This is a genomic window from Streptomyces roseifaciens (assembly GCF_001445655.1).
Taxonomy (GTDB): domain Bacteria; phylum Actinomycetota; class Actinomycetes; order Streptomycetales; family Streptomycetaceae; genus Streptomyces; species Streptomyces aureoversilis.
On record NZ_LNBE01000004.1, the window covers coordinates 114,987 to 225,107 of the forward strand.

Below are 110,121 nucleotides of genomic sequence, written 5' to 3' on the forward strand. Positions count from 1 at the left end.
AGCCGGCCTCCGCCTGGCGCGCGGAGCCGGCCCGGCAGGAGGGCTTCGGCGGGGAGCAGGACCGGCGCGTCTCCTGGGGGGACGGGCCCGCGTCCGGCGGCGCCCTGCCCACGCCCCGCGACCCGCGCGTCGCCCCGCCCCTCACGCCCGCCGAGCCGTCCCGCCCCGAGCCCGCCCGGCCGGAGCCCTCCCGCGCCGAGCCGGCCCGCGCCGAGGAGAGCCCCGCCCGCGGGCAGAGCGTCCCCGCCGTCAGGCCGGGCGGCACGATGCAGCTGCGTACGTCCGGCAAGCCCGTCCCGGCGTCGGCCTCGCCGGGCTGGCCGGATGCCCGTGCCGACGAGGCGCGGCCCCAGGCCGAACCGCAGCAGGGGCTTTCGGGCCCGCAGTCGCAGCCGGCACCGCAGGCGTCGGCACCGTCACCCGCGCCGTCGCAGTCCGCACCGGAGCGCCAGGCGCTGCCGGCCGCGGCCCCGGCGCCCGCGCTGCCCGCCCCCGCGCGCTCCGCCCCCGCCCTGCCCGAGCGGCAGGAGGCGCCCCGTACCGCCGAGCCGGCCAGGCCCGCGGCCGGCGGCTGGGCCCAGCAGGTGCAGCAACTGGCCCAGCAGCAGCCCGCGCAGACGTCCGCCTCCGGTTCCTCCGACGCGCCCGCGCCGTGGAAGCCCCCGAAGGACGATCCGTTCCTGCAGGCAGCCCGGGAGCAGCAGGGCCGGCCCGCGCCGCTGGGCCGCCGGTTCGCCGCCCGGCTGGTCGACACCGTCGTGCTCGGGGCCGTCGTCTCCGCCGCGGCCGTGCCGCTGTGGGCCAAGGCCGTCGAGCACATCGACGCCAAGGTCGAGCAGGCGAAGCAGTCCGGCGAGACGGTCACGGTCTGGCTGCTCGACGGCACGACCGGCGGCTATCTGGCCGTCGTGCTGGGCGTCCTGCTGGTCGCCGGGGTGGTGCTGGAAGCGCTGCCGACCGCCAAGTGGGGCCGCACGCTGGGCAAGCGCCTGTGCGGGGTCCGCGTGCTGGACATCGAGGCGCACGACACCCCGCGCTTCGGGGCGGCGCTGCGCCGCTGGCTGGTGTACGGGGGGCTGGGCGCCCTGGGCATCGGCGTCGTGGGCGCCCTGTGGTGCCTCGTCGACCGGCCGTGGCGGCAGTGCTGGCACGACAAGGCGGCGCGCACGTTCGTGGCGGCGGGCAAGCGCTGAGGCCCCTGGGGCGCCGCCCCGGGCCCGGTGCGACCCGAACGGCACCTCTTCGGATGCGACGGGCAGGAGCCTGGGTTCTACTCGGCCCATGAGCACCGAGCAGCCCCGCGACGACGACCCGTTCCGGAAGCGGCCATCGGAGCCTTCCGGGCCGCCACCGCCTCCCGGGCCGGGCCCGGAAGGCGGCGGTGCGTACTCCGGCGGGGGCCAACCGCCCGGCGCCGGCGGTCCGTACGGAGGCGGCCCCTACGGGGGCGACCCGTACGGCGGCGGGGGCGCCCCGGGCCCGGGCGGGCCCGGCAACCCCTACGGGGACCAGTACGGCGCGGCCGACCCGCTCGCGGGCATGCCGCCGCTCGCGAACCGGGGGAAGCGGCTCATCGCCCGCATCATCGACGGGCTGCTCGTCTCCATCCCGGTCACCGCGGTCTTCAAGGCGGCGGTGTGGGACTGGGATCCGGGGGACTGGAACGACGGCAGGTCCACGAGCCTGGGCATCATCGTGTCCGTCGTCTACTTCGTCTACGAGGGGCTGATGCTCACCAAGCGGGGCCAGACCGTCGGCAAGATGGTGATGGGCATCCGGGTGGCGATGCTGGAGAACGGCGCGATCCCCGAGGGAAGCCCGGGCTGGACGCGCGCCGCCGTGTACTCCCTGCCGCAGGTGGTGCCCTGCTGCGGCTTCGTCTTCTGGCTCGTCAACGTGCTCTGGTGTACCTGGGACCAGCCCTATCACCACTGCATTCACGACAAGGCGGCCAAGACCGTGGTGGTCTCAGCCGTGTAGGGAGTGCTCGCCGAGTCTCGGCTCGGCGGGCAGGGGAGTGCGCTGCCGGGGCACCCGGGGCTTGCGGGCGCCGGCGCGCGGCATGGGGAAGGCGACGGCGACGAACAGGCCGAGCGCGAGCGCTGCGACGGCGATGACCGCGATCCCGAACCCCGAGCTCGTCTGCGAGAGCAGCAGCATGGCGAGGGTCGAGAAGACGACGGTGGCCGATCCGTAGGTTATCTGTGCGGGAGTCGGACGCGGCATGGCGGGATCCGTCCTCGGAGCAAGGTGTGGGGTGCGGAGCCGGCTGGTGCACACAACATGCCGGGGGCAAGTGTGTATACCAAAACGACTCTACGGTCCTGTCTGCCCGAGCGGAACTGCCGGTAAGCGTGACCTAACACACGGTGCCGGAGCACGGGGGGCGCACGGAGTCATCCAACGGTCCAGGGGGTGAGATGGGCGCGCCCGTTGTTGTCCGAAATCCGTAACTTAAAGGCCGGATAACGTACTTGCTCTTCCGAGTCTAGTCAAGGTCTGTCTTTTCTGGCGTCACTCCGGTCAAATACCTCCACAGTTCTTACTGGGGAGGACATTCACAAGTGAACAGCAGCCAACGGAGGCTCGCCAGATCCGCCGCCGTGGCCACGGTCGTCGCGCTCGCCGCGACGGCCCTGACCGCGGGGACCACGGTCGGGATCGCTCAGGCGGCCACCACTGCCGACACGCCGTCGGGCATCGAGCGCCACGACCCGGAGCAAGCCGGGAAGAGCGTCGAGCACGACCTCAAGGGGCCGTTCAGCAAGAAGCGTGAGGCTCAGCGCAAGGCCGCGCTCGACAAGGTCATATCCGGGGACGCCCGCGCGGAGCAGCGCGGCGCGTCCAAGGTCGTTCAGCTCGGCAAGGGGAAGTACGTCGAGCTGGGCCGGGAGAAGACCGACAAGATCTTCACGATCCTCGTGGACTTCGGCGACAAGGTCGACGACACCACGATGTACGACCCGGACGGTCCGGACGGCCCCAAGCCGCCCGTGAAGAAGTTCGGCGGCCAGGCGGGCCCGGCGCACAACCAGATCAAGCAGCCGGACCGCAAGCAGGACAACAGCACGGCCTGGGAGAAGGACTACAACCGCCAGTACTTCCAGGACCTGTACTTCTCGCACGACAAGGGCAAGGAGTCCCTGGCCAAGTACTACGAGAGGCAGTCCTCGGGCCGCTACTCCGTCGAGGGCACCGTCACCGACTGGGTCAAGGTCCAGTGGAACGAGGCCCGTTACGGCTCCAACTACTGCGGCTCCACCAACTGCCCCAGCGCCTGGGACCTGGTGCGCGACGGCGTCAACCAGTGGGTCAAGGACCAGAAGGCGGCCGGCCGCAGCGACGCCGACATCAAGGCGGAGCTGGCCAAGTACGACCAGTGGGACCGCAACGACTTCGACGGCGACGGCAACTTCAACGAGCCCGACGGCTACATCGACCACTTCCAGATCGTGCACGCCGGTGAGGACGAGTCCGCCGGCGGCGGCGCGCAGAAGACCGACGCCATCTGGGCCCACCGCTGGTACGCCTACGGCTCGGACGCCGGCAAGACCGGCCCCGCGAACAACAAGGCCGGCGGCACGCAGATCGCCGACACCGGCATCTGGGTCGGCGACTACACCATGCAGCCGGAGAACGGCGGCCTCGGCGTCTTCGCCCACGAGTACGGCCACGACCTCGGCCTGCCGGACGAGTACGACACCACCGGCACCGGCGAGTCCTCCGTCGCCTACTGGTCCCTGATGTCCTCCGGTTCGTGGCTGGGCCGCGGCAAGGACAGCATCGGCGAGCTCCCCGGCGACATGAGCTCCTGGGACAAGCTGCAGCTCGGCTGGCTCAACTACGACAAGGCGAAGGCGGCGACGAAGTCGACGCACAAGCTGGGCGTGGCCGAGTACAACACCAAGGACAAGCAGGCGGTCGTCGTCGAGCTGCCCAACAAGGCGGTCAAGACCGACGTCGTCAAGCCCGCCGAGGGCGGCAAGCAGTGGTGGGGCGGTCAGGCCGACGACCTGAAGAACACGCTCTCCCGCCCGGTCGACCTCACCGGCAAGTCCAAGGCCAGCCTGGACCTCTCGGCCTGGTGGGACATCGAGGCCAACTACGACTACGCCTACGCCGAGGTCTCCACGGACGGCGGCGCCAACTGGACCCCCGTCGACGGCACGGCCGACGGCAAGTCCATCCCGCGCGACGGCGGCGACAAGCCCGCCCTGACCGGTGTCTCGGGCGCGTACAAGAAGCTGTCGTACCCGCTCGACGCGTACGCCGGCAAGAAGATCGACCTGCGCTTCCGCTACACCACCGACGGCGGCACCACCGGCAAGGGCTTCACGGCCGACGCCATCAGCGTCACCGCCGACGGCGCCGCCCTCTTCACCGACGGTGCCGAGGGTGACGACAACGGCTGGACGGCGAAGGGCTTCTCGCGCATCGGCGAGTCCTTCACCAAGGAGTACGCGCAGTACTACATCGCCGAGAACCGCCAGTACGTGTCGTACGACGAGACCCTCAAGTCCGGTCCGTACAACTTCGGATGGAAGAGCACCCGCCCGAGCTGGGTCGAGCACTACCCGTACCAGAAGGGCCTGCTCATCTGGAAGTGGGACACCTCGCAGGCCGACAACAACGTCGGCGTGCACCCCGGTGTCGGCCGCATCCTGCCGATCGACGCCCACCCGCAGGTCGAGAAGTGGGCCGACGGTTCGGTCATGCGCAACCGCTTCCAGGCCTACGACTCGCCCTTCAGCTGGTTCCCCAGCGAGGGCTACACCGTCCACCAGGACGGCGTGGCGACCCGTGTGAAGGGCAAGCTCGGCACGTCGGTCTTCGACGACCGCAAGGGCACCTACTGGAGCAAGGACAACCCGACCGGCGGTGTGCAGGTTACTGACACCAACACCCGGATCAAGATCCTGTGGCAGGCCCCCAGCGGCTCCACGATGACCGTCCAGGTGGGCCCCTCGGGCAAGTAGTCCCCTGACAGTCTGCATCTGACCAGGTCAGAGCCGTATCGGCCGTCGCCCCCTAGCGGGCGGCGGCCGATCGCGTTTAGATGACTGCCGTGACGCTGTTATTGACACCCCGGTCCGGGGAGAGGTGACACGGGCATGGCAGGCGGTGGTTTCTGCAAGCTGCCGGGCGGCAGTGTGGTGGTGGCCCTGTACCTTCCGGGCCCGCCCGGCGGGGGCGCCTCGCCCGGGGCCCGCGTGCGGGTGCTGGTGCACGCCGCGAACCGGGCACGGGCGCTCACGCGCCTGCGGAACCTTGGCCTGCGCGCCGTCTACCTCCGCGGCAACACGGAGCCGCCCACGCCGGACGAGATAACGGCGGTGCTCCACCACCCCGACGGCCTGGTCTGGCGCGAGGCCCCGGACGACGACACGGAGTCGTGGCACGGCATACGCACCCTGCTGCGCAGGGCTCCGGCGGCGTAGGGGCTGCGCCCGGCTTCGCTGCGGCGGGGCTTGCCCCGGCCCGGCACCGCCGGATGCGCCGGCGTCGGCCGGTCGCCGTTGCGGCGGGGGGATTTTCCCCAGCCCCGCCCCTTCCCGTAGCCGGGGCGCTGCCCCGGACCCCGGGGTGCTGGGGGCTCGCCCCCGGGAAACGGTGAAAGGGCGGGACCGGGGCCATTCCCTCCGCCGCGACGGTGCTCAGCCACCGTCGGCGCATCCGGCGGTGCCGAGCCGTGCTCGAGGCGGGCTCACCCCGTCTGAACGACCGGCTTCCCGCTCAGTTCGACCCCCGCGTCGCGGAGCTCCCCGAGCGCCTTCTCCGTCGTCCGCGGAGCAACCCCCGCCGTCAGGTCGAGCAGCACATGGGTCGAAAAACCCTCCCGCGCCGCATCCAGCGCAGTGGCCCGCACGCAGTGGTCCGTGGCGATGCCGACGACGTCGACCTCCGTGACGCCCCGCTCGCGCAGCCAGTCCGCCAGGGACACCCCGTTCTCGTCGGTGCCCTCGAACCCGCTGTACGCGGCCGCGTACGCCCCCTTGTCGAAGACGGCGTCTATCGCCCCGGAGGCGATCACGGGGGCGAAGTTCGGGTGGAACCCGGATCCCTCCGTGCCGGCGACGCAGTGCGGCGGCCAGGTGTTCTCGTAGTCCGGCTCGGCGGAGAAGTGGGCGCCGGGGTCTATGTGGTGGTCGCGCGTGGCGACGATGTGCCGGTATCCGGGCGTGGCCTCGCCGACGAGGTCGGTGATGGCCGCGGCCACGTCGGCGCCGCCGGCGACTGCGAGGCTGCCGCCCTCGCAGAAGTCGTTCTGCACGTCGACGATGATCAGTGCACGCTGCATGATGCGGATCCTTTGTGGAAGGGCCCTCGGCCGACAGTGCGGATCGCCTCTCTGTGACCGAGGGTAGTGACTTCCGTTGCGCAATGGGAGAGGGACCCGGAGCGGGGGAGGCCCACCGGGCGCGCGGGGAGCGTCAGAGGTACTCGGTGGGGAGTACCGGCTCACCCCGCGAGAGCTGGGTGGCGGAGAGCGGGAGCCCCGCCCGGGCAGCGGCGTGCCGGTCCCGTGCGGCGTCCAGGGGCTCGCGGGCGACGACCTCGCCGCCGCGCACCAGCTCGGTGATCAGCTGGTGGTCCGCGAGCGCGTCCGGTACCGGGCCGGTACCGATGACCTCGGCCTCGGCCACCCCGTCCGCGTCGGGCCGGCGCGCGGCCCACTTGCGGCCGCCGATGGAGGTCTTGCCGCCCATGGACTTCTTGGCGACCGGCCGCAGCGGGGCGTCCGGGCCGGCCTCGTCCGCGCGGGCCACGAGCTTGTAGACCATCGAGCACGTGGGGTGCCCGCTGCCGGTCACCAGCTGCGTGCCCACCCCGTAGGCGTCTACGGGCGCCGCGGCGAGCGAGGCGATGGCGTACTCGTCCAGGTCGCTGGTGACGACGATCCGCGTCTTCGTGGCGCCCAGGTCGTCCAGCTGCTGCCGCACCCGGTGCGCGAGCAGCAGCAGGTCGCCGGAGTCGATGCGGACGGCGCCGAGCTCCGGCCCGGCGATCTCCACAGCAGTCCGGACGGCCTCGGTGACGTCGTAGGTGTCCACGAGCAGGGTCGTGCCGCCGCCGAGCGAGTCGACCTGGGCGGTGAAGGCGTCGCGCTCGCTGTCGTGCAGCAGCGTGAAGGCGTGCGCACTGGTGCCGACGGTGGGAATGCTGTAGCGGAAGCCGGCCGCGAGGTCGGAGGTGGAGGTGAAGCCGCCGACGTAGGCGGCGCGGGCGGCGGCCACGGCCGCGAGCTCGTGGGTGCGCCGGGCGCCCATCTCGATCAGCGGGCGGTCGCCGGCGGCCACGGCCATCCGGGAGGCCGCGGCGGCGACGGCCGAGTCGTGGTTGAGGATCGACAGGATCACGGTCTCCAGCAGCACCGCCTCGGCGAAGGTGCCCTCGACGCGCAGGATCGGCGAGCCGGGGAAGTAGACCTCCCCCTCGGGGTAGCCCCAGATGTCGCCGCGGAAGCGGTAGTCCGCGAGCCGGGCGAGGGTCGGTTCGTCGACGATCCGCTGGGCGGCGAGGAAGTCCAGCACGCCGCTGTCGAAGCGGAAGTTCTCCACGGCGTCCAGGACCCGGCCGGTGCCGCCCACGACGCCGTAGCGGCGTCCCTCGGGGAGCCGGCGGGTGAAGACCTCGAAGACCGAGCGGCGGTCGGCGGTGCCGGAGCGCAGCGCGGCCTGCAGCATCGTGAGTTCGTACCGGTCGGTGAAGAGGGCCGTCGACGGAACGTCCACCGGCAGCCTCAAGTCCGCAGCGTTCATGGACCAGATGCTACCCCCAATCTCGTCAGTCTGACGATTTCTCGGTGTGCGACCCGGCACGTCCTCGCCGCGCGACCCGGCACGTCCTCGCCGCGCGACCCGGCACGTCCCCGACGCGCGGCCGGGCGGCACCCCGTTTGTGCATCGCGCCCCCGCGAGTGGCAGCATGGGAAACGTGAGTGTTGCACCGGTCGAGATCGAACGCCCCGAGTCGAGCGAGTCCCCGTACGCGGTGACCGAGCCCGACGTCCCCTGGGTCACGCTGGTTCACAACGACCCCGTCAACCTCATGAGTTATGTGACGTATGTCTTCCAGGCGTACTTCGGCTACTCCAAGGACAAGGCCCACAAGCTGATGCTCGACGTCCACCACAAGGGGCGCGCCACCGTCTCCAGCGGCAGCCGCGAAGAGATGGAGCGCGACGTGCAGGCGATGCACGGCTACGGGCTGTGGGCGACGCTGTCGCAGGACCGTTGATGGCCGGCCACTTCGAGCCGCTGTCCGGCGGCGGGGCCGCCGTGGCCCTGGACGAGGTCGAGGTCTCCATCCTGCGCAGCCTGGCCGTGCAGCTCCTGGAGCTGATCGGCCCGGGCGCCGAGTCCGCCGGCCCCGAGGGTGCCGATCCGCTCGCGCGGCTCTTCGCCGAGGGCCCGAGCGAGCCGCCGTCCGATCCCGCGCTGGCCCGGCTCTTCCCCGACGCCTACGGCGACCCGGGTGCCGAGCAGGACCCGCAGGAGCGCGCGCACGCCGCCGAATTCCGCCGCTACACCGAGAACGACCTGCGCGACCGCAAGCGCGAGGACGCCCTCGCGGTCGTCCGCTCGCTCGACTCGCTCACCGTCGCCGGTGACGAGGCCGCGGTCCTGCGGCTCACGCCCGAGGACTGCCGGCGCTGGCTGGGTGCGCTCAACGACCTCCGGCTGGCCATCGGGGCGCGGCTGGAAATCGCCCATGACGACGACAGTGAGGCGCTGCTCCGGCTGCCGGACGAGGATCCGCGCAAGCCGATGGTGATGGCCTATCTCTGGCTCGGTGGCCTGCAGGAATCGCTGGTAGAGGCACTTATCGGCTGATCGATCAAATGCGTCCGGGCGTCCGCTCAGGGAACAATCAAGTCCGGATAACGATCGGATCACCGTAGTGGCGGCTATTAGCCGTTCCTTTCCTTATTGTCCGCATTTCTTTGTGGTCCGTGTCACTCGGTCATGATCGCCATTCAGACGATCTACCGGCCACTCGTGATACATCTTGCCGACCTGCCTCCGTGACGCCACCCATGTTCACGGCGGGAGCGCTGAGCCGGCCGACCGTCGGCACTCGCAGGACTCCATCCGGGGGGATCGGAACCCGATCCGGAGCAACCGGATCGGTATGGAGAAAGGCGCACCACCATGACCTCTGAGCAGGTCGCGGCCCGTACCGCGGACGCAGTCGCGGAACCGGGCCACAAGGGAAGCGGCAAGGCGGCTTCCGAGGGTTACGAGCGGGGACTCGGTAACCGACAGATTCAGATGATCGCCATTGGTGGCGCCATCGGCACCGGCCTCTTCCTCGGCGCGGGGAAGGCCATTTCCAAGGCCGGCCCGAGCCTGATCCTGGCCTATGCGATAGCGGGCCTGGTCATCTTCTTCATCATGCGAGCGCTCGGCGAGCTGCTCATGTACCGCCCGGTGTCGGGCTCCTTCTCGGACTACGCCCGGGAGTTCCTCGGCCCCTTCTGGGGCTATGTGACCGGATGGACGTACTGGCTCTTCTGGGTCGTCACCGGAATCACCGAGGTGACCGCCGCGGCGGCCTATGTGCAGTACTGGGACAAGGACATCCCGCAATGGGTGTCCGCACTGGTCTTCACCGTCATCCTGTATTTCGCCAACCTGATCTCCGTGAAGCTCTTCGGCGAGCTGGAGTTCTGGTTCTCGATGGTCAAGGTCACCGCCATCATCGGCATGATCCTCATCGGTATCGGCGTGCTGACGATCGGCTTCTCCGACGCCGGTGACACCGCCACCGTGGCCAATCTCTGGAACGACGGCGGATTCTTCCCGCACGGCATCGGCAGCACCCTGATGACCCTGCAGATCGTGATGTTCGCCTTCCTCGCCGTCGAGCTGGTCGGCGTCACCGCGGGCGAGGCCAAGGACCCGGAGAAGACGCTCCCCAAGGCGATCAACACCGTGCCGTGGCGCATCGCGGTCTTCTACATCGGCGCGCTGATCATCATCCTGGCCGTGGTCCCGTGGGGCGAGTTCATGCCCGGCGTGAGCCCGTTCGTGGCCGCCTTCCAGAAGATCGGTCTCCCGGCCGGCGCCGGCATCGTCAACTTCGTCGTCCTCACGGCGGCGCTGTCGTCCTGCAACTCCGGCATGTACTCCACCGGCCGCATGCTGCGTGACCTCTCGCTCAACGGCCAGGGTCCGAAGTTCTTCGGCCAGCTGACCAAGGGCGGCCTGCCGCTGCGCGGCACCACCTTCTCCGCCGCGCTGATGCTCGTCGGTGTGTGGATCAACTACCAGTGGCCGGGCAAGGCGTTCGACTACGTCGTCTCCTTCGCGACCATCTCCGGCATGTGGGCCTGGATCATGATCCTCGTGGCCCAGCTCCGCTACCGCCGCAAGGCCAACCGCGGCGAGCTCCCGCAGTCCACGTTCCGGGCCCCCGGCGCGCCGTGGACCAGCCTCTTCGCCCTCGGCTTCATCTTCATGGTGATCGTGATGATGGGCCTCGACGAGAACGCGCGGGTCTCGCTGTACTGCGCCCCCGTCTGGGCGGCGATCATGTGGGTGTCCTACCTCGTCCTCAAGGCCCGCAACCCGCAGGCCTTCGAGCGCAAGGACTACACGCAGGCCGTCGAGGCCGAGCAGAAGGTCGAGCAGGTCGCCTGACGGCCTGACGCCTGACCCGCCGGACCCCGCACTGTCCGGCATCCGGGCCCGCCCGTACCACTCCTCGGTACGGGCGGGCCCTTCCCTTTACCCCGGCGATCCCCGCGTGCCTATCCTGGGGCGCATGCTGACCATCACCCAGGACCTGTACGACCGGATCGTCGCGCACGCCCGCGCGGACCACCCCGACGAGGCCTGCGGCGTGGTCGCGGGGCCGGCCGGCAGCGACCGCCCCGAGCGGTTCGTCCCGATGCTCAACGCCGCCCGCTCGCCCACGTTCTACGAGTTCGACTCCGCGGACCTGCTCAAGCTCTACCGCGAGCTGGACGACCGCGACGAGGAGCCCGTGGTCATCTACCACTCGCACACGGCCACCGAGGCCTACCCCTCCCGCACGGACATCTCGTACGCCAACGAGCCCGGCGCCCACTACGTGCTGGTGTCCACCGCCGACACCGACGGCGAGGGCCCCTTCCAGTTCCGTTCGTTCCGCATAGTGGACGGCCAGGTGACCGAGGAGGACGTCACCGTGGTGCCTGCTTACTGAGCACAGGGCCTCCGGCGGGCCGCCGCTGTCCGCATTCCGGTACGAACTTCCGGCGGCCGCACACGGAATCGATACGATCGCCCCAGGTGCCCCACCCGCACGCCGACAGGAGCCACATCATGGCCATCGAGGTCCGCATTCCGACCATTCTCCGCACCTACACCGACGGCAAGAAGGCCGTCGAAGGCAGCGGTGCCACCATCGACGAGCTCTTCAAGGACCTCGAGACCCGCCACGCGGGCATCCGCGAGCGCCTCGTCGACGAGTCCGGCGAGCTGCGCCGCTTCGTCAACGTCTACCTCAACGACGAGGACGTCCGCTTCCTCGCCGGCATCGGCACCGAGCTCGGCGACGGCGACAGCGTCACCATCCTCCCGGCCGTCGCCGGCGGAATGGCCTGAGTCCCGCGCATGCGTTACGACAGCCACCTGGCCTCGGTCGGCAACACCCCGCTGGTGCGGCTGCCCAGGCTCTCCCCGTCCGAGTCGGTCCGCGTCTGGGCCAAGCTGGAGGACCGCAACCCCACCGGCTCGGTCAAGGACCGCCCCGCCCTGCACATGATCGAGCAGGCGGAGCGGAGCGGGCGGCTGACCCCCGGCTGCACCATCCTCGAGCCCACCTCCGGCAACACCGGCATCTCGCTGGCCATGGCGGCCCGCCTCAAGGGCTACCGCATCGTGTGCGTCATGCCGGAGAACACCAGCGAGGAGCGGCGGCAGCTGCTCGCCATGTGGGGCGCGGAGATCGTCTCCTCGCCCGCCGCGGGCGGCTCCAACACCGCCGTCCGCGTCGCCAAGGAGCTCGCCGCCGAGCACACCGACTGGGTGATGCTCTACCAGTACGGCAACCCCGACAACGCCGGTGCGCACTACGCCGGCACGGGCCCGGAGATCCTCGCCGACCTCCCCGAGATCACCCACTTCGTCGCCGGCCTCGGCACCACCGGCACGCTCATGGGCGTCGGCCGCTACCTGCGCGAGCACAAGCCCGGCGTGAGCATCGTCGCCGCCGAGCCCCGCTACGACGACCTCGTCTACGGCCTGCGCAACCTGGACGAGGGCTTCGTCCCCGAGCTCTACGACGCCTCCGTCCTCACCACGCGCTACTCGGTCGGCTCCGAGGACGCCGTGCGCCGCACGCGCGAGCTCCTCACCGAGGAGGGCATCTTCGCGGGCGTCTCCACGGGCGCCGTCCTGCACGCCGCCCTCGGCGTGGCCCGCAAGGCCGAACGTGCCGGGGAGAGCGCCGACATCGCCTTCGTCGTGGCCGACGGCGGCTGGAAGTACCTCTCGACGGGCATCTACACGGCCCCCACCACGGAGGCGGCCGTGGAGGCGCTGCACGGCCAGCTCTGGGCGTAGCCGCAGGGCCGTCCCCGGGCCCGGCGGGCCCGGCCCGGGGGTCCGCCCAGAAGGGTCCGTACCGGTGACTTCAGCCACAACCCCACCTCGCGGAGGAGCGGCCGTCCCGTTCGCGCTTTACGCTCGACGGACCGCATGGCCCCCCGTCACGAGTCAACGGAGGTTCAGGCCCGCATGAAGCTCACCGTCGTCGGATGCTCGGGGTCGTTCCCGTCCACGGAATCGGCCTGCTCGAGCTACCTCGTAGAGGCCGACGGCTTCCGGCTGCTCCTCGACATGGGCAACGGCGCCCTCGGCGAGCTGCAGCGCCACATCGGTCTCTACGACCTCGATGCCATCCTGCTCTCGCACCTGCACCCCGACCACTGCATCGACATGTGCGGCTACTTCGTGGCCCGCTACTACCGGCACGAGGGCGGCCGCGCCGAGGCCATCCCCGTCTACGGCCCGCGGGACACCGAGCACCGGCTGGCCACGGCGTACGGGGACGTGCCCGACGACTCCTGCATGAGCGAGGTCTTCGACTTCCGCACGCTCACCCCCGGCACCTTCTCCCTGGGCCCGCTGACCGTCCGCACGGACCGGGTCCGCCACCCCGTCGAGGCCTTCGCCTTCCGCGTTGAGCACGACGGCAGCGCGCTCGTCTACTCCGGCGACACCGGCCCCTGCGAGGAGCTGCACGGCCTGGCCGACGGCGCCGACCTTCTGCTGTGCGAGGCGTCGTTCACCCACGGCAAGGAGGACATCCCCGACCTCCACCTCAACGGCCGCGAGGCGGGCGAGCACGCCGCGCGGGCCGGTGCGGGCCGGCTGGTCCTCACCCACATCCCGCCGTGGACGGACCCGCTGACCAACCTCCGCGACGCACAGGCCGTCTACGACGGGCCGGTCGAACTCGCCCGTGCGGGCGCGGTGTACGAGCTCTGACCCCCGGTTCCTTTTGTTTTCCGGAAACCCGGAAATGCGCAAGCAAATGCCCCCGGAATCCATTGGATTCCGGGGGCAGCTGCTTGTATTGCCTTGCTTACGAGGTCACGCCTTCAATTCGGCGGACTCTTCCTCGGACTCGCGGCCCGGGGTCTTGAGGTCGAACTTCGTGATGGCGAAGCGGAAGACCACATAGTAGATCGCGGCGAAGCACAGACCCACGAGGACCAGCATCCACGGCTTCGAGGCGATGCCCAGGTTCAGCAGGAAGTCGATGACGCCGGCCGAGAAGCCGAAGCCGTCCTTCATGCCGAGCGCCCAGGTCAGGGCCATCGAGACACCGGTCAGCACCGCGTGGATCGCGTAGAGCACCGGCGCGACGAACATGAAGGTGAACTCGATCGGCTCGGTCACGCCGGTGACGAAGGCGGTGAGCGCGAGGGAGAACATCATGCCGCCGACGACCTTGCGGTTCTCGGGGCGGGCGCAGTGCACGATCGCGAGGCAGGCGGCCGGCAGCGCGAACATCATGATCGGGAAGAAGCCGGTCATGAACTGGCCGGCGTTCGGGTCGCCGGCGAGGAAGCGGGCGATGTCGCCGTTGACGGTGCCCTTGGGGCCCTCGTACGAACCCGCCTGGAACCACGGGAAGGAGTTGAGCAGGTGGTGCATGCCGACCGGGATCAGACCGCGGTTGGCGACGCCGAAGATGCCCGCGCCCACCGCGCCGGAGCCGACCAGCCACTCGCCGAAGCTGTGCAGACCCGTGCCGAGCACCGGCCATATGTAACCGAAGGCGACGCCGATGAGCAGACCCGCGAAGGACGACAGGATCGGCACCAGGCGGCGGCCGCCGAAGAAGCCCGCCCAGTCCGGCAGCTTGGTGCGGTAGAAGCGCTGGTATATCAGCGCTACCACGAGGCCCATCACGACGCCGCCGAGGACCTTGGCGTCGACGGCCTGCTCCACCATGGCGACCTTGTGGTCGACCACGGCCTCCTTCTTCGGGAGGCTGCCGTCGGTGAAGGTGCCCAGGACCTTGGAGAAGACCAGGTAACCGGCCACGGCGGCCAGCGCCGTCGAGCCGTCCGACTTCTTGGCGTAGCCGATCGCGACACCCACGGCGAAGAGCAGCGCCATGTTGTCGAGGATCGCGCCGCCGCCGGCGGACATGAATTCGGCGATCTTGTTGAGGAACGCCGGGAGGGACTCCTTGCCCAGCATGTCGCCCTGGCCGAGGCGGACCATCAGCGCGGCGGCGGGGAGCACCGCGACCGGCAGCATCAGGCTGCGGCCGATACGCTGGGCAATCGCCATGGCGCCGGCGCCGAACTTCTTCTTCTCCGGCGCAGCGGCGTCGTCAGGCGCCGCCTTTGCCGCCTTGGCGCTCTTACTCATCGGATTCCTCCAGGTGAGGCGGGCGCTCGGGGGAAGGGGGACGGCCCGCTTTTGGTCTACACCACTCAGTGGTTTAGACCTGTTGTAGCACGTGAGTACGGGATAAAGGAATCCGTGCTTCTCCGTGGCTTCGGACACAGATCCGGACACCGATCCGGACGTGGATCCGGACACGGATCCGGGTGCAGATCCGGGCGCACGGAAAAGCCCCCGGACCGGGTGGTCTCCGGGGGCTCTCTCGGTGACGGGCTGCGATTAGTCCTTCACGTTGCCGCTACTCCTTCACGTTCCCGCGCTCGATCTCCTCCGCGAGCTCTTCCGGCTCACGCCCCGGAGTCGGCAGGTCGAACTTCGTAATCGCGAACCGGAAAATCGCGTAGTAGACGACGGCGAAGCACAGCCCGATCGGAATGATCAGCCACGGCTTGGTCGCCAGCCCCCAGTTGATCACGTAGTCGATCAGGCCCGCCGAGAAGCTGAACCCGTCGTGCACCCCCAGCCCCCAGCTCACCGCCATCGACACGCCCGTCAGCAGCGCATGCACCACGTACAGCAGCGGCGCGATGAAGAGGAACGAGTACTCGATGGGCTCGGTGATGCCCGTGACGAACGACGTCAGGCCCACCGAGAGCATCATGCCCGCCACCGCCTTGCGCCGGTGCGGCTTCGCGCAGTGCGCGATCGCCAGCGCCGCCGCCGGCAGCGCGAACATCATGATGGGGAAGAAGCCCGTCGTGAACTGGCCTGCGTCCGGGTCGCCCGCCAGGAAGCGGTTGATGTCGCCGTGCACCACCGTGCCGTCCGGCTTCGTGTAGTCGCCGAACTGGAACCACATGAACGTGTTGAGGAACTGGTGCAGGCCCACCACCAGCAGCGCGCGGTTTGCCACGCCGAAGACGCCCGCCCCCGCCGACCCCAGGTCCGACAGCCACTTGCTGAAGCTCGTCAGCGCGTCGCCCACCGGCGGCCAGACGAACAGGCAGACCACCGCGAACAGCAGCGCGACGAACGACATCAGGATCGGCACCAGCCGCCGCCCGTTGAAGAAGCCCAGCCAGTCCACCAGCCGCACCCGGTGGAAGCGCATCCAGAACCACGCGCTGAGCAGGCCGATCACGATGCCGCCGAAGACCCCCGGGTTCTGGAAGCTCGCCGGCGCCGCCGTGCCGCCCGTCGAGACGCACACCCCGCTCCACAGCCCCGCCCCGCCGAACGTCGTCTCCTGCGGGCAGTCCTCCGGGAACTGGTGCAGCACCGAGAAGTAGACGAGGAAGGCCACCACCGCGGCCAGCGCCGTCGAGCCGTCCGCCTTCTTCGCCATGCCGATCGCCACGCCCACGCAGAACAGCAGCGGCAGGCCGAGCGCCGAGTCCAGCAGTGCGCCGCCCGCGCCCGCGAAGACCTTCGCTACGTCCGTCCAGCCCAGCCCGTCCTTGCCGAAGACGTCCGGCTGGCCGAGCCGGTTCAGGATGCCTGCGGCCGGGAGCACCGCGATCGGCAGCTGGAGGCTGCGGCCCATCTTCTGCAGGTTCGAGAAGAGGGTCTGCCAGCGCGCCCGCCAGGGGCTCTGCCGCGGTGCCGGTGCCGCTGTGGCGTCCGTGGTCATCTGCGTCCTCCCGGCCGCCGCCCCGGCGGCGGTCCACTCGGTGCTTGCCGCATACTGGTGTAGACCACTTATGCGGGGTGGTGGGTGAAGCCATCCTTTGCCGGATGGCGGACATTTGCCCGCATAGTTGGGCTGAACGTGGTTTACCGTGTGGAAGCCGGTCGGTGGTACCGCCGAAGGGCCGAAGACAACCAGGAGTGCACATGGCCAGCAAGGCTGAGAAGATCGTCGCCGGCCTCGGCGGCATCGACAACATCGAGGAGATCGAGGGCTGCATCACCCGTCTCCGCACCGAGGTCGCCGACCCGGCGCTGGTCGACGAGGCCGCGCTCAAGGCCGCCGGCGCCCACGGCGTCGTCAAGATGGGCACCGCCATCCAGGTCGTCATCGGCACCGACGCCGACCCGATCGCCGGTGAGATCGAAGACATGATGTGAGCCGCTGAGGCTCCCGCCGGAGGGCCCCGCCCCGGATCGGACGCGACGCCGCCCAGCGCGCCGCCGCTGCGAACCGGAACGGGGCCCTTCGCGCTCCCCCGATGCCAGTAGGCTCATCACCATGTCTCGCATCGACGGCCGCACGCCCGACCAGCTCCGCCCCGTGACCATCCAGCGCGGCTGGAGCAAGCACGCCGAGGGCTCCGTCCTCATCTCCTTCGGCGACACCAAGGTCTTCTGCACCGCCAGCGTCACCGAGGGCGTCCCCCGCTGGCGCAAGGGCTCCGGCGAGGGCTGGGTCACCGCCGAGTACTCGATGCTGCCCCGCTCCACCAACACCCGCGGCGACCGCGAGGCCGTCCGCGGCAAGATCGGCGGCCGCACCCACGAGATCTCCCGCCTCATCGGCCGCTCCCTGCGCGCCGTCATCGACTTCAAGGCCCTCGGCGAGAACACCATCGTCCTCGACTGCGACGTCCTCCAGGCCGACGGCGGCACCCGCACCGCCGCCATCACCGGCGCCTACGTCGCCCTCGCCGACGCCATCACCTGGGCCCAGGGCAAGAAGCTCGTCAAGCACGGCCGGCAGCCCCTCACCGGAACGGTCAGCGCGGTCAGCGTCGGCATCGTCGACGGTGTCCCCCTCCTCGACCTCTGCTACGAAGAGGACGTCCGCGCCGAGACCGACATGAACGTCGTCTGCACGGGCGACGGCCGCTTCGTCGAGGTCCAGGGCACCGCCGAGGCCGAGCCCTTCGCCCGCGAAGAGCTCAACGCCATCCTCGACCTCGCCGTCACGGGCTGCGCCGCACTCGACGCCGCCCAGCGCGAGGCACTCGCGGCGACGCTGTAGGCAACCGCCGGAGGGATCAGGAGCGTTCCTACGGGCGTACGGCCGGAAAACCCGGCCGTGCGCCCGTAGCAGTACTCACAGGGGAGGGGCCCTCATGCCCGCACGCAAGGCAGCACTGGCACTGGCCGCCGCAGCACTCGTCGCCGTACCGCTCGCGGCCGGCTGCTCCACCGCCCAGAAGGCCGTGGACTGCGCCCGCCTCGGCATCGAGATATCGAACGACGTCGACGACCTCCAGCGCAGCGTCACCGACACGGCCACCGACACCGGCAACGCGGGCAAGATCCTCGACAACCTCGAGAAGGACACGAAGAAGCTCAAGGACAAGACGAGCAACGTCGACGTCGCCAAGGCCCTCGACCACCTCCAGAAGGCCGCCGGGAACGTCCGCGACGCCCTGCGCGACGACAAGACCCCGGACCTCACGCCGCTGACGGACGCGGCAGGAGAACTGTCGAAGGTGTGCACGTCGAAGTAGGCGGGGGAGGGCGCGGGGGCGGCGGGATAATCACCCCATGAAGCGCCTGATCCTCGCCACCCGCAACGCCAACAAGGTCACCGAGCTCCGCGCCATCCTGGAGGCGGCCGGCCTCGACGTCGAACTCGTCGGCGCCGACGCCTACCCCGAGATCCCGGACGTCAAGGAGACCGGCGTCACCTTCGCCGAGAACGCCCTCCTCAAGGCCCACGCCCTCGCCCGGGCCACCGGCCTCCCGGCCGTCGCCGACGACTCCGGCCTGTGCGTCGACGTCCTGAACGGCGCCCCCGGCATCTTCTCCGCCCGCTGGGCCGGCCGCCACGGCAACGACAAGGCCAACCTCGACCTCCTCCTCGCCCAGCTCGGCGACATCGCCGACGAACACCGCGGCGCCCACTTCGCCTGCGCCGCGGCCCTGGCCCTGCCGGACGGCACGGAGCGGGTGGTCGAAGGCCGCCTGGAAGGCACCCTCCGCCACGAACCGGCGGGCGGCGGCGGCTTCGGCTACGACCCGATCCTCCAGCCCCTCGGCGAGACCCGCACCTGCGCCGAACTGACGGCGGACGAGAAGAACGCGATCAGCCACCGCGGGAAGGCGTTCCGGGGCCTGGTACCGGTGGTGCGCGAGCTGCTGGGCTGACCGCATGCCGAAGGGCCGTCCTGCCGGAGCGGGACGGCCCTTGGTGTCCGTGCGGCCGGAGGGACTCGAACCCTCACGGGTGTTACCCCACTGGGACCTAAACCCAGCGTGACTGCCAATTCCACCACGGCCGCGAGCTGCTGACCATGCTATCGGGCCGGGCGCCCGCCCTGTAGGCGGATCGGGCCGAGCCCGCCGGACCGGACGCCGGGCGGCGGTTCCGGCCCGGCGTCCGGCCGGTCTCCTGCCCGGCGGCCCGGACCCTACGAACCGTCAGAACTTCGGTTCGGGGGACCGGGAGGTGACGATCTCTTCCGCTTCCTCCTTCGTCGCCACCGCCGGCGGTGAGCCCTCCAGCGGCTGGCGGGCCGTCTCCCGCATGAAGGCGACGGCGAGCATGCCGATCAGGGCCGCGCCCGCCGTGTAGAACGCCGGCATCATGTCGCTGCCCGTGGCGTGGATCAGGGCCGTGATCACCAGGGGGGTCGTGCCGCCGAAGAGGGACGTGGAGATGTTGTAGCCGATGGCCAGGGAGCCGTAGCGGACGTGGGTGGGGAAGAGGGCGGGGAGGACGGCGGACATGGTGCCGAGGAGGCACACCAGGGGCAGGCCGAGCATCAGCATGCCGCCGAGGACGGCCACCAGGCTGCCCTGTTTGAGCAGCAGGAACGCCGGTACCGACAGGGCGACGAAGCCGCCCAGGCCCGCCATCAGCAGGGGTTTGCGGCCGATCCGGTCGCTGAGCCGGCCCACGCAGGTGATGACGGCCATCAGCAGGATCATCGTGGCGATGAGGATCAGCAGGCCGTGCGTGTCGTCGTAGCCGAGCCGGTCGGTGAGGTACGTCGGCATGTACGACAGCAGCATGTAGTCGGTGATGCCGTACGCCCCGGCCAGGACGACGCACAGCAGTAGCCGCGCCCACTGTGCGGCGAAGATCTCCTTGAGTTCGGTGCCGCCGGTCTCCTCGTCCTCCTCCAGCTTCTGGAAGGCGGGGGTGTCCTCCAGCTTCATCCGCAGGTAGAGGCCGACGAGGCCGAGCGGGCCGGCGACGAGGAAGGGGATGCGCCAGCCCCAGTCGGTCATCGCGTCGCCGCCGAGCGCGGAGGTCATGGCGGTGACGAGGCCGGCCGCGCCGACGTAGCCGGCGAGGGTGCCGAGTTCGAGGAAGCTGCCGAAGTAGCCGCGGCGCTTGTCGGGCGCGTACTCGGCGATGAAGGTCGCGGCGCCCCCGTACTCGCCGCCGGTGGAGAAGCCCTGCAGCATCCGGAAGCAGATCAGCAGCACGGGTGACCAGAAGCCGATGGCCGCGTACGACGGGATGAGGCCGATGGCGAAGGTGCCGGAGGCCATCAGCACCATCGTCAGGGCCAGGACGCGCTTGCGGCCGATCCGGTCGCCGAGCGGGCCGAAGAACATGCCGCCGAGGGGCCGGACGAGGAAGGCCACGGCGAAGGTCGCGAGCGAGGACAGCAGGCGCACCGTGTCGTCGCCGGACGGGAAGAAGACGTTCCCGAGGGTGACGGCGAGGTAGCTGTAGATGCCGAAGTCGAACCACTCCATGGCGTTGCCGAGCGCCGCCGCCTTGACCGCCCGTCTGACCGTGCGCTCGTCCGTGACGGTGATGTCCGTGCGCCGCAGCCGCGGGTTGCGGCGGCGGGCGACGGCCCGGAACAGGGCCGGGTGTCGTCTGACGGCGGCCGGGTCGTGTCCGGCGTTCCCGGCCTCGGTGCTGCTGCCGTTGGGCACGGCTCGGCCCCCTCACGGTTGCGCGGCGATGTGTACGGGCCTGCGTCTGCACGCTGTGCCGCGGCTCAAACCGGTGCGCCTGCCGATAGGGAGATTGGTCACGCCCGGCGCCCGGCGCGCCCCGGAAGCTGATATAGGCATGAAGGGAACGCGCGGCCCGATTTCACCGTCCCTCACAGCGGGGACGTTCAGCCGGACCCACGAACACCGGAAAGACCAGAGAGAGGGCCGATGGCCGACCGTGTTGCGCCCCGTCGCCCCGGCATGCGCACCGCCCTGGCGATCTTCGCGGCGGTGACGGTGCTGGCGCTCGGCGGCGTGTGGTTCAGCCAGGCCGAGGACCGGTCGGGCACGGTGGCCGACGCCCCGAAGACGGCGGCCGCGCAGAAGGCCCACCCCGCGCGGGACACTCCGGAGGCGACGCCGGAGACGCTCGCGCCGCGGGAGATGCCGGGCGTGCGCGAGTGCGGCGTCGGCAGGCCGGTCGTGGAGCCGAAGATCATCACGCTGAACTGCTCGAACGCCGGGGTGGTGGCCAGCGACATCAAGTGGGACTCGTTCTCCGCGGACGGCGCGGACGGCTCCGGCGTGGTGCTGGTCTCGGGCGCGGCCGGCGGCGGTTCCCCGGCCTCCTTCCCGGCGCGGCTGCGCCTGTACGACGTCACGAAGGTCGACGGGATGATGGCCTTCACGGGCATCGAGGTCAGCTACACGGGCGCCACCCCCCATGCGAAGGCGAAAGAGGTGTACACGATCGCGTGATGGGTATCCGTGGCCGGATCGCCCTCGCGATCTCCTTCGTCACCGCGCTCGCCGTCGTGGTGCTGGGGCTGGCCGTGCACCACATCTCCACGGCGGAGCGCGACCGGCAGGCCCAGGCCTACCAGGACGACCTGCTGAGTTCGGCGCTGCAGATCTACCAGCGCGACAGCACGCTCGCGCTGGGCGCCCAACTGGACGACGCGGCGCTGCCGTTCCCGCTGGCGCAGGCCGTGGCGCGGGGCCGCTCGGGTACGTACATCAGCGACGGGGACGACCCGCGGGTGTGGGCGGCGACGGCGGTCGGCGGCGACAAGGTGCTCTCGGTGTCGGCGCCCTACCCGGACCGGGATCCGCTGATGACGGCGCTGGACAAGGCGCTGCTGGTGGCGGGCGCGGCGACGGTGGCGCTGATGGCGGTGGTCGCCTGGTTCGTGGCGCAGAGCCTGTCGCGGCGGCTGCGGCTGAGCGCGGCGGCGGCCCGGCGGATCGCGGCGGGCGAGCCGCCGGACGCGGAGGCGCTGGCGGCGGGCGGCCGGGACGAGGTCGCGGAGCTGGGCCGCTCGGTGCACCACATGGCGACGTCGCTGGCGGCGCGCGTGGAGGCGGAGCGGGAGTTCACGGCGGACGTGGCGCACGAGCTGCGGACGCCGGTGGCGGGGCTCGTGGCGTCGGCGGAGCTGCTGCCGCACCCGCGGGCGGTGGAGATGGTGCGCGAGCGCGCGCAGACGATGCGGGTGCTGGTGGAGGACCTGCTGGAGGTGTCCCGGCTGGACGCCGGCCGGGAGCGCGCCCAGCTGGACGCCGTCGAGCTGCCGTCGCTGGTGCGCGGGATCGTCAAGCGGGCGCGGGGCCAGCGCGGGGTCGACGACGTGGCGGTCGAGGTGGTCGGCGAGGGCCGCATCGTGGCGACGGACGCCCGCCGCGTGGAGCGCATCCTGGTGAACATCCTGGCCAACGCGGCGAAGCACGGGAAGCCGCCGATCGAGGTCACCGTGGAGGGCACGCGGATCGTGGTGCGCGACCACGGCGACGGCTATCCGCCGGACCTGGTGGACCAGGGGCCGCGGCGCTTCCGCACGGCGGCGCCGGAACGCGGCACGGGGCACGGCCTCGGACTGACGATCGCGGTGGGCCAGGCGGTGGTGCTGGGGGCGCGGCTGGAGTTCGGCACGGCGCAGGGCGGGGGCGCGCAGGCGATCCTGGACCTGCCCGAGGCGGAGTCTCCTGCGGAGGGCGAGTGACGGCGTCTGCCCTGTGGGCTCGTTGCGCGTGCGGCGGGCGTCCTCAATCGCCGGACGGGCCGGATTGGTGCCGGGCTCGGCTAGATCAAGGCCGGTGAGCTCGGCACGGCCGAGCCGTCCGGCGTTCGAGGAGCGGGGTCCGGGGCGGCGCCCCGGATCGGTGGCCTACAGGCCCAGGTCCTTGATGATCTTCGCTACGTGGCCCGTGGCCTTCACGTTGTAGAGCGCACGCTCGACCCGGCCGTCCTCGTCCACGATCACCGTCGACCGGATCACCCCGGTGACGGTCTTCCCGTACAGCTTCTTCTCGCCGAAGGCGCCGTACGCCTCCAGGACCTTCTTCTCGGGGTCGCCGACGAGCGTGACCTGGAGGCTCTCCTTCTCGCGGAACTTCGCGAGCTTCTCCGGCTTGTCGGGGGAGACGCCGATCACGTCGTAGCCGTGGCCGGCGAGGAAGTCGAGGTTGTCGGTGAAGTCGCAGGCCTGCTTGGTGCAGCCGGGGGTGAGGGCGGCAGGGTAGAAGTAGACGATCACCTTGCGGCCCTTGCGGTCCGCGAGCGAGACCGGGTTGCCGTCGGCGTCGGGAAGGGTGAAGGCGGGGGCGGTGTCGCCGGGCTGCAGTCGCTCGCTCATGGCTCTCCTCGGGTCGTGGGCCTGCGTCCCGAGCGTAGTCACCGGCCCGATCGGGGGTGCCGCGGGGCACGGGGTCCGGCGAGCTGACAGACTGTCGTCATCACTCATCATCACTCTTATCGAGACGACGGAGGCAGCGCGGTGTCGGATGCCAGGACCCCTGCGCAGATCGAGGCGGACATCGCCCGCAGGCGGAACGAGCTCGCCGTGACGCTCGACGAGATCGGCGTGCGGATGCACCCGAGCACGATCGTGGGCGACGCGAAGGCGAAGGTCGCCGCGAAGGTGGACCACACCGCGGGCCGTGCCTGTGCGGCGGCGCACCGGCTGGTGTCGGACGCGAAGGCGCGCTTCACCACGGAGGAGGGCGCTCCGCGGCTGGACCGGATCGTGCCGGTGGCGATGGTCGCGGTGGGCGTGCTGGGGCTGATCGCCGTATCGTCGCGGCGCCGCGGGGCGTAGGTCACATCCACGGATCCGTGATCCGTGGCCGCGGGGCCGGGTGCGGGCGGGTACGGTCGTCCGTGTGAGTACGAACCCCACCCACGACAAGCTGCCCATCCGGATGCTGCACGACCGCGTGCTGGTCCGGACCGACATCCCGGAGGGCGAGCGCCGGTCCTCCGGCGGCATCGTCATTCCCGCGACGGCGGCGGTGGGCCGCCGGCTGGCCTGGGCCGAGGTCGTGGCGGTCGGGCAGAGCGTGCGCACGGTGGAGCCGGGCGACCGGGTGCTGTACGACCCCGAGGACCGGGCCGAGGTGGAGGTCCGGGGCGTGGCGTACGTGCTGATGCGCGAGCGCGATCTGCACGCCGTGGCCGCGGAGCGGCTGGAGGGCTCGGAGGACTCCACGGGCCTCTACCTGTAGTACGCCCCTTTTGGTACGGTTGTCCGAACCCGACGAGACGCGCCGTACCGGGTCAGGACAAGACGACGCACCCCTGGAAGCTCTCTCCACGGAGGTGCCGTCATGGCATGGGTCCTGCTTGCCGTCGCCGGTCTGCTCGAGGTCGGCTGGTCGATCGGCATGAAGTTCACCGAAGGGTTCACCCGGCTGTGGCCGAGCGTGTTCACCATCGCGGGTATCGCCGCCAGCATGCTGCTGCTGTCGCAGGCGGCGAAGTCCCTTCCCATCGGTACGGCCTACGGCGTGTGGGTCGGCATCGGCGCGGCCGGTGCGGCGGTCCTGGGCATGCTGGTCCTGGGCGAGCCGGCCACGGCCGCGCGGATCTTCTTCATTGTGCTGTTGCTGGTGGCGGTCGTGGGTTTGAAGGCGACGTCGGGCCACTGACCGGCCGGGGGCCGGGGATGCCCCGGCCCGCGGCTCGTCAGTAGTCGCCCAGCAGGTCCCGGTCCAGGCCGCCGACCCCGTGCCCGTCCTTCGGCTCGTTCGGGATGAACGTGGGGAACCCCGGCAGCGACGGCGGTGACGGCGGCCCCGTCGGGAAGCCCGGCGGCGGCCCGGTCGGCGGCAGCGGCGGGAACGACGGCGTGGGCGGCCCGGTGGGCGGTGCCGGCGGCGTGGGCGGCGCGGAGGTCTCCGGCGGCGCCGAGAACACCGGCGGCTCCATGGTCGGGATGCGGGCGCCGCTCTCCAGCTCCAGGTCGAAGTCCTTGACGGAGGTGCCCCGGAGGGCGGCGGCGGTGTAGGCGGCCCAGATGTCGGCGGGGAAGCCGCCGCCGTTGATGCGGGCCTGCCCGGCGGCCCCGTAGAGGGACTTGTGCTCGCCGGTTTCGGAGTCCTGGCCCATCACGGCGACGACGGTCGCGAGGTCGGGGGTGTAGCCCGCGAACCACGCGGCCTTGTCGTCCTCGGCGGTGCCGGTCTTGCCGGCGGCGGGCCGCCCCGCGGCCTGCGCGCCGCGGCCGGTGCCGTTCTCGACGACGCTCTCCAGGATCGAGGTGGTGGTGTCGGCGGCCGTGCGCGTCACGGCCTGCTTCACGTCCTTGCCCGGCAGCGGGACGATCTCGGCGCCCTTGGAGACCTTGTCGACCATGGTGTACGCGCCGTGCCGCCCGTGGTTGGCGAGCGTCGCGTACGCCTGGGTCATGTCCAGGACGCTGGCGTTGGCGACGCCGAGCGCGATGGAGGGGGTGGCGGTCAGGTCGGGGGTGTTCTCGGGGATGCCGAGGGCGACGGCGGTGTCCTTGACCTTGGCCGGGCCGACGTCCTGGGCCATCTGGGCGTAGACGGCGTTGACGGACAGGTCGGTGGCCTTGGTGACGGTGATCCGCCCGTAGGAGATGTCGTCCTCGTTGGCGGGGGCGTAGCCGACGGGCCCGTCCGGCCCCTGCACGGGGCGCTTGTTGGTCCCGTCGTAGAGCGTGTAGGGGGTGATGGTGCGCCCGTCCTGCGTGGACGAGTCGTTGGCGACCGCCGAGGTGAAGACGAACGGCTTGAAGGTGGAGCCGACCTGGAAGTCGCGGCGGGTGGCGTTGTTGACGAACTGCTTGGTGTAGTCGATGCCGCCGTAGAGGGCGACGACCCGGCCCGTGCGCGGGTCGATGGAGGCGCCGCCGGCCCGTACGTACCGGTCGACCGTGCGGTTGTCGCTGAGCTCGTCCATCAGCTGCTTCTGGACGGCGCCGACGAAGGCCTCCTGCTTCTTCTTCTCGATGGTCGTGGTGATGCGGTAGCCGCCGCGGGCGAGCGTCTGCTCGTCGACGATCTTGTTGCTGGTGAGGTAGTCCTTGACCGCCTCCACCAGATAGCCGCGCTGGCCGGACATGCCGAGCCGCGCCCGCGCCTTGCCGGGGGCGGGGAACTTCATGGCGTTGCGCTCGTCCTGGCTCAGCCACTTCTTCTTGACCATGCCGTCGAGGACGTAGTTCCAGCGGGCGGTGGCGCGCGCCTGGTTCTCGGGGTGGGCGCCGACGTCGTACAGGCTCGGGGCGTTGAGGAGCGTGGCGAGGTAGGCGCCCTCGGCGGTGTTCAGCTTGTCGGAGTCCTTGCCGTAGTACGCCTGGGAGGCGGCCTGGATGCCGTAGGCGTTGCGGCCGAAGTAGCTGGTGTTCAAATAGCCTTCGAGGATGTCGTCCTTGCTCTCCTCGCGGTCCAGCTTGATGGCGATGAAGAATTCCTTCACCTTGCGGGTGATGGTCTGCTCCTGGCCCAGGTAATAGTTCTTCACGTACTGCTGGGTGATGGTGGAGCCGGACTGCTTGCCCTTGCCGGTGACGGTGTTCCAGGCGGCGCGCAGCATGGCCTCGGGGTTCACGGCGGACTCGGAGTAGAAGTCGCGGTCCTCGGCGGCGAGCACGGCGTGCTGCACGGTGCGGGGCACCTTGCTGAGCGGCACGCTCTCGCGGTTGACCTCGCCGTCGCGCGCCAGCTGGCTGCCGTCGGCGTAGAGGAAGACGTTGCTCTCGGCGACCGCGGCCTGGTTGGCGGCGGGGATCTGCACGAGCATGTAGCCGGCGATGAGGCCGCCCGCGACGAGGAGGACGAGGAGCAGGAAGGCGCCCAGCACCATCCGCCAGGTGGGCAGGAGGCGCCGCCAGCCGGTGCGGCGGCGGCCGTTCCTGCCGTTGCCGTTGCCGTTGCCGTTGCCGGGGCGGTCCGGCCGTCCCGGTGTCCCGGGCCGGCCGCCGTGCCCGCCGCGCCCCGGGCCGCCGGTCTCCCTGGGCGCCCAGCCCGCCGGTGCGCCACGGCCGCCCCCGGCGGCCCGCTGTGCGTGCTCGTCGCTCATGTCTGTAGGGACTCCTCGGCCGCCGCCGTTGGTTCGGTCACGGCGGCGCGGTCTCGTGTCGGGCGGTCCGCTGTGTTTCGTACACGTCGTACATCCCGTCGAACACTGTCGCATCATGCGTTCCGCGCCATGGCACGTTCCGCACACCGGGCAGACCCGGCTCGGCCGTCCGGGCCAGGCGCCGGCCACTCCGGGGAGTGAAAACCGGGGCCGACGCTGCCGAGGTTCAACGACCGGATGCGGTACGAGATGCGCCCCGGCGGGGCCGTTGCGGTGAATGTCCCCTCTCGCGCAACGCCCTGAATCGATTCTTCCGCTCGCTACGCTGTTCGTATGATGAGCGAACTTCCTGACATGAGGGCGTCCGACGCGGAGCGGGAGCGTGTGGCCGAGGCCCTGCGCGAGGCCGTCGCCGAGGGCCGGCTGACCATGGAGGAGTTCGAGGAACGGCTGGAAGCGGCCTACACGGCGCGGACGCACGGCGACCTGGAGCCGCTCGTGCGCGACCTGCCGGCCCCCGCCGGCGCCGTCTCCCTCACCAAGCCCGCGGGCGCGACCGCGCCGGCACAGCAGAGCTGGGCGGACCGCATCGGCGGCCCCGCGAGCAGCACGGTGGCCATCGGCGTCATGGGCGGCTTCCAGCGCCGCGGCGCCTGGACGGTGCCCCGCCGCTTCACCGCCTTCACCTTCTGGGGCGGCGGCGAGATCGACCTGCGCGACGCGCGCTTCGAGGACGGCGAGATCGTCATCCGCTGCATCGCCGTCATGGGCGGCATGCAGGTCACCGTGCCGCCGGACCTGGACGTGCACGTCGACGGCATCGGCATCATGGGCGGCTTCGACGACAAGGCCTCCGGCCCGGGCACCCCGGGCTCGCCGCGGGTGCGCGTCACCGGCTTCACCTTCTGGGGCGGGGTGGGGGTGGTCCGGAAGGTCACGCAGGAGGAGCGCAGGAGGCTCCGCGAGGAGCGGCGCGAGCAGCGGCGCCTGGACCGCGAGGAGCGGCGCAGGCCGCTGGAGTAAGGCGCTTACCGGGAGCCGGGAGCCGGGAGCGAGCCGGGGGCCGGAGCCCCCGGCGCGTCACAGCGCTGCCGCCGCCTGCCCCTTGAGGCTCTCAAGATCGACCGCCCGCGCCATCGCCTCGTACCCCGCGTCGCTCGGGTGCAGGTGGTCCCCGGAGTCGTAGGCCGGCAGGAGCCGCTCGGGAGCCGCCGGGTCCCGCAGCGTCCGGTCGAAGTCCACGACCGCGTCGAAGACGCCGCCGGTACGGATGATCTCGTTGACCCCCTGGCGCGTGGCCTCCTGGCGCTCCACCGCGCCCTTGTGGCCGCCGAACGGCATCAGCGTCGAGCCGACCACCCGCAGGCCGCGCGCGTGCGCCCGCTGCACGATCGCGCGCAGGCCGTTGACGATCTGCTGCGGGTCCTGCACCTGCGGCTTGCGCAGGATGTCGTTGATCCCGAGCGCCACGACGACGACGCGGGCGCCGGTCCGGCCGAGTACGTCCCGGTCGAAGCGCGAGAGGCCGCTGGGGTTGTTCGGCATCGGCGCGGCCGAGTTGCTCAGCAGTATGCGGTTGCCGCTGATGCCCTCGTTGAGGACGCCGTAGCGCGGGGCGCCGGGCTCCGTGCGCAGCCGGGCGGCCAGGAAGTCCGGCCAGCGGCGGTTGGCGCCGACGGTGGAGGTCACGCCGTCGGTGATGGAGTCGCCGAGGGCGACGACCGCGCCGTGCGCCTCCTGGCTCCACACGTCCACGGCCGTCAGGTAGCGCCAGTAGGGCGTCTTCGTGGTGTACGCGGTGCCGAGGGGCTCCTCGGTGTGGTCGCCGCGCGCGATGAAGGAGATCTGCCGGGCGTGCGGGTGGTAGGTGACCGGGCCCGAGGGGGTCGGCGAGTACGTGGTGACGAGCAGGTCGGAGGCGGCCGGGACGGCCATCCGGACCGGGTCGCTGAGCAGGGAGCCGCCGGCCGGGACGGTGACCGTGGGCTGTCCGGCGAAGGTCAGGCGCTGCATGCTGCCGGGGGCGGCCGCGGGGGAGCCGGGGGTCGCGGCCACGCCGAGCGAGGCGTGCGTGACGGCCAGCGGCAGGCTCCCGTAGAGGTTGGAGAGCTGGATGCGGGCGCCGGTGCCGCCGATGCTGGTGTGGACCACGTTGCGGATCGACATGCCCGCGAAGCCGTTGGCGGTGTTGGGCTCGGCGGCGGCCGGCGAGGTGGCCCAGGAGCCGATCCATTCCCCGGAGGCGGCGGGTTCGGCGGAGGGGCGGCTCTCGTGCCGGCTGGTGACGGCCTGTCCGTCCTGACCGCCGACCCCGACGAATATCGCGGTCGAGACGATGATCACCACGGCCGCCAGCGCGGCGAGGACGGCGTAGGCCGTGCCGCGGGGCAGGGGTGGCCTGTTCATGCGGGTGTCTCCTGGAAGAGGCGGAGCGGGCAGCTCCGGGTGCGGAAGCGGAACCGGGGACGAAAACAGCGACTGATCAGCAACAGCGCCCTCGCGGTCCGATCGCCGTTGCATGATCCCACGGTGGCCTCGGGGGTCGCCCGCCGGCCGGGTGGGTCACGCAACGTGTCACATGCGACTTGTCAGACGCGGGGAACTCCCGGTCCGTTCCAGGAGTAGGCCGGGTAAGGACAATGCACGGTAGGTCGGCTGGAACGGGTGGTGCGGATGAAACGGTCGCCGAGTGAGGACACGGGTACCGCTGAACGGGTGATGCCCGCTCCGCTGGGCAGTCTCACCTACAGCGCGGCCGACGAGGAGAAACGCCGCGGAGTGCGCCGGATGAAGGCCCTCGCGACGGGGCTCCTGATCGCGGTTGCGCTGGTGTACGGGCTTGCGAAGTGGTCCCAGTCGGCGGGCGCGGGGGCCTGGGCCGGCTACGTGGCCGCCGCGGCGGAGGCCGGCATGGTCGGTGCCCTCGCCGACTGGTTCGCCGTCACCGCGCTCTTCCGGCGCCCGATGGGCCTGCCCATCCCGCACACCGCGATCATCCCCACCAAGAAGGACCAGCTCGGTCAGAGCCTCGGCGACTTCGTCGGGGAGAACTTCCTCTCCGGCGAGGTGGTGCGGGTCCGGCTGCGGGCCGTCGGCATCGCCTCCCGCCTCGGCGCCTGGCTCTCCCACCCCGAGCACGCCGACCGCGTCACCGCCGAGCTGGCCACCGCCGTGCGCGGCGCCCTCACCGTCCTGCGGGACTCCGACGTGCAGGCCGTCGTCGGCGAGGCCATCACCCGGCGCGCCGACGCCGCCGAGGTCGCGCCCGGCATCGGCGCCATGCTGGAGAAGGTCGTCGCGGACGGCGGCCACCGGAAGGTCGTGGACCTGGTGTGCGTCCGCGCCCACGACTGGCTCGTCACCCACGGGGACTCCGTGATGGGGGCCGTTACGGGGGGTGCGCCCGGGTGGACGCCGCGGTTCGTCGACCGGAAGGTCGGGGAGCGGGTCTACAAGGAGCTGTTGCGGTTCGCCATCGAGATGCGCGACATGCCCGACCACCCGGCGCGCGGGGCCGTCGACCGCTTCCTCGGGGACTTCGCGCGCGACCTGCAGTCCGACACGGACACGCGGGCGCGGGTCGAGCGGCTGAAGTCCGACCTGCTGGGGCGGGGCGAGGTGCAGGACGTCATCGCGTCGGTGTGGGCCTCGGTCCGCGCGATGATCGTCGCGGCGGCGGAGGACGAGCGGAGTGAGCTGCGGCTGCGGGTGCGGGCGGGGATCTTGTCGCTCGGGTCGCGGATGGCGGCCGACGACCGGCTGCGGGAGAAGGTCGACGGGTGGCTGGAGGACGCGGCGGTCTACGTCGTGACGACGTACCGCGACGAGATCACGTCGCTGATCACGGACACGGTCGCGGGCTGGGACGCGGAGCACACGTCCCGGAAGATCGAGGCCCACATCGGGCGGGACCTGCAGTTCATCCGCATCAACGGCACGGTGGTGGGGGCGCTGGCGGGGCTGTGCATCTACGGGCTGACCAGGGGGCTGGGGGGGTAGCGCCGCCGGGCCGGCACCCGGTCCGGTTAGGGTCACCCCGTGTTGAAACGTCCCACCTTGCTGTGGTTGCTCGCTCCGTACGTCCTCTTTCTTGGCGTCCTCCCGCTCGTCGACCGGGTGCGGCCCACGGTCATGGGGTTGCCCTTCTTGTTCTTCTGGCTGCTCGCTGCCACCCTCCTTACCCCCGTCGCCGTCTTCCTCGCCTGGCGGGGCGACCGCAGGCGAGGCCGGGTATGAGCGGCAACGCGGCGGTGGCGACCACCGTCTTTGTTGTTTTCATGGTGCTCACCGTCGCCCTCGGCCTTCTCGCCGTGCGCGGTCACGGCCGCACCACCGGCCTCGCCGAGTGGTCCGTCGGCGGCCGCAGCCTCGGCACCGTCTTCATCTGGGTGCTGATGGCCGGTGAGGGCTACACCAGCTTCAGCTACCTCGGCGCGGCCGGCTGGGGCTACAACCACGGCGCCCCGGTCCTCTACGTCATCGCCTACATGTCCTGCGGCTACGCGATCGGTTACGTCGTCGGCCCGACGCTCTGGTCGTACGCCCGCCGCCACGGCCTGGTCACCATCACCGACATGGTCGCCCACCGCTACGGCCGCCCCTGGCTCGGCACGGCGGTCGCGGTCCTGGCGACCGTGTGCCTGCTGCCGTACATCCAGCTGCAGATCACCGGCATGGGCGTCGTCGTCTCCACCATTTCGTATGGCGTCATCAGCTTGAACTGGGCCTACTTCATCGCCTTCGCGGTGACGACCGGGTTCGTGGTGGTGAGCGGGCTGCGGGGGAGCGCGTGGGTGTCGGTGCTGAAGGACGCGCTGGTGATCGTGACGCTCGCTTTTCTCGCGATCTACGTCCCGAACCACTACTTCGACGGCTACGGGCCCTTCCTGGACCGCCTCGTCGCCGAGAAGCCCGACTGGCTGACGCTGACCGGCCACGGCGGCAGCGGCCTCGACGTCACCTGGTTCGCGACCACGAGCTTCCTCAACTCCCTGACGGTCGTCATCTTCCCGACCACCGTGGCGGGCTACCTGGGCGCGCGCAGCGCCGATGCCCTGCGCCGCAACGCGATGCTGCTGCCGTTCTACAACGTGCTGCTGTTCGTGCCGATGCTGCTGGGCATGGCGGCCCTGTTCGTCGTGCCGGGGCTGACGGGTGCCGGGTCGAACCTCGCTCTGTTCAAGCTGGTCGTGGACTCGCTTCCGGCATGGGCCGTCGGGGTCACCGGCGTCGCCGCGGCCCTCTCCTCCATCGTTCCCATGGCCGTGTTCATGCTGGTCATCGGCACGATGTGGGGGAAGAGCGTGCTGGGGACGATCCCCGCCCTGGCCGGCCGGCCGCGGCGGCAGCGGTTCGCGGCGCAGATCGTCGTGGTCGTGTCGGGCGCGCTGGCGCTCGCTCTGACCTACCTGACGCCCAACACCCTCGTCCGCCTCTCCCTCATCTCGTACGAGGGGATGGCGCAGCTCGTCCCGATGATCCTGCTGGGTCTGGTGTGGCGGCGGCTGACGCTGTGGGGCGCGGTGAGCGGACTCGTGGCGGGAGGAACGCTCGTGTGCGCCCTCGTCTTCACCGAGCACGACCCCCTGTGGGGCGTGAACGCGGGAGCGCTCGCGCTGGGCGTGAACCTGGCGGTGGCGCTGGCCGTCTCCTGGCTCGGCCCGCAGCCGGCCGACGACCGCCCGGACGAGGAGGTGTTGGCGACCGATCCGCGACCGGAGGAGTCGTCGGGACGGGAGGGGTCGGCGCGACCGGAGGGGTCGGTTCCGGCATAAGGGGTGAATGAGTCGATTGCTTGGCCGGTTCCGGCACTTGCCGTGAGCAAAGGCGAATGGAAATGTTCGCGCTGTTCTCCGGACCGCATGTTTCGAACCGAATGGAGCGATGCAATGCGTATCACCGGCAAGACGATCTTTGCAGCCGCGGCGACCACCCTTCTGACGGGCGCTCTCGTCACCACCGGGAACCCGGCCACGGCCGCGGCCGCGCCGCCCGACACCTTCACCAAGTCCGTCCAGTCCTACCTCGACAACACCAATCTCGACGCCTACGACGGGGCTGCCGTCTGGACCAGGGACGGCAGTTACGCCGACCAGGTGTGGACGTTCGACAGAGTGGCCACCCAGTCCGACGGGCTGGGTGTCTACACGATCAAGAACACCCGCTTCGGCAGCTGCATCACCGCCACGGCCGCCTCCGGCAAGGTGCAGTTGGCCAAGTGCGACCCACACAACCTGGCCCAGCGCTGGACCGTGGACACCGCCGAGGACCAGACCGAGATCCTCAACAAGAAGTTCGCGGACACCGCCCTCCAGGCGAACGGCTCCGACCAGGCGGTGACCACCGAGGAGCAGGGGGACGGGCCCAACAACCAGCTGTGGACCTTCTACGACAAGTAGGGGGCAAGTAGGGGGCAGCGCCCCCGAGCTGACTAAATGCGACCAGGCCGACGATCCCGACTCGTCGGCCTGGACCAATTCTGACCGTACGTGTCCGGGAGATGGCGCAGATCCATGCAATGATCACCCGTACCACCAGTAATCCGAGGTTTGTGCGAAGATTCCGTCCCCGGTCCGCTCGGACCGGGCGACAAGGGGAAACATCGTGCACATAACGAGATTCAGAGCCGCTGTTGGGGCGGCTGTGACGGTGGCCGCCACGGCCGCTCTCCTGCCCACGTCGGCCGCGTTCGCGGCGGGCAAGCCGGACTCCCGCACGGCGGACAGTGCGACCGTCGAGGCCTTCGGCCGAATAGCCGACGCCGTGCTGAACGACCGCACCTCGGTCCTCCTGGACTCCCGCTCGGCCGACCGCAAGGCGACCAAGCTCGACGGCAAGGTCCGTCTCTCCTCCGGCCTCTCGAAGGCCGAGGACACCGGACTCTCCTCGCTGAAGATGCGGAAGTCCTGGCTCGCCGCCCTCGGCGAGGCCTACACCGGCGCCGACACCAAGACCTCGGTCGACAGGACGACGGTCAAGGGCAACCGCGCCACCGTGCGTGTCACCGAGACCACGGTGCTCACGTACAAGAAGATCCGCGGCGACGAGCCCTCGACCACCGGCTTCACCGCCCACCACGAGCTCAGCTTCTCCCTCGGCAAGAGCGGCAAGTGGGAGCTCACGGGCATCCGCCCGCAGGACGACGGCCCCGGCGCCATCAACGAGCCCCGCACGGCGGTGGCGGCGACCGGCAGCATCGACCTCAACGGCAGCCCGGCCGCGACCCGGTACCCCGGCAGCCGCAACGCCAAGCCGAAGTCGCTGACCGCCACGACCAAGGGCGGTCTCGACTACAAGGCCATGGCCGCCTACGCCGAGAAGTACTGGCGCAACTACAACCCCGCCTACCGCAGCTTCAACAGTTACGGCGGCGACTGCACCAACTTCATCAGCCAGGCCCTCAAGGCCGGCGGCTGGAAGGACGCGGCCGGATCGGACACCTCCGACTACCGCAAGTGGTGGTACAACAAGTCGAGCCAGTCCGACTCCTGGGTCGGCGCCAACGAGTGGTCGTGGCACACGCTGTCCACCAAGCGGGCGACCAACCTGTCGAACGTGTACCAGATGGACGTCGGCGACATCCTGCAGATGGACTTCGACGGTGACGGGTCCAAGGACCACTCCATGATGACCACGTACCGCAGCCGGATGGGCGTCCCGTACCTGACGTACCACTCGACCAACACCTACCGGAAGTCGGTCGCGAGCATCATCGCGTCCTACCCCGGGGCGATCTACTACGCCTACCGCACGTGATGCGGCGTGGGCCGCGCCCGGCCGTCCGGCCTCCGGGTGGGCGGGGCGCGGCCCACAATTCGCTGTTCGCAGTCCGAAACGTCCCTTGCGGAGAACCCCTCCGCTCTTGGACGATCAAGCGATGAAACTGCTGCGTGTGGGGCCCGCGGGGGCGGAACGCCCGGCGCTGCTGGATGAGGACGGAACCCTTCGCGACCTGTCGGCGCTGGTGACCGACGTCGACGGCGCGCTGCTCGCCGACGCGCCCGCGCTCTCGCGCATACGGGCCGCCGTCGGCGCCCGCATCCTCCCCGCCCTCGACCCGGCCGGCCTGCGCACCGGCCCGCCCCTCTCCCGGATCGGCAAGATCGTGGGCGTCGGCCTGAACTACCGCCGCCTGGCCGCCGAGACCCGCTCCGTCGTCCCCGCCGAACCCGTCCTCTTCCTCAAGGCCGCGGACACGGTCGTCGGCCCCGACGACCCGGTCCTGCTGCCGCCCGGCAGCGAGAAGACCGACTGGGAGATCGAACTCGGCGTCGTCATCGCCCACCGCGCGCGCCGCCTGGAGACGGACGAGGACGCGCTGGCCGCCGTCGGCGGCTACGTCCTCGCGCACGACGTCTCCGAGCGCGAGTTCCAGTTCACCCGCGGCGGCGCGTGGGTCAAGGGCAAGAACTACGAGACGTTCACCCCGCTGGGCCCCTGGCTCGTCACCCCCGACGAGCTCCGCGACCCGCAGGCCCTGCGGCTGCGGCTGTGGGTCAACGGCGACCTCAAGCAGGACGACAGCACCGCGGATCAGATCTTTCCGGTGGCGGAGGTCATCCGGTACGTCAGCATGTTCATGACCCTGTATCCGGGTGACGTCATCCTGACGGGCACCCCGGCGGGCGTGGCCATGAGCCGCCCCGACCCCAAGCCGTACCTGAGGGCGGGGGACGTGGTGGAGCTGGAGGGCACGGGGCTGGGCCGGCAGCGGCAGGAACTCAAGGACGCGTAGCGTCCGGCCCTCGGCGTGTACGGCGCGGTTTTGCCCCCGACGTGCGGCATATTTTCCGATATGCGCAGAACGCGGAGAACTAGCCCTGCGGTGGTCGCTGCGCTCGCCGTGGTGGCGAGCGTGGTGCTGGTGTGCGCGTTCACCTTCCCGGCGCCGAGGGGCGCTCCCGCGCCGGCGCCCCGGGAGCGCCACGTCGCGCCCGACGGCCGCGAACTGGCCCACGACGGTCGCTCCGCTGGGGCCGACACGCTGGTCGTCGGCGCGGGGATGGTCGCCGTCGGCGCCGTGCTGGGTCTCTGCGGCCTGGTGTGCAACCGGCCCCGTCACGAGACCGGTTGAAAAGCGCCCTCGCTGCCGCCGCGTATGGAGTGCACGAAGGTCGCCCAGGCGTGCGGTGACAATGTCAGCGCGCCGCGGGGGCGGTCTTTGCTGTCGCCTATGGCGACGAGGCGGTCTTCTGTCGGCTGCATCTCGATGCAATTCGGGCCGGTGTCTGTGCTGTACGAGGACTTGCGCCATTCATCTTCGGGCAGGTCGTGACGTATCACGGGGGAGTCCCTCACTCATGTTCAAGCCCACGTGCGATCGACGCGATCAGCTCAATGGACCGTCCTGGTGGCAGCGCTGAGGACCGCAACTTGTCCAGAACGCGGCGGTACTTCGCAACGGTTTCATCATCCTCCAGGCAAAGTGCACCGTCGAGGTGTTCCACCTGTACGACGTCCAGGTCCAGCGGGTCCGGGTAGGAGTAAAGGGCGAAGGATCCACCGGAGTCGGTGAACGATGTCTGTGTGAAGGGGATGACCTGAATCGTGATGTCGGGAGACTGGCTCAAATCCACAAGGTGTCGCAACTGCTCGGCCAGCACCCCAGGACCACCGAACTGCTGGTGAAGTACGCCTTCTGCCATGATGGCCGTGTATTGCGGTGGATTTCCGCGCAGGAAGATGCTCTGCCGGCTCATCCGGAAGTCGACGAAGAAGTCCAGCTGTTGCTCGGTCAGCGACGTCGAGGCACCGGAGATGAGTGCGGCCGCATAGGTCTGCGTCTGCAGCAGCCCCGGCACGACCTGTGATTGGAACGCCGAGATCCGTGCGGCTTCGGACTCCAGGTCCAGGGCCTCTTTGAAGCCGTCCGTGAGCATGCCGCTGTGGCGACGCCACCAAGTCCGCTTGTTGCCCTCGGATGCGAGTGCAACGAGCCACTCGCGCCGCTTCTCGTCATCGACGCCATAGAGGGTGAACAGGACTTCGAGCTCAAGTCGCGTGACGCGATGCTGGCCCGTCTCCTGTCGGCTGATCTTCGTTTTGTCGCCATGGATCGCTTTGGCCGCTGCTTCAGGCGACACGCCTGCAGCTTCCCGTAGTGATCTCAGTTCGGCTCCCAGCTTGCGGCGACGGGCTGTGCGGCGCGGATGTTTCATGCTTCCTCCCCTGCTGGCCGTGCTCGCCCAGTGTGCTGCACGAGATCGGCGGCCTCGCTGGGCGATGGTGACCGTCACCCACAGGGGTGAACTCTCCATTTTGGAGGTCAAATTGTTGCGGGCGAAGCGCGCGGAGGGCCATCGTGGATGCGCGGCTACAGCGGGTAGTCGCGGACGCCGGGGGAAGGTGCAGGGGTCGATGACGTACAGGAACGGCGCGTTCGTGGTGGACACCCGGGAGGGGCGGATGGCCCAGGTCATCGGCAGCCAAGGCCACCGCGTGCAGGTGCGGCAGCCCGGCGGTGGCCTGGAATGGGAAGTCCCCTTCTCCTACCTGCGGTTGGCGACCAGCGCGGAGCGAGCCGCGGCGCGCGCGAACCCGCAACCCCCCGCTCGGCCGACGATCGCCGACTGCCCGGAGTGCCCGGAGCTCAAGGCGGCCTGGTGGGAGGCGACGATCGAAGGGGACCCCTTCAAGGCGGGCGACGCCCTGGTCGCAGTACGGCGGCACTGGAGGTCGCACATGTCGGAAGGAACGCGCGTATGAGGATCCGCTGCAACCACAGCGAGGGGTGGGCACACCCGGCCCCCGGCGAGGCCCGCTGCAAGGCCTGCGGAGTGACCCGCTTCGCGGATTACGGCGCGGTGCGGCCGCCGGGCCTGCCGAGCGCGCTCACCCCGAAACCGAGGGACGCCCGCCGAGCGGACCTCGCCGCGGCGGCGTGGATCGCGAACATGCCCCGCAGGACGGTGTGGTGGGGGCTGGCCGCCGCGGCATAGGCGGGGCCCGGAAATCAACCGGCCTGGGGCGTAGGGCGGCGAATAAGTGGCCCGGGATGGCTGCCGAGTGTCTCAGCAGCCCCACCAGGGGGCCCGGATCACACAAGCCCCGGCCGGGCGGCCGGATCAGGCGATCCCGGGGAGTACCGGGCGGGCGACGTGTGGTCAGTCGGCGTGTCGCCCGCCTGGTGGGGTGATTCGCGAGAGGCGTAGAGAGCGCTTACCTGTCTTCTCTCTCCTCGCCCTGCCGGTCCTGCCGGTCCTGCCGGTCCTGCCGGTCCTGCCGGTCCCGCCGGTTCGTGGTCGTGTCCCGGTCGTCGCGCAGGCCCGCTGCGTCGCCCAGTCGCCGGGCGGCGTCGGTGGCGTCACGCAGGGGGTTTCCCCGGTCCTCGTCCCGGTCCTGGTCGTGCCTGCTCTTGTCGCGCATCTGTCCCATTGGGCACTCCTTGGCGAGTGTGGTGATACGGCCTTGAGCAGAGTCCCACGGCGCGGCATAAGTCGCATTTCTTCAGGCGGCGGAGCTCTTGGGCGACGCCGCCTGAAGGGCCGGGCGTCAGCCCAGGTTCTCCGGGCTCAGCGGGGTCCGCGCGCGCCACTGGTCGATGGCCGGTTCCAGCATCGGGGCCAGGTCCGGCTTGAGGGAGGCGAAGGCCAGGGCTCCTACGATCTGCAGGAAGCGTGCGGTCTCCATGACGTCCAGCAGGGCGCGGTTCACCTGTGTGCCGCTCGCCCGCTCGTACTCCGCGATCCCCAGCGGGCCGACGAGGGTGAGGTCCCACTCGACGGGGCCGCGGGTGGCGTCCTCGAAGTCGCTGAAGAGGTGGCCGCCGGCGGTGCGCAGGAGGTTGTACGCGGGGGAGTCTCCGTGGAGGGTCTGCAGGCGCGTGCCGGGGAAGTGGGCGGGCAGGTCCTGGACGAGGGTCTCCAGGACCGCGTACTCCTTGCGGGCCCGGTCCAGTTCCGCGGGCGTGAGGAGGGGGTGCGGGTTCTCGGCGAGCGTGTCCAGGGTCAGGCCGACCGCGGGGACGACGGGGGCGAGGACGGGCAGGTCGTCGCCGGGGTACTCGGCGAGCAGCGCGTGCAGTTCCGCCGCCCAGCCCGTCTGCTCGACGAAGCGCTCCTGCAGGGCCGCGGGGTCGGTGACGGCGGACAGGGGGTCCGTCTCGTCGACGAACTCCCAGAACGTCAGCGACCGTCCGTCGATCTCGACGGGCTCGCGGGGGACGAGGGGGCTCGGCCCGACGACGGGCGCGCCCCGGTCCGCCAGCCAGCCCGCCACGGCGAGCTCGCGGCGCTGCTTGGCGGCCTGTTCCGCGAGGGGCCCGGCGGCCAGGGAGGGGACGCGGACCACGACGGGGTGCGGGGCCAGGTGGACCAGCACGTTGAAGACGTTGTGCAGCACGCGCGGCTCGTCCGACTGCAGCCCGAGGCCGCGGCCCGCCCTGGTGGCGAGGCCGACCGCGTGCTCGGCGCGTTCGGCGGCGGTCAGGGCGGGGGAGGGGGTGTCAGCAGTAGGCATATGGGCGATCCTGCCCGGCCGGAAAGGGCGTTGTCGACGGGATTTCTCCGGGTGCGACTCCGCTGCCCGCCCCTCATTCCTCCAGGAAGCGTCGCACTCCCTCCACCACCAGCGCGTGGTCCTCCGCCTGCGGCAGGCCCGAGACGGCGACCGCGCCGATCACGCCCGTACCCCGTACCCGCAGCGGGAAGGCGCCCCCGTGCGCCGCGTAGCGGTCGGGGTCGAGGCGGGAGGACTCCTCGAAGGTGCGGCCCTTGGCGCGGAAGCGGGCCCCGACGAGGAAGGACGACTCCCCGTACCGTTCCACCACCCGGCATTTGCGGGCGATCCACGCGTCGTTGTCCGCGGACGTGCCGGGGAGAGCGCAGTGGAAGAGCTGCTGGGCGCCGCGCCGGATGCCGACCGTGACCGCCGCGCCGCGCTCCCTCGCCAGGTCCACCAGGATGGTGCCGAGGCGCCACGCGTCGTCGTTGTCGAAGTGGTCGAGGAGCAGGCGCTGTTCGTCCTCCTCCAGGCGGGCGATGTCCGTGGCGGTCACCGGGCCGCCTCGATCCGTACCGTGCGGCCCTCGTCCGCCGACACCCGCGCCGCCTCCAGCACGCGCAGCGTCGCCGCCGCCTCCCGCGCCGTCACCGGCGGCTCGCCGCCCGTGCGCAGGGCGGCCTCGATCGCCGCGTAGTAGGCGGGGTAGTCGCCCGGCAGGGTGGGGACGGGGTCGCCGCCGCCCGTCTGCGGGGACTCGCCCGCGCCGAGGCGGCCCCAGAGGCACTCGGGCTCGACGCCCCAGTCGGTGCGCCCGGAGCCGGGGCGCAGGCCTTCCCGGAGCGCCGCCTCCTGCGGGTCGAGGCCGTACTTCACGTAGCCGGCCGCGCTGCCCAGCACCCGGAAGCGCGGGCCGAGCTGGGCGGTGGTGGCGCTGACCCACAGGTGGGAGCGGACGCCGCTCGTGTGCGTCACGGCGATGAACGTGTCGTCGTCGGCCTCGGCGCCGGGGCGGCGGACGTCGACCTCGGCGTAGACGGAGGCGGCGGGGCCGAAGAGGGTGAGGGCCTGGTCCACGACGTGGCTGCCCAGGTCGTAGAGGAGGCCGCCGATCTCCGCCGGGTCGCCGGACTCGCGCCAGCCGCCCTTCGGCTGCGGCCGCCAGCGCTCGAAGCGGGACTCGAAGCGCAGGACGCCACCGAGGGCGCCGTCGGCCAGGAGCCGCTGCACGGTGCGGAAGTCGTTGTCCCAGCGGCGGTTCTGGAAGGCGCTGAGCAGCAGGCCGCGCTCCTCCGCGAGGTCCGCGAGCGCTTCCGCCTCGGCGGCGGTCGCGGCGAGCGGCTTGTCGACCACGACCGGGAGGCCGGCTTCGAGGGCGGTGCGCGCCAGTGGCACGTGGGTGCGGTTGGGGGAGGCGATGACGACGAGGTCGAGCTCTCCGGCGCGCGCGAAGAGCGCCTCGCTGTCGGCGACCGTCCGCACTCCGGGGTGCTCGGCGGCGGCCTGGCGCTGCCGGTCGGGGTTGCCGGTGACGACCGTGTCGAGGACGAGGCCGTCCGTGGCGGCGATGAGCGGGGCGTGGAAGACGGAGCCCGCGAGGCCGTAGCCGATCAGGCCCACCCGGAAGTTCTTGTGCGGGGTCCCGCCGTCACTGTTCATACGGTCGATGCCGTCCGTGTCATCCATGCCATCCATGCACTCCACTTTGGCAACGCTGTTGCGAAACCGCAAGCGGCGGCGACAATGGACCTGTGAACCGCTCGCTCGCCCCCGGCGCCAACCTCACCGCCCTCCGTGACCACAACACCGCCCTCGTCCTCGGGCTGCTGCGCGACGCCGGCCCGGACGGCGCTAGCCGGGCCGAGCTGGCGGACCGTACGGGGCTCACCCCGCAGGCGGTCAGCAAGATCACCGGGCGGCTGCGGGTCGCGGGGCTGGCCGCCGAGGCGGGCCGCCGGGCGTCCACGGGCGGCAAGCCCGCCACGGCCCTGCGCCTGCTGCCCGAGGCGGCGCACGCGATCGGCGTGCACCTGGAGCGCGACGCCCTGACGGTCACCCTCGTCGACCTGGCCGGGGCCGAGGCCGCGACCCGTACGTCCCCCCTCGACCTCGGGGCGGGCGCGGAGGCGGTCCTGGACGCGATCGCGGCGGAGGTCGCGCGCGTACGGGCCGGGGCCGGCGGCTCCCTCCTCGGCGTCCTCGGCGCCGGGGTCGCCCTCCCCGGCCCCCTCGACCACCGCACCGGCGTCCTGCAGCGCGTCACCGGCCTGCCCCAGTGGGACGGGTTCCCGCTGCGGGACGCGCTCGCCGAGCGGCTCGGGATGCCCGTCGTGGTCGACAAGGACACCAACGCCGCCGCGCTCGGCCTCGTGCTCCGCGGCTGCGGCGGCCACCCGGGCCCGGGGGCGGCCGGCTCCTTCGCCTACCTGCACCTCGGCACCGGCCTGGGCGCCGGCCTCGTGCTGGGCGGCGAGGTGCACCGGGGCGCGCGGACCGGCGCGGGCGAGTTCGGCCACCAGGTGCTCCAACTGGACGGGCCGCCGTGCCGCTGCGGCAACCGCGGCTGCATCGAGGTGCTGTGCCTGGACGCGGTCGCCCGGGGCGACACCGCGGAGGCGGCCCGGCTGCTCGGCACCGGCGCCGCCAACCTCGTACGGCTGCTGGACATCGACCTCGTCCTGCTCGGGGGCGGGGTGCTGCTGAACGCCCCCGGCGCCTACGCGGCCGGGGTGCGGGAGGTGCTCGGCGGCGCGCCGCCGGTGGGCGTCGTCCCGGCCGGGGAGCGCACCGTCGTGGAAGGGGCCGCGGAGCTCGTCCTGGCGTCGCTGTTCGGCAGGGGAGGGCGGGACCGTCACCGGGCCCTGGAGGAGGCCGGCCTCAGGGGCCCGTCCGGCCTCGCGGGTCCGTCCGGGCTTACGGGTCCGTCCGGGCCTACGGGTCCGTCCGGGCCCACGGGCTCGTGAGGCCTCGCCACCCTGCCCGGCCTCAGCACCCCGTCAGGCCTCGCCGCCCCCTCCGCCCTCACGGCCCCGTCCCCAGGAACCGCTCGACCTTGAGCGAGGCGAACCCGCCGGCCGGCGCCTCCCCCAGCTCCGACGCGTCGTCGCCCTCCTCGATCCTCGTGCTCGTGCCCGTCTGGCCGGGGCCGCTGTAGAGGGTGACCACCCACCGCGGCCGCGGGCCCTTGCGCGGCCTGCCGCGCCGCTCCGGCACCAGCACGGACCGGACGGGCCCGGCGTGCTCGTACGTACCGGGGCCGAACTCCTGCCACCGGCCCCGGAAGTGGGGCGCCGAGAAGAGCGCGGGCAGGTCCTTGCCGGGGTAGTGCCCCAGGAGGGGCTCCAGCAGATCGCCGACCAGGGGCAGGCCGGCCAGGCTCTTGAGGGGGTTCCTCCGGTACGTCTCGGCGTCGTCCCCGCTTCGTGGGGCCGGCGTCCCCCGGCCGCCTCGCTCCTCCGTCACCGTTACTCCGCCACCTCCGTGCGGGCCACCCACTCGTAGACCGGCAGCCGGCCCTCGGCCGTGTCCCACTGCCGTGACGTGGCCCTGAAATGTTCGTAACCGCCCCGGAAGGGGACCTTCACTTCCTCGCCCGGCGCCGCGGTCGGGACGATGTGCTCCGGGATGCCTTCCGGCCCGCCCTGGAGGACGCATTTGTCAGCAGTGGCCATGTCCCGATCCTGACCGCGCGGCACCCGGGTGGCACGGCCCGGCGCACCGGCGCCACTCGGATGACACGAAAATAGGCTCATCGGGCGGTATGTGACGGCTGGTCGGGGGTACGTGGCCGCGCCGGGCCGGGGACCGCCGCCGGGCGGTGGGAGGTTCGGGACAGCAACAGGACCCACGACCCGTCAACCGGGCCCACGGCACGAACCCGCCGGCCGGCCCCACGACCCCCACCGCAAAGGTCCCGCGATGCCCAAGCCCCGTGTGCTCGTCCTCGGCGCCACCGCGCTCGCGATCTTCTCCACGGCCGCACCCGCACCCGCCTCCCCGGCGGGCGGGACCGCCGTCCGCTCCCACTGCGCCTCGCCCGGTACGCCGGACTTCCCCATCGCCGCGCGGCTGAGCGGCGGCCCGGAGACGTACGAGCGCGGCGCCCCGCCCCGCTCCTGGCGGCTGGAACTGCGCAACGACTCCGGCACCGAGTGCCGGGCCGTGCACCCCGTCGCGGTCCTCGCCGACCGCGGCCGCGCGCTCGCCCCCGGCGACATCCGCCTCGACTTCTACGACCCGGGGGCGGCGCGCTGGCGCCCCGTGCGGTTCGAGCGGACCGACGAGGCGGAGAACGTAGGCGTCTTCGACGGGGGCAAGGCCCCCGGCCGCGCCGAGCGCGCCCACCGCGCCGCCCGGGTCCCCGCGTTCCCCGGCTTCTCCGTCCCCGCGCACGGGAGCGTGCCCGTACGCGTACGCCTGGGTTTCGCCAAGAACGCCCCCGAGGGCCCCGTGACGGCCAACGTCACCGCCGTGCAGCGGCGCGGCGACGACGGCGACTGGGTGGGGGAGTCCAACGACTACACGTTCGGCATCGGCAAGGCCCCCGGCCGTGCCGCCCCCGGCAAGAAGCGGGGAGCCGACGACGGCGAACAGCCGATCCTCGCCGACACGGGCTCCCAGCGCCCCCTGCTCGCCATCGCCGCGGCGGCCGGCGCCCTGCTCCTCGCCGGGGCGTCCCTCGTCGTCGGAGCACGCCGCTCGGGGCGCTGAGGCCGGGCGCCGGGCCGCCCGGGCGGCAGCGCTCCAGCCGCCCGCCCGGGCGGTGCCGGAGACTCCGCCGCGCGGCGGGGGTGCGAGGATGCGCGCCGTGAAGCACACGGACGACGACCCTCCCCGGCCCCTGCCCGGTGCCCCCGTCCGGGACGGCATCCCCGAGCACGGCCGGATCCCCAAGTACTACGCGGTCAAGACGCAGGTGGCCGCCCTGCTGGACAGCCTCGGCGAAGGCGGCCCGCTGCCCACGGAACGCGACCTCGCCGTCCGCTTCGAGGTCTCGCGCGAGACCGTGCGGCAGGCGCTGCGCGAACTCCTCCTGGAGGGCCGGCTGCGCCGCTCGGGGCGCGGCACGGTCGTCGCGGGCCCCAAGCTCGAACAGCCGCTGGCCCTCGCCAGCTACACGGAGGGCGTACGGCGCCAGGGGCGCCGGCCGGGACGCTCCCTGATCGGCCTCGACCGCTTCCCGTGCCCGGCCGCGCTCGCGCCCGACGTCGGCGTCGCGGAGGGCGAGCCGGTGTGGCACATGGAGCGGGTGCTGCTCGCGGACGACGAGCGGGTCGGCCTGGAGAGCACGTACGTGGCGGCCGCCCGGGTACCGCACCTGGACACGGACTTCGCCCCGGACTCCTCCTTCTACGGCTATCTCCGCGAGCGCCTCGGCATCGCCTTCGGCGACGCGGACGAGCGGCTGGAGACGGTCCTGGCGACCCCGCGCGAGGCACTCCTGATCGGCACCCCTCCGGCGCTGCCGATGCTGCTGATCCACCGGCTGTCCCGCGACACGGAGGGCAGACCGCTGGAGAGGGTGCGGTCGCTGTACCGGGGGGACCGGTTCTCGTTCACGACGCACCTGAGAGGCGACGGCTGAGCTGCGCGGGGCCGGGGGAGACAGCCCGGGCGGCCGCCCTGAGCCGGACGACCGCCCGGGGCCGGGCATCGGTCAGCAGCCGCCGCCCGCGTGCCGGGGCACCAGGATGAACGGTGCGCTGTGGATGAAGGTGGCGATCTTGCCCTGCTTGTCACACAGGGTGGCGATGTAGCGGAACACGCGGCACCTGTCGAGGTTGGGCACCGTGATGACGAAGCACTCTTTCTTGACGAACTTCCCCTGGCAGCCGTAGGGCTTCCAGCCGTGGTTCGGGGAGAACGTCTGGTCGGTGATCGACTTGCTCATTTCCTCGTTGGGGGCCGCTTTGCACTCGTCGATGGCGCACAAGTGCAGCGTGTAGGGCAGGCACGAGTTCCCGATGAGGGTGCCTGCGACGGCTTCCACGCAGACCTGGAATTTCGGGGCCGGACCGTTCGTGCACACGTTCGGCTTGGTGGTCGCCACCTCGCTGTCGAGGGACGTCGTGATCAGGCGGGTGAGTTCCGCTTCATAGGGTGCGGGCAAGGGAGTGCCCCTCTCCTCTGATCCGGTGGTTCCGGTCCTGGCGGACAGTCAGGATCGGCGTCGCTCACCGTATGCACCCGCTCCGCCGTCCGCCTACGTCGAAGTCCGGGAGCGAGTGGCATATTCAGGGCGCGCGGAAGTTAATCACGGAACGATAACGGGTCTAGGCCAACTTTGACGGCGCGTTCACCCCCGCGTCGTCGCCCGGACCGCAGCGGGTCACCGGCTGCGAGGACCGTTCGCGGCATGCGAGTCATAGTCGTCGGAGCCGGCGTGGTGGGAACCCTGCACGCCTGGCACGCAGTGCAGCGTGGTCACGAAGTGGTCCACATCGAGCGGGAGGCCGAGGCCCGCGGGGCCTCGGTCCGTAACTTCGGCCTGGTCTGGGTCGGCGGCCGGGCCGGGGGTGAGGAGCTGGAGACGGCCCTGCGCGCCCGCGAGCTGTGGGAGGGGATCGCCGAGCGCGTCCCCGCCCTCGGTTTCCGTCCCAACGGTTCGCTGACGGTCGTCACGGACGAGGCCGAACTGGCCGTCGCCCGGGCCGCGGCCGCCCGCCCCGACGCCGCCGCCCGCGGCTTCGCCCTCCTCGGACCCGCCGAGGCCCGGGCGCTCAACCCCGCCCTGCGCGGCGAGGGCGTCCTCGGTGCCCTGTGGTGCGAGCGCGACGCCGTTGTCGAGCCGCGCACCGCCCAGCGCGCCCTCAGGGAAGCCCTGTCGGCCTCCGGCCGGTACGCCTTCCTGGGCGGGCGGGAGGTCCGCGAGGTCGTCGGCGAGCGCGCCGTCCGCGACGACCGCGGCGAGGTGCACACCGGCGACGCGGTCGTGCTGTGCACCGGCGCCTGGCTGGGCGGCCTGGTCCGCGAACTGGCGCCCGCCCTGCCCGTGCGCCGCGTCCGCCTGCAGATGATGCAGACCGCGCCCCTCGGCGAGCCCCTGCCGACCTCGGTCGCCGACGCCGACAGCTTCCGCTACTACCCGGCCTACGGGGGTGCCGCGCTCGACGCCCTGGCCGCCGCCCGGCCCCAGCCGCCGGTCGCCGCCGAGCACCGGATGCAACTGCTCATGGTCCAGCGCGCGGACGGCGGCCTGACCATTGGTGACACCCACGAGTACGAGGCGCCGTTCGCCTTCGACGTGCAGGAGGAGCCGTACGAGCACCTCGCGCGCGTCGCCGAGTCGCTCCTCGGCCGCCCCCTGCCGCCGGTCCGGCGCCGCTGGGCCGGGGTGTACGCGCAGTGCACCGACACCGCGCGCGTGGTGCACCGCGAGCGCGTCCGCGACGGCGTGTGGCTGGTGACCGGCCCCGGAGGGCGCGGCATGACCTGCTCGCCGGCCATCGCCGAGGCCACGGCGAACGAGCTGGGCTGGTGAGCGCGGTGAGCCCCACGACCCCGCCGCCGCGGAGGCGCATCAGCCTCGTCGTCCTCGACATGGCCGGCACGACCGTCGCCGACGACGGCCTCGTGGAGCAGGCCTTCGGCGAGGCCGCGCGAGCGCTCGGCGTCGCGCCCGGCAGCGCGCGCCACGCGGAGCAGCTCGCCCACGTCCGCGCCACCATGGGCGAGTCCAAGATCTCCGTCTTCCGGCACCTCTTCGAGGACGAGGAGCGGGCGCAGGCCGCCAACGCGGAGTTCGAGGCGGCCTACGGGCGGCTGGTGGACGCGGGCCGCTGCGCGCCCGTCCCCGGCGCCCGCCGGGCTATCGAGCGGCTCCGTGCCGAGGGGCGGACGGTCGTCCTCACGACCGGCTTCGCCCGCGCCACCCAGGACGCGATCGTCACCGCCCTCGGCTGGCAGGACCTCGCCGACCTCACCCTCTGCCCCGCCGACGCGGGAGGCCGCGGGCGCCCGTACCCCGACATGGTGCTCGCCGCCCTCCTGCGGACCCGCGGAGCGGACGCCGTCGAGGACGTCGCCGTCGCGGGCGACACCTCCTACGACGTGCTGAGCGGGCTCCGCGCCGGGGCCGGCCTGGTGGCCGGGGTCCGCACCGGGGCGCACGACGAGGCGGCCCTGCGGGCGGCGGGGGCGCACAGCGTCCTGCCGTCCGTGGCGGAGCTCCCGGATGCGATCGCCGGGTTCGAGTCGACCGCCGAGCGCGGGTCATGAACGGCGGCATCCGCTTCGACGGGGTGACCGTTGCCTACGACGGCACCGTCGTCCTCGACGACTTCGGCCTCACCGTCGAGCCCGGCGAGGTCATGGCCCTCCTCGGCCCCTCCGGGTCGGGGAAGACCACCGCCCTGCGGGCCGTCGCCGGCTTCGTGCGCCCCCGCACGGGCCGGGTGCTGATCGGCGGCCGGGACGTCACAGCCCTGCCGCCGCACCGGCGCGGCATCGGCATGGTCGTGCAGCAGTACGCGCTCTTCCCCCACATGCGGGTCGAGGCCAACGTCGCCTTCGGGCTCAAGGCGCGGAAGGTGCCGCGCGGCGAGATCGCAGGGCGCGTCGCCGAGGCCCTGGAGATGACCGGCATGGACGGCTTCGCCGAGCGGTATCCGCGCGAGCTCTCCGGCGGCCAGCAGCAGCGCGTCGCCATCGCGCGGGCGCTCGCCGTACGGCCCGGCGTGCTGCTCCTCGACGAGCCGCTGTCCGCGCTGGACGCGCGGCTGCGCGCGGGGATGCTCGCCGAACTCGCCCGCCTGCACCGCGAACTGCCCGGCCTCTCCATGCTCTACGTCACCCACGACCAGTCCGAGGCCCTCACCCTCGCCGACCGCATCGCGGTCATGGACCGCGCCCGGCTGCGCGACTGCGGCACGCCGCGGGAGCTCTACCGGGCGCCGGGGAGCGCGTTCACGGCGTCGTTCGTCGGCAGCGCGAACCTGCTGACGGCGCGCTGGTGCGGGGACGGTGCGGTCGAGCTGGACGGCGGTCCGCGGATCCGGGTGCGGGGCTCCGGCGGCCGGGCGGGGGAGGGGGAGGCGACGCTGTGCATCCGCCCGCACCTGATCGGCCTGGGCGAGCCCTCGCCGCCGGCACCGGACGTGAACGTCCTGCACGGCGCCGTCACGGGCCTGCAGTGGCGGGGCGCCTCCCACCGGGTCACGGTGAGCCTGCAGCCCTCGGGCGCGGAACTCACCGCGGAGGTACGGGAGCTGAGCTCGCCGCCCGCTCCCGGGGAGAAGGTGTCCGTGCACTTCGCGGCCGCGGACGCGGTGGTGCTGCCGCCGGGAGGAACGCCGTGACGCTGCGCGCCCGCGCGGGGCGGGCGGGGATGGTCCTGCCGCCCGTCCTCCTCCTCGCCCTGCTCTTCCTCCACCCCCTCGCCCTCGTCGTGCGCGAGTCCCTCTCACCGGGCGGCGGCGGAACGCTCTCCACGCGCGCGTACAGCGACGTCTTCGCAGAGGCGTCCTTCCGGGACGCGCTGCTCAACACCGTGGGGATCGCCGCCGGGGCCACCGCCGGCACCCTCGTCCTGGGGTTCGTGCTCGCGTTCGTCGTCGCGTTCGTGCCGTTCCCCGGCGGCCGGGCGCTGAGCCGGTTCATCGACGTGTTCCTCGCGTTCCCTTCCTTCCTCATCACGCTCGCCCTGCTCTTCGTCTACGGGACCGTGGGGATGGCCAACGGCCTCTGGACGGACGTCACCGGAGCGTCCTCCGGGCCGTTCGACTTCCTGCACACCCCGTGGGGCGTCCTGCTGGCGGAGGTCACCTACTTCACGCCGTTCGTGATGCGCCCCCTGCTGGCCGCGTTCGCGCAGACGGATACCGCGCAGCTGGAGGCGGCGGCCTCGCTCGGCGCGCGGCCGGCCCGCATCGTGCGGCAGGTCATCCTGCCCGAGGCGCTGCCGGCCCTGGCCGCGGGCGGCGGGCTAGTCCTGGTGCTGTGCCTGAACGAGTTCGGGATCGTGCTGTTCACCGGCGCGAAGGGCGTGACGACCCTGCCGACCCTCGTCTACGGCAAGGCGATCCTCGACGGCGACTACACGGGCGCCTGCGTCGTCGCGGTCGTCAACGTCGTCCTGTCGGCCGCGCTGTACGGCCTCTACCGCATGCTCCTCACCCGGACGGGAGCCCACCGTGCCCGCGCATAGCCTCGTACACGGCCGCAGCGCCCGCTGGGCGCTCAGGGCCGTCTTCCTCGTCCTCTTCCTGCCCCTCTTCGCGCTGCCGCTGCTGGTGATCGTGGCCGCGTCCTTCGCCACCGGCTGGAGCGGTGCCCTGCCCAACGGGGCGACGACCGCGCACTACGCGGACCTCGCGCGCGGCGACTCCGCGGACGCCCTGCTCGTCAGCCTGCTGACGGCGGCGGCCGCGAGCGGGCTCGCGCTGCTGACCGGCACCTGGGCGGCGCTGGCCGCCCAGGCCCTGCCGCGGAGGCTGCGCAAGGCCGTGAACGCCCTGTTCGTGCTGCCCGTCGCCGTACCGTCGGTCGTCGTCGGACTGGCACTCCTGGTCGCCTTCTCCGAACCGCCGCTCCTCCTCAACGGCACCCGGGAGATCGTCGTCATCGCCCACACCGTCCTGGTGACGGCCTTCGCCCACCAGTCGGTGACCGCCGCCCTGGCCCGTCTCGACCCGGCCTACGAGCAGAGCGCCGCGAGCCTGGGGGCGAGCCCCGCCCGCGTCCTGTGGCAGGTGAAACTGCCGCTCCTGCTGCCCTCGCTCACCGCGGCGGCGGGGCTGTGCTTCGCCCTGTCCATGGGCGAACTGAGCGCCACGATGATGCTCTACCCGCCCGACTGGCTGCCCCTGCCCGTCCGGATCCACGCCGCCACCGACCGCGGCGCGCTCTTCACGGGCGCCGCCCTCGCCGTCGTCCTCATGGCGACGACGCTCGCCGTCCTGCTGGCCGTCTCCCGCATCCGCAGCAAAGCGTCCTACCGACAGCCCTCCTGACAGGAGCTCTCCCCCATGCCCAGCCCCCGCAGCCTGCGCGCATCCGTCGCGGCCCCTGCAACCGCCCTCGCCCTCCTCGCCCCGCTCACCGCCTGCGGCGGCTCCGCCGGAGCGGACGCCGACGCCGCCGAGCTCACCGTCTACAGCGCCGACGGCCTCAAGTCCGAGGACGGGTCCGGCTTCTACGACAAGGTCTTCGCCCAGTTCACGAAGCGCACCGGCATCAAGGTGAAGTACGTCGAGGGCGGCTCCGGCGAGATGGTGCAGCGCCTGGCCCGGGAGAAGTCCAACACCAAGGCGGACGTCGTCGTCACCCTGCCCCCGTTCATCCAGCAGGCCGACGGCAAGGGCCTCCTCGCCACCTACCGGCCGCAGGGCTCGGAGGGGGTCGCCGCGGGCGACAAGGACCCCGCCGGGAAGTGGACCGCGGTGGTCAACAACTACCTCTGCTTCATCCACAACACCGACAAGGCCAGGACCCCGCCGAAGACCTGGGACGACCTCCTCGACCCCCGCTACAAGGGCAAGCTGCAGTACTCCACGCCCGGCGTCGCCGGCGACGGCACGGCCGTCCTGGTCAAGGCCCTGCACGACTTCGGCGGCAAGGACGCCGCCATGGCCTACTTCAAGCGGCTCCAGGAGAACAACGTCGGCCCGTCCTCCTCCACCGGGCAGCTCGCGCCCAAGACCGACAAGGGCGAGCTGGTCGTCGCCAACGGCGACGTCCAGATGAACTACGCCACCATGAAGTCCATGCCCCGCCTCGGGATCTTCTTCCCCGCGGGCCCGGCCGGGAAGCCCACCACCGTCGCCCTGCCCTACGCCGCCGGGCTGGTCAGGAACGCCCCGCACGCGGACAACGCCAGGAAGTTCCTCGACTTCCTGCTGAGCGACGACGTCCAGCAGCAGGTCTCCACCGTCGGCGGCGGCTTCCCGGCCCGCAGCGCGGTACGGGCCGACGGCCCCGACGCCAAGGCCCTCGCGGAGATCATGAAGGGCGTCGAGATCGTCCGCCCGGACTGGCAGGACATCGAGAAGAACCTCGCCTCCTACGTCTCGGCGTGGAAGGAGGCCACCGGGAGCTGACGGGAGCCGACGGGTGCCGACGGGTGCCGACGGGAGCTGATTACGCTGGAGGGGCAGGACGTGGCACGAAGAGGTGCGAACCGGCGTCCCCCAGGCCCGCGAGCGGGCGCGTACGGCAGGAGTACCGCATGGCAGAGCGCAAGCCGATCGAGTCCTGGCTCACCGACATGGACGGCGTGCTGGTCCACGAGGGCATCCCGATCCCCGGGGCCGACGCCTTCCTCAAGAAGCTCAGAGAGTCCGGCAAGCCCTTCCTCGTCCTGACCAACAACTCCATCTACACCCCCCGTGACCTGCACGCCCGCCTCGCCCGCATCGGGCTGGACGTGCCGGTCCAGAACATCTGGACGTCCGCGCTGGCCACCGCCCAGTTCCTGGACGACCAGCGGCCGGGCGGCACCGCCTACGTCATCGGCGAGGCGGGTCTGACCACCGCCCTGCACGACATCGGCTACGTCCTCACCGACTCCGAGCCCGACTACGTCGTCCTGGGCGAGACCCGGACGTACTCCTTCGAGGCGCTCACCAAGGCCATCCGGCTGATCAACGCCGGTGCGCGCTTCATCGCCACCAACCCCGACGAGACCGGGCCCTCCGCGGAGGGTGCCCTGCCCGCCACCGGCTCCGTGGCCGCGCTGATCACCAAGGCGACCGGCCGCGAGCCGTACTTCGTCGGCAAGCCCAACCCCCTGATGATGCGGGCCGGGCTCAACGCCATCGGCGCCCACTCCGAGGACAGCGCCATGATCGGCGACCGGATGGACACCGACATCCTGGCCGGCCTGGAGGCGGGGATGCGGACGTACCTCGTGCTGACCGGGCTGACCCGGCCCGAGGAGGTCGACCGCTACCCCTTCCGGCCCTCCCGCGTCGCCGACTCCATCGCGGACCTGGCCGACCTCGTCTGACGCCGCCCGGTCCGCACGGCCCGGCCTCCGGCCCTGATCCGAACGGGCCCCGCCGCCCTCATCTGAACGGGCCCCGTCCGGCACCGAACGGAGCAACTCGCCCACGGAGCGGATGCGCCCGCAGGGAAGAGCGGGTGAACCTCTGAACACCAGGAGGTTCACCATGGACTCTGTCCGTCTCGCCCTGTGCGGTGCTCTCGCGGCCGTCGCCGTCTGCGCGCCCGCCGCGCACGCCAACGACGAGCCCGCCACCATGTCCGGAACGATCGAACTCACCCCCGTCAGCAGCCACCCGGGGGGCCAGGTGCAGCTGCGCGTCGCCGGCTGCGCGGGGAACAGGGCCACCGCCGCCTCCGAGGCCTTCGTGACCGACGCCAAGCTCGCCAAGGACTCGGCCGGGCTCTTCGCCGAGGCCACGGTCCGCTCGACCGTGGACCCCGGCGTCTACCCCGTCAGGGTCAACTGCGACGGCTACGACGCGGTGGCCGAGGGCAAGCTGACGGTCGTCCCCCACGGCAAGCCCCTGCCGCCCTCGCACGGCCACGACCAGGTGGTGCTGCCCTCCCAGGCCCCGGCGGCGCAGCCCTCCCCGCAGCGCGCGGTGCCGGACCGGCCGTCCGTCCACCCGCAGGAGCAGCAGAAGCCGCCGGAACAGCCGGCGCCCGTGGCGCCCGTCCCCGCGGGCGGGGGCGGCACCGCGGCGGAGAGCGCCCCCGGCACCCCCGGCCTCGTCCTCGCGGGCATCACCGCACTGATCGCCACGGGCCTGATCTGGCACCGCCGCCGCACCGAGTCCTCCCGGCAGCAGTGAGGGAAGGCGACCCCAGGCCATGTCCGAAGCGCACGCCGGCGGCCGCGGCCGGCTCCTGACCGGGGCGGTGTGGTCCGTACTGCTGCTCGCCCTGTGGCTGTGGGGGCGTGAGATCACCGACGGGCCGGGGTCGTCCGCCACCCCCACGGCCGGGGACGTCGCCGCGGCGGGCCGGCCGCTCGCCGACCCGCTGCCCCCGGCCCACGCGCCCCTGCCCCCGGCCCGCCCCCGCGCCCTGGCCATCGGGACCCTGGACGTGAACGCCCCCGTCGAGGAGAGGGGGCTGGACCGGCTGGGCGCGGTCGACCCGCCCCCGTACGCGCGGGCCGGGGCCGTCGGCTGGTACCGCGGCGGGCCGGCCCCCGGCGCGCCCGGCGCCGCCGTGCTCGTCGGCCACGTCGACACCGACAACGCGCCCGCCGTCTTCTACGACCTCGGCAGCCTCAGGCCCGGCGAGACCGTCAGCGTCCGCCGCGCCGACGGCACCACCGCCGAGTTCACCGTCGAGGACGTCTCCGTCTTCACCAAGGACCGCTTCGACGCCGCCAAGGCCTACGGCCCGCGCGACACCAAGCGCGCGGAGCTGCGCCTGATCACCTGCGGCGGGGACTACGACCGCGACCGCCGCTCGTACAGCGCGAACGTCGTCGTCTCCGCCTACCTGACCGGAACCGGACGGAACTGAGCGTATGGGTGCTCCAACCGGGCGAATTGACTGCCCGTCATCAGCGGATCACTCACGGTCCGGCGGTGGCTTGTGCCAGCATTGCAGGGACCGGTCATGTCCCGTGGGGGCGTGGGGACACCCCTGCAGGAATGCACCCGAGGGGGAATCGATGTACGGCAGTCACTCCGGCCGCGCCCGCGTGGCGCTCACCACCGCCGGGGCCGCCGTGGGGGCGCTGCTGCTGCTCTCCGGCTGCTCCTCGTCGTCTGCCGAGCCCCCCGAGGAAGCGGCGCCCCCGCAGGCACCGGCCCAGCACCCCAAGGCGAAGGACCCGTTCTGGGTCAACCCCGAGTCCACCGCGGCCAAGCGGGCCGCCGAGCTCCGCAAGGGCGGCCGGAGCGGCCAGGCCGAGCTCCTCGCCAGGATCGCGGCCCAGCCCGTCGCCGAGTGGATCGGGCCGGACGACCCGGAGGGGCAGGCCCGCGGCTTCACCGAAGCCGCGGCCAAGGCCGACCGGACCGCCGTCCTCGTGCTCTACAACATCCCCCACCGCGACTGCGGCCAGTACTCCCAGGGCGGCGCCTCCGACGGCGACGCCTACCGGAGCTGGCTGGACGGCGCCGTCCGGGGCATCGGCGACCGCGGCGCGACGGTCGTCCTGGAGCCCGACGCCCTGCCCCACATCTCGGACGGCTGCACCCCCCACGAGCACCACGAGGAGCGCTTCGCGCTGCTCAAGGAGGCCGTCGGCCGCCTCAAGTCGCTCCCGCACACCAAGGTCTACCTCGACGCGGGCAACCCCAGCTGGGTCACTCCGCCCGACCGGATGGAGGAGCCGCTGCGCCGCGCCGGCATCGAGCGAGCCGACGGCTTCGCGCTCAACGTCTCCAACTTCCAGACCACCAAGGCCAACAAGGACTACGGCCACCGGCTGTCCCAGCTCCTGGACGGCAAGCACTTCGTCATCGACACCAGCCGCAACGGCAACGGCCCGCTGCGCGCCGCCGACCACGAGAAGGCCTGGTGCAACCCCCACGGCCGCGCGCTCGGCGAACCTCCCACCACGCGCACCGGCGACCCCAGGGTGGACGCGTACCTGTGGGTCAAGCGGCCCGGCGAGTCGGACGGCACGTGCAAGGGCGGCCCGGACGCGGGCCAGTGGTGGGAGACCTACGCGCTGGACCTGGCGCGCAACGCCCGCTGACCCGGGCGCCGTTCCACCGGACCGGCTCCGCAGGCGGCACCGGCGCGGGCTTCCCGGACCCGCGCCGGCCGCCACGGCCTCACGACTCCGCCACGGGCACCTTCACCCACACCGCCGGCGAGGGCGTTCCCCGGCCGTCGACGACATGGAGCATGTACCACCCGGGCGGGACGAGCGAGGCGTCCTTCGGCAGCGTGACCGTGATCCCGTCCGCCGTCCTGGTGAACTCCAGCGCGATCGAGCGCTGCTCCACATTGGTGACGTGCGTGAACGACCCCGGCCTGATCAGCCGCGCCTTGGCGATGTCGCGCGGGCGCTCCGTGCGGTACGTGGCGGTGCCGCCCAGCTCCACCGTCCTCGGCTCGGCGTCCTTCAGCGCCGGGCGGTCCTTCCGGAAGAGGTACGGCGGGGTGTAGAGGTCGATCTGCTGCTGGAAGACGGCCGGCTTGGTGTTGGCCTTGTCGCCGAAGAGCGAGTCGGAGCCGAAGGTCATCACGCGGCCGTCGGGCAGCAGCAGGGCGCCGGAGTGGTAGTTGCGGCCCACCAGGGGGTCGGCGACGGCGCGCCTGCTGTTGGCCGACGGGTCGTAGATCTCGGCCCTGAGGATGTTGGAGTCGCTGCGGCCGCGGTAGTCGCCCGAGCCGTTGGTCGTCAGCACCGTGTCGTCCGGCAGGATGACGCTGCTGGGATAGCGGGCCTCGGCGTAGAGCTCGGGGCCGTCGCGGAAGCGCGGGCTGGGGTCGTGCAGGTCGACGATGCGGGTCCTGGCCGTGGACTTCTTGTCCTCGCCGACCCCGCCGCCGCCGAGCACCATGTACCGCTGGTCCTGGGCGGGGGGCAGCAGCACGGACATCGAGGTCTCCAGGGTGTCCGGGTCGCTCATGCCGGGGATCTCGGTGAAGTCGTTGCTCGTCAGGTCCCACAGGCCCGGCACGCGGCCCTTGTCCGCCGGGCCGTACCCGGCGTTCGAACCGGTGTAGAAGATGCGGCCCTTGTCGGTGAGGAAGAGGGCCGGGTACGTCGGGAAGAAGCGCTCCTTGGGGAGGTAGGTCCACTTCTTGGTCTTCGGGTCGTAGATCTCGTTCTTGCCGGGGACGACCTGGCCGATCTCGTCGAGGCCGGAGACGGACAGGACCCGGCCGTCCTGGAGGGTGGTCAGCGTCGGATACCAGCGGGCCTCGTTCATCGGGTCGACCGTGACGTAGCGCTCGGCCTCGGGGTCGAACTCCAGGGTGTCCTTGATGCCCTGGAAGTCCTTCTTGTCGAAGGAGAGCTTGTTGGCGATCCCGTAGACGTTCTGCGCGTCCTTGCCGGCGAGGCCCTCGACCCGGTAGTTGTCGGTCAGGCCCGTCTCGTACTGGTGGCCCCTGCGCAGCGCCTCCACGTAGACGCGGGCGGTGGAGACCGTGACGGTGACCTTGCGGGTCTGCTTGTCCTGCTCCTTCTTGGCGCGGGGGACGAGCACCGTGTCCTTCGCCTCGAAGGTCTTGCCGTTCTTGCGGCCGGTGAAGCGGGTGCCCGCGGGCAGCGTCATCGGCTTGTCCGGGTCCTCGTTGTGGACGACCATCAGACCGCCGGCCTTGTCGACGTCGCCCTCCAGCTTCTCGTAGCGCTGGGTGCCGCCGGCCACCAGCAGGCGGCCGTCGGGCAATTGGGTGTGGCCGGCGCAGAAGAGGTCCTTCGGGGTGGGGACGTCCTTGTAGGTGTTCTGCACCGGGTCCCACAGGACCGTGCGGAAGGACTTCGCCCGGAAATTGGCGGCGTTGTTGCCCGAGCCGGCGACGAGGAGCACCTTCCCGGTGTGCAGCAGCGCCGCGTGGATCGTATTGATCCGGTACCGCTCGGGGACGTCGACCACGGTCCAGTGGCCGTTCTTCGCCTTGTACTCCGGCTGATTGATCTTGTAGTCGTGGTACTGGTGGGAGGCGTAGCCCCAGATGGCCGGCCCGTTCATGCCCGCCAGGGCGAGCACCACCGCCGACCCGACCGCGAAGCGGCGGGTGCGGCGGCTGACACGGTAGTGCCGGAAGTTCATCGGGAGGCCTCCACGGCTCTCTTGGCGCGGTGCGTGGTCCACCACCACGCGACGATCGGGGCGACGGTGATCGCGATGGCCAGCGACGCCCAGGTGCGCATGGCGACGTGGGTGTGGCCGAGCCAGAAGGAGGCCACCAGCGAGCCGCCGAAGACCAGCAGGAAGAACAGATGGATGCGGAACGTCCCGAAGAGGGTGTCGGGGCTCGCCGAATCGCCCTTGGGGGTGACCACGAAGCTGCTCTTGCGGCGCAGCACGGCATCCGTCAGCGAGCGGGCGTAGACCGGTGCGGAGAGCGCGGACATCACCATGCCGGCCAGCCCGCCCGAGCCCTCGGGCTCGTGCGGCGAGACATTGTGCCGGCGGTTCCAGATGTAGAGCCCGATCTGCAGGGCGGCCGCATCGCTGTAGAGCATCATCCAGACCTCGGAATTGATCTGGATTCCGGAGGCGCCGAGCCCGAGGAAGAGGGCGCAGCTGAGGGCGCCGAGCATCCAGTTGAGTGCGGTCATCGGATAATAGATGACCATCAGGGTGTAATTGAGGAATTTCCCCGGGGAGAGGCTCCAGGGCCCTTTCCAGTACTGCTTGATGATGGTCTCGTAGGTGCCCCGGGACCAGCGCAGCTGCTGGGTGAAGAAATCCGTCCAGGCATTGGGGCCCTCGCCGACCGCGAGGACGTCCGGGGTGTAGACCGAGCGCCACTTCCGGCCGGTCGCGGGATTGCGGTGGCGGTGCAGTTCGAAGCCGGTGGCCATGTCCTCGGTGATCGAGTCGTAGAGGCCGCCGATTCCCTTCAGGGCGCTGATGCGGACGGCATTGTTGGTGCCGACGAACATGGGTGCGCCGTAGCGGTTTCCGGCGCGTTGGATCAGGGCGTGGAAAAGGAACTGCTGGCTTTCTGCGGCCTTGGTCACGGCCGCATCGTAGTTCCCGTAGACCTGAGGACCAACGACAAACGCGATATCGGGGTCGCGGAAGTACCCGAGCATGCGTTCCAGGAAGTTGGGCAGCGGGACGTGGTCGGTGTCGACCGAGGCGAAGAAGTCGTAGGCGTCGCCGTGGGCGTCGAGCCAGGAGTTGTAGTTCCCGTGCTTCGTCCTGGCGCGGAAGGAGCCCTTCGGCTGATTCCACTTCTCGATGCCCTTGCGGGAGAAGTGGCGCACGCCGAGCCGCCGGCAGACGGCCTTGACGGCGGGGTCGTCGCCCTCGTCGAGCAGCCAGACGTCGAGCGGGCCGCGGTGGCGCAGCCGGATCGCCGCCTCCAGCGTCCGGGTGACCATCTCGAGCGGCTCTTTGCCGGGCACGAACGAGGTGAGGAAGGCGACCTTGGTGCCGGTCTCGGGAACGACCGGGACGGGGTCGCGGGCGACGAGGGTGGCGTGGGCGTTGGAGGCGACGTTCATCGTGCGGAAGAGCTCGATGAGGCCGATGGAGACCAGCATCACCGCATCCAGCGCCCGCATCAGGGGCGTGGCGTGGTCGCGCTGGGTCCAGTGCGCCGGCTGCATCAGCCACATCAGCAGGCCCAGCGACACGACGGGCGCGGCACCGAGGAGGGCCGCGCCGAGGACGCGGTGCGTCTCCTCGGCGAGCAGGCTGCGGTAGCGCACCCGGTAGGGACGGTCCGGGTCGGGCTGGGTGAGCGGGCCGGCCAGCCGGCTGTAGTGCTCGTAGTCGAAGCGGGGCCGGGCTCTCGGCGGACGCGCGGGGAGCGCCCGGTTATGACCGGGTTGCTGGGGAATCGTTCCCTGGCTGACGGGTGTGCGGGGCCCGGCCGCCGCCGTCGGGTCGTGGAGCTGCCGCCGGGCGTCGGCAGGAGTGGACGTCATCTGTCATTGCCCCCCGCACGCATGCTGACTGCGTGTGTCAGATCGCGGGTCTCATCCGGCCCCCCACGGCCGCACGGACCCCAAGAGCACCGGCCCCCCCGGCGCAGCCCAACTCAACTCGATAGTCACTCAGTGATGTTGGGTCATCGCTGTCCGTTCAGGATCTCGGACGCCCGGGCATGATCGCAAGGGTGAAACAAGGTGTTTACCGGGCAAAGTGGTGCGACCTGTTGTGATGGGTCATGCCATTGACCGGAAAACGACTCAAGGCTCCTCACCGGTGGTGAGGAGCCTTGAGACTCGCGTGCGCCGCCAGGGACTCGAACCCCGGACCCGCTGATTAAGAGTCAGCTGCTCTAACCAACTGAGCTAGCGGCGCCTGCTGACAGAGAAAACTCTACCTGATCCCGGAGGGTGCTCCCGACCACCCGGCCGGCCGCTCCGACATGCGGTTCTCCGGGACCGCTGAGAAGCTGTGCCCGGGTACCGGCAGGGCGCCGGACCGAAGGAAGGCGACGGGCGTGGTGCGAATACGCAGCGCGGTCGTGGCGGCTGTATGGGCGGCGGTGCTGGCCGGGCCCGGTGCGGCCCCCGCGGCCGCGGCCCCCGGTCCGCAGGCGGGCCGCGGCGGCCCCCGGACGGTGTTTCCGGCGGCCCCGCCCGCCGACGACCGTCTGGAACCGGCCATCCGCTACGCCATGGCCCATCTGGGTGACCCCTTCGCCATGGGCGGCGCGGGCCCCCGCCGCTGGGACTGCTCCGGGCTCGTCCAGCAGGCCTACCGCCGTGCGGGTGTACGGCTGCCGCGCATCGCCGCCGACCAGTACCGGGCCACGAAACGGATCACCCGCCGCGCGCTGCACCGCGGCGACCTGGTCTTCTGGTCCCGCAACGGCCGGGCCTCCGGCGTCCACCACGTGGCGGTCTACCTGGGCGGGCAGCGCTACATCGAGGCGCCGCACCCGGGGGCCAAGGTGCGGATCTCGTCCTTCTCCCGCTACCGGCCGACCCTCTACGGGCGGGTGCGGTGAGCCTCCCGGCGGCAGGCCCGGGCGCCGGAACCCCGCACACCCGGGCCCCGTGCGCCCCGTAGGCCCGAGGCCCGGGCCCCCGGGCCCCGGGCGGCGGTGACGCGCAGCGCTAGCGTGCCCGCATGACGATCACCACATGGGCGGCAGACGCCTGGGCCCTCGCGGCCGCGGACGGCCGGTCCCTCCTCGGCATCGCCGGGCCGCCGGGCGCGGGAAAGTCGACGCTCGCCCGGGCCCTGGTCGCGGAGGTGCGGCGGCGGCACGGCGCCGGCTCCGCCGCGTACCTGCCGATGGACGGCTTCCACCTCTCCAACGCGCAGCTGGAGCGCCTCGGCCTGACCGGCCGCAAGGGCTCCGCGCCGAGCTTCGACGTGTGGGGCTACGCCGACCTGCTGCGCCGCGTGACGGAGGAGCGCGACCGGGACGTCTACGTGCCGGACTACGACCGCACGCTGCACGAGCCGGTCGCCGCCCGGCACCTGGTCCCGCCGTCCGCCCGGCTGGTGGTGACGGAGGGCAACTACCTGGCCTGCGACGAGCCGGGCTGGCGCGACGCCCGCCGGTACCTCGCCGAGGTCTGGTACCTCGAGACACCTGACGAAGTCCGTCAAGACCGCCTGCTTGAACGGCAAATGACCGGAGGGCGGGACGAGGCCGCAGCACGGGCATGGGTGCAGGGCAACGACGGTCCCAACGGCGAACAAGTGAAGGCTTCGCGTCTGCGGTGTGACCGGATTCTTGCGACCGTTGGCCTAGACATGCCAAACGGCCGGTACTAGCCTCCGCCTTGGTCTAGACCGCATTTCACTCGGCTCACAGAACCCCCCACGTTCTCCGAGGAGCGAAAGCATGCGCAAAAAGATCAGTGCGGCGATCATCGGCTTCGGCATCGCAGGCGTGTCCCTGTTCGCCACCGGCAGCGCGAGCAGTCACGGCTACACCGACTCCCCCACCAGTCGCCAGGTGTACTGCGCCAACGGCACCGTCAAGAACTGCGGCGCGATCCAGTGGGAGCCGCAGAGCGTCGAGGGCTCCAAGGGCTTCCCGGCCCGCGGGCCCGCCGACGGCACCATATGTTCCGGCGGCAACAGCCGCTTCGCGGAGCTCGACGATCCGCGCGGCGGCCAGTGGCCGGCCACCCAGGTCACCGCGGGCCAGAGCCTCACGTTCCGGTGGCGGCTCACGGCCCGCCACGCCACCACCGACTTCCGCTACTACCTCACCAGGCCCACCTACGACCCGGGCCGGCCGCTCACCCGCGCCGACCTCGAATCCCAGCCCTTCCTGACCGTTCCCTACGGCGGCCGGGTGCCCGACGCCACCGTCTCCCACCAGGGCACCCTCCCCGCGGGCCGCACCGGCAAGCAGCTCGTCCTCGCCGTCTGGACCATCGCGGACACGGGCAACGCCTTCTACGCCTGCTCCGACGTCCGGTTCTGACGGCCCCGGCAGCCGCACGGACGGACGGAGCATCCCGGCGCCTCCCCGGCCCCACCCCGGGGAGGCGCCACCCGGCTCCGCGCCGCGCCGCTCACTCGCTCTCCGCGTCGCCCTTCCCGGGGCGCAGCGCGATCCGTGCCAGCACCCCCGCGACCACCAGCGCGACCCCCGCCAGCAGCGCGTAGTCCGGCACCGCGCCGCCCACCCGGGATGCGAGCTCCTCCAGGCGGTACTCCTGGTCGGCGTCCAGGAGCCCGGGCAGGCCCGTCGTCCCGTCGTAGGCGAGGAAGAGCACCCCGATGCCGATGAAGAACAGGCCCGAGACCAGCGAGGTGGTGTGCAGCCGCAGCGGTCCGAGGCGCAGCTCCCGGCCGCGCAGCCAGCGCCGGCCGCCGAGCCGGAAGCGGTCCCAGAAGACCGCCAGCACGAACAGCGGCAGCGCCATGCCGAGGGCGTAGACGGCGAGCATGGAGCCGCCGTAGACGGGATTGCCGTTGACGGCCGTCACGGTGAGGACCGCACCGAGGATCGGCCCCGCGCAGAATCCGGCCAGCCCGTACACGCAGCCCAGCAGGAACGTGGACGCCGCCGAGCGCGGTGTGATCCGCCCGGCGGCGGCCTGCGCCTTCTTCGAGGCGAAGCCCAGGCCCAGGATCTGGGCGACGCCCATGGCGATCACGATCCAGCCGCCGGCGGTCACCAGCACCTCGCGGTGGCCGTTGAACAGCCTGCTCGCGGCGGTGGAGGCCACGCCGAGCGGGACGAGCGTGGTCGCGAGGCCCACGTAGAAGACGCCGGTGCGGGCCAGCAGCCGGCCCGGGCTCGCGAGGGAGTACGCGAAGAAGGCCGGCAGCAGCAGCGCGCTGCACGGGCTGACCAGGGCGAGGGCGCCGCCGAGGAACGCGGCGAGGTAGCCGATGTCGGTCACGCCGTCCCCTTACTTCCTGCGCTCGTGCGCGGCCCGCGCCTGGGCGATGGCCTCGTCGAAGGCGGCCATCGGCTGGGCGCCGGCGATGGGGCGGCCGCCGACGAGGAAGGACGGCGTGGAGGCCACGCCGAGGTTGTACCCCTCCTTCTGGTCCTTCTTGACGGCCTCTTCGGAAGCCGACCCGTTCAGGTCCGAGCGGAAGCGGTCGATGTCGGTCACGCCGGCCTTGCCGGCCATGTCGACGAGCTTGTCCTCGGCGAGTGCGTCGCCCTTGCGGAGCTTGGCGTAGACCTCGTCGTGGAACTGCCAGAACTTCCCCTGCTGGCCGGCTGCCCAGGAGGCGCGGGCGGCGCGCTCGGAGTCCTTGCCGAAGATCGGGAAGTTGCGGAACTCGATGCGCAGCACGCCCTCGTCCACGTACTTCCTGACCAGCTCGGGCTGGCTGTCGCGGGTGAACTTGCCACAGTACGAGCACTGGTAGTCGGCGTACTCCACGAGCACGACCGGCGCGTCCTTCCGGCCGAGCGCGAGGGGGTCGCCGTCCTGGCGGCGGCTGGTGGCCCGCTCGGCCTGCGCGTACATCCCCTCCATCGGGTCGGCGGAGGACGTGCCGGACGCGGAGGGCTTGCGCGTGCCGGAGCCGCTCCCGCTCTTGCCGATCGCCATGCCCACCGCGACGACGGCGACGACGAGCGCGAGGACCGCGCCGAGGGCCGCGAGCCGGCGGGGGAGGGAGGCGGTACGGGCCTTGGCCTGGGAAGGCTTCGCGGTCCTGGAAGCCTTGGAGGTCTTGGAGGAAGGGGCGGCCTTGGAGGGCGGGGCGGCCTTGGAGGACTTGGTGGACATAAAGGAGAAAGCTCCCTGGAACGTATGGAATCCGGATATGCCGAAGCACGGCCCGGCAGGGGCCGTGAGGGCCGGATCTAGATCCGCAGGACGGGGAGCAGCTCGGCGCAGCCTGCGGCGGGGGCGGGCGGCGCGCGCGGCGCGGTCGCCCGGGGCGCGGTGGCCTGGGGGAGCGGGGCGCGGGCGGTGCCCGGCGCGGTGACGGGGTCGGCGTGCCCGGAGGCGACGGCGGCCTCGGCGTCCTTCAGCGGCACGTCCTGCTGCCGGCAGCTGGAGCCGGTGTCCGGGGCGTCGGCCCGTACGAGTTGCCCGGCGGCGGGTGCCGGGTCCGTGTGGCGTACGGACTCCGCCTGGCGTGCGGGCTCCGTGGCGCGTACGGGCGAGGTGACCGCGGCGTACGGCTGCGCGCCGCCCGGGAGCGGGCCGAAGATCACCGCGAGGAGGAGCAGGAGCGCGGCCGCGGCCGCCGACCGATGACCTTTGGACACGCTGGTCACGGCTCTCCTCTCCTTGTGCGCGGCGGGACGGACCGCCCCCATGCTACGGGCAACGACAAAGGCCCCCACCTGATGGTGAGGGCCTTCGCCTGTCTGTGCGCCGCCAGGGACTCGAACCCCGGACCCGCTGATTAAGAGTCAGCTGCTCTAACCAACTGAGCTAGCGGCGCCTGCTGACAGAGATAAATATACCTGGTCCGGAGGGGTGCTCTCGACCGCCTTTCCCCGGGCCCTGCCCTCCGTCCTCCCTCCGGCTCTCAGAGGGCCATCGACAGCATCAGGGGTGCGGCCCGCCGGTTCAGCGTCTCCGCGGCCTGCCGCAGCCGGTGGGCGTGGGCCAGCGGGAGCGAGAGGGCGAGGCAGCCGACGGCGCTCCCCGCGCTGACCGGGACGGCCGCGCACACCGTGCCGACGGCGTACTCCTGGAGATCGAGGACGGGGACGGTCGCGGGCTGCCGGTCGAGGGTGCTGAGGAGCACCTTCTCGCTGGTGATCGTCCGGGACGTGAGCCGGGCGGCCCGGTGGCGCGAGAGGTGGTCGCGGCGGTCGTCGTGGTCGAGCTGGGTGAGCAGGCACTTGCCGACGGCGCTGGCGTGGGCGGCGGAGCGGAAGTCGACCCACTCGTTGACCCGCGGGGTGTGCGGCCCGTCCGCGACCTGCGTGATCCTGACCTCGCCGTCGATGTAGCGGCTCAGGTACACGGCGGCGCCGAGGGAATCGCGGAGCTCGGCCAGCGACTGCTGCAGTTTGTGGCGCATGGCGGCGCTGCGGTCGCCGCCGGAGCCGAGCAGGACGAGGGCTTCGCCCGTGACGTATCCGCCGTCGCCGGTCCGCTGCAGGTAGTCCTCGCGGCGGAGCATCGGCAGGAGGTGGGCGAGGTGGCCGGCGGGCAGCCCGGTCTCGCGTGCGATCTGGGTGGTGGTGACCCCGCCGGAGTGCCGGGCGACCGCCTCGAGCACCCGCAGGGCGTACTGCACCGAGTGGAACGGTGCGATCGGGTCGGGCTTGAGCGCCACGGTCTCCCCCTACGGGCTTTCCGGCGAGTGTCCCGCCGACCACGATAACGGCCAAAGGTGCCGCGAACAGGGGGTGTCGGCAGCTCGGCATATGCCGCTGCCATGGCGGACGGAACGTGCCTGCGGAAGGCGCGGGGGAGCGGCGGGGGAATAACCGGAGACCATCTCCGGCTGCTCCTTCCGGCCGGTCGCAGCGGACCGGCTCACGGCGCGGTGCCGTACAGCGCGCCGTGGACGATCAGGAACAGGAAGGCGGACCACCGTGCCCGACGCGCAGGACGACTTCATCCGGGGGCAGGCCCCGGGCAGCGCCCCCGTTCCCCTGTCCGTACTGGACCTGGCGACCGTCGGCGCCGGACGGACCGCCCGGCAGGCCCTCACCACCACCGTCGAGCTGGCCCGCCTGGCCGAGCGCCGCGGCTACCACCGCTTCTGGGTCTCCGAGCACCACTCGATGCCCGCCATCGCGAGCTCCTCCCCGGCCGTCGTCCTCGCCCACCTCGCGGCCCACACCGAGCGCATCCGCCTCGGCTCCGGCGGGGTGATGCTCCCCAACCACGCGCCGCTGGTGATAGCCGAGCAGTTCGGCACCCTGGAGGCCTTCGCCCCCGGGCGCGTGGACCTCGGCCTCGGGCGCGCCCCGGGGACGGACGGCGCCACCGCCGCCGCGCTGCGCCGCACCGACCGGCTGAGCGAGGGCGCGGACGAGTTCCCGCAGCAGCTGGCCGAGCTCGTCCGCTTCCTCGACGACGACTTCCCCGACGGCCACCGCTACGCCGGGATCCACGCCGTGCCCGGCCCGGTCCAGGGCCGCGTGCCCGGCGGGGTGCAGCGCGCCGACCGCCCCTCGGTCTGGCTGCTCGGCTCCTCCGGCTTCAGCGCGCGGCTCGCCGGCGCCCTCGGTCTGCCCTTCTCCTTCGCGCACCACTTCTCCTCCGGCAGCACGGTGGCCGCGCTGGAGCTCTACCGCGAGTGCTTCCGCCCCTCCTCGGTCCTCGACCGCCCGTACGCCAAGATCGGCGTGCAGGCGTTCGCGGCGGAGGACGCGGGGGAGGCCCGCCGCCAGGTGCTCACCGGTGCGCTGTCGATGCTGCGGGTGCGCACGGGGCGGCCGGGGCTGGTCCCGACGCCGGAGGAGGCGGCGTCGTACGACTTCGGCCCGGCGGAGCGGGAGTTCGTCGACAGCCGGATCGCCAATGTGGTGCACGGTACGCCCGAGGCGGTCAGGGAGGGGCTGAACCACCTGGTGAAGACGACCGGCGTCGACGAACTGATGATCACTACGAATGCGCACGGCGCCGAGGCGCGGCTGCGCAGCTACGAACTGATCGCGGACGTGTACGGCATGTGACGCGCGGGGCTCCGGCCCCGACCGGGGGTGCTACGGCCGCACCCCCGTCGTCAGCAGGGAGGAGATCGAGTCCGCCGGCACGGGGCGGGAGTAGAACCAGCCCTGCCCCGTGTCGCAGCCGATCCGCCCCAGCCGCTCCGCCTGCTCCGCGCTCTCCACGCACTCCGCCGTCACGGTGATCCCCAGCCGGTGCGCGAGCTGGACGAGGGCCTCGACGATCGTCTCGTCCGCGGGGTTCGGCGGCTCCCCGGAGCGGAAGCCCCGGACGAAGGAGCCGTCGAGCTTGAGCGTGGAGACCGGCAGCCGGCTGAGGTAGGCGAGGTTGGAGTAGCCCGTGCCGAAGTCGTCGATGGCGATGGCCACGCCCATGTCGCTGAGCTGGCGCAGCTGCTGCAGCGGCCGGCCGGCCGAGCCCATCACCGCCGACTCGGTGAGCTCCAGCTGCAGCAGCCGGGCCGGCAGCCCCGTCTCGGCGAGGATCGCCGCCACGTCGGAGACCAGGTCGGAGTCCCACACCTGCCGCACCGCGACGTTGACGCTGACGACGATCGGCTCCGCGGGGTGGGCGAGCTGCCAGCGCCGTGCCTGGCGGCAGGCGGTCGCGAGCACCCAGCGGCCCAGGGGGACGATCGCGCCGGTCTCCTCGGCGAGGCCGATGAACCGATTCGGCGGGAGCATCCCGAACTGCGGGTGACGCCAGCGGACCAGCGCCTCCACCCCCCGGACGACCCCGTCCCCCAGGCCCACCAACGGCTGGTACTGGAGGACGAATTCGCCGCGCTCGACCGCGGGCCGCAGCGTGCTGGACAGGGCCTGGCGGGTCATCCGGTGGGCGTTGCGCTCGGGGTCGAAGAGCGTCCAGCGGGCCTTGCCGTCGGCCTTCGCCCAGTACAGCGTGGTGTCGGCGGCCTGCATCAGTTCGGTGGCGTGGGTGCCGGCCGCGGGGCGCTCCACGACGCCGATGCTCGCCGAGACCGACAGCCGCTGCCCGGCCACCTCGAACGGCCGCTGGAGCCCGTCCTGGATGCAGGCGGCGAGCTCGACGAGCTGTTCGGTGCCCTCGGACTCCTCCACCAGCAGCGCGAACTCGTCGCCCCCGAGCCGGGCGACGAGGTGCCCGCCGGGCGCCGCGCACTCGCTCAGCCGCCGGGCCACCGCCCCCAGCAGCCGGTCCCCGGCCCGGTGGCCGAGGGTGTCGTTGATGGCCTTGAAGCCGTCGAGGTCCAGATAGCAGACCCCGATCCGGCCCTGTCCGCCCCGGGCGGCGGAGGCCGTTGCCAGCGCGGCGGTCAGCCGCTCGAAGAAGAGGCTGCGGTTGGGCAGCCGGGTGACGGGGTCGTGCATCCGCAGGTGCCGCAGCCGGGCGCGCAGGTCGCGCCGGTCGCTGATGTCGGCGACGGACAGCAGGGTGTCGCAGCTGTCGGGCAGCGGGGTGACGATCACTTCGGCCCACACCCCCTGGCCGCCGGTGTGCTTCAGCCGCCGGGTGCAGTGCAGCCGCTCGCGGCGGCCGAGCAGCACCTCGCGGTACGCGCTCCAGGTGCGCGAGTCCTCGCGCAGGCCGGTGAACTCGGCGGCCGGGGCGTCGGCGAGCCGGGCCGGGTCGGTGCCCAGCAGCGCCCCGAGCGCGTGGTTGGCGGTGCGCACCAGACCGTCGCGGCCCACCACGGCCATGGCGAGCTGCGCGGCATTGAACGCGGCACGAAAATCACTGGATTCATTACGTTGCGTGACGACTGTAGGCGTTGGGCAGGGCGCGCCGCCCTGGCCATCGAGGGTTCCGCTCACCGCTCGCTCCCGCAAGGCATTCGTTCCGCACTGGTTTCGTATGGGTCTCATGGATCTCGTACGCGTGTCCGAACGGGCGGCGGGAGGCCGTCCGCCCGGGGTATCCGTGCTGGAAATGTGGCGATCATAGAGCTCGCGGGGGGACCGTTCCAGCGGCCCTTCCGCGAGAGGCCGGGCCGCGGCCCCCGGGGTGTCCACTTCTGCACGACCGTGCGCGCTCGTGCCTGAGGCTGTTGTGCCACACCATCTCGATTGACCATCAGTGACTGAGTGTGATGTACCCAGAAGTCGGCCTAGTCACTCGACCGGAGCAGCGGAATAGGGCATACCACCATAAATCCACCGAGGGTGGATGAGGTGTCCCGAATCCGTCCCGGGAGGTCGACGTGGTGCGTCCGCAGACACCCATGGGAGTGGACCGGCCGCGGCCGCTGCGCCGCGTCGGGGCCGTCCTCACCGTCCTGTGCGCCATCGCGGCGACCACCCTCGTCGCCGTTCCCGCCCAGGCCGTGGGGCCCGGCGGGCCCTGCGCGCTCCCGCGCAGCCAGGCCCACCACTCCGAAGGGCTCGACAGCTGGAACCCCGCCTATCCACGGCCCGTCGGGCGGCTCGACGCCGTCATGATCTTCCTGTCCTTCCCGGACTCCAAGCCCGCCGTGTCCCCCGAGAAGCTCGCGGCCGACCACTTCCCCGCCACCAGCCGCTTCTTCGAGCGGGCCTCCTACGGGAGGTTCTCCCTGCGCGCCCACCCGGTGAAGCGGTGGGTCAGGATGCCCCGGTCCGCCACCTCGTACCGCATACAGCGCGACTGGGAGGGCGACCGGCGCTCCGACTACCTGCGCGACGCCGTCGCCGCCGCCGATCCCGGCGTGGACTTCAGCCGCTACGACCTCGTCTACCTCGTTGCCGACCCCGACGCCCCGGGCGTCGACTCCGACGCCACCAAGGTCGTCAACCTCGACCGGCCCCTGCAGGCCGACGGCGCGCAGCTGCGCCGCATCGTCACCGTCTTCGAGCACCACCCGCCCGACCGCAACGTCCTCGCCCACGAGACCGGGCACGTCCTCGACCTGCCCGACCTCTACCACCGGCCCACCGACGGCAAGGGCGACTGGGACACCCACGTCGGCGACTGGGACCTCATGGGCAGCCAGTTCGGGCTCGCCTCCGACCCGTTCGGCTGGCACAAGTGGAAGCTCGGCTGGCTCACACCGGCCCAGGTCGCCTGCGCCCGCGGGCCCAGCGGCGCCCTCTACACCCTCCAGCCGCTGGAGACGCCGATACAGCCCGGCGGCGACGGCCGCACCCGCCTGATCGTGATCCGTACGGGCACCACCACGGCCCTCGTCGTGGAGGCGCGCTCCGCCTCGGGCAACGACAGCGGCGCCTGCACCGAGGGCGTCCTCGTCTACCGGGTGCACAGCGACACCGCCTCGGGCAGCGGGCCGGTCCAGGTGCTCGACGGGCACCCGGGCCACCAGGCCTGCTGGGGCGAGTCCGTCTACCCGCCGCTGGCCGACGCGCCGCTGGGCGTGGGGGAGTCCCTGTCCTCGGAGACCGACGGGGTGCGGGTGACCGTACGGGGGCGGACGGCCGGAGGGTCGTGGACCGTCGGGGTGACCCGGGCGTGAGGCGCACGCCGCCCGCGTACACGGATTGCGCACCCGGACCGTGCACACGACGAAGGCCCTCACCTGACGGTGAGGGCCTTCGACTGTCTGTGCGCCGCCAGGGACTCGAACCCCGGACCCGCTGATTAAGAGTCAGCTGCTCTAACCAACTGAGCTAGCGGCGCCTGCTGACAGAGAAGACTCTAGCACCCTGATCGGGTGGAACGAAAATCCGGATGTTTCAGCGGGCTGCGAGGGCTCTCGTGCAGGTCAGCGGGGTGGCCCCGGTCACAGGGCGGGCTCGGGGGCGGCCTCGGGGGAGAGCCCGGCGGTGCGCCGGCCCGCCCGGGCGGGGAGCTCGGCCGGATACGGGCCGGCCGCCGTGCGGGCCACCCGCACACAGGCCCACAGCAGCGCCTCGGCGTCCGGCAGCCACGGGTGGCGCACCTCTGGGGCGACCACCCAGCGCGAGACGGGCGGCACGGGCTCCTCCGGGCCCGACGGGTAGAGCGGCGGGACGGTCACGGTGTCGCCCGTGCCGTGGCACAGCAGCGGCGGCATCGCGCGGGCCCACTCCTCCCAGCCGAGCAGCGCGGGCAGGCGCTGGGCCGTGCCGGGGGCCGCGAACAGCTGCAGCCGGCCGCGCTGGGCGGCGACCGGCCCGGAGCCCGGCCCCTTCTCCCATAACCGGTCCAGCACCCGGCGGCCGAACAGGTCGGGGGCGCTGACCACGTCGAAGGCGACGCCGCAGGGCAGCACGACCGGATTGGCCGGGCAGTCGATCCACAGGGCGTGCACGCTGCGGGGGAAGCGGCTGGCCGAGGCGAGCCAGTCCGCCCCGGCGAGGGTGACGTGGGCGGCGCGGGGCAGCCGGGAGGGGGTGCCGGGAGCGCCGCGGTGCGGGGAGAACGGATCGCGCGGGTCGTACTGCCGAGAGGTCATGGCGCCCATGCTGGGCGGTGCGGCAGCCGGGGCATCCGGTAGTTGCGGAAGTCGGGACAGGGCGGGGTGCGGTGCGCTATTTTTCGCGCCGCATATGCCAACGGCCCATGGTCGGTGCCATGGGCCGTTCCCGTCGCCGCCGGTGGCCGGGGTGCGCCGGGGTGCGCCGGGGTGCACCGGGATACGCCGGAGCCGTCCGGGGCGCATGGTGCCGCGGGGCCGGGGTGCGGCGTGCGTCACGGCACGCGGGTCACTCTCCGGTCCGGCTGCCGCGCAGCAGGTCCCGGCCGAACTCGACCATCTTCTTCGCGTAGTCCTCGCTCCACTCCGCGCGCTCGGCGATCACGGCCGTGGACAGCCGGTCGAAGCGCCGGGGGTCGGCGAGCTGCGCCGCCGCCACCGCCTGGAACTCGGTCGCCCGGTCGGCCGCGGCGCGGAACGCCAGCGCGAGCTCCGTGGAGCGCGTGAGCAGCTCGCGGGGATCCTCGATCGACTCCAGGTCGAAGAAGTGCTCGGGGTCGGCGACCGCCTCCGGGGGCTCGAAGAGCAGCTGCGCGGGCTTCAGGCGGCGCGGTCGCTCGGTCGGGCCCGCGTCGGGAGCCGACTGCGGCTCGGACATGTACATACCTCCAGGATCGTCTGCACCGCCATCCATTGTCCTGCGCGACGCAAGGGCGCCCCCGGGCGGCTGCGGCCGACTGCGCTACCGGTCAGTACGGCGGCAGCTGGCCCGTCCGGGCCACCTGGGAGTACCAGCGGGCGCTGGACTTGGGCGTGCGGACCTGGGTGGCGTAGTCGACGTGGACCGCGCCGAAGCGCTTGCTGTAGCCGTAGGCCCACTCGAAGTTGTCGAGCAGCGACCAGAGGAAGTAGCCGCGCACGTCGGCCCCGTCGGCGATCGCCCGCCGGACGGCGTCGAGGTGGGCGTGCAGGTAGGCGATGCGCTCCGGGTCGTGCACCGTGCCGTCGCCGTCGGGCTTGTCGTCGTAGGCCGCACCGTTCTCGGTGACCACCAGGGGCAGACCGGGGACCTCCTCGGCGAAGCGGACCAGCAGGTCGTACAGGCCGGTGGGGTCGACGGACCAGTCCATGGCGGTGCGCTTGCCGGGCGGGCGGTGGAAGGCGACGCCCTCGGCCGCCGGGAACGGCGAGCGCTCGGGGGTCTCGCCGGGCAGGTCGCCGTTGCCCGTGGCGGCCGCCACCACGGTGGGCGTGTAGTAGTTGACGCCCAGCGAGTCGAGCGGGTGCTTGATGACCGCCGGGTCGCCGTCGTGCACGAACGACCAGTCCGTGATCGCCGCCGTGTCGGCGAGCAGGTCCCCGGGGTAGGCGCCGTGCAGCATGGGGCCCGTGAAGATGCGGGTGGCCAGGGCGTCGATGCGCCGCTGGGCGTCGACGTCCTGCGGGGCGCCGGTGAAGGCGCGGACGACGCCGGGGTTGAGGGTGACCGACACCTGCCCGTGGGAGGGCAGGGCCGCGCGCAGGGCCTGGGCGCCCAGGCCGTGGGCCAGGTTGAGGTGGTGCGCGGCGCGCAGGGCCGCGAGGTCGTCGGAGCGGCCGGGGGCGTGCACCCCGGAGCCGTAGCCGAGGAAGGCGCTGCACCAGGGCTCGTTGAGGGTCGTCCACATCTCGACGCGGTCGCCGAGGGCCTCGGCGACGAGGTGGGCGTAGTCCGCGAAGCGGTGGGCGGTGCCGCGCTCGGGCCAGCCGCCGGCCGACTCCAGCTCCTGCGGCAGGTCCCAGTGGTAGAGGGTCAGTACGGGGCGGATGCCGTGGTCGAGGAGGTCGTCGGCGAGGGCGCGGTAGAAGTCCAGGCCGGCCTGGTTGGCGTGGCCGCGGCCGGAGGGCTGCACGCGCGGCCACGAGACGGAGAAGCGGTACGCGCCGAGGCCGAGGTCCGCCATCAGCCGGACGTCGTCCGCGCGGCGGTGGTAGTGGTCGGTGGCCGTGTCGCCGGTGTCGCCGCCGAGGGTCCTGCCGGGGGTGTGGGAGAAGGTGTCCCAGATGGAGGGCGTGCGGCCGTCCTCGCGGGGCGCGCCCTCGATCTGGTACGCCGCGGTCGCGGTGCCCCAGAGGAAGCCGGGCGGGAAGTTCACGGTCATCGGGTCTCCCGGAAGGTGGGGGCGTGGAGGGGGAGCGGCGCGCGGTCGGCGGGGTCAGCCCTTGACGGCGCCCCGCATGATGCCGCCGACGATCTGTCTGCCGAAGAGGGTGAAGGCGAGCAGCAGCGGCAGGGTGCCCAGCAGCGCGCCGGCCATGATCACGGACTGGTCGGGGACGTAGCCGCGGCCGAGCCCGGTGAGGGCCACCTGCACCGTGGGGTTCTCCTGGGTCAGCGCGATGATCGGCCAGAAGAAGTCGTTCCAGGCCTGGACGAAGGAGAGCATGGCCAGCACGGCCATCGCGGGCCGGGCGACGGGGAAGACGACGTGCCAGATGACGCGCAGGCTGCTGGCCCCGTCGACGCGGGCCGCCTCGACCAGCTCGCCGGGGAGCGCCTCCAGCAGGTACTGGCGCATGAAGAAGACCCCGAAGGCGCTGACGAGCGTGGGCAGGACCACCGACTGCAGCTGGTCGGTCCACTTGAGCTCGGCGACGACCATGAACAGGGGGACGACGCTGAGCTGCGGCGGCACCATCATCGTGCCGACCGTCAGGAGCAGCAGCGCGCCGCTGAAGCGGAACTTCAGCCTGGCGAAGGCGAAACCGGCGACGGTGCAGAAGACCACCGTGCCGAGTGCGACGGTGCCCGCGACGAACAGGGTGTTGAGCAGGGCCAGGCCCATGTTGGCCTCGGTCCAGGCGGTGCCGGCGTTCTCGGCGAGCCGGGTGCCGAACCAGAAGGGCGGCGGCGTCCTGGCCAGGCGGGCGTTGTCCCGGGAGGCGGTGACCGCCGTCCAGACGAGGGGGAAGAGCGAGCCGGCGGTGAAGAGCGACAGCACCGCGTAGGTGAAGGGGCCGCCGTGCAGCTGCCGGCCCGCGCGGGTGCGGGCGGGCGCGCGCCGGTGCGGCAGCCGGGGGAGGCGGGGCCTGCGCAGGGCGGCCCTGCGGGACCGGGCCCGCTGGGGCCCGGGGCCCTCGGGCCTCGGTCGTCCGGTCGTCGTGATCGTCACGGCAGTTCCTCAGTGGCTCTTCCGCAGCCGCCGCGCGATGAGCATGTTGGCCGCGGCGATCAGCAACAGGATCAGGAACATCGTCCAGGCGACGGCGGAGGCGCGCCCGAGGTGGAAGTTGAACCAGCCCTGTTCGTAGAGGTAGAGGCCGAGGGTCTGGAACTGGTGCGAGGCCCCGCCCTTCTGGCCGCCCGCCCCGCCGAAGAGCAGGGGCTCGCCGAAGAGCTGGGTGGCGCCGATGGTGGAGACGACGACGGTGAACAGGATGGTCGGGCGCAGGGCGGGCACGGTGATGTGGCGGAACTGCTGCCGGCGGGAGGCCCCGTCCAGCGCCGCCGACTCGTACAGCTCGTCGGGCACGGCCTGCATGGCGGCCAGGTAGATCAGGGCGTTGTAGCCCGTCCACCGCCAGATGACGATCGAGGAGACCGCGAACTGGGAGGTCCAGGTGCCGTTCTGCCAGTCGACGGGGCCGATGCCGAGGGCGCCCAGGGCCCAGTTGACCATGCCGTAGTCGCGTCCGTAGAGGAGGACGAAGACGAGGGTGGCGGCGGCGACGGAGGTGGCGTACGGGGTGAGGAGGGCGACCCGCCAGAAGGTGGCGGCGCGCAGCCGGTAGTGCAGGAGGTGGGCGAGGCCGAGCGCCATCAGCAGCTGCGGGACGGTGGAGATCACGCCGATGGTGAAGGTGTTGCGCAGGGCGTTCCAGAAGAAGGCGTCGTCCAGCAGGCGGATGTAGTTGTGCAGGCCCACCCACTCCATGTGGTCCGGCGCGGCCAGCTCGACCCGGTGCAGCGAGGCCCACCCGGTGTAGAGGAGGGGGAAGAGGCCGAAGGCGCCGAAGAAGAGGAAGAACGGCGCGATGAAGGCGTAGGGGCTGTAGCGGACGTCCCAGCGGTAGAGGCGGCTGCGCCACGGGCCCGGGCGGGCGCCGCCGTGCGTGCCGGGCGGGCGGGGGACGGGGGCCCCGGCCTCCTCGACGGTCCCGGCCGTGGCCGTCATGCGTCCACCGCGTTCTCGATCTCCTTCTGCGCCGCCTTCCAGGCGGCCTCCGGGGACTTGCCCTGCTGCTCGACCTGGGGGATGCCGACGTCGGTGAAGGCGGTGCCGATCTGTGCCTCCTTCGGGCCGATGACCAGCGTCGGGACGGCGCGGGCCGCCTCCGAGAAGATCCGGCCGACGGGGGCGCCGCCGAAGTAGGGGTTGCGGGCGTCCCGCACGAGCGGCATCGCGTAGGAGGCGGGGGTGGAGGGGATGCTGGCCTGCCGGCCGAAGAGCTTGGCCTGCTGCTCGGGGGCGGTGAGCCAGACGGCGAGGGCGGTGGCCGCGGCGCGGTGCCGGGCGGCCCTGGGCACGGTGATGAAGGAGCCGCCCCAGTTGGCGGGGCGGGGGGCGGGGGCCACGTCCCACTTGTTCCTGCCGGCGGCGCCCGCCTTCTCCTTGATGTAGCCGAGCATCCAGGGCGGGCAGGCGACGGAGGCGAAGCGGCCGTTGGCGTAGGCCTGGTCCCAGGGCTTCTCGAACTGCTTGAGCCGGGCGGTCAGCCCGCCCCGGGCGGCCTGCACGGCCAGGTCCCAGGACTCCCTGACGGCGGGGCTGGTGCGGTAGACGGGCCGGCCGCCGCGGTCGTAGTAGCGCTCGGCGTGGGCGTGGACGGAGGCGTTGTAGATGCCGGCGGCCGAGTCGGTGAAGACCGTGCCGGCGGGGGCGTGCGCCTTGTACCGCTTGCCGGTCTCGATGTACTTCCGCCAGTCGCCCGCCCAGAGCCTGCCGACGCTCTCGCGGTCGGTGGGCAGCCCGGCCCGGGCGAAGAGGTCCTTGCGGTAGCAGACGGCGATGGGGCCGATGTCCGTGCCGAGGCCGATGGTGCGGCCGGTGCGGGTGGTGGCCTGGTCCCACTTCCAGCGCAGCCAGTCGCTCCGGCGGACGCCCTCGGCGCGGGAGAGGTCGACGAAGCGGTCGGCCTGGGTGGTGACGATCTCGTTGATGTTGCCGGTCTCGACGGCCTGGATGTCGGCGAGGCCGCCGCCGGCCGCGAGGTGGGTGAGGAGCTGCGGGTAGTAGGCGTCGTTCCGCTCGATCACGCTCTCTTTGATCGTGACGTCGGGGTGCAGCCGCTCGTACTCGGCGTAGAGGCCCGCCTGCTTGTAGCCGAAGACGCCGAAGGTGCCGACGGTGACCGTGGTGCTCCGGCCGCCGGGGCCGCTCCCGCCGTCCTCGCCGGTCCCGGTGTCCTGGGCGCAGGCGGCGAAGAGGAGGGCGGCGAGCGTGGTGGCGGCAATGCCGGCGGCCGCCCCGCGGCGCCGCGGGGCGCGCCTGACGCTGCCGGGTGCCATCGCTCACGCCCTTCGCTGTCGGCGGCACGGCCCCGCTCCGCGAAGCTGTGCCGGGTCCCCTTCCGGCACCCGATCATTCCCTCGGATGAGGCGATCGTCGCTCCGGCAGCTCCCTCCTCACCCGTAGGAGGGAGCTCGCGCGGGGGCGCCCGGGCCGGGCGGGGGCGTCAGGCGAGGTGGCCGGTGTCGTTCCAGCGTTCGAGCGCCGGGGCGTCGTAGGCCCAGCCGAGGATGGACAGCGAGGTGGGGTCGAGGCGGATGCGGGCCGCGAAGGAGGCGTCGAGGCCGAGCCAGCGGGCGCCGATGGTGCGCAGGATGTGGCCGTGGGCGAAGATCAGCACGTCGCGGTCGGCGGAGCGGGCCCACTCGACGACCTCGTCGGCACGGGCGCTGACCTCCGCGAGGGTCTCGCCCTCGGGCACGCCGTCGCGCCAGATCAGCCAGCCCGGGCGCTGCGCCTTGATCTCGGCGGGGGTCATCCCCTCGTAGGCGCCGTAGTCCCACTCCATCAGCGCGTCCCAGGCGGTCGCCCGGTCGCCGAAGCCGGCCAGCTCGCAGGTCTCGTGGGCGCGCAGCAGGGGGCTGGTGCGGACCTCGACGTCCGGCAGGCCGTCCCAGGGGGCGCGGTGCAGCCGCTCGCCCAGCAGCTTGGCGCCGCGCCGGCCCTCGTCGAGGAGCGGGATGTCCGTGCGGCCGGTGTGCTTGCCGGACAGCGACCACTCGGTCTGTCCGTGCCGGGCCAGCAGGATCCGCGGTGCCATGGAGCGCCCCTCACAGTCTTCGGTGATTTTTCCAACAGAACTCATCACAGATCACCGCGCTGTCCCCGCATTTCAAAAGGACAACGACAGAAACGATCTGCTTGCCCTCCATCATCGCTCACCCGGCCGACGCGTTCCTCACACCGGTCACAGGCAACCCCGGCGTCGAACGAGGCGTCTCCTCCCCCGCACACCTGTCGGCACGGCAGAACAGCGGGCGAACTCGGCGTTTCCTTCAAGTCGCGGGGCGGTGTGCGACTCATGCGACGTACACCGTACGGTTGCATGCGCGCTTGTTGGCCGTCTGACATATGGAGAGCGCCCGGATGTACCGCACCGCACCACTTCTGAAGCGGCCGCGCTGGTGGACCGAACTGCCGCTGATCGCCGTGGTGTACGCGCTGTACTCCGCCGGCCGGCTGCTGGTCCGCGGCGGCGTGCAGCCCGCCGTCGACCACGGACTGGCGATTCTCGATCTTGAGAAGACGTTTCGAATAAACTTCGAACACCCGCTGAACCGGCTGTTCACCGACCACCCGGCCATCGGCATACCCGCCGACTTCGCCTACGCCTCCCTGCACTATCTGCTCACCCCGGCGATCCTGGTCTGGCTCTTCAAGCGGCGCCCGGTCGAATACCGCCTCCAGCGCAGCTGGCTGATGATCTCCACCCTCATCGGCCTCATAGGTTTCACCCTGCTGCCCACCTGCCCGCCCCGGCTGCTCGACCCCGGGTACGGCTTCGTCGACACCATGGCCCAGTACGCCTCCTACGGCTGGTGGGGCGGCGAGGCCAGCGCCCCCCGCGGCCTCGGCGGCATGACCAACCAGTACGCCGCGATGCCGAGCCTCCACGTCGGCTGGGCCCTGTGGTGCGGCGTCGTCCTCTGGCGCCAGGGCCGCACCGCCTGGGCGAAGGCCGCGGGCGTCGTCTACCCGCTCGCCATCACCCTCGTCGTGATGGGCACCGCCAACCACTACTTCCTCGACGCCGTCGCGGGCGCCGCCGTCATGATCGCCGGCCTGCTGCTGGCCAAGCCCGCGATGCGCCTCGCGGACCTGGTCAAGAGCCGCCTGACCGGCGCGGGACGCGGCGAAACCGCCGGGACGCCCGCGAATGTCAGTGGCGGGTGCGAGACTTCGGCGGGTACAGCGCTTCCCCGGGCTGCGGCCTCCGGCACCGCCGCCGGAGACGGCCGTCCGGGAGCGCCGCAGCGACCTCACGAGGCGGACGCCAGTGACCACATCCCCCGACAGCCGGCCCACGGCACCGCCGGCGACAGCCGCACCAACGGCACTGCGGCAGCGGCTCGCTGAGCTGCGCGGGCCGGGCCGCCCGCCCCGCCCGCTCGACGCCCGGGCCCTCGCGGCCCTCGCCGCCAACCCCGGCTGCCGGCGCCGCGTCCTGCTCGACGGGGCCGGCGTCGACAAGGGCGCCCTGGCCACGGCCCTCGGCTCGCCGGCCGCCTTCGGGCAGTCGCAGTTCGCGATCGTGCGCGGCCACTCCTTCGAGGCCCGCGCCAAGGCCGACGGCGGTACGGAGCTCGTCCGCCTGCTCCACGAGCGCCTGCGCGACGGCACCCCCGCCCCGGAGCCCGGCTCCGTGGACGTCCCCGACCTCACCGCCGGCGGCCCCGAAGGCCGCACCGCCCGTACGGCGCTCGCCCTGCGCGAGGCCACGGCCGCCGGCCGCTGGGCGCTCCTCGACCACCCCCTGCTCGCCCTCCCGGTCTCCGGCACCCCCGCCTTCCTGGAGCCCGACGCCGTGGTCGTCCACCCCGACGGGTCGTGGACGGTCGTCGAGATCAAGTCCTTCCCGGTGATCGACGGCGCGGCCGACCCCGGCAAGGTCGGCGCCGCCGCCCGGCAGGCCGCCGTCTACGTCCTGGCCCTGGAGGAGCTCGCGGCCCGCACCGCCGGCGGCGACACCGCGCGCGTGCGCCACGAGATCCTGCTCGTCTGCCCGAAGGACTTCGCCAACGTCCCGGTCGCCGAGCTCGTCGACGTCCGCAAGCCGCGCGCCACCACCCGCCGCCAGCTCGCCCGGCTCGCCCGCGTCGAGGACATCGCCGCGGCGCTGCCCGCCGGCACCACCTTCGACCTCCGCCCGGCCGAGGACGGCGGGACGGCCACCCGGCCCGCCGAAGAGCTCGCCGCCGCCGTGGAAGCGGTCGACGCCGCCTACGCACCGGAGTGCCTGGCCGCCTGCGAGCTCGCCTTCCACTGCCGCGCCCGGGCGCGGTCCGAAGGCGCCGTGGCCGCCCTGGGCCGCGGGCTCCGCGGCGAGCTGGGCGGCCTGACCACGGTGGAGTCCGTGCTCGCCGCGGCGCTCGACGGGACGGCGGGCGGGGCGGCCGCCGGTGGCCATGCGGTTCCCGGCGCCCCTGCGGATGCCGCCGCCGACCCGGCCGCCGACCCCACCGTCGTCGCGCTGCGCCGCGCCGCCGCCCTCCGCTCCGAGGCCCTCGCCCTCGCGCCCGTCCCCGTCCCCGTCGCCGCGCCCGCCCCCGCCCTCGCCGGAACGGAGGCCGCATGTCGCTGATCACCACGCTCGCCCGGATGGAGGCCGTGCGGGACGGCCGGGCCCGGCCCCTCACCACCGTGCGCCACCGGCATCTGGCGGAGCGGCCGCTGGTGTTCGTCCCGCTGACCACCGCCGGTGAGGCGGGCGCCCCGCTCGGCGCGCTCGTGGGCACCGACCGGGAGCGCCCCCGCCTCCTGGCCGTGCCGCAGCCGCGCGACCGCGACCTGCGCTCCGCCTTCCTCGCCGAGCTGGCCGAGGAGATGCTGCCGTACATCGAGGGGTTCGCCGAGGGCGTCACCCCGGAGGAGCGCAAGGAGACCGACCCGGAGACCGGCAAGAAGGTGACGGTCCAGGTCGAGCTGTGCGCGGGCGCGCCGCAGCTGCTGGTGCCGAGCACCGCGGGCGTCGCCTACGTCCGGCTGCTGGGGCGCTCCATGCGCTTCCGCCGCACGGCCGAGCAGGATCCCGAGACGCCCCACCCCGCCCCGCCGCGCGTCCCGCTGCTGGGCCGCTGGCTGACGCACTTCGGCGAGCGCGCCCGCGTCCCCGGCTCGTCGCTGCTCCTGCCGGTGACGCAGCTCCTCGCCCGCCACTGGGCCACCGGCCAGAGCACCCTGGAGGACCAGCACCTGGGCGCCCTGCTCGCCTGGATCGACCCCCCGGCCGGGCTGACGGGCGCGGAGGCGGCACTGCGCGCCGAGCTCGCGCGGGACGCCGCGGGACAGCTGCTCCACCCGCCCGCGGGCCCGGCCACCGACCCCGCCTTCGACAACAAGCTCCTCGCCCCGGCGACCGCCCGCTTCGACGCGGGCCTGCCCGGCGCCGAGAAGGAGCTCCGCGAGCTGCTGGAGTCTCAGCTGCGCCCCACGTGGGATGCGGTCTGGCGCGGCGTCGACCTGCTGCGCGCCCTGCCCGAAGGAGAGCGGGTCGGCGAGCGCTGGAAGCGCGACCGCTGGTCCTACACCGCGCACCGGGACCGCGTACGGGCCGGCGAGCCCCCGCAGCCCCGGCGGGACGACGCGGTGACGGCCGCCCGCAAGCTCGCGGCGCGCGAGACCGCCCAGGCGCAGCTGGACGCACAGGAGGCGCTGGACGATCCGCTGGTGATGGCCGGGCGGCGGCTGGCGGGCGAGGCGTTCGCGGGGGAGGTCACCGACGTGGTGATGGAGTACACGGAGGCGAAGGTGCCGCGGCCCAGGCCGCTGGTCACGCTGCGCACGGACGACAGCCCGTTCCTGTCCGAGGGGGTGAAGGTGCACCGCGCCCTGCCGGGCGGCAAGTCGCAGCCCGCCGAGTTCGCCGGCCACGTGCCCGGCGAACCGGGCGCGCTGACGGTGCGTCTGACCGGCGGCATGGGGCGCGGCAAGGTGCCCGAGCCCGGCTCGGTGCCGGAGAAGGGCGACCGCGTCTGCTGGACGCTCTTCGAGCACGCCCCGCGCGGCGGCCCCGAGCTGCCCGACCCCGACCGCACGCCCTGGACGCACGGCGGCCCGCCCGGCGAGCCGGCGGCCGAGCTGCCCGACCCGGTGACCACGGAGGACCTGCTGTGAGGACGTTCACGGTGCCCACGGAGGGCGCGCTGCCGCCGCAGCGCGGCCGCGCCGCGGATCCGGGCGCGGCGGCCGAGGAGGTCACGCGCCGGATCCTGCACGACACGCTGCACAGCCCCGAGCGCGGGGTCGTCGTCGACTCCCCGCCGGGCGCGGGCAAGTCGACGCTCGTCGTCCGCGCCGCGCGGGAGCTGGCCGCGGCGGGCCGCCCGCTGATGATCGTCGCCCAGACCAACGCCCAGGTGGACGACCTGGTGCTGCGGCTGGCCGCCAAGGACCCCGAGCTGCCGGTCGGACGGCTGCACAGCGACGCGAGCCCCTACGACCGGGCGCTCGACGCCCTGCCCTCGGTGGTCACGTCCGCGAAGGCCGCCGAGCTGGCGGGGCTTCCGGTCGTGGTGTCCACGGCCGCGAAGTGGGCGCACACCAAGGTCGCCGAGCCGTGGAGCCACGCGATCGTGGACGAGGCCTACCAGATGCGGTCGGACGCCCTGCTGGCCGTGGCCGGGCTCTTCGAACGGGCGCTGTTCGTGGGCGACCCGGGCCAGCTGGACCCCTTCAGCGTGGTGGGGGCCGACGGCGTCGCCCAGTGGGCCGGGCTCTCGTACGACCCGTCGGCGAGCGCGGTGAGCACGCTGCTCGCCCACAACCCCGGCCTGCCGCAGCACCGGCTGCCCGTCTCCTGGCGGCTGCCCGCCTCCGCCGCGCCCCTGGTGTCGGCCGCCTTCTATCCGTACACGCCCTTCCGCAGCGGCACGGACCACGGCGACCGGCGGCTGACCTTCGGCGTGGCCTCGGACGGCTCCGGCCCGGACCGGGTGCTGGACGAGGCGGCCGTCTCGGGCTGGGGCCTGCTGGAGCTGCCGGCCCGTCACACGCCGCGCACCGACCCGGAGGCGGTGGGCGCGGTCGCGCACGTGGTCCGGCGGCTGCTGGACCGCGGCGGGGTGACCGTCAGCGAGGCGGCGCCCGGTCCGGTGCCGCTGACGGCCGCCCGGATAGCGGTCGGCACCGCCCACCGCGACCAGGCCGCGGCGGTCCGGACGGCGCTCGCCGGCCTGGGCGTGCAGGGCGTCACGGTGGACACGGCGAACCGGCTGCAGGGCCGCGAGTTCGACGTGACGGTCATGCTGCACCCGCTGTCGGGCCGCCCCGACGCGACGGCCTTCCACCTGGAGACGGGCCGCCTGTGCGTCCTCGCCTCCCGCCACCGGCACGCGTGCATCGTGGTGTGCCGCGCCGGCGTGGACCGGCTGCTGGACGAGCACCCGTCGACGGAGCCGGTGCAGCTGGGGGTCACGGTGAAGTTCCCCGACGGATGGGAGGCCATGATGGCGACGTGGGACCACTGGTCGGAGCACCGGGTGGCGTGGAAGCCGTGAGTCCGGGCGTGGGTCCGGGGGCGGCCGTCAGTCGAATACGGACGGCGGCGGTTCCGGCGACGGCTTGGCGGCCGCGTCCGTGACCGGTGCCGCGCCGCCCGTGAAGTCGGCCAGCGCCCGGCCGTGTTCGACGCGCCCCTGGTGCGGGTCGGAGGCGGCCCGGCGGGTCAGCTCGGCGATCGGCAGCGCGTGGTCGGAGGCGAGCAGCACGGCGTTGCCGAAGCGGCGGCCGCGCAGCACCGCCGGGTCGGCGGTCAGGCAGAGCTCGGGGAAGACGGTGCCCACGGTCGCGATCTGGGACTTCACATAGGCGAGCGGCGGCCCGTCCGCGAGGTTCGCGGCGTAGAAGCCGCCGGGCCGCAGGGCCCGCCGCACCTCGCCGGCGAATTCGGTGCTGGTCAGATGGGCGGGGGTGCGGGCGCCGGCGAACACGTCGGCGATGATCAGATCGGCCCAGCCGTCCGGCACCTTGGCCAGCCCCTCGCGGGCGTCGCCGCTGCGCACCCGGATCCGCCAGCCGCTGTCGAGGGGCAGCTCCCGCCGTACGAACTGGACGAGCGGGGCGTCGATCTCCACGATCTGCTGGGTGGAGCGCGGACGGGTCGCGGCGACGTACCGGGCGAGGGTGAAGGCGCCGCCGCCCAGGTGGAGGGCGTGGACGGGCTTGCCGGGCGGCGCCACGAGGTCGGCCAGGTGGCCGAGCCTGCGCTGGTAGGCGAAGTCCAGGTAGGAGGGGTCGTCGAGGTCGACGTGGGACTGGGGCGCGCCGTCGATCAGGAGGGTGAAGCCGCGGGGGCGGTCACGGTCGGGCACGAGCTCGGCGAGCCCGCCCGCCACCTGCTCCGTGACCGCTTCGGCGGCGCGGCCGCGCCCTTGCTTCTTCTTGACCTTGCCCACCCGGTAAGTATCGCCCAGGGGCGGGGCCGGTCCGGCGGGCCGGCCTAGCGGCAGCGGTCGACCGCCGCGATCGTCCGGGCGGCCTCGCCGAGGGCGTCGCGCAGGACCGCCGGGTCCGTGGCGGAGGAGAAGGCGGCCTCCGGGGCGACGAGCCAGCCGGCGCCGGTGAGGGGCTGCTCGTCGGGGACCACGCGCAGCCCCCGGCCGTGGGTCTGGGTGCAGGCGCTGCCCGGGACGTCCCAGGCGTCGGCGGTGCCGGGCGGCACCAGGAAGCCGAGGGTGTCGCACTCGCCGTCGTGCAGCACGGGGCCGACGCCGTCGCGCAGCCGGAGGATGTCGACCGCCTCCAGGCCCTGGCGGGCGGGGACGGTGACGAGGTCGCACGGGCCGGCGTCGGGGCCGAGGCCCGGTGCCTGGGGTGCGCAGGGCGAAGGGCTGCGGTCCTGACGCGGCTGGTGCAGGGCCGTCGTCCGCGAGCTGCTGCTGTCCACTCCGGCCTCCACCAAGGGAAACCCCTCCTCCGCCGTGCCACTACGCTCCGCGTCGAGCGCGCTCGGGGGGTTCAACGCGCGAGGGGCGTCAACGGCAACGGGTACATGCCGTCACAAAGGATGGCAGTTCATGGCGGATCGCGGGTGAGATATCCGGTTTGTAGTCAAACGGGGGGCTGAATCCGGGGCCGAACGGGGGGAGTGGGGCCCCGATTGCCGGTACGGTCTTCTCCCGCCGAGCGCAGTCGGCGGAGTCACTCGCCAGAAGGGTGCGGCCATGGTGTCGTCCCACGCGTCCCCGTCTCCCTGCCCAGGGCCCGCCGAACCGGTGGGTCCCGGCGGTCCGGACGGCAAGGGCAGCCGCCCGAACGCGGCCTTCAGACAGCTGCGGGGCGCGCTCTCGCCGGCCGAGTTCGCGGCGGCCGTGCGGCGCGCCGCCCGCGAGATCGGCGAGCAGGTCTCGTGCGACGCGCGCTACATCGGCCGGGTCGAGTCGGGGGAGATCCGCTGCCCCAACTACGCCTACGAGCGGGTGTTCCGGCACATGTTCCCCGGCCGCGAGCCGGAGGACATGGGCTTCGTCCCGCGCGACGTGGTCCGCGGGCGGGGCGCGCGCGGCAGGGACGGCAGCGGCGGCGACGGCCACCCCACCGGGAATGCCCCGGGGAGCCCCGCCGGGCACCGCACCGGAAACCGCACCGCCCATCGCATCGAGCAGCCCAAGGAGAGCGACGTGTTGCGCCGCGCGTTCATGACCGGCGGCACGGCGGCCGCGGTGGCCGCGGCCTCCCTGGGCGCCGCCGTGCCGGTCGTCCAGCAGCCGGATGCGGCGGACGGCCTGCTCGACGGCGGACGCCTCGGCCCGCGCCGCGCCGGCGAGGCCGAGGCGTCCGCCGTCGAGCAGGCCGTCCGCCGCATCCGGCTGCTGGACGACCGGCACGGCGGCGACGGCCTCTACCGGCGGTCCACCCGCCCGCTGCGGATCGCCTACGAGCTGCTCGACGCCGACACCCGCCGCCGGTCCGTCGCCGAGCGGCTGCAGTCGGGCGCGGGCGAACTCGCGCTCTCCGTCGGCTGGCTGGCCCACGACTCCGGCCGCTTCGCGGACGCCCGCTCCCACTACGCCGAGGCGCTCGCCACGGCCCGGGTGGCCGGGGACGCGGCGCTGGAGGCCCACGCCTTCTGCAACGCCGCCTTCCTCGCGCGGGACGCCGGCCGCCCGCGGGAGGCCGTGCGCGCGGCGCAGGCCGCGCAGGGCGCCGCGAAGGGGCTGGCCTCCCCGCGGCTGATGTCCCTGCTGGCCCTGCGGGAGGCCGGCGGCTGGGCCGGGCTCGGCGACCGGGCCGCCTGCGAGGCCGCCCTGCTGCGGGCGCGCACGCTCTTCGGCCGCGGGCCGGGCGACGCCGATCCCGAGTGGATGAGCTTCTTCGGGGAGGCCGAGCTGGAGGGGCTGGAGGCCCAGTGCCGGTCGGCGCTCGGCGACTGGGCGCGGGCGGCGGAGCACGCGCGGCGCGCCGTCGCCCTCCAGGACCCCCACTTCGCCCGCAACACCGCCCTCTTCACCGCGCAGCTCGCCGGGGACCTCGCCCGGGGCGGGGCGCCGGACGCGGCGGCGGCCGCGGGGGAGCGCGCGCTGGACCTGCTGACCGAGGTCCGCTCGACCCGGATCCGGACGATGCTCGCCGCCACGGCCCGGCTGCTCGGCCGCCACGGGGGCGAGCCGTCGGTGGCGGGGTTCCTGGAGCGGCACGCGGCGGAGCGGAGGACCGCCGGCTGACACGCCGTACGAATCCCCGGGACGGCCCAAGCGGCTCGCCGTACGAACCCGGAAAACGACGAGGGCCCCGGTCCGCTTCCGCGGACCGGGGCCCTCTGTCAGGGTGAGTAACGGGACTTGAACCCGCGACATCCTGGACCACAACCAGGTGCTCTGCCAGCTGAGCTATACCCACCATGTTTGTCCGGCGTGTTTCCCACCGGCCGAGAAGAAGTCTACAGGGTCTTCGGGGGTGCTCGCTCCCGGCTTTCTGCCGTGCCGGGAGCGAGCTGTGTCACACCGCCTTGGCGGGAAGGACGTGCTTGGCCGCGATGGCCTTCGCCGTGTCGGAGTCCGGGCCGGGCTGCGGCACGAAGATCGCCTCGCGGTAGTAGCGGAGCTCGGCGATCGACTCGCGGATGTCGGCGAGGGCGCGGTGGTTGCCGCTCTTCTTCGGGCTGGAGAAGTAGGCCCGCGGATACCAGCGGCGGGCCAGCTCCTTCACCGACGACACGTCGACGATCCGGTAGTGCAGGTGGGACTCCAGGGCCGGCATGTCCCGCGCGAGGAAACCGCGGTCGGTGCCGACCGAGTTTCCGCACAGCGGGGCCTTGCCCGGCTCCGGGACGTGCTCGCGGACGTAGGCGAGGACCTGCTGCTCGGCGTCCTCGAGGGTGGTGCCCCGGTCCAGCTCCGCGAGCAGCCCGGAGGCCGTGTGCATCTGGCGCACCACCTCGGGCATGGTGACGAGGGCCTCGGCGGGCGGGCGGACGACAATGTCCACGCCGTCGCCGAGGATGTTCAGCTCCGAGTCGGTCACCAGGGCGGCCACCTCGATGAGCGCGTCGTCCGACAGCGAGAGCCCGGTCATCTCGCAGTCGATCCACACCATGCGATCGTTCATGCTCCTCACCCTACGGGGCGTTCCCGCTGGCCGGGCAGGCGTGGGGTGTAGAGGTCGGACTCCGGCTTGCCCGGTTCCGTGCCACTTATCCCATATCCACCGCTATGCCCGCCCGGATGGGCGCCGTGCGGGCCGTGACCCTGGTGCCCCCCGTGCGACGGCGGCGGACCGCCGAGCACGCCGCCGCCACCGGACGCGGCGTGCGCCGGGGCCATGGCCGCGCGCCGGAGCGCCATCACCGACGGCTCCCCGGTCCGCTGCTCGCCCAGCTCCGGCCGGTCGAACCGGTCCGGACGCTCCCGCTCCGGACGCCCCTCGCGCTCGGCCCGCTCGGGGCGGTCGGCCGAGTTCTGGGGACGGCGCGCGCGGTACGCGGCCCGGTAGGCGGCCGGGGAGGACCCCAGCTGCCGGCGGAAGTGGCCGCGCAGGGCCACCGGCGAGCGGAAGCCGCAGCGGCCGGCGACCTCGTCCACGGAGTAGTCGGAGGTCTCCAGCAGCCGCTGCGCCTGGAGCACCCGCTGAGTGATCAGCCACTGCAGGGGCGCGCTCCCGGTGAGCGAGCGGAACCGCCGGTCGAAGGTCCGGCGGGACATGTACGCACGGGCGGCGAGCGTCTCCACGTCGAACTGCTCGTGGAGGTGCTCCAGCGCCCAGGCGACGACCTCGGCGAGCGGGTCGGCGCCGATCTCCTCCGGTAAAGACCTGTCGAGGTAGCGCTCCTGTCCGCCGCTGCGGCGCGGCGGGACGACGAGCCGGCGGGCCAGGGCCCCCGCGGCGTCGGCGCCGTGGTCGGTGCGGACGATGTGCAGGCACAGGTCGATGCCTGCCGCGGTGCCCGCGGACGTCAGTACGTCGCCGTCGTCCACGAAGAGCTCCCGCGGGTCCACGTGGACCGACGGATAGCGCTTGGCGAGCGTGGGCGCGTACATCCAGTGGGTGGTCGCGGGCCTGCCGTCGAGCAGGCCCGCCGCGGCCAGTACGAAGGCCCCGGTGCACAGCCCGACGATGCGGGCGCCCTCCTCGTGGGCACGGCGCAGTGCGTCGAGCGCGGCGGTGGGCGGCGGCTGGGTGATCGACCGCCAGGCCGGTACGACGACGGTGCCGGCCCGGGAGAGCGCCTCCAGGCCGTACGGTGCGGTCAATTCAAGACCGCCGGTTGTTCGCAATGGCACATCCTCGCCCGCGCACACCAGCAAGCGGTAGCGAGGGACTCCGGCATCCTGTCGGTCGATGCCGAACACGGAGAGCGGAATGGAGCTTTCGAAGATGGGGCCGCCGCTGAATAGCAGCACTGCGACGATCTCCCGGCGGCGGCGTCCGGAGAGCTTGCGCGTGGTCTCCGGTACGGTCGTGGAGTCCTGGCTCATGGCGCTAAGCCCCCCTCGGCGGTCGAGTCCTCTCGGTCCTGCACGTTTCCCCTCGGTCCTGAACGGTTCCCCCGCCGGTCATGGCCAAGATCGAATCTACTGCGTCGAATGGAGACGCAGTGACCAGTTCACCACTCGGCTCTAAGTCGACATGGCAACTTGGCGCGAAGCGTTCGATCACGAAGCGTTGCACTTGCAGGCCTCGGTGAAAAGTACGCCTCTCGCCCATGCCCAATCCCCGTAGGGTGCAACCGCCCTCCGCGGTCCTTTCCTTGCTGGTCGACCGGCTGTTAGGGGCGTCTCAAGCCAAGGTATGGGGTTCGGACTGAAGTTGGCTGAAAAGTGGTGGGTCCGGGTGTGCGAAAGTGTCATTCTCCCGGCGCGGTGCCACCCGGGTGACGTCCGCCGCGGTGCGCTCCCGTGCCCGTCCGGCCATGTCGGCCGCGGTGCGGAACCGTCTGTTCCGCCAGGGTCCGGGCGGCGCTGCGCTCCGACTGGCGCAGCACGGCGCGGCAGGCGCAGGTGACGGCGACGAGCCCGGCCGCCGTGCCCGCGGCGCCGCCGAAGGACTGACCGCAGATCAGCAGGGTCACCGGGACGAGCACGCAGCTGAAGGCGGCCCAGCGGACCACGTCGCTCACCGGATCGGGGGAGTCCTGCGGCGGGGCGTCGGCGCGGGCGTGGTCACGGGTTCCGGGCACGGAGCGCTCCCTGCTGGCGGCGGGCTGGCGGTGGTACAACGCCCGGCCGGGGCCCTCGGTCACTGCGCCGGGCGCATCGGGAGTACACCCGCGGCACGGCGGGGGCATTGCGCTACGCGCCGCCCTCGTGCATGCTCCGGGGAACGCCCGCCCGCCACCCCACCCACCGGCGGCCCGGGCGGGCACCGCGTGCCACGCCCGTGCGACCCCGGAGCTCCGGGTCGCCGGTCGGCCCCTGGGCAGGCGGCGAGTGTCGCCGTACCCTGGTGGGTAAGTGATTGAAAAGATGAATCCCGGACGGATTTTGCCTCCAAGATCCGCGCCGGGGGAGCAACCGCCGACTCCCTCCGCCCGAGGACACCCTTCGCCGAGATACCGATGGCCGGTCACGAATTCTCCGAACCTGCGGACCGCAAGCGGGTCGCCGATCACGCGGCGCACCCCGAAGCGGCGGAAGAAACACGCCATTCCTGCGATCCGGCGTTCCAGCACGGCGTCGTGGTGGGCTTCGACGGCTCCACGTCCAGCGAGCGGGCGCTTGCGTATGCAATCGGGATGGCCCGGCGCTCCGGCTCCGGGCTGATCATCGTGCATGTCGCCAACCGGCTGCCGACGACGGTCTGGGCGGGCTGCGAGCCCCCCGTCTTCGTGGACGTCCCCGACCACCGCACCGAGGTCCTCGGCCTGGAACTGGCCTGTGCGGACCATCTGTCGGAGGTGCCGTGGATCCTCGTCGAGCGCGGCGGGGACATCTGCCACGAACTGGAGGAGGTCGGCCGGGAGTACGCGGCCGACGCGATCGTCGTCGGTTCGACGCACGGGCTGGTCGGCCGGATCTTCGGTTCGGTGGCGGGCCGGCTGGCCCGGCGGGCCCAGCGGCCCGTCGTCGTAATTCCGTAGCCGACTTCCCCACCCTGCAGGGGTGATGACTCCTGCCCCCGACTTGACGGCCCGTGAATCTACCCGCGCGTAGGGGGTGGATCGCGCCGCTACCGCGGGTAGGAACCGCCCGGATGGCGTGCTGCCGTACGGGAGGTGACGGTTCCCGGAAGCGGCGGCATCCCCGCCGCCGGCGCGAGGGCGATGGCCGGCGCATGGGAAAGCGGCCTTCCCGCACGCGTGGTGGCACGTGCGGGAAGGCCGTTTCTCTCGGACCTGTCGCGGACAGGTGCGGACAGGTACGAGAGGGCTCCGGGGGGTCCGCCGCGGCGGGCCCGGCGGGGACTACTCGACGGTGACCGACTTGGCCAGGTTGCGCGGCTTGTCGATGTCGCGGCCCATGGCCTTCGCCGTGTAGTACGCGAAGAGCTGCAGCGGGATGCCCATGAGGATGGCGTCCAGCTCGTCCTCGTTCTTCGGCACCACGATCGTGTGGTCGGCCTTCTCCTGCTCCTGGTGCGCGACGGCGAGGATGCGGCCGCTGCGGGCCTTGATCTCCTCCAGCGCGGCGCGGTTCTTCTCCAGCAGCTCGTCGTTCGGGACGATCGCGACCGTCGGCATCGCGGGCTCGATGAGCGCCAGCGGGCCGTGCTTGAGCTCGGAGGCCGGGTAGGCCTCGGCGTGGATGTACGAGACCTCCTTCAGCTTCAGCGAGGCCTCGCGGGCCACCGGGTAGCCCCGGACGCGGCCGATGAACATCATCGACTTGGCCTCGGCGTACTCCTTGGCCAGCTCCTCGATCTGCGCCTCGTTCGCCAGGATCTCCTCGATCTGGCCGGGCAGCTTGCGCAGGCCCTCGATGATCCGCTTGCCGTCGGCCACCGACAGGTCGCGGGTGCGGCCCAGGTGCAGGGCGAGCAGGCCGAAGGAGACCACCATGTTGGTGAAGCACTTGGTGGAGACGACGCAGACCTCGGGGCCGGCGTGGACGTAGATGCCGCCGTCGGTCTCGCGGGCGATCGCGGAGCCGACCACGTTCACCAGGCCCAGGACGCGGGCGCCCTTGCGCTTGAGCTCCTGGACGGCCGCCAGGACGTCGTAGGTCTCACCGGACTGGGACACCGCGATGTAGAGGGTGTCGGGGTCCACGACCGGGTTGCGGTAGCGGAACTCGGAGGCCGGCTCGGCGTCCGCGGGGATGCGGGCCAGCTCCTCGATCATCTGGGCGCCGATCTGGCCGGCGTGGTACGAGGTGCCGCAGCCGAGGATCTTCACCCGGCGCACGGCGCGGGCGTCGCGGGCGTCGAGGTTCAGGCCGCCCAGGTGCACGGTGGAGAAGCGGTCGTCGATCCGGCCGCGCAGGGCGCGGTCGACCGCCTCGGCCTGCTCGTGGATCTCCTTGTGCATGTACGTGTCGTGGCCGCCCATGTCGTACGACTCGGCCTCCCACTCCACGGTGGTCGGCTGGGCCGAGGTGGAGGAGCCCTCGGTGGTGTACGTGCGGTAGTCGTCGGCGCGCAGGGTGGCCATCTCGCCGTCGTCGAGGGTGACGACCTGGCGGGTGTGGCTGACCAGGGCGGCGACGTCGGAGGAGACGAACATCTCCTTCTCGCCTATGCCCAGGACCACGGGGGAGCCGTTGCGGGCGACGACGATGCGGTCCGGGAAGTCGGCGTGCAGGACGGCGATGCCGTACGTGCCCTCGATGTGCTTGACCGCCTCGCGGACCTTCTCCTCCAGCGTGCCGGCCTCGGAGCGGGCGATGAGGTGGGCGAGGACCTCGGTGTCGGTGTCGGACACGAAGACGAAGCCCTCGGCCGTCAGCCGGGCGCGCAGGTCGGAGGCGTTGTCGATGATGCCGTTGTGGACGACGGCGACCTTCTCCTCCGCGTCCAGGTGCGGGTGGGCGTTGACGTCGTTCGGCGCGCCGTGGGTGGCCCAGCGGGTGTGCGCGATGCCGGTGGTGCCCGCGAAGCGCTTGGGCAGGCGGGACTCCAGCTCGCGGACGCGGCCCTTGGCCTTGGCGGACTTCAGGCCACCGGTCTTGCCGTGCAGGGCGATGCCGGCGGAGTCGTAGCCGCGGTACTCCAGCCGCTGCAGACCCTCCAGCAGCAGCGGTGCAACATCGCGCTTACCGATATATCCGACGATTCCGCACATAAGTGGTGACCCTCCCAGAGAAACGATCAGTGGTGCCCGGCAGTGGGGGCGGCGGTAGCGGCGCCGCCCCTGCTGCCTCAGCCGTAGACGATGCGGCGCAGCTGCCGCAGCGAGAGCTCCGGCGGAGCCACCGCCCGGTGCGGCAGCTCGGCCGAGATCCGCTCGAAGATCTCCGCGTTGCGCAGTCCGCCGGACTGCAGCTCGCGGTGACGCCGGCGGACGAAGGCCTCGGTCGTCTCGTCGAAGTACGCCAGGACGTCCAGGACCACCCGGGCGGCCTCGCCGCGCTGAAGCGGCGTGCTGCGCACCAGGTGATCCACCAGGTCGTCATGATTCATACGGCGTTCGAGCACCCGTCGATACTGAGGGGTGGCGGCGACATTCGCAAGAATCCTGCCCGATATCGGGCAAGGGTGGGTGGATCGGGTGCCGGAATCGACTAGAAACGCTTCAGTACGGCCTGTTTTGCCGCGGTGAATTCCTCCTCCGTCAAGATCCCGGCCTGGTGCAGTTCGCCCAGCTCCCGCAGGCGCCGCAGCAGGGCGTCGTGATCGGAAGCGGCGGCGGGGGCCGGCTCGGCAGGGGCGGGCGCCGGGCCGGCGAGGGCGGCCGGGGCCTTGGCGAGCGGGGGCAGGACGGTCGGCGCCCCGGCCCCGGCGCCGGCCGGGTGCGGGATCCGGGCGAGGACGGCGGCCGCGACCATCGCCATCAGCAGGTCCTTCTTGAAGCCGTACAGCTCGATCGCGTGGGGGTCGTGCTTGGGCGGGGCCTTGGTCGGCTCCCTGAGGACCACGAAACGGAGGTAGCCGTTCTCCAGGCCGGCGGAGGGTAGCCACTCCACCGAACGGACCTCCGCCAGGGCGAGCGCCTGCGGACCGGCGGACTTCTTGCCCTCCTCGGTCATCCAGTTCCACGCCAGGCGGACCCACTCGCCGTCGAACGTGACCGTGCCGTCCCCCGCGCCCACCGACAGCGGCAGCGTCGGGCCCGGCAGGAGATAGCGGCCGGACGGGCCGTCCGGGACCTGCTCCAGCAGGAGGGCGTTGCGCACCTCGTCCACGAAGTACTCCGCGACGCCCGCGCGGTCGGACTCGACCGTCAGCCGGTACGGATCGGCGGTGTCCGGCAGCCGGCCCCGCGCGGCCTGCAGCAGCGGGTCCGCCCCGTCGCGCAGCCGCAGCCGCAGGCGGCCGTGCCTGCGGCCCGGCTCGTAGGAGATCCCCGCCACCGCCTGCAGCGGAACGGCCAGCTCACCGAGGGTCTGGCGCAGCACGTGCACACCGCGCTCCCGGCCCGGAACGATCCGTATCGTGTCGCCGTCGAAGGTCCACGTACCGTCCTTCTGGAGGATCTCAGCCATGGGCGAATTCTCTCAGGCGCGTACGCTCGGGAAGGCGTGGATCGTGACCCGGATCCCGGCCCCGGACTTGACGCCGGCCGGGGCCGGCGCTACCCAAGTGGTCGTTCGTACGCGTGAATTCCCGTGAGCGGCAAGCCGAAGGGATTTCCTCTTGAGACGCATGAGCCCCCGGTGCAGGAACGCGAGGCGGCTGGCGACGACCGGCCTCGCCCTGCTGCTCCTCTCCGCCGCCGGCACGGCCGTCCCGGCCCGGGCCGCCGAGCCCGCCCCCGCCCCGCTCGACCGCAGCATCGTGCCCGCCCCCGCCTCCGTGCGGCCCGGCGGCGAGCCGTACGAGATCACCGCCCGCACCGTCGTGCGGGTGCCGTCCGGCAACCCGGAGGCCGCGCGGATCGGCGGCTACCTGGCGGGGCTCCTGCGCCCCTCGACGGGCTACCGGTTGCCGGTCCTGCCCGGCGGGACGGACGGGCCCGGCATCCGGCTGGTGCTCGACGAGAACGCCGGGGAAAACGCCGGGGAAGGGGAAGGCGGCGGGGGAGGGGACAGGGGCGGCGAGGGCTACCGGCTGTCCGTCACCTCCCGTGCGGTGACGATCACCGCACGGGAGGGCGCCGGGCTCTTCCACGGCGTCCAGACCCTGCGCCAGCTGCTCCCCGCCCGCGCCGAGCGCACCGAGCGGCAGCCCGGGCCCTGGACCGTGGCGGGCGGCGTCGTCACCGACGCGCCGCGCTACGGCCACCGCGGCGCGATGCTCGACGTCGCCCGGCACTTCTTCACCGTGGACCAGGTGAAGCGGTACATCGACCAGCTCGCCCTCTACAAGATCAACCGGCTGCACCTGCACCTCTCCGACGACCAGGGCTGGCGCATCGCCGTCCGCTCCTGGCCGCGGCTGGCCGAGCACGGCGGCAGCACGCAGGTGGGTGGCGGCCCCGGCGGCTTCTACAGCCGCGACGACTACCGCGAGATCGTCCGCCACGCCGCGAGCCGCTACCTCACCGTGGTGCCCGAGATCGACATGCCGGGCCACACCAACGCGGCGCTCGCCTCGTACGCCCGGCTCAACTGCGACGGCGTCGCCCGTCCCCTCTATACGGGCACCGAAGTCGGCTTCAGCTCGCTGTGCGTGGGGAAGCAGGACACGTACGACTTCGTGGAGGACGTCATCGGGGAGCTGGCGGCGCTCACGCCCGGCCCCTACCTGCACATCGGCGGCGACGAGGCGCACTCCACCAGCCACGCCGACTACGCGGCCTTCATGGAGCGGGTGCAGCCCGTCGTCGCCCGGCACGGCAAGACGGTCATCGGCTGGCACCAGCTGGCCGGGGCGCGTCCGGCGCCGGGCGCGCTCCTGCAGTACTGGGGATACGGCCGGACCGGGGCCGCCGAACGGGCCCAGGTCGCCTCCGCGGTGCGGGCGGGCGCGGGCCTGATCCTCTCGCCCGCGGACCGGGCCTACCTGGACATGAAGTACACCAAGGACACGCCGCTGGGCCTGCAGTGGGCGGGCCTGGTCGAGGTGCGGCAGTCCTACGACTGGGACCCCGCCGGCTACCTGGAGGGCGTCCCCGCCTCGGCCGTCGCCGGCGTCGAGGCGCCGCTGTGGACGGAGACGATCACCACGAGCGCGCAGCTGGAGTACATGGCGTTCCCACGGCTGCCGGGCATCGCCGAACTCGGCTGGTCCCCGGCGGCGACGCACGACTGGCAGTCCTACCGGACGCGGCTCGCCGCCCAGGGCCCGCGCTGGGACGCCCTCGGCATCGCGTACTACCGCTCGCCGCAGGTGGCGTGGCCTGCGGCGTAGCCCGGGCGTCAAGGCTGCGACAGGACCGCCGGAACGATCTTGACCCTGCCGTGACCATCCTCGAATACTCCACACATGATCTTCCGGTGACCGTGTGGACGCCGACAGCCATGGAGCGATCGCAAGTGAAAAGGGCACAGATGAGCGCCTCACGCAGCCAGTCCGGTCTCGTGATCGGACTGGCGGCCTTCAACGCAGCACTGACGACCCTGGTGGCCGTGGTGACGTGGCGCGACGGCGTGGCGCCGTGGGCGGCCGCCGCCGTGGTCTCGCTCGTCCTGCTCCTCATCGTCGTGCGCGGTCAGCGGAGATCGTGACACCAGCCGGGGGCTCTCCTGCTCTCCGGCCTGCCCGAATCAAGGAACAACACGTGAAAATCTCGTCCCGTCTCGTCTCCGCGGCCCTGATCGGCATGACGCTGGTCGGCACCACCGCGGCTCAGGTCCAGGCGGTCTCCCCGGCGGCCGCCACCTCCGCGACCGCTTCCTCCACGGTGCTTTCGCCCGAACTCGCCTCCTTCCAGCAGAAGGTGGAGAACTTCGCCAAGCAGACCAAGCTGCTGGAGGGCGAGCAGGCGCAGAAGTGGCTCGACCGCTTCGAGGCCGACGTCAAGAAGGGCACGGTCCGTACGCACCTGCCTGCGGGCTCCTCGCTCGCGGCGGAGCAGGCGTCGGTCTACCGCTTCGACAGCGGCAACACCCAGGTCTCCCTGCCGATCTCGGGCCAGGTCCGCGGCGCCAGCGTGAACGCGGTCTACGACTCGGCGGGCAAGCTCGTCGAGAGCCTGGAGATGCAGCTGACCCACGACGAGACCAAGGGGCTCGCCCAGGTCTGGCGCGACGGGGTGCTGAGCAACTCCAGGACCATCACGGCGGCCGAGCTGCCGAAGGACCTGCCGGCCGAGGCGAAGGCCGGCGGTCCGGTCATGCGCGGCTTCAGCTTCAAGAAGCTCAACAGCTGCCTCGCGAACGCGGGCGTCTCCAGCTGGACGCTGGCCCTCCTCGGCACCGCCTGCGGCGCGGCGTGCGTGGGCACGGCGGGGGCCGCCTGCGTGCCGTGCCTGACCGCGGCCGGCGGCCTGGGTGCGGGCACGGTGTGGTTCTGCGTCGGCAAGGCCACCTCGTAACCCCGCCCTCGCGGCGAAATGACGAAGCGGGCCCGTTTGTCCTCAATTGCGGTGAGGGCAAACGGGCCCGGCTCGTGACCGGAGTCTAGCCGGGCCCTTCCCCGCGGCCGGGGCGAGGTTCAGCCCGCGAAGCCGAGCTCGCGGGCGATCAGCATGCGCTGGACCTCGCTCGTGCCCTCGCCGATCTCCAGGATCTTGGAGTCGCGCCACATGCGGGCGACCGGGTACTCGTTCATGAAGCCGTAGCCGCCGTGGATCTGCGTGGCCTCGCGGGCGTTCGTGACCGCGATCTCCGAGGAGTACAGCTTGGCGAGCGCCGCCTCCTTCTTGAACGGCTCGCCGTGCACCAGCCGGGACGCGGCGTCCCGCCAGGCGAGGCGCGCCGTGTGCGCCCGCATCTCCATGTCGGCCAGCTTGAACTGGATGGCCTGGTTCGCGCCGATCGGCCGGCCGAACGCCTGCCGCTCCTTGGCGTACTTCACCGACTCGTCCACACAGCCCTGCGCCAGGCCCGTGGCCAGCGCGGAGATCGCGATGCGGCCCTCGTCCAGTATCCGCAGGAACTGGGCGTAGCCGCGGCCCTCCTCGCCCACGAGATTGGCCTTCGGGACGCGGACGTCGGAGAAGGACAGCTCGCGGGTGTCCGAGGCGTTCCAGCCGACCTTGGAGTACGGGGCGGCGACGGTGAAGCCGGGCGTGCCCGAGGGCACGATGATCGTGGAGATCAGCGGCTTGCCCTCCGGCGTACGGCCGGTGACGGCGGTGACCGTGACCAGGCCCGTGATGTCCGTGCCGGAGTTGGTGATGAAGCACTTGGTGCCGTTGATCACCCACTCGCCCGTGGCCTCGTCCAGCCGGGCCGTGGTGCGCGTGCCGCCCGCGTCCGAGCCGCACTCCGGCTCCGTCAGGCCGAAGGCGCCCAGGACCTCGCCGGAGCACATCTTCGGCAGCCAGGTGCGCTTCTGCTCCTCGGTGCCGAAGCGGTAGATGGGCATGGCGCCCAGCGAGACGCCGGCCTCCAGGGTGATGGCCACCGAGGAGTCGACCCGGGCCAGCTCCTCCAGGGCCAGGCCGAGGGCCAGGTAGTCGCCGCCCATGCCGCCGTACTCCTCGGGGAACGGCAGCCCGAAGAGGCCCATGCGGCCCATCTCCCGCACGATCTCGTACGGGAACTCGTGGCGCTCGTAGAAGTCGCCGATCTTGGGTGCGACCACGTCGTGGGCGAACTCCTCCACGGTGCGGCGGAGTTCCTCGTGCTCGGGGGTGAGGCGGTGGTCCAGCGGCATGGCTCAGGACTCCTGTTGGGAGAGGGCGCGGACGGTACGGGACGGGCTGGGCCGCCCCAGCTGCTCGGCCATCCACACGCTGGTGGCGGTGAGCAGGCCGAGATCGACCCCGGTGTCGACACCGAGGCCGGCCAGCATCCAGAGAAGGTCTTCGGTGGCGAGGTTGCCCGTGGCGCTCTTCGCGTACGGGCAGCCGCCGAGGCCGCCGGCGGAGGCGTCGACGGTGGTGACGCCGTGCCGCAGGGCGGCCAGCGTGTTGGACAGGGCCTGGCCGTAGGTGTCGTGGAAGTGCACGGCCAGCCGGCCGGTCTCCACGCCCGCTTCGTTCAGGGCGGTCAGCAGGGCGGTGACGTGGCCGGGCGTGGCCACGCCGATCGTGTCGCCCAGGCTCAGCTCGTCGCAGCCGAGGTCCAGCAGGCGGCGGGCGACGCGGACGACCTGCTCCAGCGGGACGGCGCCCTCCCAGGGGTCGCCGAAGCACATGGACAGATAGCCGCGCACCCCCAGGCCCGCCTCGCGGGCCACGGCCACGACCGGCGCGAACATCTCCAGCGACTCGTCGACCGTGCGGTTGAGGTTCGCCTTGGCGAAGGACTCCGTGGCGCTGCCGAAGACGGCGACCTCGCGGGCGCCGAGGTCGAGGGCGCGCTGCAGGCCGCGGGCGTTGGGCACGAGGACGGGCAGGCGGGCGTCCACGCCGTCCAGCAGGGGCATCAGCCGTTCGGCGTCCGCGAGCTGCGGGACCCACTTGGGGTGCACGAAGCTCGTGGCCTCCACGGTGCCGAGGCCCGCCGCGGCGAGGCGGCGGATGAACTCCGCCTTCACCTCGACCGGGACGACCGTCTTCTCGTTCTGCAGGCCGTCGCGCGGGCCCACCTCGTGGATCCGGACGCGGGAGGGGAGGCCGGGCTCCGGCACGGCCATGGGCAGTCCGCTGATCATGATTTCTCCGCGGGCGCGGCGGGCGTGACGACCGCCAGCACCTGGTCCATGGCGACCGTGGCGCCGGCCGTCACGTCGAGCTCGGAGACGGTGCCGTCGTGCGGGGCGGAGATGACGTGCTCCATCTTCATCGCCTCCACCACGAGCAGGCTCTGCCCGGCGCTGACGAACTCGCCCACGCTCGCCTTGACGACGGTGACGGTGCCGGGCATGGGGGCGGTGAGGGTGTCCACGCCGCCCGCTCCCGCGCCGCCGCCCGCGGCCCCGACGGGGTCGTGGTCGCGGACGTGCCAGGCGTCGCCGTCACGGCCGAGCCAGATGCCCTCCGGGCCGGGGGCGGTGGTGAAGTGCCGGGTGACACCGTCGTAGTGGAGGGTGATGCCGCCTCCGGCACCGGCCCCCGGGTGCGGCACCGGCTGTGCGCCGCCGGCCGCGCCGGGCCCGGCGGCTGCCAGGCCGGCGGAGACCGGGGCCGCCCCGGGCGGCGCCGTGTCCGCGGCGGAGGCCGAGGCCGGGAGCTGCCCGCTGCCCGTGGCGGGCACAGGGGCGTCCACGACCACCTGCGCATGTCGCGCGGTGCCGCGCACCCGTACCGTCACCGGCTCGCGGCCCGGCACGCGCAGGTGGTGCGGCGTCCATGCCGGTTCGCCGCCCAGGCGCCAGCCCGACGGGGCCGAGAACGGGTCCACCCAGCCGTGGGGCACGGGCTCCAGCCCCTGCTGCCGCAGCAGTGCCGCTGCCGCGTACGCCTCGGCCGGCACCTCCTGCTCCACCAGCGCGACCGCGTCGCGGTCGACGAGGCCCGTGTCGAGCGCGCCCGCCACCACGTCCGGATGCGCCAGCAGCCGCCGCAGGAAGCCCGCGTTGGTGTCGACGCCCAGGACGACCGTGCCCGCGAGGGCGGCCCGCAGGCGGCGCAGGGCCGTCTCCCGGTCGGGGCCGTGGGCGATCACCTTGGCGAGCATGGGGTCGTAGGACGTGCCGACGTCCGTGCCCTCCATCAGGCCCGAGTCGACGCGGACGCCCTCGCCCGAGGGCTCGCGCAGCAGCCGCACCGTGCCCGCGGACGGCAGGAAGTCGACCCGGGCGCCGTCGGCGCTCACGCGCGCGGTCTCGGCGCAGATGCGGGCCTCCACAGCGTGGCCGCGGAGGGTCACCTGCTCCTGGGAGACGTCCAGCCGCTCGCCGGCGGCGACCCGCACCTGCCACTCGACCAGATCCAGGCCGGTGATCATCTCGGTGACGGGGTGCTCGACCTGGAGGCGGGTGTTCATCTCCATGAAGTAGTACGAGGCGGGGTCGTCGCCCGGCACGATGAACTCGACCGTGCCCGCGCCCGCATAGCCGCAGGAGCGCGCGGCCTGGACCGCCGCCTCGCCCATCGCGGCGCGCGTGGCCTCGTCGAGGAACGGCGAGGGCGCCTCCTCGATGATTTTCTGGTGGCGGCGCTGCAGGGAGCACTCGCGCTCGCCCAGGTGGATCGCGTGGCCGTGGCCGTCGGCCAGGACCTGGATCTCGATGTGGCGGGGGCGGTCGATCCAGCGTTCGACGAGGAGGGTGTCGTCGCCGAAGGAGCCGCGGGCCTCGCGCCGGGCGGCGGCGATCTCCTCGCCCAGCAGGGCTGCGTCGCGCACGAGGCGCATGCCCTTGCCGCCGCCGCCCGCGGAGGGCTTGAGCAGCACGGGCATGCCGATGGCGAGGGCGGCGGCCTCGAGCTCGGCGTCGGTCAGGCCGCTGCCGGAGGAGCCGGGCACCACGGGCACGCCCGCGGCTTGCACGGTCTCCTTGGCCCGGATCTTGTCGCCCATCAGCTCGATGGCACCGGCCGGCGGGCCGATGAAGGCGAGCCCGGCGTCGGCGCAGGCACGGGCGAAGGCGGCGTTCTCGGCGAGGAAGCCGTAGCCGGGGTGGACGGCCTGGGCGCCGGTGCGGGCTGCGGCCTCCAGCAGGCGCGGTATCGACAGATAGCTCTCCGCGGCCGCGGCCGGGCCGATCCGCACGGCGGTGTCGGCCTCGCGGACGTGCCGGGCTTCGGCATCGGCGTCGCTGAAGACGGCGACCGAACGGATGCCGAGCGCGCGCAGCGTGCGGATGACCCGGACGGCGATCTCGCCCCGGTTGGCGACAAGGACAGTCTCGAACATGCTCCGCCTCACATCCGGAAGACGCCGTAGCCGGGCGCGGTGGTGTCCTTCTCGGACAGGGGGGCGTTGGCGCAGGCCGTCAGCGCCAGGCCCAGCACTTGCCGGGTCTCCAGGGGGTCGATGACGCCGTCGTCCCACAGGCGTGCGGTGGCGTAGTAGGCGCTGCCCTGGGTGTCGTACTGCTCGCGGATCGGGGCGCGGAACGCGTCCTCCTCCTCGGTGCTCCAGCTCTCGCCGCGGGCTTCGAGCTGGTCGCGCTTGACGGTGGCGAGGACGGAGGCCGCCTGTTCGCCGCCCATGACGGAGATCTTGGCGTTGGGCCACATCCACAGGAAGCGCGGCGAATAGGCCCGGCCGCACATCGAGTAGTTGCCGGCGCCGTAGGAGCCGCCGATGACGACGGTGAGCTTGGGGACGCGGGTGCAGGCCACGGCCGTCACCATCTTCGCGCCGTGCTTGGCGATGCCGCCCGCCTCGTACTGCCGGCCGACCATGAAGCCGGAGATGTTCTGCAGGAAGACCAGGGGGATGCCGCGCTGGTCGCACAGCTCGATGAAGTGCGCGCCCTTCTGGGCGGATTCGGAGAACAGGATGCCGTTGTTGGCGACGATGCCGACGGGGTGGCCGTGGATGCGGGCGAAGCCGGTCACCAGCGTCTGCCCGAACTCGGCCTTGAACTCGGCGAACCGCGAGCCGTCGACGACGCGGGCGATGACCTCGCGCACGTCGTACGGGGTGCGCGAGTCGACCGGGACGGCGCCGTAGAGCCCGGCGGGATCGACGGCCGGCGCCTCGGCAGGCTCGACGGGCCAGGGGAGGGCGCCCCGCTCGGGGAGCGTGGAGACGATCGTCCGGACGATCCGCAGGGCGTGCTCGTCGCTCTCCGCGAGGTGGTCGGTGACGCCCGACACCTTGGAGTGGACCTCGCCGCCGCCCAGCTCCTCGGCCGTGACGACCTCGCCCGTGGCGGCCTTCACCAGCGGGGGGCCGCCCAGGAAGATCGTGCCCTGGCCGCGGACGATCACCGCTTCGTCGCTCATCGCCGGGACGTAGGCGCCGCCGGCGGTGCAGGAGCCCAGGACCGCGGCGATCTGCGGGATGCCCGCGCCGGACATCCGCGCCTGGTTGTAGAAGATGCGGCCGAAGTGGTCGCGGTCGGGGAAGACCTCGTCCTGCATGGGGAGGAAGGCGCCGCCCGAGTCCACCAGGTACAGGCAGGGCAGCCGGTTCTCCAGGGCGATCTCCTGCGCGCGCAGGTGCTTCTTGACCGTCATCGGGTAGTACGTACCGCCCTTGACGGTGGCGTCGTTGGCGACGATCACCACTTCGCGCCCGGAGACCCGGCCGATCCCGGAGATGACGCCCGCGGCCGGCGCGGCCCCGCCGTACATCCCCTCGGCGGCCAGCGGGGCGAGCTCCAGGAAGGGCGAGCCGGGGTCCAGCAGGGCGTCGACGCGGTCGCGCGGCAGCAGTTTGCCGCGGGCGGTGTGCCGGGCCCGGGCCCGTTCCCCGCCGCCGAGCCGCGCCGCGGCCAGCCGCTCCCGCAGCTCCGCGGACAGCTCGCGGTGCGCGGCCTCGTTCACCCGCCAGGCGTCGGACGCCGGATCGGCGGCGCTCCCCAGCGCCGGTGCCTGCTGCATGTACTCGAGCTCCCTTGCTCGGTCACTGAGCCGCTCGGTTAATGAGCGTTAACACGTTTCCTTCAGGTTAACGACCACTAACGCCGCTGTCTAGAATCTCTTTCGTGAACGACGCACCAACCCGGACCACCCCGGCACCCGCCGCCCCCACCCGCCGCGAGCAGATCCTCCGGGAGGCGGCCCGCCTCTTCGCGGAGCGCGGCTTCCACGGCGTGGGGGTCGACGAGATAGGCGCCGCGGTCGGCATCAGCGGGCCCGGCCTCTACCGGCACTTCGCCGGCAAGGACGCGATGCTCGCCGAGCTCCTGGTCGGCATCAGCGAGCGGCTCTTCGCGGGCGGGCAGCGTCGCGTCGTCGACGCCGTCTCGACGGGCGAGGGCCCGGCCGCCGTCCTCGGCTCCCTGATCGACGGCCACATCGACTTCGCCCTCGACGACCGGGCCCTGATCACCCTCCACGACCGCGAGCTGGGCCAGCTGCGCGACAGCGACCGCAAGCGGGTCCGCTCGCTGCAGCGGCAGTACGTGGAGCTGTGGGTCGACGTCGTCGGCCGCCTGCACCCGGACTCCGGCGAGGCGGAGGTGCGCGCCGCCGTCCACGCCGTCTTCGGCCTCCTCAACTCCACCCCGCACCTCGGCCGCCCCGGCGCGCTCCCCGGCCGCACGGCCACGGCGGCCCTGCTGCGCCGTCTGGCCCACGGGGCCTTCGCGTCGCTGACGGACGGCGGGCCGGCAGCGCCTGCCGGGACGACTGCCGGGACGACTGCCGAGGCGGCCGCTGAGACGTCTGCCGAGACACCCCCCGAGACGCCCGCCGAGCCGTCCGCCGGCTGACCTGCCCGGGTCACCCGTTCGGGCCAGTCCACTCTGGACAGTCCTGGTGACTCCCCGGTAGCTTTCGCCTGAGCAAGCGCTTGGCCAGGCATGAGCCCGGGGTCGCCGGGCCCGCACGAGGGGAATGGCAGCCAATGCGTCGCACGGTGTACAGCGAGGACCACGAGGCCTTCCGCGAGACGATCCGCGACTTCATCGCGGCCGAGGTCGTGCCGGTCTACGACGAGTGGCGCGAGGCGGGTTCGGCGCCCCGGGAGTTCTACAAGAAGCTCGGCGAGCTGGGTGTCTTCGGCATCGAGGTGCCCGAGGAGTACGGCGGCGCGGGCGAGAGCAGCTTCAAGTTCCAGGCCGTCATCGCCGAGGAGTGCGCCCGGGTGGGCGTGAGCTTCGGCGGCAGCAGCGTGCACACCGCGCTCTGCCTGCCCTACCTCCTGAAGTACGCGACCGAGGAGCAGAAGCGGCGCTGGCTTCCCTCCTTCGTCTCCGGCGACATGATGACCGCCATCGCCATGACCGAGCCCGGCACCGGCTCGGACCTGGCCGGCATGAAGACCACCGCCAGGCTCTCCGAGGACGGCACGCACTACGTCCTCAACGGTGCGAAGACCTTCATCACCGGCGGGGTCCACGCCGACCGGGTGCTCGTGTGCGCGCGCACCGCCCCGCCCACCCCCGAGGACCGGCGCGGCGGCATCTCCATCCTCGTCGTCGACACCGCCTCCGAGGGCTACGCGGTCGGCCGCAAGCTGGAGAAGCTCGGCCTCAAGACCTCCGACACCGCCGAACTCTCCTTCACCGACGTCAAGGTGCCCGTGGAGGACCTCCTCGGCGAGGAGGGCAAGGCGTTCGGCTACCTCGGCCACAACCTCCCCCAGGAGCGGCTGGCCATCGCCGTCGGCGCGTACGCCCAGTCCGCCGCGGCCGTGGAGTTCGCCAAGGCCTACGTCCGGGACCGCACCGTCTTCGGGCAGTCGGTCGCCGCGTTCCAGAACACCAAGTTCGTGCTGGCCGACTGCAAGTCCGAGGTCGACGCGATGCAGGCGGTCGTCGACCGCGCCCTCGACGCGCACGACGCCGGTGAGCTGACCCCGGCCGACGCCGCGTCCGCGAAGCTCTTCACCACCGAGCGCGCAGCAGCCGTCATCGACAAGTGCCTGCAGCTCCACGGCGGTTACGGCTACATGATGGAGTACCCCATCGCCCGCCTGTACGCGGACACCCGCGTGACCCGCATCTACGGCGGCACCAGCGAGGTCATGCGGTCCATCGTCGCCAAGTCGATGGGCCTGTAGGCCGGTAAGCCCTTATCACCATGAACGAGCCCCTTACCCAGCCCCTTACCCGCACCCCGCTGGACGACCTGCTCGCCCTGCTCGACCTGGAGCAGATCGAGGAGAACATCTTCCGCGGCACCACCGGCCGCGCCATCCTCGTGCCGCGCGTCTTCGGCGGCCAGGTCGCCGCGCAGGCCCTGGTCGCCGCCGGGCGCACGGTCCCCGCGGACCGTGCCCCGCACTCCCTGCACTCCTACTTCCTGCGGCCCGGCGACCCCGCCGTGCCGATCGTCTACACCGTCGACCGCATCCGCGACGGCGGCTCCTTCACCACGCGCCGCGTCGTGGCCGTCCAGCACGGGCAGCCGATCTTCCACCTGTCGGCGTCCTTCCAGCGCCACGAGGAAGGCCTCGAGCACCAGGAGGCCATGCCGCCCGCGCCGGACCCGCAGACCCTGCCCACGGCGGCCGAGATGCTGCCCCGGTACGCGGAGCTCCTGGGCGGTCCCGACGTCGTGGACCGCATCCTGGACGCCCGCTCGGCGGTCGACCTGCGGTACGCGGACCAGCCGCCGTTCGGCAGCGTGGGGGAGCCGCGCGAGCCGAAGTCGCAGGTTTGGTTCCGTACCAACGGCAAACTGGCCGACGACCCCCTGCTGCACATCTGCCTGGCCACCTACGTGTCCGACATGACGCTCCTCGACTCCGTCCTGCTGGCCCACGGCCGCGGCGGCTGGGCCGTCGGCGACGTCGTCGGCGCGAGCCTGGACCACGCCATGTGGTTCCACCGCCCGTTCCGCGCCGACGAGTGGCTGCTGTACGACCAGGAGAGCCCCACCTCGCAGGGCGGCCGCGGCCTGGCCCGGGGGCGGATCTTCACCGAGAGCGGGCAGCTGGCGGTGTCGGTGATCCAGGAGGGCGTGGTCAGGGTTCCCCGTCCGCGGGCCCGGTGACGTGACTACCCGTTAGAATCGGTGAGTTGACGTCACGGAGGGGGCTGGAATGGCAGGCGCGACCGCGCAGATGGGAACGACCCTCAGGGGCCTGCTGATGGCGGCGGGAGGGCTGTGCTTCGTCCTCGGCGTCGCCCTGGTCTTCCTCTGGCACTCCTCGCTCGTCGAGCTGACGGGGGCGCCCCGGCTGGTGGGCTTCCTGGTGTTCCGGGGCGCCGAGGCAGCCCTGATCTGGGGCGGCGCCTGGGTGTGCGTGCGCGGCTGGAACGGCGGCCCCGAGGCGAGGCAGGGCTAGCCGCCCCCGGGCCCCACCGCGCAGGGCCGGCCGCCCCTCGGGGTTCCGTGCCGCGCGGGGCTAGCCCTCCGCCGGGAGCCCGTCCAGGGGAAGCCCCGCCGCCGCCAGCAGGTACGCCGTCATCGGCTCGTAGAAGCGGGGGTCCACCACGTGGTCGTCCATCGGGACGGCCACCTGCAGCGTGCCCTCCGCCTCCGCGAGGAAGAGCGCCGGGTCGTTGGAGTCCGCGTAGCCCACGGCGTCGATGCCGCGCTGCGCCGCGCAGCCAGCCCAGCCGTGGTCGGCGACGACCAGGTCCGGCAGCGGGCGGCCCGCGCGCACCAGGCCGTCGAGGATCGCGGTCATCGGGTGGGGGGAGTGGGTGTGCCAGAGCGTCGCCCCGCCCTCGTACACCGCGACGTCCGCGAACTGCACGACGCAGCCCTCGTCCGCGGTCAGCCCGCCCGGGATCCGGACGATCTCGCAGCCCGCCGCGCGCATGGCCGCGGCCGTGGTGCGGTGCGTCTCCAGCAGGGCGCCCGGGTGGCCGGTCGCGAAGAGCACCCGCTGCCGGCTCTCCGCCGCCTTGCGCAGCACGTTCGCCATGCGGTCCAGGGCGTCGGCGGTCAGCTCGGGGTCGATGTGGTCCTGGCCGGCCCGGTGGTTCAGGTCGTCGCTGACGCCGCAGCGCTCCGCCATCACGGCCAGCACGTCCTGCTCGTCCGTCCAGCGGTCGCCGAGCTCCAGGCCGAACCAGTAGCGGCGGTCGCCGTTCGCCAGCTTGCGGTAGTGGTCGAGGTTGTTCTCGCGCGGCGTCGCCACCGCGCCGGCGATGCGCGTGCGGACGAGGTGGTCGATCAGTGCGCTGCGGGTCGGTATCGGCATGCCGCTCATTGTCTCCCCCGATCACGTCGTGCTGGACGCGGTGTCCATATGGAGGGGCCGGACCCACAGTTACGTACATGTGCGGATTCCGCCGCCCTGCCTACCCTCGGGTACGTCCACCGCAGCCGCCCCGACGTTGGTCCGACCGTAACGCGTCCGTGATTCGAGAGGCACTCGCATGACCCCCCAGAACGGCCCTGCCCCCCGTGAACCGCGCGGCCCCGTCGACTCCTCCCGGATCCCGCGCTACGCCGGGCCCGCGACCTTCGCCCGCCTGCCGCGCCTGGACGAGGTCGGCACGGCGGACGTGGCCGTCGTCGGCGTGCCCTTCGACACCGGCGTCTCCTACCGGCCGGGCGCCCGCTTCGGCGGCAACGCCATCCGCGAGGCCTCCCGCCTGCTGCGCCCGTACAACCCGGCGCAGGACGCCTCCCCCTTCGCCCTCGCGCAGGTCGCGGACGCCGGTGACATCGCCGCGAACCCGTTCAACATCGACGAGGCCGTCGAGACCATCGAGGGCGCGGCCGACGACCTGCTCGGCACCGGCGCCCGCATGATGACCCTGGGCGGCGACCACACCATCGCCCTGCCCCTGCTGCGCTCGGTCGCCAAGAAGCACGGCCCCGTCGCCCTGCTGCACTTCGACGCGCACCTGGACACCTGGGACACCTACTTCGGCGCCGAGTACACCCACGGCACGCCGTTCCGCCGGGCCGTCGAGGAGGGCATCCTCGACACCGAGGCGCTGTCCCACGTCGGCACGCGCGGCCCGCTGTACGGCAAGAAGGACCTCACCGACGACGAGAAGATGGGCTTCGGCATCGTCACCTCGGCCGACGTCATGCGCCGGGGCGTCGACGAGATCGCCGACCAGCTGCGCCAGCGCGTCGGGGACCGCCCGCTGTACATCTCCATCGACATCGACGTCCTGGACCCGGCCCACGCCCCCGGCACCGGCACCCCGGAGGCCGGCGGCCTGACCTCCCGCGAGCTGCTGGAGATCATCCGCGGCCTGTCCTCCTGCAACCTGGTCTCCGCCGACCTGGTCGAGGTCGCCCCGGCCTACGACCACGCCGAGATCACGTCCGTGGCCGCGTCCCACGCCGCCTACGAGCTGACGACGATCATGTCGCGGCAGATCGCCGCTTCGCGCGGCTGACGCCACCCTTCGGCGAGCGCCGGGCGGGCCGGGAATCCGGGCCGCCCGGCGCTCGCCGTTTTCCGGGGGAGGGGGAGTCCTCGGGGCCGCCGCACCGCGTCAAAGGTGCGTAAGTCCGGACCTGAGGTCCGACAAGGGCGCGTAAGGATCCGGTGACGGGCCGTGCCCGGACGGTTGGCTGGGGTGATCGCCCACCTCCGTCCCCCGTCGAAGGCCACCCCGTTGACCCTGCACCTCCTCCCCGAACAGGACGTCCTCCCGCCGAGCCCGGCCCCGCCCCCGGGGCGGAAGCGGCAACGGCACCGGCGGGTGGACGGGGGCGCCGTCGACCTCCGCCAGCTCGCCGTCTCCCTCCCGGACGCCTTCCGCAAGCTGCACCCCCGGGTCATGGTCAAGCACCCGGTGCTGTTCGTGGTCGAGGCCGGCTCCGTCCTCACCACCCTCTCCGCGCTCCTCGACCCGTCCCCCTTCACCTGGCTCATCAGCGTCTGGCTCTGGCTGACCGTGCTCTTCGCCAACCTGGCCGAGGCCGTCGCCGAGGGCCGCGGCAAGGCCCAGGCCGAGACGCTGCGCCGCACCCGCGACACCACCGTCGCCCGCCGGCTGCGCACCTGGCGGGTGGGCATGGACCGGCGCGACTGGGTGGAGGAGCGCGTGGTCGCCGCCGATCTGCGCCCGCAGGACTTCGTGGTCGTGGAGGCGGGCGGGACCGTGCCCGGCGACGGCGAGGTCGTCGACGGCGTCGCGTCGGTCGACGAGTCGGCCATCACCGGCGAGTCCGCGCCGGTGATCCGGGAGGCCGGCGGCGACCGCTCGGGCGTCACCGGCGGCACGAAGGTGCTCTCCGACCGGATCGTCGTCCGCGTCACCTCGCGCCCCGGGCACACCTTCCTGGACCGCATGATCGCCCTGGTCGAGGGCACCAGCCGGCAGAAGACCCCCAACGAGCTGGCCCTGAACATCCTGCTCGCCTGCCTGACGGTGATCTTCATCCTGGCCGTGGTGTCCCTGCAGCCCATGGCGGGCTGGGCGGGCGCCCCGCAGACCATCACCGTCCTCGTCGCCCTGCTGGTCACCCTCATCCCGACGACCATCGGCGCCCTGCTGTCCGCGATCGGCATCGCCGGCATGGACCGCCTCGTCCAGCGCAATGTCCTCGCGCTGTCCGGGCGGGCCGTGGAGGCCGCAGGGGACGTCAACACGCTCCTCCTGGACAAGACCGGGACCATCACCCTGGGCAACCGCCAGGCGGCCTCCTTCGTGCCCGTCAAGGGCGTCCCGCACGAGCTGCTGGCCGACGCCGCCCAGCTCGCCTCCCTGGCCGACGAGACCCCCGAGGGCCGCTCGATCGTCGCCCTGGCGCAGCAGTACGGGATCCGCCACGGCGACGAGGAGTTCGCGCACGGCCGCTTCGTGCCGTTCTCCGCGCAGACGCGGATGAGTGGGGCGGACTTCGCCTACGACGGCGAGTTCTGCCGCATCCGCAAGGGCGCCGGCAACGCGGTCGTGCAGTGGGTGGCCCGGCGCGGCGGCGAGGTCCCCGCCGAGGCCGGCTGGATCGCGGACTCCATCGCGGCCGGCGGCGGCACCCCGCTGCTCGTCGCCCTCGAGGACCGCGACGGCTGCCGGGTCCTGGGCGCCGTCCACCTCAAGGACGTCGTCAAGCCCGGCATCGCCGAGCGCTTCGCCGAGCTGCGCGCCATGGGCATCAGGACCGTCATGGTCACCGGCGACAACCCGCTCACCGCCAAGGCCATCGCCGCCGAGGCCGGCGTGGACGACTACATCGCGGAGGCGACGCCCGAGCACAAGCTCGCCCGCATCCGCGAGGAACAGGCCGGCGGCAAGCTGGTGGCGATGACGGGGGACGGGACGAACGACGCGCCTGCGCTGGCCCAGGCGGACGTGGGCGTGGCCATGAACACCGGCACCTCGGCCGCCAAGGAGGCCGGGAACATGGTGGACCTGGACTCCAACCCCACCAAGCTCATCGAGATCGTGGAGACCGGCAAGCAGCTGCTCATCACGCGCGGCGCGCTCACCACCTTCTCCATCTGCAACGACGTCGCCAAGTACTTCGCGATCGTCCCGGCCATGTTCGGCGGCGTCGCCGGCTACGAGGGCCTGGAGAAGCTCAACGTCATGGGCCTGCACAGCCCGTCCTCCGCCATCGCCTCGGCGATCGTCTTCAACGCCCTGGTCATCGTCGCCCTGATCCCCCTCGCCCTGCGCGGCGTGCGCTACGCCCCCTCCAGCGCGCACGCCCTGCTGCGCCGCAACCTCGGCCTGTACGGGGCGGGCGGGCTGGTCGCGCCCTTCATAGGCATCAAACTCATCGACCTGCTGCTGCAGTTCGTGCCGGGGCTGTGAGGGGTCGGTGGCCGGCCGCCGTATTTCCAGGGCGTTGTCCCCCCGAGGTCTCCCCGGACGTTGTTTCCCCCGGCATTTACTCGAATCAACTTCCGCGTCACGCAAGGCGATCTACGGTGGACGGCGTCGCCCGCAGCCCACCCAGGAGGCCCGCCCCGTGCGTACCCGATCCGTGCTCGCCGCCGCCACTGCCGCACTGGCCGCGGCCACCTGCCTGACGACGACCGGGGCCGCTCCGGCGCAGGCACACGCGTCCACGCGCGCGTGCTCGCCCTCCGTGCGAATAGACGGCTTCTCCGACGGGCTGGACAAGACGACGTTCCAGGGTTCGTTCGTCGGCAACCTCTCGGCGCTCGCGACCGACGAGGACGGCACCGTCGCCGCGGTCTCCGACCGCTCCCAGCTGTTCTCGCTCGACGTGGAGCAGCGGGCCGGAGAGGCGCCGTCCGCGACGCCGGTGCGGGCCGTGGGCCTCGCCGACGAGAAGGGCGGCCCGATCGACTCCGAAGGGCTGATCGTCGACCGCGACGGCACCAGGCTGGTCACCTCCGAGACCGAGCCGTCCGTGCGCCGCTACGACAGGGACGGCAGGCTCCTGGGCCGGCTGCCCGTCCCGGAGGCGCTGCAGGTCGCCCCGGCCGGGCGCGCCGCGGCCAACCAGACCTTCGAGGGACTGACCCTCCAGCCCGGCGGGCGCACCCTGATCGCCTCCATGGAGCAGGCGCTCGCCGGGGACGGGACGGATGCCGCCGGCAGACCGCTCGTGCGCCTGCAGAGCTGGCAGCGGCACGGCCGGCAGGACTTCGCCGTCGGCCCGCAGTACGCCTACCCGGCCGACGAGGGCCTCGGTGTCGCGGAGATCACCGCGGCCGGTGACGGCCGCCTCCTCGTCCTGGAGCGCGGCT

Annotated in this window: 109 protein-coding genes, 5 tRNA genes and 1 riboswitch (2 of these 115 running past the window's edge); of the genes, 64 read left to right on the top strand and 50 right to left on the bottom strand. The window is 72.5% G+C overall.

Annotated features, from left to right (window positions below; translation table 11 throughout):
• Together AS857_RS17595 and AS857_RS17600 are read left to right on the top strand one after the other, a co-directional pair.
• A protein-coding gene (locus tag AS857_RS17595; RefSeq protein WP_058044272.1) for an RDD family protein crosses the window boundary here: on the top strand, positions 1-1,193 show its 3' portion. Its footprint begins 316 nt before the window's first position; only the last 1,193 of its 1,509 coding nucleotides appear in the window; its start codon lies off the left edge, out of view; its stop codon occupies positions 1,191-1,193.
• An 88-nt stretch (positions 1,194-1,281) separates the two neighbouring features.
• The gene (locus tag AS857_RS17600; protein ID WP_058044273.1) at positions 1,282-1,980 is read left to right on the top strand and encodes an RDD family protein; all 699 of its coding nucleotides are present in this window, start codon (positions 1,282-1,284) and stop codon (positions 1,978-1,980) included.
• Here AS857_RS17600 and AS857_RS17605 read toward each other — a convergent pair.
• Entirely contained in the window at positions 1,969-2,226 is a 258-nt protein-coding gene (locus tag AS857_RS17605; protein ID WP_058044274.1) for a hypothetical protein, read from the bottom strand. The genes AS857_RS17600 and AS857_RS17605 overlap by 12 nt on opposite strands.
• 338 nt (positions 2,227-2,564) lie before the next feature.
• Between AS857_RS17605 and AS857_RS17610 the strand changes: the two genes are divergently transcribed.
• Together AS857_RS17610 and AS857_RS17615 are read left to right on the top strand one after the other, a co-directional pair.
• Positions 2,565-4,976, top strand: a complete 2,412-nt coding sequence (locus tag AS857_RS17610; RefSeq protein WP_058044275.1) for an immune inhibitor A domain-containing protein — start codon at positions 2,565-2,567, stop codon at positions 4,974-4,976.
• Between the two features lie 135 nt (positions 4,977-5,111).
• Entirely contained in the window at positions 5,112-5,438 is a 327-nt protein-coding gene (locus AS857_RS17615) for a hypothetical protein (protein ID WP_058044276.1), read from the top strand.
• Between the two features lie 266 nt (positions 5,439-5,704).
• Here the strand turns inward: AS857_RS17615 and AS857_RS17620 are convergent, their stop codons facing one another.
• Positions 5,705-6,298 (bottom strand): isochorismatase family protein, encoded by a 594-nt coding sequence (locus AS857_RS17620; protein ID WP_058044277.1) that lies wholly within the window; start codon positions 6,296-6,298, stop codon positions 5,705-5,707.
• A 133-nt stretch (positions 6,299-6,431) separates the two neighbouring features.
• Positions 6,432-7,760, bottom strand: coding sequence for a nicotinate phosphoribosyltransferase (locus AS857_RS17625; RefSeq protein WP_058044278.1), 1,329 nt, complete (start codon positions 7,758-7,760; stop codon positions 6,432-6,434).
• A gap of 166 nt (positions 7,761-7,926) precedes the next feature.
• On the opposite strand from AS857_RS17625, the gene clpS reads away from it, so the two are divergent.
• The 7 genes from clpS (at position 7,927) to AS857_RS17660 (ending at position 13,478) form a co-directional block, all read left to right on the top strand.
• Positions 7,927-8,238, top strand: coding sequence for an ATP-dependent Clp protease adapter ClpS (gene clpS / locus AS857_RS17630; protein WP_058044279.1), 312 nt, complete (start codon positions 7,927-7,929; stop codon positions 8,236-8,238).
• Positions 8,238-8,834, top strand: coding sequence for a DUF2017 domain-containing protein (locus tag AS857_RS17635; protein WP_058044280.1), 597 nt, complete (start codon positions 8,238-8,240; stop codon positions 8,832-8,834). The genes clpS and AS857_RS17635 overlap by 1 nt, the downstream gene beginning before the upstream one ends.
• Before the next feature lie 318 nt (positions 8,835-9,152).
• Positions 9,153-10,643 (top strand): amino acid permease, encoded by a 1,491-nt coding sequence (locus tag AS857_RS17640; protein WP_058044281.1) that lies wholly within the window; start codon positions 9,153-9,155, stop codon positions 10,641-10,643.
• Positions 10,644-10,767: 124 nt separating this feature from the next.
• Positions 10,768-11,190 (top strand): M67 family metallopeptidase, encoded by a 423-nt coding sequence (locus AS857_RS17645; protein WP_058044282.1) that lies wholly within the window; start codon positions 10,768-10,770, stop codon positions 11,188-11,190.
• A 119-nt stretch (positions 11,191-11,309) separates the two neighbouring features.
• Positions 11,310-11,591, top strand: coding sequence for a MoaD/ThiS family protein (locus AS857_RS17650; RefSeq protein WP_058044283.1), 282 nt, complete (start codon positions 11,310-11,312; stop codon positions 11,589-11,591).
• 9 nt (positions 11,592-11,600) lie between these two features.
• A complete protein-coding gene (locus AS857_RS17655; RefSeq protein WP_058044284.1) occupies positions 11,601-12,551 on the top strand; it encodes a PLP-dependent cysteine synthase family protein in 951 nt (316 codons plus the stop codon).
• A 174-nt stretch (positions 12,552-12,725) separates the two neighbouring features.
• Complete coding sequence (locus tag AS857_RS17660; protein ID WP_058044285.1) at positions 12,726-13,478, top strand: MBL fold metallo-hydrolase; 753 nt, start codon at positions 12,726-12,728, stop codon at positions 13,476-13,478.
• 105 nt (positions 13,479-13,583) lie between these two features.
• Here AS857_RS17660 and AS857_RS17665 read toward each other — a convergent pair whose 3' ends face one another.
• Positions 13,584-14,876 carry a PTS transporter subunit EIIC gene (locus AS857_RS17665; protein WP_058044286.1) on the bottom strand — a complete coding sequence of 431 codons (1,293 nt, stop codon included), beginning with the start codon at positions 14,874-14,876 and terminating at the stop codon, positions 13,584-13,586.
• Positions 14,877-15,150: 274 nt separating this feature from the next.
• Positions 15,151-16,482 (bottom strand): PTS transporter subunit EIIC, encoded by a 1,332-nt coding sequence (locus tag AS857_RS17670; RefSeq protein WP_058044287.1) that lies wholly within the window; start codon positions 16,480-16,482, stop codon positions 15,151-15,153.
• Between the two features lie 203 nt (positions 16,483-16,685).
• Here AS857_RS17670 and AS857_RS17675 point away from each other — a divergent pair, with 203 nt between their 5' ends.
• The 4 genes from AS857_RS17675 to rdgB all read left to right on the top strand — a co-directional run bounded on the left by AS857_RS17675 (position 16,686) and on the right by rdgB (position 18,890).
• Entirely contained in the window at positions 16,686-16,919 is a 234-nt protein-coding gene (locus tag AS857_RS17675; protein ID WP_058044288.1) for a PTS sugar transporter subunit IIB, read from the top strand.
• A 121-nt stretch (positions 16,920-17,040) separates the two neighbouring features.
• A complete protein-coding gene (gene rph, locus AS857_RS17680) occupies positions 17,041-17,772 on the top strand; it encodes a ribonuclease PH (protein ID WP_058044289.1) in 732 nt (243 codons plus the stop codon).
• Between the two features lie 94 nt (positions 17,773-17,866).
• Complete coding sequence (locus tag AS857_RS17685) at positions 17,867-18,250, top strand: hypothetical protein (RefSeq protein ID WP_058044290.1); 384 nt, start codon at positions 17,867-17,869, stop codon at positions 18,248-18,250.
• Positions 18,251-18,287: 37 nt separating this feature from the next.
• A complete protein-coding gene (gene rdgB / locus AS857_RS17690; RefSeq protein WP_058044291.1) occupies positions 18,288-18,890 on the top strand; it encodes an RdgB/HAM1 family non-canonical purine NTP pyrophosphatase in 603 nt (200 codons plus the stop codon).
• Between the two features lie 50 nt (positions 18,891-18,940).
• Here the strand turns inward: rdgB and AS857_RS17695 are convergent.
• Together AS857_RS17695 and AS857_RS17700 are read right to left on the bottom strand one after the other, a co-directional pair.
• Positions 18,941-19,024: transfer RNA gene (locus AS857_RS17695), tRNA-Leu, on the bottom strand.
• A gap of 139 nt (positions 19,025-19,163) precedes the next feature.
• A complete protein-coding gene (locus AS857_RS17700; RefSeq protein ID WP_058044292.1) occupies positions 19,164-20,639 on the bottom strand; it encodes an MFS transporter in 1,476 nt (491 codons plus the stop codon).
• A 231-nt stretch (positions 20,640-20,870) separates the two neighbouring features.
• Here AS857_RS17700 and AS857_RS17705 point away from each other — a divergent pair, with 231 nt between their 5' ends.
• Positions 20,871-21,401, top strand: coding sequence for a hypothetical protein (locus AS857_RS17705; RefSeq protein WP_058044293.1), 531 nt, complete (start codon positions 20,871-20,873; stop codon positions 21,399-21,401).
• Positions 21,401-22,642 carry a sensor histidine kinase gene (locus AS857_RS17710; protein ID WP_058044294.1) on the top strand — a complete coding sequence of 414 codons (1,242 nt, stop codon included), beginning with the start codon at positions 21,401-21,403 and terminating at the stop codon, positions 22,640-22,642. Before AS857_RS17705 ends, AS857_RS17710 begins: the two co-directional genes overlap by 1 nt.
• A 165-nt stretch (positions 22,643-22,807) precedes the next feature.
• Here the strand turns inward: AS857_RS17710 and bcp are convergent, their stop codons facing one another.
• Complete coding sequence (bcp, locus tag AS857_RS17715; protein WP_058044295.1) at positions 22,808-23,275, bottom strand: thioredoxin-dependent thiol peroxidase; 468 nt, start codon at positions 23,273-23,275, stop codon at positions 22,808-22,810.
• Between the two features lie 141 nt (positions 23,276-23,416).
• Here bcp and AS857_RS17720 point away from each other — a divergent pair, with 141 nt between their 5' ends.
• The 3 genes from AS857_RS17720 (at position 23,417) to AS857_RS17730 (ending at position 24,566) form a co-directional block, all read left to right on the top strand.
• Complete coding sequence (locus AS857_RS17720; protein WP_058044296.1) at positions 23,417-23,737, top strand: DUF3618 domain-containing protein; 321 nt, start codon at positions 23,417-23,419, stop codon at positions 23,735-23,737.
• Positions 23,738-23,840: 103 nt separating this feature from the next.
• Entirely contained in the window at positions 23,841-24,143 is a 303-nt protein-coding gene (locus AS857_RS17725) for a GroES family chaperonin (RefSeq protein WP_058046871.1), read from the top strand.
• A gap of 11 nt (positions 24,144-24,154) precedes the next feature.
• A riboswitch (guanidine-III (ykkC-III) riboswitch) is annotated at positions 24,155-24,215 on the top strand.
• Between the two features lie 30 nt (positions 24,216-24,245).
• A complete protein-coding gene (locus AS857_RS17730; protein ID WP_058044297.1) occupies positions 24,246-24,566 on the top strand; it encodes a DMT family transporter in 321 nt (106 codons plus the stop codon).
• Between the two features lie 37 nt (positions 24,567-24,603).
• On the opposite strand, the gene AS857_RS17735 is transcribed toward AS857_RS17730, so the two are convergent.
• Positions 24,604-26,964 carry a transglycosylase domain-containing protein gene (locus AS857_RS17735; protein ID WP_079110484.1) on the bottom strand — a complete coding sequence of 787 codons (2,361 nt, stop codon included), beginning with the start codon at positions 26,962-26,964 and terminating at the stop codon, positions 24,604-24,606.
• A gap of 354 nt (positions 26,965-27,318) precedes the next feature.
• Between AS857_RS17735 and AS857_RS17740 the strand changes: the two genes are divergently transcribed.
• Entirely contained in the window at positions 27,319-27,987 is a 669-nt protein-coding gene (locus AS857_RS17740; RefSeq protein WP_245700249.1) for a DUF1707 SHOCT-like domain-containing protein, read from the top strand.
• Positions 27,988-28,044: 57 nt separating this feature from the next.
• Here the strand turns inward: AS857_RS17740 and AS857_RS17745 are convergent, their stop codons facing one another.
• The gene (locus AS857_RS17745; RefSeq protein WP_058044299.1) at positions 28,045-29,370 is read right to left on the bottom strand and encodes an SGNH/GDSL hydrolase family protein; all 1,326 of its coding nucleotides are present in this window, start codon (positions 29,368-29,370) and stop codon (positions 28,045-28,047) included.
• Between the two features lie 312 nt (positions 29,371-29,682).
• On the opposite strand from AS857_RS17745, the gene AS857_RS17750 reads away from it, so the two are divergent.
• The 7 genes from AS857_RS17750 to AS857_RS17780 all read left to right on the top strand — a co-directional run bounded on the left by AS857_RS17750 (position 29,683) and on the right by AS857_RS17780 (position 36,037).
• Positions 29,683-30,963, top strand: coding sequence for a DUF445 domain-containing protein (locus tag AS857_RS17750; RefSeq protein ID WP_245700252.1), 1,281 nt, complete (start codon positions 29,683-29,685; stop codon positions 30,961-30,963).
• A gap of 39 nt (positions 30,964-31,002) precedes the next feature.
• A complete protein-coding gene (locus tag AS857_RS17755; protein ID WP_245700255.1) occupies positions 31,003-31,200 on the top strand; it encodes a DUF3311 domain-containing protein in 198 nt (65 codons plus the stop codon).
• Positions 31,197-32,738, top strand: coding sequence for a sodium:solute symporter family protein (locus AS857_RS17760; RefSeq protein WP_058044302.1), 1,542 nt, complete (start codon positions 31,197-31,199; stop codon positions 32,736-32,738). Before AS857_RS17755 ends, AS857_RS17760 begins: the two co-directional genes overlap by 4 nt.
• Positions 32,739-32,852: 114 nt before the next feature.
• Positions 32,853-33,362, top strand: a complete 510-nt coding sequence (locus AS857_RS17765) for a ricin-type beta-trefoil lectin domain protein (protein WP_058044303.1) — start codon at positions 32,853-32,855, stop codon at positions 33,360-33,362.
• Positions 33,363-33,606: 244 nt separating this feature from the next.
• The gene (locus AS857_RS17770; RefSeq protein ID WP_245700258.1) at positions 33,607-34,719 is read left to right on the top strand and encodes an amidase domain-containing protein; all 1,113 of its coding nucleotides are present in this window, start codon (positions 33,607-33,609) and stop codon (positions 34,717-34,719) included.
• A 121-nt stretch (positions 34,720-34,840) separates the two neighbouring features.
• Complete coding sequence (locus AS857_RS17775; RefSeq protein WP_058044304.1) at positions 34,841-35,698, top strand: fumarylacetoacetate hydrolase family protein; 858 nt, start codon at positions 34,841-34,843, stop codon at positions 35,696-35,698.
• Positions 35,699-35,788: 90 nt separating this feature from the next.
• Positions 35,789-36,037: a hypothetical protein gene (locus tag AS857_RS17780; protein ID WP_058044305.1), complete on the top strand. Its 249-nt coding sequence runs from the start codon at positions 35,789-35,791 to the stop codon at positions 36,035-36,037.
• Here the strand turns inward: AS857_RS17780 and AS857_RS37825 are convergent.
• Together AS857_RS37825 and AS857_RS17785 are read right to left on the bottom strand one after the other, a co-directional pair.
• Entirely contained in the window at positions 36,022-36,246 is a 225-nt protein-coding gene (locus AS857_RS37825) for a DUF397 domain-containing protein (RefSeq protein ID WP_079110794.1), read from the bottom strand. The two genes, AS857_RS17780 and AS857_RS37825, sit on opposite strands and share 16 nt — an antisense overlap.
• A gap of 11 nt (positions 36,247-36,257) precedes the next feature.
• On the bottom strand, positions 36,258-37,121 hold the full coding sequence (locus tag AS857_RS17785) for a helix-turn-helix domain-containing protein (protein ID WP_058044306.1): 864 nt from the start codon (positions 37,119-37,121) through the stop codon (positions 36,258-36,260).
• Between the two features lie 199 nt (positions 37,122-37,320).
• Between AS857_RS17785 and AS857_RS17790 the strand changes: the two genes are divergently transcribed.
• The gene (locus tag AS857_RS17790; protein ID WP_058044307.1) at positions 37,321-37,668 is read left to right on the top strand and encodes a hypothetical protein; all 348 of its coding nucleotides are present in this window, start codon (positions 37,321-37,323) and stop codon (positions 37,666-37,668) included.
• Entirely contained in the window at positions 37,665-37,901 is a 237-nt protein-coding gene (locus AS857_RS17795) for a DUF6255 family natural product biosynthesis protein (RefSeq protein WP_058044308.1), read from the top strand. Before AS857_RS17790 ends, AS857_RS17795 begins: the two co-directional genes overlap by 4 nt.
• A gap of 220 nt (positions 37,902-38,121) precedes the next feature.
• Here AS857_RS17795 and AS857_RS17800 read toward each other — a convergent pair whose 3' ends face one another.
• The 4 genes from AS857_RS17800 to AS857_RS17815 form a co-directional block, all read right to left on the bottom strand.
• A complete protein-coding gene (locus tag AS857_RS17800) occupies positions 38,122-38,337 on the bottom strand; it encodes a hypothetical protein (RefSeq protein WP_058044309.1) in 216 nt (71 codons plus the stop codon).
• Positions 38,338-38,454: 117 nt separating this feature from the next.
• Positions 38,455-39,420, bottom strand: coding sequence for an aminoglycoside phosphotransferase family protein (locus AS857_RS17805; RefSeq protein WP_058044310.1), 966 nt, complete (start codon positions 39,418-39,420; stop codon positions 38,455-38,457).
• 73 nt (positions 39,421-39,493) lie between these two features.
• On the bottom strand, positions 39,494-39,958 hold the full coding sequence (locus tag AS857_RS17810; RefSeq protein WP_058044311.1) for a heme-degrading domain-containing protein: 465 nt from the start codon (positions 39,956-39,958) through the stop codon (positions 39,494-39,496).
• Positions 39,955-41,061, bottom strand: coding sequence for a Gfo/Idh/MocA family protein (locus AS857_RS17815; protein ID WP_058046873.1), 1,107 nt, complete (start codon positions 41,059-41,061; stop codon positions 39,955-39,957). Before AS857_RS17815 ends, AS857_RS17810 begins: the two co-directional genes overlap by 4 nt.
• A 92-nt stretch (positions 41,062-41,153) precedes the next feature.
• Between AS857_RS17815 and AS857_RS17820 the strand changes: the two genes are divergently transcribed.
• Complete coding sequence (locus AS857_RS17820; RefSeq protein ID WP_079110487.1) at positions 41,154-42,365, top strand: ROK family transcriptional regulator; 1,212 nt, start codon at positions 41,154-41,156, stop codon at positions 42,363-42,365.
• Positions 42,366-42,423: 58 nt separating this feature from the next.
• Here the strand turns inward: AS857_RS17820 and AS857_RS17825 are convergent, their stop codons facing one another.
• Positions 42,424-42,864, bottom strand: a complete 441-nt coding sequence (locus AS857_RS17825; RefSeq protein ID WP_058044312.1) for a hypothetical protein — start codon at positions 42,862-42,864, stop codon at positions 42,424-42,426.
• Positions 42,865-42,866: 2 nt separating this feature from the next.
• Entirely contained in the window at positions 42,867-43,073 is a 207-nt protein-coding gene (locus AS857_RS17830; protein WP_058044313.1) for a DUF5988 family protein, read from the bottom strand.
• Positions 43,074-43,320: 247 nt separating this feature from the next.
• On the opposite strand from AS857_RS17830, the gene AS857_RS17835 reads away from it, so the two are divergent.
• Together AS857_RS17835 and AS857_RS17840 are read left to right on the top strand one after the other, a co-directional pair.
• Entirely contained in the window at positions 43,321-44,112 is a 792-nt protein-coding gene (locus tag AS857_RS17835) for a hypothetical protein (protein WP_058044314.1), read from the top strand.
• Between the two features lie 88 nt (positions 44,113-44,200).
• Positions 44,201-44,986, top strand: coding sequence for a GntR family transcriptional regulator (locus AS857_RS17840; RefSeq protein ID WP_058044315.1), 786 nt, complete (start codon positions 44,201-44,203; stop codon positions 44,984-44,986).
• Between the two features lie 72 nt (positions 44,987-45,058).
• Here AS857_RS17840 and AS857_RS17845 read toward each other — a convergent pair whose 3' ends face one another.
• Entirely contained in the window at positions 45,059-45,511 is a 453-nt protein-coding gene (locus AS857_RS17845; RefSeq protein WP_058044316.1) for a hypothetical protein, read from the bottom strand.
• 246 nt (positions 45,512-45,757) lie between these two features.
• Here AS857_RS17845 and AS857_RS17850 point away from each other — a divergent pair, with 246 nt between their 5' ends.
• From AS857_RS17850 to AS857_RS17895, 10 genes are all read left to right on the top strand, one after another.
• Positions 45,758-46,882, top strand: coding sequence for a TIGR03364 family FAD-dependent oxidoreductase (locus AS857_RS17850; RefSeq protein ID WP_058044317.1), 1,125 nt, complete (start codon positions 45,758-45,760; stop codon positions 46,880-46,882).
• Between the two features lie 5 nt (positions 46,883-46,887).
• Positions 46,888-47,619, top strand: coding sequence for a phosphonatase-like hydrolase (locus tag AS857_RS17855; protein WP_275477373.1), 732 nt, complete (start codon positions 46,888-46,890; stop codon positions 47,617-47,619).
• On the top strand, positions 47,616-48,698 hold the full coding sequence (locus AS857_RS41520) for an ABC transporter ATP-binding protein (RefSeq protein WP_058044318.1): 1,083 nt from the start codon (positions 47,616-47,618) through the stop codon (positions 48,696-48,698). The genes AS857_RS17855 and AS857_RS41520 overlap by 4 nt, the downstream gene beginning before the upstream one ends.
• The gene (locus tag AS857_RS41525) at positions 48,695-49,546 is read left to right on the top strand and encodes a 2-aminoethylphosphonate ABC transporter permease subunit (protein WP_245700264.1); all 852 of its coding nucleotides are present in this window, start codon (positions 48,695-48,697) and stop codon (positions 49,544-49,546) included. Before AS857_RS41520 ends, AS857_RS41525 begins: the two co-directional genes overlap by 4 nt.
• Positions 49,533-50,351 (top strand): ABC transporter permease, encoded by an 819-nt coding sequence (locus AS857_RS17870; RefSeq protein ID WP_058044319.1) that lies wholly within the window; start codon positions 49,533-49,535, stop codon positions 50,349-50,351. The genes AS857_RS41525 and AS857_RS17870 overlap by 14 nt, the downstream gene beginning before the upstream one ends.
• 15 nt (positions 50,352-50,366) lie before the next feature.
• Positions 50,367-51,437: a 2-aminoethylphosphonate ABC transporter substrate-binding protein gene (locus tag AS857_RS17875; protein ID WP_058044320.1), complete on the top strand. Its 1,071-nt coding sequence runs from the start codon at positions 50,367-50,369 to the stop codon at positions 51,435-51,437.
• Positions 51,438-51,565: 128 nt separating this feature from the next.
• Positions 51,566-52,345 carry an HAD-IIA family hydrolase gene (locus tag AS857_RS17880; protein WP_058044321.1) on the top strand — a complete coding sequence of 260 codons (780 nt, stop codon included), beginning with the start codon at positions 51,566-51,568 and terminating at the stop codon, positions 52,343-52,345.
• A gap of 163 nt (positions 52,346-52,508) precedes the next feature.
• Positions 52,509-53,156, top strand: a complete 648-nt coding sequence (locus AS857_RS17885) for a hypothetical protein (protein WP_058044322.1) — start codon at positions 52,509-52,511, stop codon at positions 53,154-53,156.
• 19 nt (positions 53,157-53,175) lie between these two features.
• Positions 53,176-53,841 (top strand): class F sortase, encoded by a 666-nt coding sequence (locus AS857_RS17890; protein ID WP_058044323.1) that lies wholly within the window; start codon positions 53,176-53,178, stop codon positions 53,839-53,841.
• A 151-nt stretch (positions 53,842-53,992) separates the two neighbouring features.
• Complete coding sequence (locus tag AS857_RS17895; RefSeq protein WP_058044324.1) at positions 53,993-55,027, top strand: glycoside hydrolase family 6 protein; 1,035 nt, start codon at positions 53,993-53,995, stop codon at positions 55,025-55,027.
• A gap of 79 nt (positions 55,028-55,106) precedes the next feature.
• On the opposite strand, the gene glxA is transcribed toward AS857_RS17895, so the two are convergent.
• The 3 genes from glxA to AS857_RS17910 form a co-directional block, all read right to left on the bottom strand.
• Positions 55,107-57,062 (bottom strand): radical copper oxidase GlxA, encoded by a 1,956-nt coding sequence (gene glxA, locus AS857_RS17900; RefSeq protein ID WP_058044325.1) that lies wholly within the window; start codon positions 57,060-57,062, stop codon positions 55,107-55,109.
• On the bottom strand, positions 57,059-58,894 hold the full coding sequence (locus AS857_RS17905) for a glycosyltransferase family 2 protein (RefSeq protein WP_058044326.1): 1,836 nt from the start codon (positions 58,892-58,894) through the stop codon (positions 57,059-57,061). Before AS857_RS17905 ends, glxA begins: the two co-directional genes overlap by 4 nt.
• 305 nt (positions 58,895-59,199) lie before the next feature.
• Positions 59,200-59,273, bottom strand: a tRNA-Lys gene (locus tag AS857_RS17910).
• A gap of 142 nt (positions 59,274-59,415) precedes the next feature.
• Between AS857_RS17910 and AS857_RS17915 the strand changes: the two genes are divergently transcribed.
• The 3 genes from AS857_RS17915 (at position 59,416) to AS857_RS17925 (ending at position 61,365) form a co-directional block, all read left to right on the top strand.
• Entirely contained in the window at positions 59,416-59,925 is a 510-nt protein-coding gene (locus AS857_RS17915) for a C40 family peptidase (protein ID WP_058044327.1), read from the top strand.
• 122 nt (positions 59,926-60,047) lie between these two features.
• The gene (locus AS857_RS17920; RefSeq protein WP_058044328.1) at positions 60,048-60,704 is read left to right on the top strand and encodes a nucleoside/nucleotide kinase family protein; all 657 of its coding nucleotides are present in this window, start codon (positions 60,048-60,050) and stop codon (positions 60,702-60,704) included.
• 70 nt (positions 60,705-60,774) lie between these two features.
• The gene (locus AS857_RS17925; RefSeq protein WP_058044329.1) at positions 60,775-61,365 is read left to right on the top strand and encodes a lytic polysaccharide monooxygenase auxiliary activity family 9 protein; all 591 of its coding nucleotides are present in this window, start codon (positions 60,775-60,777) and stop codon (positions 61,363-61,365) included.
• A 91-nt stretch (positions 61,366-61,456) separates the two neighbouring features.
• Here AS857_RS17925 and AS857_RS17930 read toward each other — a convergent pair whose 3' ends face one another.
• The 5 genes from AS857_RS17930 to AS857_RS17950 form a co-directional block, all read right to left on the bottom strand.
• Positions 61,457-62,293, bottom strand: coding sequence for a cytochrome c biogenesis CcdA family protein (locus AS857_RS17930; protein ID WP_058044330.1), 837 nt, complete (start codon positions 62,291-62,293; stop codon positions 61,457-61,459).
• Between the two features lie 9 nt (positions 62,294-62,302).
• On the bottom strand, positions 62,303-63,139 hold the full coding sequence (locus tag AS857_RS17935; protein WP_058044331.1) for a DsbA family protein: 837 nt from the start codon (positions 63,137-63,139) through the stop codon (positions 62,303-62,305).
• A gap of 77 nt (positions 63,140-63,216) precedes the next feature.
• Positions 63,217-63,636 carry a hypothetical protein gene (locus tag AS857_RS17940; protein ID WP_058044332.1) on the bottom strand — a complete coding sequence of 140 codons (420 nt, stop codon included), beginning with the start codon at positions 63,634-63,636 and terminating at the stop codon, positions 63,217-63,219.
• 96 nt (positions 63,637-63,732) lie between these two features.
• Positions 63,733-63,806: transfer RNA gene (locus tag AS857_RS17945), tRNA-Lys, on the bottom strand.
• 87 nt (positions 63,807-63,893) lie between these two features.
• Positions 63,894-64,652 (bottom strand): IclR family transcriptional regulator, encoded by a 759-nt coding sequence (locus AS857_RS17950; RefSeq protein ID WP_058044333.1) that lies wholly within the window; start codon positions 64,650-64,652, stop codon positions 63,894-63,896.
• 262 nt (positions 64,653-64,914) lie between these two features.
• Between AS857_RS17950 and AS857_RS17955 the strand changes: the two genes are divergently transcribed.
• Positions 64,915-66,003: an LLM class flavin-dependent oxidoreductase gene (locus AS857_RS17955; protein ID WP_058044334.1), complete on the top strand. Its 1,089-nt coding sequence runs from the start codon at positions 64,915-64,917 to the stop codon at positions 66,001-66,003.
• A gap of 30 nt (positions 66,004-66,033) precedes the next feature.
• Here AS857_RS17955 and AS857_RS17960 read toward each other — a convergent pair whose 3' ends face one another.
• The gene (locus tag AS857_RS17960) at positions 66,034-67,842 is read right to left on the bottom strand and encodes a putative bifunctional diguanylate cyclase/phosphodiesterase (RefSeq protein WP_058044335.1); all 1,809 of its coding nucleotides are present in this window, start codon (positions 67,840-67,842) and stop codon (positions 66,034-66,036) included.
• 356 nt (positions 67,843-68,198) lie between these two features.
• Here AS857_RS17960 and AS857_RS17965 point away from each other — a divergent pair, with 356 nt between their 5' ends.
• A complete protein-coding gene (locus tag AS857_RS17965) occupies positions 68,199-69,422 on the top strand; it encodes a M6 family metalloprotease domain-containing protein (RefSeq protein ID WP_058044336.1) in 1,224 nt (407 codons plus the stop codon).
• 90 nt (positions 69,423-69,512) lie between these two features.
• Here the strand turns inward: AS857_RS17965 and AS857_RS17970 are convergent.
• From AS857_RS17970 to AS857_RS18005, 8 genes are all read right to left on the bottom strand, one after another.
• A tRNA-Lys gene (locus AS857_RS17970) sits at positions 69,513-69,586 on the bottom strand.
• A gap of 103 nt (positions 69,587-69,689) precedes the next feature.
• Positions 69,690-70,343, bottom strand: a complete 654-nt coding sequence (locus AS857_RS17975) for a bifunctional DNA primase/polymerase (RefSeq protein ID WP_245700268.1) — start codon at positions 70,341-70,343, stop codon at positions 69,690-69,692.
• A gap of 250 nt (positions 70,344-70,593) precedes the next feature.
• On the bottom strand, positions 70,594-70,962 hold the full coding sequence (locus tag AS857_RS17980) for a hypothetical protein (protein ID WP_058046876.1): 369 nt from the start codon (positions 70,960-70,962) through the stop codon (positions 70,594-70,596).
• A gap of 91 nt (positions 70,963-71,053) precedes the next feature.
• Entirely contained in the window at positions 71,054-72,445 is a 1,392-nt protein-coding gene (locus AS857_RS17985; RefSeq protein WP_058044337.1) for a GH1 family beta-glucosidase, read from the bottom strand.
• Between the two features lie 54 nt (positions 72,446-72,499).
• On the bottom strand, positions 72,500-73,381 hold the full coding sequence (locus AS857_RS17990; RefSeq protein WP_058046877.1) for a carbohydrate ABC transporter permease: 882 nt from the start codon (positions 73,379-73,381) through the stop codon (positions 72,500-72,502).
• Positions 73,382-73,465: 84 nt separating this feature from the next.
• On the bottom strand, positions 73,466-74,458 hold the full coding sequence (locus tag AS857_RS17995; protein ID WP_058044338.1) for a carbohydrate ABC transporter permease: 993 nt from the start codon (positions 74,456-74,458) through the stop codon (positions 73,466-73,468).
• Entirely contained in the window at positions 74,455-75,792 is a 1,338-nt protein-coding gene (locus AS857_RS18000) for an ABC transporter substrate-binding protein (protein ID WP_058044339.1), read from the bottom strand. The genes AS857_RS17995 and AS857_RS18000 overlap by 4 nt, the downstream gene beginning before the upstream one ends.
• Positions 75,793-75,959: 167 nt before the next feature.
• Entirely contained in the window at positions 75,960-76,553 is a 594-nt protein-coding gene (locus AS857_RS18005) for a histidine phosphatase family protein (RefSeq protein ID WP_058044340.1), read from the bottom strand.
• A 326-nt stretch (positions 76,554-76,879) separates the two neighbouring features.
• Between AS857_RS18005 and AS857_RS18010 the strand changes: the two genes are divergently transcribed.
• From AS857_RS18010 to AS857_RS18025, 4 genes are read left to right on the top strand one after another with little or no spacing between them, the layout of a single operon-like run.
• On the top strand, positions 76,880-77,869 hold the full coding sequence (locus AS857_RS18010; protein ID WP_058044341.1) for a phosphatase PAP2 family protein: 990 nt from the start codon (positions 76,880-76,882) through the stop codon (positions 77,867-77,869).
• Positions 77,790-79,094 carry a hypothetical protein gene (locus AS857_RS18015; RefSeq protein ID WP_058044342.1) on the top strand — a complete coding sequence of 435 codons (1,305 nt, stop codon included), beginning with the start codon at positions 77,790-77,792 and terminating at the stop codon, positions 79,092-79,094. Before AS857_RS18010 ends, AS857_RS18015 begins: the two co-directional genes overlap by 80 nt.
• Positions 79,085-80,626: a hypothetical protein gene (locus AS857_RS18020; protein ID WP_058044343.1), complete on the top strand. Its 1,542-nt coding sequence runs from the start codon at positions 79,085-79,087 to the stop codon at positions 80,624-80,626. Before AS857_RS18015 ends, AS857_RS18020 begins: the two co-directional genes overlap by 10 nt.
• The gene (locus AS857_RS18025; RefSeq protein WP_420823948.1) at positions 80,623-82,008 is read left to right on the top strand and encodes an AAA domain-containing protein; all 1,386 of its coding nucleotides are present in this window, start codon (positions 80,623-80,625) and stop codon (positions 82,006-82,008) included. The genes AS857_RS18020 and AS857_RS18025 overlap by 4 nt, the downstream gene beginning before the upstream one ends.
• Positions 82,009-82,035: 27 nt before the next feature.
• On the opposite strand, the gene AS857_RS18030 is transcribed toward AS857_RS18025, so the two are convergent.
• Together AS857_RS18030 and AS857_RS18035 are read right to left on the bottom strand one after the other, a co-directional pair.
• Positions 82,036-82,905 carry a spermidine synthase gene (locus AS857_RS18030; RefSeq protein WP_058044344.1) on the bottom strand — a complete coding sequence of 290 codons (870 nt, stop codon included), beginning with the start codon at positions 82,903-82,905 and terminating at the stop codon, positions 82,036-82,038.
• 44 nt (positions 82,906-82,949) lie between these two features.
• On the bottom strand, positions 82,950-83,396 hold the full coding sequence (locus AS857_RS18035; protein ID WP_229898863.1) for a hypothetical protein: 447 nt from the start codon (positions 83,394-83,396) through the stop codon (positions 82,950-82,952).
• A gap of 277 nt (positions 83,397-83,673) precedes the next feature.
• On the opposite strand from AS857_RS18035, the gene AS857_RS18040 reads away from it, so the two are divergent.
• Entirely contained in the window at positions 83,674-85,173 is a 1,500-nt protein-coding gene (locus AS857_RS18040; protein ID WP_245700270.1) for an NsdA family TPR-like regulatory protein, read from the top strand.
• A gap of 102 nt (positions 85,174-85,275) precedes the next feature.
• Here the strand turns inward: AS857_RS18040 and AS857_RS18045 are convergent.
• From AS857_RS18045 to AS857_RS18060, 4 genes are all read right to left on the bottom strand, one after another.
• Positions 85,276-85,348 (bottom strand) — tRNA-His (locus AS857_RS18045).
• Positions 85,349-85,447: 99 nt separating this feature from the next.
• A complete protein-coding gene (orn, locus tag AS857_RS18050; protein ID WP_058044346.1) occupies positions 85,448-86,056 on the bottom strand; it encodes an oligoribonuclease in 609 nt (202 codons plus the stop codon).
• Positions 86,057-86,061: 5 nt separating this feature from the next.
• Positions 86,062-87,423: a helix-turn-helix domain-containing protein gene (locus AS857_RS18055; protein ID WP_058044347.1), complete on the bottom strand. Its 1,362-nt coding sequence runs from the start codon at positions 87,421-87,423 to the stop codon at positions 86,062-86,064.
• 368 nt (positions 87,424-87,791) lie between these two features.
• A complete protein-coding gene (locus AS857_RS18060; RefSeq protein WP_058044348.1) occupies positions 87,792-88,124 on the bottom strand; it encodes a hypothetical protein in 333 nt (110 codons plus the stop codon).
• 378 nt (positions 88,125-88,502) lie between these two features.
• On the opposite strand from AS857_RS18060, the gene AS857_RS18065 reads away from it, so the two are divergent.
• A complete protein-coding gene (locus AS857_RS18065; protein ID WP_058044349.1) occupies positions 88,503-89,024 on the top strand; it encodes a universal stress protein in 522 nt (173 codons plus the stop codon).
• Positions 89,025-89,348: 324 nt separating this feature from the next.
• Here the strand turns inward: AS857_RS18065 and glmS are convergent, their stop codons facing one another.
• From glmS to AS857_RS18080, 3 genes are all read right to left on the bottom strand, one after another.
• Positions 89,349-91,163, bottom strand: coding sequence for a glutamine--fructose-6-phosphate transaminase (isomerizing) (gene glmS, locus AS857_RS18070; RefSeq protein WP_058044350.1), 1,815 nt, complete (start codon positions 91,161-91,163; stop codon positions 89,349-89,351).
• A 77-nt stretch (positions 91,164-91,240) separates the two neighbouring features.
• Complete coding sequence (locus AS857_RS18075; RefSeq protein ID WP_058044351.1) at positions 91,241-91,516, bottom strand: hypothetical protein; 276 nt, start codon at positions 91,514-91,516, stop codon at positions 91,241-91,243.
• Positions 91,517-91,602: 86 nt separating this feature from the next.
• Positions 91,603-92,523, bottom strand: coding sequence for a DUF4429 domain-containing protein (locus AS857_RS18080; RefSeq protein WP_058044352.1), 921 nt, complete (start codon positions 92,521-92,523; stop codon positions 91,603-91,605).
• A gap of 160 nt (positions 92,524-92,683) precedes the next feature.
• On the opposite strand from AS857_RS18080, the gene AS857_RS18085 reads away from it, so the two are divergent.
• The 3 genes from AS857_RS18085 to AS857_RS18090 all read left to right on the top strand — a co-directional run bounded on the left by AS857_RS18085 (position 92,684) and on the right by AS857_RS18090 (position 95,456).
• On the top strand, positions 92,684-94,330 hold the full coding sequence (locus AS857_RS18085) for a family 20 glycosylhydrolase (protein WP_058044353.1): 1,647 nt from the start codon (positions 92,684-92,686) through the stop codon (positions 94,328-94,330).
• 140 nt (positions 94,331-94,470) lie between these two features.
• On the top strand, positions 94,471-94,647 hold the full coding sequence (locus AS857_RS40055; RefSeq protein WP_160330270.1) for a hypothetical protein: 177 nt from the start codon (positions 94,471-94,473) through the stop codon (positions 94,645-94,647).
• Positions 94,648-94,700: 53 nt separating this feature from the next.
• Positions 94,701-95,456, top strand: a complete 756-nt coding sequence (locus AS857_RS18090; protein ID WP_058044354.1) for a hypothetical protein — start codon at positions 94,701-94,703, stop codon at positions 95,454-95,456.
• 119 nt (positions 95,457-95,575) lie between these two features.
• Here the strand turns inward: AS857_RS18090 and AS857_RS18095 are convergent, their stop codons facing one another.
• Genes AS857_RS18095 through AS857_RS18110 form a run of 4 tightly spaced genes read right to left on the bottom strand, consistent with a single transcriptional unit; the run spans position 95,576 to position 101,468 of the window.
• Positions 95,576-96,736, bottom strand: a complete 1,161-nt coding sequence (locus AS857_RS18095; protein ID WP_058046880.1) for an acyl-CoA dehydrogenase family protein — start codon at positions 96,734-96,736, stop codon at positions 95,576-95,578.
• A 9-nt stretch (positions 96,737-96,745) separates the two neighbouring features.
• Positions 96,746-97,684 (bottom strand): hydroxymethylglutaryl-CoA lyase, encoded by a 939-nt coding sequence (locus AS857_RS18100; protein WP_058044355.1) that lies wholly within the window; start codon positions 97,682-97,684, stop codon positions 96,746-96,748.
• A complete protein-coding gene (locus tag AS857_RS18105; RefSeq protein WP_058044356.1) occupies positions 97,681-99,828 on the bottom strand; it encodes an acetyl/propionyl/methylcrotonyl-CoA carboxylase subunit alpha in 2,148 nt (715 codons plus the stop codon). The genes AS857_RS18100 and AS857_RS18105 overlap by 4 nt, the downstream gene beginning before the upstream one ends.
• Positions 99,829-99,836: 8 nt before the next feature.
• The gene (locus tag AS857_RS18110) at positions 99,837-101,468 is read right to left on the bottom strand and encodes a carboxyl transferase domain-containing protein (RefSeq protein ID WP_058044357.1); all 1,632 of its coding nucleotides are present in this window, start codon (positions 101,466-101,468) and stop codon (positions 99,837-99,839) included.
• A gap of 104 nt (positions 101,469-101,572) precedes the next feature.
• Between AS857_RS18110 and AS857_RS18115 the strand changes: the two genes are divergently transcribed.
• From AS857_RS18115 to AS857_RS18130, 4 genes are all read left to right on the top strand, one after another.
• Positions 101,573-102,301: an SACE_7040 family transcriptional regulator gene (locus AS857_RS18115; protein ID WP_079110489.1), complete on the top strand. Its 729-nt coding sequence runs from the start codon at positions 101,573-101,575 to the stop codon at positions 102,299-102,301.
• A 134-nt stretch (positions 102,302-102,435) separates the two neighbouring features.
• Positions 102,436-103,593, top strand: coding sequence for an acyl-CoA dehydrogenase family protein (locus AS857_RS18120; RefSeq protein ID WP_058044358.1), 1,158 nt, complete (start codon positions 102,436-102,438; stop codon positions 103,591-103,593).
• A 20-nt stretch (positions 103,594-103,613) separates the two neighbouring features.
• Positions 103,614-104,528, top strand: coding sequence for an acyl-CoA thioesterase II (gene tesB / locus AS857_RS18125; RefSeq protein ID WP_058044359.1), 915 nt, complete (start codon positions 103,614-103,616; stop codon positions 104,526-104,528).
• Between the two features lie 49 nt (positions 104,529-104,577).
• Positions 104,578-104,823: a hypothetical protein gene (locus tag AS857_RS18130; protein WP_058044360.1), complete on the top strand. Its 246-nt coding sequence runs from the start codon at positions 104,578-104,580 to the stop codon at positions 104,821-104,823.
• A gap of 60 nt (positions 104,824-104,883) precedes the next feature.
• Here the strand turns inward: AS857_RS18130 and AS857_RS18135 are convergent, their stop codons facing one another.
• Positions 104,884-105,687 (bottom strand): phosphatase, encoded by an 804-nt coding sequence (locus tag AS857_RS18135; protein WP_058044361.1) that lies wholly within the window; start codon positions 105,685-105,687, stop codon positions 104,884-104,886.
• 178 nt (positions 105,688-105,865) lie between these two features.
• On the opposite strand from AS857_RS18135, the gene speB reads away from it, so the two are divergent.
• The 3 genes from speB to AS857_RS18150 form a co-directional block, all read left to right on the top strand.
• Entirely contained in the window at positions 105,866-106,846 is a 981-nt protein-coding gene (gene speB, locus AS857_RS18140) for an agmatinase (protein WP_058044362.1), read from the top strand.
• A gap of 183 nt (positions 106,847-107,029) precedes the next feature.
• A complete protein-coding gene (gene kdpB, locus AS857_RS18145) occupies positions 107,030-109,216 on the top strand; it encodes a potassium-transporting ATPase subunit KdpB (RefSeq protein ID WP_420823949.1) in 2,187 nt (728 codons plus the stop codon).
• Between the two features lie 157 nt (positions 109,217-109,373).
• Positions 109,374-110,121: the 5' portion of an esterase-like activity of phytase family protein gene (locus AS857_RS18150; RefSeq protein WP_058044363.1), read on the top strand. 338 nt of this gene lie beyond the right edge of the window; the window shows 748 of its 1,086 coding nt (coding positions 1-748); the start codon lies at positions 109,374-109,376; its stop codon lies off the right edge, out of view.

What these genes read in the sequence shown, in the direction of transcription:
- AS857_RS17905 (WP_058044326.1), bottom strand. Translation starts at nt 58,894, where the DNA reads ATGACGTCCACTCCTGCCGACGCCCGGCGGCAGCTCCACGACCCGACG.
- AS857_RS17620 (WP_058044277.1), bottom strand. Translation starts at nt 6,298, where the DNA reads ATGCAGCGTGCACTGATCATCGTCGACGTGCAGAACGACTTCTGCGAG.
- AS857_RS17985 (WP_058044337.1), bottom strand. Translation starts at nt 72,445, where the DNA reads ATGACCGTGAACTTCCCGCCCGGCTTCCTCTGGGGCACCGCGACCGCG.
- AS857_RS17765 (WP_058044303.1), top strand. Translation starts at nt 32,853, where the DNA reads ATGCGTATCACCGGCAAGACGATCTTTGCAGCCGCGGCGACCACCCTT.
- AS857_RS18080 (WP_058044352.1), bottom strand. Translation starts at nt 92,523, where the DNA reads ATGGCTGAGATCCTCCAGAAGGACGGTACGTGGACCTTCGACGGCGAC.
- AS857_RS17645 (WP_058044282.1), top strand. Translation starts at nt 10,768, where the DNA reads ATGCTGACCATCACCCAGGACCTGTACGACCGGATCGTCGCGCACGCC.
- AS857_RS18010 (WP_058044341.1), top strand. Translation starts at nt 76,880, where the DNA reads ATGTACCGCACCGCACCACTTCTGAAGCGGCCGCGCTGGTGGACCGAA.
- AS857_RS17965 (WP_058044336.1), top strand. Translation starts at nt 68,199, where the DNA reads ATGGGAGTGGACCGGCCGCGGCCGCTGCGCCGCGTCGGGGCCGTCCTC.
- AS857_RS17675 (WP_058044288.1), top strand. Translation starts at nt 16,686, where the DNA reads ATGGCCAGCAAGGCTGAGAAGATCGTCGCCGGCCTCGGCGGCATCGAC.
- AS857_RS18020 (WP_058044343.1), top strand. Translation starts at nt 79,085, where the DNA reads ATGTCGCTGATCACCACGCTCGCCCGGATGGAGGCCGTGCGGGACGGC.
- AS857_RS17830 (WP_058044313.1), bottom strand. Translation starts at nt 43,073, where the DNA reads ATGGCCACTGCTGACAAATGCGTCCTCCAGGGCGGGCCGGAAGGCATC.
- AS857_RS17635 (WP_058044280.1), top strand. Translation starts at nt 8,238, where the DNA reads ATGGCCGGCCACTTCGAGCCGCTGTCCGGCGGCGGGGCCGCCGTGGCC.
- AS857_RS17740 (WP_245700249.1), top strand. Translation starts at nt 27,319, where the DNA reads ATGAGGGCGTCCGACGCGGAGCGGGAGCGTGTGGCCGAGGCCCTGCGC.
- AS857_RS18105 (WP_058044356.1), bottom strand. Translation starts at nt 99,828, where the DNA reads ATGTTCGAGACTGTCCTTGTCGCCAACCGGGGCGAGATCGCCGTCCGG.
- AS857_RS17650 (WP_058044283.1), top strand. Translation starts at nt 11,310, where the DNA reads ATGGCCATCGAGGTCCGCATTCCGACCATTCTCCGCACCTACACCGAC.
- AS857_RS17655 (WP_058044284.1), top strand. Translation starts at nt 11,601, where the DNA reads ATGCGTTACGACAGCCACCTGGCCTCGGTCGGCAACACCCCGCTGGTG.
- AS857_RS17880 (WP_058044321.1), top strand. Translation starts at nt 51,566, where the DNA reads ATGGCAGAGCGCAAGCCGATCGAGTCCTGGCTCACCGACATGGACGGC.
- AS857_RS17730 (WP_058044297.1), top strand. Translation starts at nt 24,246, where the DNA reads ATGGCATGGGTCCTGCTTGCCGTCGCCGGTCTGCTCGAGGTCGGCTGG.
- AS857_RS17980 (WP_058046876.1), bottom strand. Translation starts at nt 70,962, where the DNA reads ATGTCCGAGCCGCAGTCGGCTCCCGACGCGGGCCCGACCGAGCGACCG.
- AS857_RS18055 (WP_058044347.1), bottom strand. Translation starts at nt 87,423, where the DNA reads ATGAGCCAGGACTCCACGACCGTACCGGAGACCACGCGCAAGCTCTCC.
- AS857_RS17785 (WP_058044306.1), bottom strand. Translation starts at nt 37,121, where the DNA reads ATGAAACATCCGCGCCGCACAGCCCGTCGCCGCAAGCTGGGAGCCGAA.
- bcp (WP_058044295.1), bottom strand. Translation starts at nt 23,275, where the DNA reads ATGAGCGAGCGACTGCAGCCCGGCGACACCGCCCCCGCCTTCACCCTT.
- AS857_RS17625 (WP_058044278.1), bottom strand. Translation starts at nt 7,760, where the DNA reads ATGAACGCTGCGGACTTGAGGCTGCCGGTGGACGTTCCGTCGACGGCC.
- AS857_RS17960 (WP_058044335.1), bottom strand. Translation starts at nt 67,842, where the DNA reads ATGAGACCCATACGAAACCAGTGCGGAACGAATGCCTTGCGGGAGCGA.
- AS857_RS18100 (WP_058044355.1), bottom strand. Translation starts at nt 97,684, where the DNA reads ATGATCAGCGGACTGCCCATGGCCGTGCCGGAGCCCGGCCTCCCCTCC.
- AS857_RS17885 (WP_058044322.1), top strand. Translation starts at nt 52,509, where the DNA reads ATGGACTCTGTCCGTCTCGCCCTGTGCGGTGCTCTCGCGGCCGTCGCC.
- AS857_RS40055 (WP_160330270.1), top strand. Translation starts at nt 94,471, where the DNA reads ATGAGCGCCTCACGCAGCCAGTCCGGTCTCGTGATCGGACTGGCGGCC.
- AS857_RS17805 (WP_058044310.1), bottom strand. Translation starts at nt 39,420, where the DNA reads ATGCCTACTGCTGACACCCCCTCCCCCGCCCTGACCGCCGCCGAACGC.
- AS857_RS17660 (WP_058044285.1), top strand. Translation starts at nt 12,726, where the DNA reads ATGAAGCTCACCGTCGTCGGATGCTCGGGGTCGTTCCCGTCCACGGAA.
- AS857_RS18085 (WP_058044353.1), top strand. Translation starts at nt 92,684, where the DNA reads ATGAGCCCCCGGTGCAGGAACGCGAGGCGGCTGGCGACGACCGGCCTC.
- AS857_RS41520 (WP_058044318.1), top strand. Translation starts at nt 47,616, where the DNA reads ATGAACGGCGGCATCCGCTTCGACGGGGTGACCGTTGCCTACGACGGC.
- AS857_RS17670 (WP_058044287.1), bottom strand. Translation starts at nt 16,482, where the DNA reads ATGACCACGGACGCCACAGCGGCACCGGCACCGCGGCAGAGCCCCTGG.
- AS857_RS17875 (WP_058044320.1), top strand. Translation starts at nt 50,367, where the DNA reads ATGCCCAGCCCCCGCAGCCTGCGCGCATCCGTCGCGGCCCCTGCAACC.
- AS857_RS17745 (WP_058044299.1), bottom strand. Translation starts at nt 29,370, where the DNA reads ATGAACAGGCCACCCCTGCCCCGCGGCACGGCCTACGCCGTCCTCGCC.
- AS857_RS17760 (WP_058044302.1), top strand. Translation starts at nt 31,197, where the DNA reads ATGAGCGGCAACGCGGCGGTGGCGACCACCGTCTTTGTTGTTTTCATG.
- glmS (WP_058044350.1), bottom strand. Translation starts at nt 91,163, where the DNA reads ATGTGCGGAATCGTCGGATATATCGGTAAGCGCGATGTTGCACCGCTG.
- AS857_RS18065 (WP_058044349.1), top strand. Translation starts at nt 88,503, where the DNA reads ATGGCCGGTCACGAATTCTCCGAACCTGCGGACCGCAAGCGGGTCGCC.
- AS857_RS17685 (WP_058044290.1), top strand. Translation starts at nt 17,867, where the DNA reads ATGCCCGCACGCAAGGCAGCACTGGCACTGGCCGCCGCAGCACTCGTC.
- AS857_RS17795 (WP_058044308.1), top strand. Translation starts at nt 37,665, where the DNA reads ATGAGGATCCGCTGCAACCACAGCGAGGGGTGGGCACACCCGGCCCCC.
- orn (WP_058044346.1), bottom strand. Translation starts at nt 86,056, where the DNA reads ATGAACGATCGCATGGTGTGGATCGACTGCGAGATGACCGGGCTCTCG.
- AS857_RS17725 (WP_058046871.1), top strand. Translation starts at nt 23,841, where the DNA reads ATGCTGCACGACCGCGTGCTGGTCCGGACCGACATCCCGGAGGGCGAG.
- AS857_RS17835 (WP_058044314.1), top strand. Translation starts at nt 43,321, where the DNA reads ATGCCCAAGCCCCGTGTGCTCGTCCTCGGCGCCACCGCGCTCGCGATC.
- AS857_RS17640 (WP_058044281.1), top strand. Translation starts at nt 9,153, where the DNA reads ATGACCTCTGAGCAGGTCGCGGCCCGTACCGCGGACGCAGTCGCGGAA.
- AS857_RS17925 (WP_058044329.1), top strand. Translation starts at nt 60,775, where the DNA reads ATGCGCAAAAAGATCAGTGCGGCGATCATCGGCTTCGGCATCGCAGGC.
- AS857_RS17710 (WP_058044294.1), top strand. Translation starts at nt 21,401, where the DNA reads ATGGGTATCCGTGGCCGGATCGCCCTCGCGATCTCCTTCGTCACCGCG.
- AS857_RS18130 (WP_058044360.1), top strand. Translation starts at nt 104,578, where the DNA reads ATGGCAGGCGCGACCGCGCAGATGGGAACGACCCTCAGGGGCCTGCTG.
- AS857_RS17995 (WP_058044338.1), bottom strand. Translation starts at nt 74,458, where the DNA reads ATGACGGCCACGGCCGGGACCGTCGAGGAGGCCGGGGCCCCCGTCCCC.
- AS857_RS18135 (WP_058044361.1), bottom strand. Translation starts at nt 105,687, where the DNA reads ATGCCGATACCGACCCGCAGCGCACTGATCGACCACCTCGTCCGCACG.
- AS857_RS17665 (WP_058044286.1), bottom strand. Translation starts at nt 14,876, where the DNA reads ATGAGTAAGAGCGCCAAGGCGGCAAAGGCGGCGCCTGACGACGCCGCT.
- AS857_RS17975 (WP_245700268.1), bottom strand. Translation starts at nt 70,343, where the DNA reads ATGACCTCTCGGCAGTACGACCCGCGCGATCCGTTCTCCCCGCACCGC.
- AS857_RS17840 (WP_058044315.1), top strand. Translation starts at nt 44,201, where the DNA reads ATGCGCGCCGTGAAGCACACGGACGACGACCCTCCCCGGCCCCTGCCC.
- AS857_RS17605 (WP_058044274.1), bottom strand. Translation starts at nt 2,226, where the DNA reads ATGCCGCGTCCGACTCCCGCACAGATAACCTACGGATCGGCCACCGTC.
- AS857_RS18040 (WP_245700270.1), top strand. Translation starts at nt 83,674, where the DNA reads ATGGTGTCGTCCCACGCGTCCCCGTCTCCCTGCCCAGGGCCCGCCGAA.
- AS857_RS18120 (WP_058044358.1), top strand. Translation starts at nt 102,436, where the DNA reads ATGCGTCGCACGGTGTACAGCGAGGACCACGAGGCCTTCCGCGAGACG.
- AS857_RS17920 (WP_058044328.1), top strand. Translation starts at nt 60,048, where the DNA reads ATGACGATCACCACATGGGCGGCAGACGCCTGGGCCCTCGCGGCCGCG.
- AS857_RS18110 (WP_058044357.1), bottom strand. Translation starts at nt 101,468, where the DNA reads ATGCAGCAGGCACCGGCGCTGGGGAGCGCCGCCGATCCGGCGTCCGAC.
- AS857_RS17895 (WP_058044324.1), top strand. Translation starts at nt 53,993, where the DNA reads ATGTACGGCAGTCACTCCGGCCGCGCCCGCGTGGCGCTCACCACCGCC.
- AS857_RS17775 (WP_058044304.1), top strand. Translation starts at nt 34,841, where the DNA reads ATGAAACTGCTGCGTGTGGGGCCCGCGGGGGCGGAACGCCCGGCGCTG.
- AS857_RS17790 (WP_058044307.1), top strand. Translation starts at nt 37,321, where the DNA reads ATGACGTACAGGAACGGCGCGTTCGTGGTGGACACCCGGGAGGGGCGG.
- clpS (WP_058044279.1), top strand. Translation starts at nt 7,927, where the DNA reads ATGGGAAACGTGAGTGTTGCACCGGTCGAGATCGAACGCCCCGAGTCG.
- glxA (WP_058044325.1), bottom strand. Translation starts at nt 57,062, where the DNA reads ATGAACTTCCGGCACTACCGTGTCAGCCGCCGCACCCGCCGCTTCGCG.
- AS857_RS18000 (WP_058044339.1), bottom strand. Translation starts at nt 75,792, where the DNA reads ATGGCACCCGGCAGCGTCAGGCGCGCCCCGCGGCGCCGCGGGGCGGCC.
- AS857_RS17815 (WP_058046873.1), bottom strand. Translation starts at nt 41,061, where the DNA reads ATGAACAGTGACGGCGGGACCCCGCACAAGAACTTCCGGGTGGGCCTG.
- tesB (WP_058044359.1), top strand. Translation starts at nt 103,614, where the DNA reads ATGAACGAGCCCCTTACCCAGCCCCTTACCCGCACCCCGCTGGACGAC.
- AS857_RS17600 (WP_058044273.1), top strand. Translation starts at nt 1,282, where the DNA reads ATGAGCACCGAGCAGCCCCGCGACGACGACCCGTTCCGGAAGCGGCCA.
- AS857_RS17935 (WP_058044331.1), bottom strand. Translation starts at nt 63,139, where the DNA reads ATGTCCACCAAGTCCTCCAAGGCCGCCCCGCCCTCCAAGGCCGCCCCT.
- rdgB (WP_058044291.1), top strand. Translation starts at nt 18,288, where the DNA reads ATGAAGCGCCTGATCCTCGCCACCCGCAACGCCAACAAGGTCACCGAG.
- AS857_RS17850 (WP_058044317.1), top strand. Translation starts at nt 45,758, where the DNA reads ATGCGAGTCATAGTCGTCGGAGCCGGCGTGGTGGGAACCCTGCACGCC.
- AS857_RS17705 (WP_058044293.1), top strand. Translation starts at nt 20,871, where the DNA reads ATGGCCGACCGTGTTGCGCCCCGTCGCCCCGGCATGCGCACCGCCCTG.
- rph (WP_058044289.1), top strand. Translation starts at nt 17,041, where the DNA reads ATGTCTCGCATCGACGGCCGCACGCCCGACCAGCTCCGCCCCGTGACC.
- AS857_RS17750 (WP_245700252.1), top strand. Translation starts at nt 29,683, where the DNA reads ATGCCCGCTCCGCTGGGCAGTCTCACCTACAGCGCGGCCGACGAGGAG.
- AS857_RS17735 (WP_079110484.1), bottom strand. Translation starts at nt 26,964, where the DNA reads ATGAGCGACGAGCACGCACAGCGGGCCGCCGGGGGCGGCCGTGGCGCA.
- AS857_RS18005 (WP_058044340.1), bottom strand. Translation starts at nt 76,553, where the DNA reads ATGGCACCGCGGATCCTGCTGGCCCGGCACGGACAGACCGAGTGGTCG.
- speB (WP_058044362.1), top strand. Translation starts at nt 105,866, where the DNA reads ATGACCCCCCAGAACGGCCCTGCCCCCCGTGAACCGCGCGGCCCCGTC.
- AS857_RS17890 (WP_058044323.1), top strand. Translation starts at nt 53,176, where the DNA reads ATGTCCGAAGCGCACGCCGGCGGCCGCGGCCGGCTCCTGACCGGGGCG.
- AS857_RS17800 (WP_058044309.1), bottom strand. Translation starts at nt 38,337, where the DNA reads ATGGGACAGATGCGCGACAAGAGCAGGCACGACCAGGACCGGGACGAG.
- AS857_RS17615 (WP_058044276.1), top strand. Translation starts at nt 5,112, where the DNA reads ATGGCAGGCGGTGGTTTCTGCAAGCTGCCGGGCGGCAGTGTGGTGGTG.